The 95,081-nt window shown below is 70.6% G+C and carries 79 protein-coding genes and 2 pseudogenes; 34 read left to right on the top strand and 47 right to left on the bottom strand.

Annotated features, from left to right (window positions below):
• On the top strand, nt 1-446 hold a 446-nt coding region (locus ACIBK3_RS27505), incomplete at its 5' end, for an FG-GAP repeat domain-containing protein (protein WP_399369756.1).
• 197 nt (nt 447-643) lie between these two features.
• Here ACIBK3_RS27505 and ACIBK3_RS27500 read toward each other — a convergent pair.
• On the bottom strand, nt 644-4,015 hold the full coding sequence (locus ACIBK3_RS27500; RefSeq protein ID WP_399369754.1) for an ALF repeat-containing protein: 3,372 nt from the start codon (nt 4,013-4,015) through the stop codon (nt 644-646).
• 466 nt (nt 4,016-4,481) lie between these two features.
• Here ACIBK3_RS27500 and ACIBK3_RS27495 point away from each other — a divergent pair, with 466 nt between their 5' ends.
• From ACIBK3_RS27495 to ACIBK3_RS27480, 4 genes are all read left to right on the top strand, one after another.
• Complete coding sequence (locus tag ACIBK3_RS27495) at nt 4,482-5,042, top strand: hypothetical protein (RefSeq protein WP_399369752.1); 561 nt, start codon at nt 4,482-4,484, stop codon at nt 5,040-5,042.
• Nucleotides 5,043-5,097: 55 nt separating this feature from the next.
• Entirely contained in the window at nt 5,098-7,311 is a 2,214-nt protein-coding gene (locus ACIBK3_RS27490; protein WP_399369750.1) for a S1 family peptidase, read from the top strand.
• 218 nt (nt 7,312-7,529) lie between these two features.
• Nucleotides 7,530-9,509, top strand: coding sequence for a DNA/RNA non-specific endonuclease (locus tag ACIBK3_RS27485; protein WP_399369748.1), 1,980 nt, complete (start codon nt 7,530-7,532; stop codon nt 9,507-9,509).
• 31 nt (nt 9,510-9,540) lie between these two features.
• Nucleotides 9,541-10,587, top strand: coding sequence for a hypothetical protein (locus ACIBK3_RS27480; RefSeq protein ID WP_399369746.1), 1,047 nt, complete (start codon nt 9,541-9,543; stop codon nt 10,585-10,587).
• Nucleotides 10,588-10,646: 59 nt separating this feature from the next.
• On the opposite strand, the gene ACIBK3_RS27475 is transcribed toward ACIBK3_RS27480, so the two are convergent.
• Together ACIBK3_RS27475 and ACIBK3_RS27470 are read right to left on the bottom strand one after the other, a co-directional pair.
• On the bottom strand, nt 10,647-10,832 hold the full coding sequence (locus ACIBK3_RS27475; RefSeq protein ID WP_399369744.1) for a hypothetical protein: 186 nt from the start codon (nt 10,830-10,832) through the stop codon (nt 10,647-10,649).
• A gap of 309 nt (nt 10,833-11,141) precedes the next feature.
• On the bottom strand, nt 11,142-12,257 hold the full coding sequence (locus ACIBK3_RS27470) for a saccharopine dehydrogenase NADP-binding domain-containing protein (protein ID WP_399369742.1): 1,116 nt from the start codon (nt 12,255-12,257) through the stop codon (nt 11,142-11,144).
• 126 nt (nt 12,258-12,383) lie between these two features.
• Between ACIBK3_RS27470 and ACIBK3_RS27465 the strand changes: the two genes are divergently transcribed.
• Entirely contained in the window at nt 12,384-12,950 is a 567-nt protein-coding gene (locus ACIBK3_RS27465) for a TetR/AcrR family transcriptional regulator (protein WP_399369740.1), read from the top strand.
• A gap of 111 nt (nt 12,951-13,061) precedes the next feature.
• On the opposite strand, the gene ACIBK3_RS27460 is transcribed toward ACIBK3_RS27465, so the two are convergent.
• The 3 genes from ACIBK3_RS27460 to ACIBK3_RS27450 form a co-directional block, all read right to left on the bottom strand.
• Nucleotides 13,062-13,721 (bottom strand): DUF5063 domain-containing protein, encoded by a 660-nt coding sequence (locus tag ACIBK3_RS27460; protein WP_399369738.1) that lies wholly within the window; start codon nt 13,719-13,721, stop codon nt 13,062-13,064.
• Nucleotides 13,714-14,313: a recombination mediator RecR gene (recR, locus tag ACIBK3_RS27455; RefSeq protein WP_030667861.1), complete on the bottom strand. Its 600-nt coding sequence runs from the start codon at nt 14,311-14,313 to the stop codon at nt 13,714-13,716. The genes ACIBK3_RS27460 and recR overlap by 8 nt, the downstream gene beginning before the upstream one ends.
• A gap of 96 nt (nt 14,314-14,409) precedes the next feature.
• Nucleotides 14,410-14,754 (bottom strand): YbaB/EbfC family nucleoid-associated protein, encoded by a 345-nt coding sequence (locus tag ACIBK3_RS27450; RefSeq protein ID WP_399369736.1) that lies wholly within the window; start codon nt 14,752-14,754, stop codon nt 14,410-14,412.
• A 271-nt stretch (nt 14,755-15,025) separates the two neighbouring features.
• Between ACIBK3_RS27450 and ACIBK3_RS27445 the strand changes: the two genes are divergently transcribed.
• The gene (locus tag ACIBK3_RS27445) at nt 15,026-15,778 is read left to right on the top strand and encodes an SLATT domain-containing protein (RefSeq protein ID WP_399369734.1); all 753 of its coding nucleotides are present in this window, start codon (nt 15,026-15,028) and stop codon (nt 15,776-15,778) included.
• Nucleotides 15,779-15,873: 95 nt separating this feature from the next.
• Here the strand turns inward: ACIBK3_RS27445 and ACIBK3_RS27440 are convergent, their stop codons facing one another.
• On the bottom strand, nt 15,874-18,480 hold the full coding sequence (locus ACIBK3_RS27440; protein ID WP_399369732.1) for a protein kinase: 2,607 nt from the start codon (nt 18,478-18,480) through the stop codon (nt 15,874-15,876).
• A 249-nt stretch (nt 18,481-18,729) separates the two neighbouring features.
• Here ACIBK3_RS27440 and ACIBK3_RS27435 point away from each other — a divergent pair, with 249 nt between their 5' ends.
• The 3 genes from ACIBK3_RS27435 to ACIBK3_RS27425 all read left to right on the top strand — a co-directional run bounded on the left by ACIBK3_RS27435 (nt 18,730) and on the right by ACIBK3_RS27425 (nt 21,992).
• Complete coding sequence (locus ACIBK3_RS27435) at nt 18,730-20,088, top strand: aspartate aminotransferase family protein (protein WP_399369730.1); 1,359 nt, start codon at nt 18,730-18,732, stop codon at nt 20,086-20,088.
• A gap of 142 nt (nt 20,089-20,230) precedes the next feature.
• A complete protein-coding gene (locus ACIBK3_RS27430) occupies nt 20,231-20,950 on the top strand; it encodes a GntR family transcriptional regulator (protein WP_399369728.1) in 720 nt (239 codons plus the stop codon).
• A 391-nt stretch (nt 20,951-21,341) separates the two neighbouring features.
• Nucleotides 21,342-21,992 (top strand): hypothetical protein, encoded by a 651-nt coding sequence (locus ACIBK3_RS27425; protein ID WP_399369726.1) that lies wholly within the window; start codon nt 21,342-21,344, stop codon nt 21,990-21,992.
• Between the two features lie 8 nt (nt 21,993-22,000).
• Here ACIBK3_RS27425 and ACIBK3_RS27420 read toward each other — a convergent pair whose 3' ends face one another.
• Nucleotides 22,001-23,809 carry a bifunctional metallophosphatase/5'-nucleotidase gene (locus ACIBK3_RS27420; protein ID WP_399369724.1) on the bottom strand — a complete coding sequence of 603 codons (1,809 nt, stop codon included), beginning with the start codon at nt 23,807-23,809 and terminating at the stop codon, nt 22,001-22,003.
• Between the two features lie 135 nt (nt 23,810-23,944).
• On the bottom strand, nt 23,945-24,982 hold the full coding sequence (locus ACIBK3_RS27415) for a LacI family DNA-binding transcriptional regulator (RefSeq protein ID WP_399369723.1): 1,038 nt from the start codon (nt 24,980-24,982) through the stop codon (nt 23,945-23,947).
• A 218-nt stretch (nt 24,983-25,200) separates the two neighbouring features.
• On the opposite strand from ACIBK3_RS27415, the gene ACIBK3_RS27410 reads away from it, so the two are divergent.
• The 5 genes from ACIBK3_RS27410 to ACIBK3_RS27390 all read left to right on the top strand — a co-directional run bounded on the left by ACIBK3_RS27410 (nt 25,201) and on the right by ACIBK3_RS27390 (nt 32,157).
• A complete protein-coding gene (locus ACIBK3_RS27410; RefSeq protein ID WP_399369721.1) occupies nt 25,201-27,126 on the top strand; it encodes a glycoside hydrolase family 127 protein in 1,926 nt (641 codons plus the stop codon).
• Between the two features lie 76 nt (nt 27,127-27,202).
• The gene (locus ACIBK3_RS27405) at nt 27,203-28,450 is read left to right on the top strand and encodes an extracellular solute-binding protein (protein WP_399369719.1); all 1,248 of its coding nucleotides are present in this window, start codon (nt 27,203-27,205) and stop codon (nt 28,448-28,450) included.
• A gap of 10 nt (nt 28,451-28,460) precedes the next feature.
• The gene (locus ACIBK3_RS27400) at nt 28,461-29,438 is read left to right on the top strand and encodes a carbohydrate ABC transporter permease (protein ID WP_399369718.1); all 978 of its coding nucleotides are present in this window, start codon (nt 28,461-28,463) and stop codon (nt 29,436-29,438) included.
• Nucleotides 29,439-29,605: 167 nt separating this feature from the next.
• Nucleotides 29,606-30,367: a carbohydrate ABC transporter permease gene (locus ACIBK3_RS27395; RefSeq protein ID WP_399369716.1), complete on the top strand. Its 762-nt coding sequence runs from the start codon at nt 29,606-29,608 to the stop codon at nt 30,365-30,367.
• Nucleotides 30,368-30,417: 50 nt separating this feature from the next.
• Entirely contained in the window at nt 30,418-32,157 is a 1,740-nt protein-coding gene (locus ACIBK3_RS27390) for an RICIN domain-containing protein (protein WP_399369714.1), read from the top strand.
• 194 nt (nt 32,158-32,351) lie between these two features.
• Here ACIBK3_RS27390 and ACIBK3_RS27385 read toward each other — a convergent pair whose 3' ends face one another.
• Nucleotides 32,352-33,035 (bottom strand): alpha/beta fold hydrolase, encoded by a 684-nt coding sequence (locus ACIBK3_RS27385; RefSeq protein WP_399369712.1) that lies wholly within the window; start codon nt 33,033-33,035, stop codon nt 32,352-32,354.
• Between the two features lie 231 nt (nt 33,036-33,266).
• Between ACIBK3_RS27385 and ACIBK3_RS27380 the strand changes: the two genes are divergently transcribed.
• Nucleotides 33,267-33,851, top strand: a complete 585-nt coding sequence (locus ACIBK3_RS27380) for a DinB family protein (RefSeq protein ID WP_399369711.1) — start codon at nt 33,267-33,269, stop codon at nt 33,849-33,851.
• Nucleotides 33,852-34,229: 378 nt separating this feature from the next.
• Here ACIBK3_RS27380 and ACIBK3_RS27375 read toward each other — a convergent pair whose 3' ends face one another.
• Both ACIBK3_RS27375 and ACIBK3_RS27370 read right to left on the bottom strand, forming a co-directional pair.
• Nucleotides 34,230-34,433: a hypothetical protein gene (locus tag ACIBK3_RS27375; RefSeq protein WP_399369709.1), complete on the bottom strand. Its 204-nt coding sequence runs from the start codon at nt 34,431-34,433 to the stop codon at nt 34,230-34,232.
• 234 nt (nt 34,434-34,667) lie between these two features.
• Entirely contained in the window at nt 34,668-35,951 is a 1,284-nt protein-coding gene (locus ACIBK3_RS27370; RefSeq protein ID WP_399369707.1) for an adenylosuccinate synthase, read from the bottom strand.
• Nucleotides 35,952-36,161: 210 nt separating this feature from the next.
• Here ACIBK3_RS27370 and ACIBK3_RS27365 point away from each other — a divergent pair, with 210 nt between their 5' ends.
• Complete coding sequence (locus ACIBK3_RS27365) at nt 36,162-37,058, top strand: diacylglycerol kinase family protein (RefSeq protein WP_399369706.1); 897 nt, start codon at nt 36,162-36,164, stop codon at nt 37,056-37,058.
• On the opposite strand, the gene eutC is transcribed toward ACIBK3_RS27365, so the two are convergent.
• Nucleotides 37,043-37,807 carry an ethanolamine ammonia-lyase subunit EutC gene (gene eutC, locus ACIBK3_RS27360; RefSeq protein ID WP_399369704.1) on the bottom strand — a complete coding sequence of 255 codons (765 nt, stop codon included), beginning with the start codon at nt 37,805-37,807 and terminating at the stop codon, nt 37,043-37,045. The genes ACIBK3_RS27365 and eutC overlap by 16 nt on opposite strands.
• Nucleotides 37,804-39,195, bottom strand: coding sequence for an ethanolamine ammonia-lyase subunit EutB (locus ACIBK3_RS27355; RefSeq protein ID WP_399369702.1), 1,392 nt, complete (start codon nt 39,193-39,195; stop codon nt 37,804-37,806). The genes eutC and ACIBK3_RS27355 overlap by 4 nt, the downstream gene beginning before the upstream one ends.
• Before the next feature lie 204 nt (nt 39,196-39,399).
• On the opposite strand from ACIBK3_RS27355, the gene ACIBK3_RS27350 reads away from it, so the two are divergent.
• A complete protein-coding gene (locus tag ACIBK3_RS27350) occupies nt 39,400-40,908 on the top strand; it encodes an APC family permease (protein ID WP_399369700.1) in 1,509 nt (502 codons plus the stop codon).
• A gap of 31 nt (nt 40,909-40,939) precedes the next feature.
• Here ACIBK3_RS27350 and ACIBK3_RS27345 read toward each other — a convergent pair whose 3' ends face one another.
• Entirely contained in the window at nt 40,940-41,605 is a 666-nt protein-coding gene (locus ACIBK3_RS27345; protein ID WP_399369698.1) for a TetR/AcrR family transcriptional regulator, read from the bottom strand.
• Between the two features lie 109 nt (nt 41,606-41,714).
• Between ACIBK3_RS27345 and ACIBK3_RS27340 the strand changes: the two genes are divergently transcribed.
• Nucleotides 41,715-42,662 carry an SDR family NAD(P)-dependent oxidoreductase gene (locus ACIBK3_RS27340; RefSeq protein ID WP_399369696.1) on the top strand — a complete coding sequence of 316 codons (948 nt, stop codon included), beginning with the start codon at nt 41,715-41,717 and terminating at the stop codon, nt 42,660-42,662.
• A gap of 294 nt (nt 42,663-42,956) precedes the next feature.
• A pseudogene (locus tag ACIBK3_RS27335) lies at nt 42,957-44,120 on the top strand (Cmx/CmrA family chloramphenicol efflux MFS transporter); the annotation flags it as partial.
• Nucleotides 44,121-44,362: 242 nt separating this feature from the next.
• Here ACIBK3_RS27335 and ACIBK3_RS27330 read toward each other — a convergent pair.
• Complete coding sequence (locus tag ACIBK3_RS27330; protein ID WP_399370010.1) at nt 44,363-44,629, bottom strand: winged helix-turn-helix transcriptional regulator; 267 nt, start codon at nt 44,627-44,629, stop codon at nt 44,363-44,365.
• A gap of 56 nt (nt 44,630-44,685) precedes the next feature.
• On the opposite strand from ACIBK3_RS27330, the pseudogene ACIBK3_RS27325 reads away from it, so the two are divergent.
• Both ACIBK3_RS27325 and ACIBK3_RS27320 read left to right on the top strand, forming a co-directional pair.
• Nucleotides 44,686-44,979, top strand: a pseudogene (locus ACIBK3_RS27325) (ester cyclase); the annotation flags it as partial.
• A gap of 49 nt (nt 44,980-45,028) precedes the next feature.
• Nucleotides 45,029-45,172 (top strand): hypothetical protein, encoded by a 144-nt coding sequence (locus ACIBK3_RS27320; RefSeq protein ID WP_399369694.1) that lies wholly within the window; start codon nt 45,029-45,031, stop codon nt 45,170-45,172.
• Nucleotides 45,173-45,212: 40 nt separating this feature from the next.
• On the opposite strand, the gene ACIBK3_RS27315 is transcribed toward ACIBK3_RS27320, so the two are convergent.
• On the bottom strand, nt 45,213-45,728 hold the full coding sequence (locus ACIBK3_RS27315) for a GbsR/MarR family transcriptional regulator (RefSeq protein WP_399369692.1): 516 nt from the start codon (nt 45,726-45,728) through the stop codon (nt 45,213-45,215).
• A gap of 74 nt (nt 45,729-45,802) precedes the next feature.
• Here ACIBK3_RS27315 and ACIBK3_RS27310 point away from each other — a divergent pair, with 74 nt between their 5' ends.
• The 4 genes from ACIBK3_RS27310 (at nt 45,803) to ACIBK3_RS27295 (ending at nt 49,349) form a co-directional block, all read left to right on the top strand.
• Nucleotides 45,803-46,726, top strand: a complete 924-nt coding sequence (locus tag ACIBK3_RS27310; RefSeq protein WP_399369690.1) for an ATP-binding cassette domain-containing protein — start codon at nt 45,803-45,805, stop codon at nt 46,724-46,726.
• Nucleotides 46,723-48,327, top strand: coding sequence for an ABC transporter permease (locus tag ACIBK3_RS27305; RefSeq protein WP_399369688.1), 1,605 nt, complete (start codon nt 46,723-46,725; stop codon nt 48,325-48,327). Before ACIBK3_RS27310 ends, ACIBK3_RS27305 begins: the two co-directional genes overlap by 4 nt.
• Before the next feature lie 143 nt (nt 48,328-48,470).
• Nucleotides 48,471-49,025, top strand: a complete 555-nt coding sequence (locus tag ACIBK3_RS27300) for a GNAT family N-acetyltransferase (protein ID WP_399369686.1) — start codon at nt 48,471-48,473, stop codon at nt 49,023-49,025.
• Between the two features lie 111 nt (nt 49,026-49,136).
• Nucleotides 49,137-49,349, top strand: coding sequence for a hypothetical protein (locus ACIBK3_RS27295; RefSeq protein ID WP_399369684.1), 213 nt, complete (start codon nt 49,137-49,139; stop codon nt 49,347-49,349).
• Here the strand turns inward: ACIBK3_RS27295 and ACIBK3_RS27290 are convergent.
• The 6 genes from ACIBK3_RS27290 to ACIBK3_RS27265 all read right to left on the bottom strand — a co-directional run bounded on the left by ACIBK3_RS27290 (nt 49,333) and on the right by ACIBK3_RS27265 (nt 56,021).
• The gene (locus tag ACIBK3_RS27290) at nt 49,333-50,550 is read right to left on the bottom strand and encodes a cytochrome P450 (RefSeq protein WP_399369682.1); all 1,218 of its coding nucleotides are present in this window, start codon (nt 50,548-50,550) and stop codon (nt 49,333-49,335) included. The two genes, ACIBK3_RS27295 and ACIBK3_RS27290, sit on opposite strands and share 17 nt — an antisense overlap.
• Before the next feature lie 90 nt (nt 50,551-50,640).
• Nucleotides 50,641-51,306, bottom strand: a complete 666-nt coding sequence (locus tag ACIBK3_RS27285; protein WP_399369680.1) for a response regulator — start codon at nt 51,304-51,306, stop codon at nt 50,641-50,643.
• Entirely contained in the window at nt 51,303-52,658 is a 1,356-nt protein-coding gene (locus tag ACIBK3_RS27280) for a sensor histidine kinase (RefSeq protein WP_399369678.1), read from the bottom strand. Before ACIBK3_RS27280 ends, ACIBK3_RS27285 begins: the two co-directional genes overlap by 4 nt.
• A gap of 110 nt (nt 52,659-52,768) precedes the next feature.
• On the bottom strand, nt 52,769-53,719 hold the full coding sequence (locus ACIBK3_RS27275) for an alpha/beta hydrolase family protein (protein ID WP_399369677.1): 951 nt from the start codon (nt 53,717-53,719) through the stop codon (nt 52,769-52,771).
• Nucleotides 53,720-53,902: 183 nt separating this feature from the next.
• Nucleotides 53,903-55,189, bottom strand: coding sequence for a kynureninase (gene kynU / locus ACIBK3_RS27270; protein WP_399369675.1), 1,287 nt, complete (start codon nt 55,187-55,189; stop codon nt 53,903-53,905).
• Entirely contained in the window at nt 55,182-56,021 is an 840-nt protein-coding gene (locus tag ACIBK3_RS27265; protein ID WP_399369673.1) for a tryptophan 2,3-dioxygenase family protein, read from the bottom strand. The genes kynU and ACIBK3_RS27265 overlap by 8 nt, the downstream gene beginning before the upstream one ends.
• A 288-nt stretch (nt 56,022-56,309) precedes the next feature.
• Here ACIBK3_RS27265 and ACIBK3_RS27260 point away from each other — a divergent pair, with 288 nt between their 5' ends.
• A complete protein-coding gene (locus tag ACIBK3_RS27260) occupies nt 56,310-56,729 on the top strand; it encodes a DUF3151 domain-containing protein (protein ID WP_399369671.1) in 420 nt (139 codons plus the stop codon).
• Between the two features lie 154 nt (nt 56,730-56,883).
• Here the strand turns inward: ACIBK3_RS27260 and ACIBK3_RS27255 are convergent, their stop codons facing one another.
• The 8 genes from ACIBK3_RS27255 to ACIBK3_RS27220 all read right to left on the bottom strand — a co-directional run bounded on the left by ACIBK3_RS27255 (nt 56,884) and on the right by ACIBK3_RS27220 (nt 66,570).
• Nucleotides 56,884-58,356 (bottom strand): MFS transporter, encoded by a 1,473-nt coding sequence (locus ACIBK3_RS27255; protein WP_399369669.1) that lies wholly within the window; start codon nt 58,354-58,356, stop codon nt 56,884-56,886.
• 161 nt (nt 58,357-58,517) lie between these two features.
• Entirely contained in the window at nt 58,518-59,549 is a 1,032-nt protein-coding gene (gene fbaA / locus ACIBK3_RS27250; protein WP_399369667.1) for a class II fructose-bisphosphate aldolase, read from the bottom strand.
• A 281-nt stretch (nt 59,550-59,830) separates the two neighbouring features.
• Complete coding sequence (pyrE, locus tag ACIBK3_RS27245) at nt 59,831-60,403, bottom strand: orotate phosphoribosyltransferase (RefSeq protein WP_399369665.1); 573 nt, start codon at nt 60,401-60,403, stop codon at nt 59,831-59,833.
• Nucleotides 60,404-60,413: 10 nt separating this feature from the next.
• On the bottom strand, nt 60,414-61,217 hold the full coding sequence (locus tag ACIBK3_RS27240) for an aldose 1-epimerase (RefSeq protein WP_399369663.1): 804 nt from the start codon (nt 61,215-61,217) through the stop codon (nt 60,414-60,416).
• Nucleotides 61,218-61,273: 56 nt separating this feature from the next.
• Nucleotides 61,274-62,128: an SRPBCC domain-containing protein gene (locus ACIBK3_RS27235; protein WP_399369661.1), complete on the bottom strand. Its 855-nt coding sequence runs from the start codon at nt 62,126-62,128 to the stop codon at nt 61,274-61,276.
• Between the two features lie 91 nt (nt 62,129-62,219).
• Nucleotides 62,220-63,875, bottom strand: a complete 1,656-nt coding sequence (locus tag ACIBK3_RS27230; RefSeq protein WP_399369659.1) for a polyamine aminopropyltransferase — start codon at nt 63,873-63,875, stop codon at nt 62,220-62,222.
• Nucleotides 63,876-63,963: 88 nt separating this feature from the next.
• On the bottom strand, nt 63,964-64,518 hold the full coding sequence (locus tag ACIBK3_RS27225; protein WP_399369657.1) for a DUF2617 family protein: 555 nt from the start codon (nt 64,516-64,518) through the stop codon (nt 63,964-63,966).
• A gap of 1,170 nt (nt 64,519-65,688) precedes the next feature.
• Entirely contained in the window at nt 65,689-66,570 is an 882-nt protein-coding gene (locus tag ACIBK3_RS27220; RefSeq protein ID WP_399369655.1) for an SDR family oxidoreductase, read from the bottom strand.
• Between the two features lie 88 nt (nt 66,571-66,658).
• On the opposite strand from ACIBK3_RS27220, the gene ACIBK3_RS27215 reads away from it, so the two are divergent.
• From ACIBK3_RS27215 to ACIBK3_RS27200, 4 genes are all read left to right on the top strand, one after another.
• Nucleotides 66,659-67,237 carry a TetR/AcrR family transcriptional regulator gene (locus tag ACIBK3_RS27215; protein WP_399369653.1) on the top strand — a complete coding sequence of 193 codons (579 nt, stop codon included), beginning with the start codon at nt 66,659-66,661 and terminating at the stop codon, nt 67,235-67,237.
• A 115-nt stretch (nt 67,238-67,352) separates the two neighbouring features.
• Entirely contained in the window at nt 67,353-68,543 is a 1,191-nt protein-coding gene (locus ACIBK3_RS27210; RefSeq protein ID WP_399369652.1) for a pyridoxal phosphate-dependent aminotransferase, read from the top strand.
• Complete coding sequence (locus tag ACIBK3_RS27205; protein ID WP_399369650.1) at nt 68,540-68,755, top strand: hypothetical protein; 216 nt, start codon at nt 68,540-68,542, stop codon at nt 68,753-68,755. Before ACIBK3_RS27210 ends, ACIBK3_RS27205 begins: the two co-directional genes overlap by 4 nt.
• Nucleotides 68,756-68,804: 49 nt before the next feature.
• The gene (locus ACIBK3_RS27200; RefSeq protein WP_399369648.1) at nt 68,805-71,009 is read left to right on the top strand and encodes a PQQ-binding-like beta-propeller repeat protein; all 2,205 of its coding nucleotides are present in this window, start codon (nt 68,805-68,807) and stop codon (nt 71,007-71,009) included.
• Between the two features lie 101 nt (nt 71,010-71,110).
• On the opposite strand, the gene ACIBK3_RS27195 is transcribed toward ACIBK3_RS27200, so the two are convergent.
• The 9 genes from ACIBK3_RS27195 to ACIBK3_RS27155 all read right to left on the bottom strand — a co-directional run bounded on the left by ACIBK3_RS27195 (nt 71,111) and on the right by ACIBK3_RS27155 (nt 83,962).
• Nucleotides 71,111-73,150, bottom strand: a complete 2,040-nt coding sequence (locus ACIBK3_RS27195) for a flavin monoamine oxidase family protein (RefSeq protein WP_399369646.1) — start codon at nt 73,148-73,150, stop codon at nt 71,111-71,113.
• 574 nt (nt 73,151-73,724) lie between these two features.
• The gene (locus ACIBK3_RS27190) at nt 73,725-75,353 is read right to left on the bottom strand and encodes a GDSL-type esterase/lipase family protein (protein ID WP_399369644.1); all 1,629 of its coding nucleotides are present in this window, start codon (nt 75,351-75,353) and stop codon (nt 73,725-73,727) included.
• A gap of 130 nt (nt 75,354-75,483) precedes the next feature.
• Nucleotides 75,484-75,663, bottom strand: coding sequence for a hypothetical protein (locus ACIBK3_RS27185; RefSeq protein ID WP_399369642.1), 180 nt, complete (start codon nt 75,661-75,663; stop codon nt 75,484-75,486).
• Between the two features lie 93 nt (nt 75,664-75,756).
• Nucleotides 75,757-77,091: an alpha-L-fucosidase gene (locus ACIBK3_RS27180; RefSeq protein WP_399369640.1), complete on the bottom strand. Its 1,335-nt coding sequence runs from the start codon at nt 77,089-77,091 to the stop codon at nt 75,757-75,759.
• 175 nt (nt 77,092-77,266) lie between these two features.
• Nucleotides 77,267-79,741 carry a carbohydrate binding domain-containing protein gene (locus ACIBK3_RS27175; protein ID WP_399369638.1) on the bottom strand — a complete coding sequence of 825 codons (2,475 nt, stop codon included), beginning with the start codon at nt 79,739-79,741 and terminating at the stop codon, nt 77,267-77,269.
• Nucleotides 79,742-79,848: 107 nt separating this feature from the next.
• Nucleotides 79,849-80,706, bottom strand: coding sequence for a glycoside hydrolase family 43 protein (locus tag ACIBK3_RS27170; protein ID WP_399369636.1), 858 nt, complete (start codon nt 80,704-80,706; stop codon nt 79,849-79,851).
• A gap of 40 nt (nt 80,707-80,746) precedes the next feature.
• Nucleotides 80,747-81,688 carry a carbohydrate ABC transporter permease gene (locus ACIBK3_RS27165; RefSeq protein WP_399369634.1) on the bottom strand — a complete coding sequence of 314 codons (942 nt, stop codon included), beginning with the start codon at nt 81,686-81,688 and terminating at the stop codon, nt 80,747-80,749.
• A gap of 46 nt (nt 81,689-81,734) precedes the next feature.
• The gene (locus ACIBK3_RS27160; RefSeq protein ID WP_057608379.1) at nt 81,735-82,607 is read right to left on the bottom strand and encodes a carbohydrate ABC transporter permease; all 873 of its coding nucleotides are present in this window, start codon (nt 82,605-82,607) and stop codon (nt 81,735-81,737) included.
• An 86-nt stretch (nt 82,608-82,693) separates the two neighbouring features.
• Nucleotides 82,694-83,962 carry an ABC transporter substrate-binding protein gene (locus ACIBK3_RS27155; RefSeq protein WP_399369631.1) on the bottom strand — a complete coding sequence of 423 codons (1,269 nt, stop codon included), beginning with the start codon at nt 83,960-83,962 and terminating at the stop codon, nt 82,694-82,696.
• A 353-nt stretch (nt 83,963-84,315) separates the two neighbouring features.
• Between ACIBK3_RS27155 and ACIBK3_RS27150 the strand changes: the two genes are divergently transcribed.
• A complete protein-coding gene (locus ACIBK3_RS27150; RefSeq protein ID WP_399369629.1) occupies nt 84,316-85,401 on the top strand; it encodes a LacI family DNA-binding transcriptional regulator in 1,086 nt (361 codons plus the stop codon).
• Nucleotides 85,402-86,044: 643 nt separating this feature from the next.
• Here ACIBK3_RS27150 and ACIBK3_RS27145 read toward each other — a convergent pair.
• Entirely contained in the window at nt 86,045-86,701 is a 657-nt protein-coding gene (locus ACIBK3_RS27145) for a DUF433 domain-containing protein (protein ID WP_399369627.1), read from the bottom strand.
• A 103-nt stretch (nt 86,702-86,804) separates the two neighbouring features.
• Complete coding sequence (locus ACIBK3_RS27140; protein WP_399369625.1) at nt 86,805-87,707, bottom strand: hypothetical protein; 903 nt, start codon at nt 87,705-87,707, stop codon at nt 86,805-86,807.
• A gap of 500 nt (nt 87,708-88,207) precedes the next feature.
• On the opposite strand from ACIBK3_RS27140, the gene ACIBK3_RS27135 reads away from it, so the two are divergent.
• Nucleotides 88,208-88,642 carry a hypothetical protein gene (locus tag ACIBK3_RS27135; RefSeq protein ID WP_399369623.1) on the top strand — a complete coding sequence of 145 codons (435 nt, stop codon included), beginning with the start codon at nt 88,208-88,210 and terminating at the stop codon, nt 88,640-88,642.
• An 82-nt stretch (nt 88,643-88,724) separates the two neighbouring features.
• Here ACIBK3_RS27135 and ACIBK3_RS27130 read toward each other — a convergent pair whose 3' ends face one another.
• Entirely contained in the window at nt 88,725-88,862 is a 138-nt protein-coding gene (locus ACIBK3_RS27130; RefSeq protein WP_399369621.1) for a DUF397 domain-containing protein, read from the bottom strand.
• Nucleotides 88,822-89,739: a Scr1 family TA system antitoxin-like transcriptional regulator gene (locus ACIBK3_RS27125; RefSeq protein ID WP_399369619.1), complete on the bottom strand. Its 918-nt coding sequence runs from the start codon at nt 89,737-89,739 to the stop codon at nt 88,822-88,824. Before ACIBK3_RS27125 ends, ACIBK3_RS27130 begins: the two co-directional genes overlap by 41 nt.
• Nucleotides 89,740-89,917: 178 nt before the next feature.
• Here ACIBK3_RS27125 and ACIBK3_RS27120 point away from each other — a divergent pair, with 178 nt between their 5' ends.
• A complete protein-coding gene (locus ACIBK3_RS27120; protein ID WP_399369617.1) occupies nt 89,918-90,406 on the top strand; it encodes an ATP-binding protein in 489 nt (162 codons plus the stop codon).
• A gap of 300 nt (nt 90,407-90,706) precedes the next feature.
• Here ACIBK3_RS27120 and ACIBK3_RS27115 read toward each other — a convergent pair whose 3' ends face one another.
• The 3 genes from ACIBK3_RS27115 to ACIBK3_RS27105 all read right to left on the bottom strand — a co-directional run bounded on the left by ACIBK3_RS27115 (nt 90,707) and on the right by ACIBK3_RS27105 (nt 94,753).
• Nucleotides 90,707-91,237 carry a YbjN domain-containing protein gene (locus ACIBK3_RS27115; RefSeq protein WP_399369616.1) on the bottom strand — a complete coding sequence of 177 codons (531 nt, stop codon included), beginning with the start codon at nt 91,235-91,237 and terminating at the stop codon, nt 90,707-90,709.
• A gap of 183 nt (nt 91,238-91,420) precedes the next feature.
• The gene (clpB, locus tag ACIBK3_RS27110) at nt 91,421-94,018 is read right to left on the bottom strand and encodes an ATP-dependent chaperone ClpB (RefSeq protein WP_399369614.1); all 2,598 of its coding nucleotides are present in this window, start codon (nt 94,016-94,018) and stop codon (nt 91,421-91,423) included.
• 438 nt (nt 94,019-94,456) lie between these two features.
• The gene (locus ACIBK3_RS27105) at nt 94,457-94,753 is read right to left on the bottom strand and encodes a (2Fe-2S)-binding protein (RefSeq protein WP_399370008.1); all 297 of its coding nucleotides are present in this window, start codon (nt 94,751-94,753) and stop codon (nt 94,457-94,459) included.
• Nucleotides 94,754-95,081: the final 328 nt, after the last annotated feature.

Raw genomic sequence — 95,081 nt, 5'->3', positions numbered from 1 at the left:
ATGTCCTGACCCGTCAGGCCTCCGACGGCACGCTGTGGGTCTACCCCGGCACCGGGAAGCCCGGCATGGAGACCCTCGGCACCCGCTACCAGGCCGGCACCGGCTGGAAGAGCCAGGACGCCATCACCACCGGCGACCTCAACAACGACGGGCGCACCGATGTGTTGTCCCGTCAGGCGTCCGACGGCACGTTGTGGGTCTACCCCGGCACCGGAAAGTCCGGCATGGAGACCTTCGGCACCCGCTACCAGGCCGGCAGGAGCTGGCAGACCCAGAACTTCACCCGTACCGGGGACTTCAACGGTGACGGGCTCACCGATGTCCTGACCCGTCAGGCCTCCGACGGCACGCTGTGGGTCTACCCCGGCACCGGGAAGCCCGGCATGGAGACCCTCGGCACCCGCTACCAGGCCGGTACCGGCTGGGGGCCCTACCGCATCATCTGAGCGGCGGGGACGATCTACGATTCTCCCCCGCACCCCTCTCATGGGTGCGGGGGAAATCCCTGAACCGTCGGCGGTACCGGAGCCGACATCACCCCGGCCGCGGCATCACCGGCGACAACGAGGAGTTCCTGCCCGCCCTCGCGCGGTGTCCCGGGCGGATGATCCGTGTGCACCCGCCCGGGACACCGGGACGGCGGTCAGAACATCGACGACAGGCCGCTGGTGATCGAGGAGACCAGTTCCTTGCCCTCCTCCGCGACCTGCTTCACCACGGGAGCCACCCTCTTGGCGACCGGGGTGACCCACTTGGACTGGCCGTAGGTGACCAGGCTCAGCGCGGTACCGGCCGCGGCCCACATGAACTCGCTGCTGGTGAAGCCGTGTTCGATGCCGGTGAACAGGGTGCTCAGCGCGCCGGCACCCATCGCTATGCCGCCGAAGATGGCCGCGGCCGGGACACCGACGACCGCGAACGGGGGAAAGACGAGGCTGGCGAGCCCCAGGCCGGCGGAGATGAATCCGGCGCCGATGCTGACGTAGTTGAAGGCGTCGGCCCACCAGCCGGCGTCCGAGTACCACTCGTCGTTGTCGCCGCCGCTGCCGTTCTCGTTGACCTCGTCGTTGGTGTCGTTGTCGGCCGGGTTGCTGCCGTTGTTCCGCTGCTCCTGCGCCTTCTCGGCGGCCTCACGGGCGGCCTCGCGGGCCTCCTCCTGGCGCTTCTGGATGACGATGGCGCGTGCCTGGTTGGCCGCGGCGGCCGCCGTGGCCGCGTCCCGGCCCGCTTCGATCGCCGACTGGCGGGCGCTGGCCGCGGACGCCTGGGCGCTGTAGGAGGAGTTCAGGGCCGAACGGGCCGCGTCGATCGCCTTGTTCGCGGAGTAGTTCGCCGAGCGGGCGGCGCTGCGCGCCGTCGACGCGGCAGCCGAGGCCTTGTTCGCCGAGGCCTGCGCGTTCGCGGCCGACTTGTCCGCCGCGTCGGCGTTCTGCCGGGCCTGGTCGGAGTACTGGCCGGCCTTCTCCCCCGCGGCAATGGCCTTGTCGGCCCACTGCTGCGCCTCCGTGGCGGCGTTGCGGGCGTTCGCCGCCACCTGCGACGCCAGTGCCGCGGTCTGCTGCGCCGTGTAGGCGGTCTTGGCCGCGGCGGCGATCGCCCCCTGGATCGCGGCGACGTGGGTGGCGGAGTCGTGGTCGAGCTGGGCCGAGGAGTACTGCACCACCTGGACGAAGTTCCGGCGCATCCACGTCGGCCCCTCCAGGGCGACGTCCCCGTAGGCCTTGGTGTAGTCGCCTCCGCTCGACACCGAGGTCGCGGTCTCGACCGCGTCGTCCTCCCGTACGGCGGCGGGGTAGGCGCGGTCGAAGAAGTCCTGCAACGCCTCCGGGGTGTTCTTGTCCAGTGCGTCGTTGGCCGCCCTGGTGACGGCCTTGCCGGGCTTCTGGTCGAGGATGCGGCCGATCTGCACCCGGTTGTCGTCCTGCGAGGCCCGGATCACCCCGGAGGTGAGGAAGTCGCCCACCGCCGTGGAGCTGCTGCTGGCCAGCGCCGCGTGCGCCGCCGCCGCGATGGCGGGGTTGGACACCTGGGCGATGTAAAGAACGGTCTCCCGGTCGTCCTGGTTCTGGGCGACGGCCCGGTCGAGGTCGAGCCAGGAGAACACGTCGTCGTCGCTGCCGGACAGCGCGAACTGGGCGGCCTCCCGCGTCCACGCCCCCTTGGCGTCGAGCAGCCCGGTGGCGGCCTTGCGGCCCAGGGTGGCAGCGAGCGACAGGTCGCCGTCCGTGAACAGGGCTTTCTCGGCCGCGCTGATCAGGTCCTTGATCGCCTGGCTGGTCTGCGCCTCCTGCGCCCGCTTGTTCGCGTACTCGGCCTGTTCCTCCGCCTCGATCTCGGCCAGCAGCCGGGCCTCGTCCAGCCCCTGCAGCCGCTCCTGCTCAAGTCGCGCCAACTCGGCGTCCCGGGCCGCCTTGGCGACCGCGATGGCGTCCGTGACGGCCTTGGTGGCGGTGTCGGCGGCCTTGACGGCCTCGCCGGCGTGGGCGGTGGACTTGTTCGCGAAGTCGATGGCCTTGCCCGCGTTCGCCACGGCCTCGTCGACGGCGTCGGCGGCCTTCTCGGCATGGGCGGCGGCGGAGTTGGCGGCGTCCCGCGCGACGCTCGCGGCGGAGGCCGCCGTGTTGGCGAGGGCCTGCGCGGTGGAGGCGGCGTTGGTGGCGCGGTTGGCGGCGGCGCTGGCGATGGCGGCCTGGCGCCTGGCCTCGGCGGCCTGCGACTGGGCGACCCCGGACGCGGCCGCGGCCTGCGCGGCGGCGTTGGCGGCGGCCGCGGAGTTGCGGGCCGCCGAGGCGGCCGAGGAACTGGCGCTGACGGACTGCGCGCAGGCGGCCCGCGCGTAGTCGGCGGCCTTGGCAGCGGAACGCGCCTTGGCGGCGGAGTTGCGGGCCGCGACCGCCGCGTCCTTGGCCGCCTGGGTCTTGCTCGCGTCCTTGGAGGCGGCGATGGCCGCGTTGTAGGCACGGGACGCGGCCCCTCCGGCGACCGATGCCGCCTGGGAGGCGGCGGTGGCCGCCCAGGAGGCGCGGCGGGAGGCGTTCACGGCCGCGTTGGAGGCGTTGATGGCGATACGGGCGGCGTTCGCCGCGCCCGTGGCCGCGCCGGCCGCCTTACGGGCCGCCGCGGCGGACTTCTGTACGTCCTCCTTCGCGGCCTCGGCCTCGGCGGCTGCCTTCTCCGCCGCCTTCTTCGCCTCGGCCGCGGCGGCCAGGGCCCGCTCGGACGCCTCGACGGCCAGGTCCGTCTCGGCCTGGGCGCGCTTGCCCTCCCGGTCGACGACCGCGACGAGTTCCTCGATGGTCGCCGACTCCTGGTCGCGGGCGCGCGCGATGTGCTGGCCGGTGTCGAGGAACCACTGAATGTCCGTCGCGGAGCCGTTCAGGGCGCGGTTCGCGTACTTCTGCACCTCCGGCCCGGCCTTGACCAGCATGGCGGCGACCTGGGCCTGCGAGTCCTCCAGGCGGGCGGTGTACTGGCCCTCCGTCAGGAAGGCCTCCAGCGCCGACCGCGTGCCCGTGTCCAGGGCCGCGGACGCCTTGCGCTGCACCGCCTTTCCGCCGGTGGCCGACAGGATGGCGGTGGCGACCTGGAGGTCTTCCAGGAGCGCCGACTCGTATCCGCCCTGGAGGAAGGCCGCGATGGTGCTGTCGCCGCCGTCGAGAGCGGCGGTGGCCTCGCGGCGCAGGCCCTTGCCGGACCGGGACAGGTAAGTGGCGATCGCGACGCGGTTGTCCTCCGTCGTCACCGTGGGCAGGGTCTGGCCGAGGAAGACCTGGATGTCGGCGTCGGTGCCGAAGAGCGCGTCGGCGGCTGCCGCCTTGGTGGCCTTGCCGCCGGTCATCCAGGCCTTGACCACCTTCGCCCGGTCGGTGTTCGGCAGAGTGAGCGGATCGGCCGTCGCGGGCTGTGTCTCGGCGGCGCGGGCCACGGGCGTCCACGCCAGGGGGCTGGCGGCGGCGGCCGTGACGGCGGCGAGCGAGCCGAGGAGCCGTCTGCGACTCCAGAAAATCGTCTGCATAGGAAGTTGTCCTCGTGGTTTCTGTCGGCGAGACAGATCGGCGATCACTGACACGGCAGGCTTCCCCCGCATGCCCGGGCAGTCATGTGTGGCCCCAGTGAGGCGAATGCGTTGCCTGCGCAATGACGTGACCATACCAACGCACGTTCACAGCGCAATCAATTGGGCGCCGCGAACCAAATTCGTCCGAGAAGAGCGCGGCGCGCCTTCGTTATAGGTTCTTTATAAGAGTCCCTACAACCGTTCCCTGGGTGTGACGAGGGTCACATCGCACCACCAACTGCAGTCCGTTTTATGGCCGTTGGCGGAGTGGACAAAGCCAGGCAAGCGAGGTGGCATGTGGGAGGCGAAGCGGCCCCCCGGCTCTTGGGGGGAGCTTTTTTGTACGGGGGAAAACCGATTCCTTCACGCATGCCTTGAACCACGTTACGGACATTCTTTTGGAAGCAACGAGTTGAGGAAAGTGATGAAGTCGCGCACCACATTTGCGGCGCAGCTGCGCCGATTCGCGATACAGCAGCGACGCGGGAGATTTCTGGCCCGCACCCTGGGCACCGCGGCGGTCGGCGCCCTGGCATGGGCCGCCCTGGCGGCCGGCGTCCCCGGCGGATCCCATGCCCCGGCAGGTACTGCCGCGGTGGCCGACGAGGCTCCGGGTTACGCGGTCGAGGACTTCGGCTACCCGCAGGCGGACAAGATCCTCGCCGAGAAGAACATCCTGCTCAAGCGGGGTGACGGCCACATCACGCTCGCCGACTGCGCGACCGGCACCGGTCAACTGGAGGTTCAGGCGCGGGACAGGAGCAAGATCTGCTTCGACGTCAAGGGCAACTCCGGCTGGCTGACCCTGGAACTCCCCTCGGTCTACCTCATCCGCGGCAACGACTACACGACCGAGGCGGACATGACGGTCGGTACCGAGCAGCAGTCGTACGACATCGCCAAGAACGCCTGGACCCCCGTGGGCGAGAGCGCGGACGAACAGGCCCGTGAGTGGACGCTCCTGGAGCTTCGGACCTCCAAGTAGCGCCCCGCCGAGCCCTCCTGCCCGATCCGCCACCACCCACCAGGGAACCGACTTCATGACCTACGCCAGACCCGTGCGCCTCGTCACACTGGCCGCCACCCTGACCTTCGGCTCCGCCGCGCTCGCGGCCGGTTCCGCCGCCGCCGTCACCGGGCCCTCGGTCGGCGCCGCCGACACCACCTACGCCTACACCGCGCAAATCACCGTCGGCGACCACGACCGCGGCTGCTCGGGTGTCCTGGTCGACCGCGAGTGGCTGCTCACCGCGGCCAGCTGCTTCGCCGACGACCCCGCCACGAGCCTGTCCGTGCCCGCCGGCAAGCCGGCCACGAAGACCACCGCCGTCATCGGCCGCTCCGACCTCACCAGCACCGCCGGCGCCGCCCGCGAGATCGTCGAACTGGTCCCGCGTACCGACCGCGACGCGGTACTGGCCCGCCTCAACCGTCCCGTCACGAACGTGTCCCCGATCTCCCTGGCCACCACGGCGCCCACCGCCGGTGAGACCCTCAGCCTCGCCGGCTACGGCCGCACCGCGACCGAATGGGCACCGCTGAGCCTGCACACCGGCACCTTCACCGTGGACGCCCCCGCCACCACGACCGCCTCGGTCACCGGCACGAGCGGCACCGCCGCGTGCAAGGGCGACACGGGCGGTCCCCTGGTCCGGGGCAGCGGTGGCACCGCCCAACTGGCCGCGCTGGCCAGCCGGTCGTACCAGGGCGGCTGCTACGGCATCGACACCGCCGAGACCCGCAGGGACGGCGTCGTCACGCGCGTGGACGACCTCGCCTCCTGGGTGAGCTCCACCACCGGCGCGGTCCGCGTCACCGACTTCAACTGCGACGGCGTCGAGGACATCGCGATCTCCGACCCGCGGGCGACCGTCGGCGGGGTCAGCGCGGCGGGCCTGGTGCGGATCGTCTACGGCGGCGGCAAGGGCACCGCCGAGATCAACCAGAACCTCGACTGGGTTCCCGGCGCCGCCGAGGCCAGCGACTGGTTCGGCGAGTCCCTGGACACCGTCGACTGGAACGAGGACGGCTGCACCGACCTGGTCGTGGGCACCCCGGCCGAGGACATCGGCAACGCGGCCGACTCCGGCATGCTCGACATCCTGCACGGCGCCCCGGGCGGCCTGGGCACCGGCACGGTCAAGAACACCCACTTCGAGGAGGGCTCCGGCACCGGCTCCCTGGACACCGCGGTCGCCCAGGCCGGCGACCGGTTCGGCGACTCCGTCGCGGCCGGCGTCACCGCCGCCGGTGAGCCGTTCGTGGTCAGCGGCGCGCCCGGCGAGACCGTCAGCGGCCAGGCGAAGGCCGGCGCCGCCTTCTACCTCCACGGCACCACCAACATCGTCTTCCACCAGGACAGCACCGACGTGCCCGGCGCCGCGGAGGCGAACGACGGCTTCGGCGGCTCGGTCGCGGCCGACACCAACTTCTTCGCCGTCGGCGCTCCCGGTGAGGCCATCGGCGAGAACGCCGGCGCCGGCACCCTGGCGGTCTTCAGCCACACCCTGACGTCCGCGGGCCTGCCCACCCCGAAGTTCGCGCTCGACCAGGACCTCGACACCGTCTCCGGCGCCGCCGAGGCGGGCGACCAGTTCGGCTACTCCCTCGCCCTGGCCCCGTACCGCCCCTCCGGCGCGACCAGTGCCACCGACTCGATCCTCGCGGTCGGCTCACCCGGTGAGGACCTCGACGTCGCCGGCGTCGACAAGGCCGATGCCGGCATGGCCCAGACCTTCCGCGTCACCGCCGCGGGCACCTTCTCCCAGCTCAATACCATCTCCCAAGGCACCGGCGAGGACGACGTGACCGGCACCGCGGAGGCCGGTGACCGCATGGGCGTCACCCTGACCGCCGTCAACACCGCCCCGCGGGCCCTGAGCACCACCGCCACGATGAAGCTGGCCGTGGGCGTCCCCAACGAGGCCATCGGCACGGCGGCCAACGCGGGCGCGATCCACACCTTCTCCCTGCTGGGCACCCCGGGCGCCAACGACCGCTGGCTGGAGGCGGGCGACGGCGACGGCATCCCCACCGCGCCCGGTGCCGACCAGCAGTTGGGCTCGAGCATCCACTACACCGGCACCAAGCTGTACGTCGGCCTGCCGCTGGGCCCCAGCACCTACGGCACCCTGTACGCCCTGCCCCTGTCCAACGTCACCGCCGGCGGCACCGTCGCCGCGGTCACGACCTACCAGCCCGGCGCGGGCGGCCTGCCGGCAGCCGGCGACCGCTTCGGCTACGCGGCGCGGTGACCCATGAGCCCCTGGGGGCCGGCGATGGCCGGCCCCCAGGGGCTCATCCGGTGCCGGGCGTCGTCGAACGCGCCGAGGCTTCGCCGCCGACGGTGCCCGTCCTCAACTCCGGCGGCACCACCCCGGCGCTTCACATCGGGGTGGTGCCGCCGTCGTAGCTGGTCAAGATCCCCTGAGATATCGGCAGTTGTCCGGTGCACCCCGCCAAGAGGAGAGGTATGACGATCAAGCATGCGATACGACCGGAACGGCCTGGACGAATACGTGTCAGATCGGCCGTACTGACCCTGCTGACCGTGGTGACGCTGGGCCTCACCACGCCCGGCGTGAGCTATGCGCAGCAGGGGGCGGAAGCGAAGCCGCGACACGTGGGCAGGATCGATTCGGCGGATCTGCCGGCTACCGCGCCCCTCACCAGGACCAGCGCTTTCCCGGCGGACTCCGGGGAGCACTGTGAGCCGACGCGGGCACGCTCGAAGGAACGCCGGGCGGGCGCCGCCGAGGCATGTGTGAGCACGAGCCCCGCCCCGGTCAAGCGCACGGCGACCCAACAGCGGAGCCTCGCCGCGGCCGCCGACTCCGGAAGCTGCGACATCACCACCCCCGGCAGCTACTCCTACAAGCGCTTCGAGTACTGCGTGACCGGGGTGAACGTCGTCTACATCCTGCGTGACAGCAACGCCAAGGAGATCGGACGCGGCACCCTGACGGTCTCGACCAGCGCGACCCTTCCCTCGAGCGGCACGACGTGGAACGAGCAGGTCACGGTGAGGATGACCGCCGCGAGCGGCGCTGTCACCGCCCTCAACGCCAAGTTCCGGGCCTCCTGCGGAACCGGCTGCACGACGACGAAGGCGGCGCCCTGGTACGGCGGTGACCTGACCGTGGGCCAGTCCATCAGCGGCACCGTCGCCTACTCCTCGACGCCCGCCCCGGACACCGACGCGGAGTTCACCACCTCGTACAAGCTGTACGTGACCTCCCCGGGCGCCACGGCCGTCGACCCGAACGCCTCGTGGGACAACCCCCGCAAGATCCGCTGCGACGACGCCGTCCGGGACGTCACGGCCACGGGCACTCCGTCGCCGGGCTGCGTCATCCCCACGGTCATGGCCGTCGTGCCGATGAGCGCCCAGGGCTCGGACGCGGGTGCCGCGGTGGCCGCCTATCAGTGGGCCCAGCAGAACCTCGCCGACGGCTGGGGGCAGAACAAGCCGCTGACCCGGGCGAAGAGCGGCACGGCCGACCGTACGGCTCGCACGTGCGGAGGCGCGGGTTCGGAGCCCTTCCAGAACCTGACGGAGCTCGTCCCGGACGACAGCTGCGGCGAGTTCCCCTTCGCGCAGACCCGGGAGGGAGGGGCCGACGGCGCTCAGTGCGCCGAGGTGATTCCCAACTTCGGCAACGGTGGATGGGACACCTACCTGCTGGGCAACAGCCTCGACCTGGATCCCGCCGCCCCGTGTGTGCGGGCCCATGTCCCGCAGGCCGACAAGCAGTTCGCCGACGGCAAGCTCTCCGAAGGCTTCCAGAACCAACGGGTCATCGACGCCGAGCAGTTCAAGGTGGAGTTCAGCACGCCGACGGCCGGTCCGCAGGCTCCCTGCCTGGGCAACCTGCCGACCGGGTCGCTTCCTTCCGGCGACGGGTGGATCAAGAACACCACCGAACCGGTCGCCCACGTCAACAAGACCACCACCCCGCTCGGCCCGCCCGGCACCCGGCCGACGACGGCCCAGGCCTGCCTGGGGAAGAAGCTCGGCAAGGGCAGCGGTGCCAAGGGAGACATCACCGGCTGGCAGGACGCGCAGCTGTTCGCCCAGGCGAACCCGCCCGTCGTCGCGCAGGCCCGGTGCCACCTGATCGCGAACATCCTCGGTGGAAAGGGCCAGATCCAGGACGGCGGTCAGAACAACCTCGTTCCCTGCTGGCAGGTCGGGATGAACACCGGCACGCCCAGCATGCGGACCTACGAGGCCCAGGCCCAGAACATGGTGGCCGACCAGAGTTTCGGGGCGAACGACGCGATCCTCTACCAGGTCACGCCCGTCTACCGGGACGCCACCAGCACGATTCCGGTGGGAGTCACCATGAGCGCTAACATCGAACGGGCGGACGGCACAACGGAGTTGCTCTTCCCCAACGTGTACGTCACCAACACCCAGGCGAACACTGGGCAGCTCAACCTCGGAAACTGATCTCACCCTGTTCGTGCCCTCGGGAGCCAGTATGAGTCGCACCACCCCGCCGCGGCCGCTCGACGTCGCCGCGCTCTTCCCTCAACTGGCCCCGCTGGCACGCACGGCGACCCGGCTGCATCCTCTTCCCGGGTCCCCGTCAGCGCACGACAGCTCCGTCGGCGGGCCGCTGCTGTGGCCCGCCGACGAGCCGTGGCCGCACTGCGAAGGCCCGCACGTGTGGGACCGGGTGAACGCGGCCCTTTCGCCCGACGACGTACGGCTCCTGCGTCGCAACCGGGCGGCGGCCGCGGACCGGCAGCGCCGCGATCCTCAGGCACCCGCGGCCACGCCCGAGGAGCTGGCGACCGAGCAGCGGATCAAGGCCGGACGCCCGTGGCCCGAGGGCCCGATCGCCATGCTTCCCGTGGCCCAGCTGTACGTACGGGACATCCCCCTGCTGCGCCCGCCCGGGCAGAGCGAGGCCGATCTGCTCCAGGTGCTGTGGTGCCCCTTCGACCACCCGGCGCACCCCAGGACCGCGCTGTACTGGCGGTCCGCCGCCGAGGTCACCGACGTACTCGACGCACCGCCCGAGCCACCCGCGATCCAGTTCCCCGGCTATCTGCCGGAGCCGTGCCTGCTCGAACCCGAGGAGGTCACCGAGTACCCCAACTTCATGGAGTTGAGCAAGGAGCTGCAGCAGCAGCTGGGGGACCTGAGCGCGTGGGAGGCGGCCGGAGCAGCGGTGGACAGCGCGTACGCGGCCGCCCCGGACGAGTTCTACTGGGAGCGGCTGTCCCATGCCCCCGGCTGGAAGGTCGGCGGCTGGACCCGCTGGGGCCTCACCGACCCCATGCCCAGGCTCTGCCCCGAATGCGGCACCGCGATGGACCCGCTGCTGACGATCGCCTCCACCGAATGGGACGACGGCACCGAAAGCTGGGCCCCCGAAGAGGAACAGGCCGATCCCACGCCGCTCCCCCCCGGCACCCCACCGGCGAACTTCACCATGCTCGACCTCGCCCGGGGCTATGACCTGCAACTCCACGTCTGCCCGGTATCGCCGGACCATCCGCACATGGACCTGATCCAGTGACCTGATCCAGTGAAGGGCGGAGACAGGGCTCAGCCGATGTCCGGTGTGTGCCCGCCGTGTCACGCGGCGTCCGCGCTCCGTCCCCGCACCAGACCGACGCCGGCCCCGAGCGATGCGACGCCCATGCCGACGGCGGTCATGACGCCCTGGGTGCCGTCGACGACGAACGGAGCCGCCGCGGCGACGACCAGGTTGAACAGGAAGAGGAACCAGAGGACGGGCTTGGAGGCGAGCAGCGACTTCATGACGGTTTCCTTGCGTTGAGGGCCAGTTCGGGCCAGTGAGGGCCGGAGACCTGGTGCGGCCCTGTGCGACCTTGTGACCTCAACCATTCCGTTTCGCGAGTCCCGCCACGAGGGAGTGCTCTCCCGAACCGGAGGTGTAGCGCGCTACACCCCCTGAAAGGGGCGGGACCATGGCAGATGTCACTTGGGTGGTGGTGAGCAGGCCCTGTCAGACCGCCGGACCCGCCGTCGCCAGGGCCTTGTGCCCGGTCGAGGCCCACGCACTCGCCGAGGTCCCGGCGGCCGCTGGGCGGCGGGTATCGGCGCTCTTCAGTCCAGTACGAAGGTGCCGCCCGCGGTCGTCGCAAGGTCGGTCCCGAGGGCGGCTGCCGGCGTCCAGGCCCCGGGCCTGCCGACGCCGCGGGCCAGCAGTTCGGTGACGGTGGCGGTGACGTCGGCCGTGAAGTCCATGCCGTCGCCGGCGCAGAGCCATCCCTCGTGCAGGGTGCCGTCCGCCCACTCGACGACGGCGTGCCCCCAGGAGTGCTCGCGCGGGCGGGGTGCGGCCTTCACCGGGGCCCGGCCCAGCTGGTCGACGGCGAGGCGTCGCAGCGTCGGAACGGACAGCAGGCGGCCGAGCAGCGGGAGCAGGACACGTATCAGCGGAGCGGTCGGCACGAGCGCCGAAGTCGCGGTGACGAATGGTGCTCCGCTCACCGCATGCGCCGCGAGGAGCTCGCCGGACGCGACACCTGCCGACGTCGCCGACTCACCGTCCGGGAACATGAGCTGCTGCGGGTCCGCGCCGAGGCGCGCCGTCACCAGCCGCCCGTTCTCGTACTGCCGCCCGCCTGCGGTGAGCCCGTCCACGATGGTGGCCGCAAGGGCGGTACCGAGCACACCCGCCTCGACGGCCACCGAGGCCACCGCGTCGACCCGAACCCGGTGCGGCGTGGGACGTCCTTCGCACAGCTTCGCTACCACCGCCTCCGTCGCCAGCACGCCGAATCCGGCGCCGGTGACCAGGGTGCTGCCCGCCCGCACCGCTTCGTCGTGCAGGGCGAGCAGCCGGTCCACGGCGACCACGTCGTTGGCCTGGTCGACGTAGTGGCCGCCCGGCATGCAGGCACGGGCGATCACTGGTGCTGTGGCGGCGAAGGCGCCCATCGTGTTCACCACCACCCGCGGGCGCTCCCGGACGATCTCGTCCGCGACCCGCTCAGCCGAGTCGGCGATGACCACCTTCGCGTCCCCAGGCAGACCGGCTTCGGTCCCGGCGGCGACCATCCGCTCCCGGCTGCGGCCGACCGGCACGACCGCCAGTCCCCGCGCGAGCAGTCGCGCGGTCACGCCTCGGCCGACACGGCCGGTGGCCCCGACTATCCACACCTCGTCGTTCGCCCTGCTCTTGCCGGCCGTTCCGTCGGTCTCGCTGGTCTGCGTCATGTGAACGTCACCCCTGCCTGCTCCGGGCCGCACCGGGGACGGGTGTGCCCCAGTGATGACACAGTGTGTCGTGGGCGCAGGCTAGCACTGATGACACAGTGGGACATCACCTGTTACCGTCGACGTATGGCGAGGTGGGATCCGGGTGCCGAGGAGCGCCTGAAGCGGGCGGCTCTGGAGCTGTACTTGGAGCATGGCTACGACAACGTGACGGTGACCCATATCGCCGAGCGGGCCGGACTCACCCGGCGCTCCTACTTCCGCTACTTCCCGGACAAGCGCGAGGTCCTGTTCGCCGGCTCGGAACGCCTGCCCCCGGCACTCGCGGAGGCGGTCCTGGCGGCAGACCCGGACGCGGCCCCGCTCGCTGCTGTCCTCGACGCGCTTGCGCGAGTCGGTGCCCAACTCGTCGAGCAAGTGGACGGCGCGACGGAGCGCCGGGCGGTGATCGACGCCAGCCCGGAGTTGCAGGAGCGCGAACGGACCAAGGCGGTCGCGATCACCGAGGCGATCCGCGATGCTCTGAAGCAACGTCAGGTGAAGGCCGAGACAGCCGAATTGGTCGCGCAGCTCGCCACGATGGTCTTCCAGAACGCCTTCCGGCACTGGATCGAGGGCAAAGGCCAGGCGACTTTCGGCAGCTGCCTGCACACGGTGACCGACGAACTGCGAGCCACCCTCGCCGCGACGTGAGAAGAACGTCCGCCCACTGCCGCGCCCAGTTGAGCGCACCTGCACCCGCACCGGGGCTCAAGCTCCGGGGCGACCTGCGGCAACGGCGGAGATGAACGCCGTGCTGACGGGCTACTTCCCGGCCTGCATCCCCAGCGGGCCGCCGATCTCCTCCGCCATGACGCGGCCCGCCTCGAACTCCAGGGTGTCGTCGCCGACAGACTGGTCCGTGTCGAGGCCGTCGAGTTCCGCCAGGGGCTGGTTCAGCCGCACGTGCGCGACGACGGACTGGAGGGCGCGCAGGGCCGCCGAGGCGGTGGAGCCCCAGCTGGAGAAGTAGGAGAACTGCCACCACCACAGGGCCTCCGTGACGCGGCCTGCGCGGTAGTGGGCCATGCCGTGGCGGAGGTCGGTGATGACGCCGGTGAGGTCGTCGGAGATCCGGGCGGGGACCGGGGCCTTACGGGGCTCGTAGGGGTCGAAGACCTCCGAGTAGACGTCGATCGGCTCCAGCAGACGGGCGAGGTTCTCGCGCAGCTCGTCCGCGTCCGGCTCCGGACCCAGGTCGGGCTCGTAGCGCTCGTCGGGGACGATGTCCTCGTGGGCGCCGAGGCGGCCCCCGGCCAGGAGCAGCTGGGAGACCTCCAGGAGGAGGAACGGGACGGCCGAGTCCGGCTCGTCGCCCTTCGCGACCTCCGTGACGGCCACCAGGAAGCTCCCCACCTGGTCCGCGATCTGGACCGCGAAGTCGTCGGGGTTCTGGGCGGTCGCGTGCAGCGTGGCGTCAGACATCTAGGAGTCGTCTCCCCTCGAAGGCGCGGCCGAGGGTCACCTCGTCCGCGTATTCCAGGTCGCCACCCACCGGGAGGCCGCTGGCCAGGCGGGTGACCCTGAGGCCCATGGGCTTGATCATGCGGGCAAGGTACGTGGCCGTCGCCTCGCCCTCGAGATTGGGGTCGGTGGCGAGGATCAGCTCGGTGACCGTGCCGTCGGCCAGGCGGGCCAGGAGCTCCCGGATCCGCAGGTCGTCCGGGCCCACGCCCTCGATCGGGCTGATGGCGCCGCCGAGGACGTGGTACTTGCCGCGGAACTCACGGGTGCGCTCGATGGCGACCACGTCCTTGGGCTCCTCCACCACGCAGATCACCGACAGGTCGCGGCGGGGGTCGCGGCAGATGTTGCACAGCTCTTCCTGTGCCACGTTGCCGCAGGTCGCGCAGAAGCGGACCTTCGCCTTGACCTCCATCAGGCACTGCGCGAGACGCCGTACGTCCGTGGGTTCCGCCTGCAGGATGTGGAAGGCGATCCGCTGCGCGCTCTTGGGACCGACGCCGGGCAGCCGCCCGAGCTCGTCGATGAGGTCCTGGACCACGCCTTCGTACAACGGACTGCCCGTCCTTCCTGGGGGTTCTTCTCGTCCGTACGGTAGTTGGCCGGTGCCCGTCTTAGAAAGGCGGGCCAGGCCACGGATTACGGCGGATCAGAACGGCAGGCCCGGAATGCCGCTGCCGCCGCCCAGTCCCTGCGCCAGCGGGCCGAGTTTCTGCTGCTGGAGGGTCTGCGCGTTCTCGTTGGCCGCCTGGACCGCCGCGACGATCAGGTCGGCGAGGGTCTCGGTGTCCTCGGGGTCCACCGCCTTCGGGTCGATCTTCAGCGCGCGCAGCTCGCCGGCGCCGGTGACCGTCGCCTTCACCAGACCGCCGCCGGCCTGGCCCTCGACCTCGGTCCGCGCCAGTTCCTCCTGCGCGTTCGCCAGGTCCTGCTGCATCTTCTGGGCCTGCTGCAGCAGTTGCTGCATGTTGGGCTGGCCACCACCGGGGATCACGATCAGCTCCTTCTTCGGGACGCTTTTCCCGTTCAGCTTTCCCGTTCGGCTTTTCCCGTTCAGCACGAGCCTACGTGGTCTGTGCGGCCGTCGCCCCAGCACTCTTTCGAGTGAGTGGGCCGTCAGTCCTCCACCTGATCAAGGCGCGCTTCCGGGCGGAAAAAATACGAAACCCGGGGCTTCGCCACCCATTGGGAGGTAGTAAGAGTTGCGCGTGGGCACATATGTGGTCACACAGCGCGATCGGTCGGGATCAGGTAGGGAGTGCCGGGTGGGTCAGCCGGAGATGCAGCCCGAGGGTCCGCCTCAGGACGGGCGGGGCGAGGGGGCGGCCGAGCTGCGGCCGGGCGACCTGACCGGGCGGGAGTTTCCGCTCGGCGACTGGGGCGAGCCCGCGGAACGGCTGAACGAGCTGTACCGGTGGGTGGAGCGCGGGGCGCTGGAGACCGCGGCCTGGTATCTCGCGGACCGCGTGTGGAAGCGGCGGGGTGCGCGTGTGCTGCGGGCGGGCGCGGCGGGCGGGGCTGTGGCGGGGGCCGCGTTGCCGCTGCTGGACATGACGGGCGTGGTGGGCGGGGTCGCGCCCTGGGGGTACCTGGCGCTGCTGCTCGGTGTGGCGTGCGTGGCCGGCGACCGGTTCTTCGGGGTGACCTCCGGCTGGATGAGGGACGTGGCCACGGCACAGGCCGTACAGCGACGGCTCCAGGCGCTGCAGTTCGACTGGGCGTCGGAGAGCGTACGGGAGGTCCTGGGCCCGGCGGAGGGCACGGCCGGCGAGGCGGCGGAGCGGTGCCTGAGCGTACTGCGCCGGTTCTCGGAGGACGTGACCGAGCTGGTACGGGTGGAGACGGCGGACTGGATGGTCGAGTTCCGGCTGGGCGCGGCACCGCTGGGGGTCCAGTCGGCGGGGATGGTGCAGCAGCGGCAGGAGTCGGGGACAGCGGGGCCGGGGCGGTTCCCGCTGCCACCGGGGGCCGGCGCCCGCCCGAACATGCCTCGCCAGCGGCCGCCTGAGCCCAGGTGAGGGCTTGGCCGGGGCGGGAGCGACCGGAGAAAGGCTTGCCGGTGCGGTCACTGGCCGGTGGGGTCACTGGCGGGTGCGCTCGCTTGCCTGTGCGGTCACTTGTGGGTGTACGTCAGTGCCTTGTCCGTTCCTGAGTCCGTGCGCTGGAGGGTGCCGTCCGGGAGCAGCATGATCGAGGTCGGCGCTCCCGGGGCACAGGACGAGCGTGGCTCGCCGCTGGTGACTGAGGACGGGCCGAGGCCCAATATGCCGTCCGCGCCTGGTGCTTGGGTCAGATCCGCCTGGAAGACGCAGTGGTAGGTGCCGTTCGCGGTGGGGCCGTCGGCGACGAGGGACAGGACCGTGTCGCCCACCTCGCCCTGCCGGAGTGTCAGTTCGCGGGTGTGCAGACCGTCGGCGTTCTCGATCGTGGCGGTCCAGGTGCCGAGGTAGTCGGCCGGGATCGCCCCGTCCGACGGCGACCCCGAGGGGGTCGGCTCCGAGGGAGTGGGCGACGGCTGCTGCTCGGGGGTGCTCCGACCGGGAGTGGCGGGAGCGGTCGCCGTGGGGCCGGAGGTCGGGGTGCCGCCCGCCTGGTCGTCGTCCCCGCCGTTGAGCAGCGCGTACACGGAGCCGCCGGCGGCCAGCGCGACGACCAGGGCGACGACGACGAGTACGACGGTGGAGCGGGACTTCTTCCGCGGATCCTGGGGGTCGGCGGGGCCGTGGGGCGGGGTGGGCGCGGCGGGCGACGGCCCGTAGGGCGGGGTCTGCCCCAGGCCGCCGTACTGGCCGTACTGGCCGTACTGGCCCTGCTGGTCGTACTGACCGTACTGCTGGTACGGCGGTGTGGCGCCGGGGGCGCCGGTTCCGGGTTGCTGGGGGTAGGCGTACGCCGAGGGTTGCGGGTGCTGTTGCGGGTAGCCGTAGGCCGGGTGGGCGGGGGGTGCGGCGGACGGGTGTCCTGGAGTGCCCGGCGGGGGCGTGTGACCGGCCTGGCCTGCGACGATGGTGGGCAGGTGATCCATCCGGACCCCGCTGCCGGGCTGCCCGGGCACGGGCGGGCCCGGCTCGGACTCGTCGCCGGTGGGGGAATGCTCGGGCGAGATGGCGGGCGGGTGGCCCGCGGAAGACCCGGCCGGGACGGGAGCGGGGTCCGTCGGAGCAGCGGGCGAGGTGGCGGCAGGGCCGCCCGCTGAAGGCCCGGACGGGGCGGGGGGCGGGTGCTCTGGCGACGACCCGGGTGGGACAGCAGCCGGGTGTCCGACCGAAGACCCGGGCGAGGCGGCAGCCCGGTGCCCTGCGGAAGGCCCGGGCGAGACGGGAGCGGAGCCCGTGGGGACAGCGGGCGAGGCGCCAGGAGAGTGCCCCGGGGCGGGACCGGGCGAGTGCCCCGCGACGGCGCCGGGCGAAGCGTCCGAAGCCCCGTCCGGGACTCCTTCGGCGTCCGCTTGCTCGGTGCCACGCGAGCCGTCCGCCTGTCCCTCGACCGGCGCCTGCGCCCCGGCCGGCGGCTGCCCGGCGGAACCGGCGCCACTCCCTTGCCCGGCGGAGGGTGCCCCACCGACAGAACCAGCCGAACCGGCGGAGCCGGCGGAAGCAGCGGACGCTACAGAACCGGCGGGAGCAGCCGACCCGACGGACCCAGCGGACCCAGCAGCACCGGCGGGACCAGCAGCACCGGCAGAACCGGCCGGACCGCCCCCCGGACCCCAAGATCTCCCCGAACCCGCATCCCCAGCCACACCCGAACCCGACCCCGACCCCGAACCCGAAGCCGCCCCCGCCCCGGTCCCCACCCCCTCCGGATCCTCCGTCTCCAGCAACCGCACCGCGTGCCGGCCCAGTTGGGCCACCAACGCGCCCGGCAGCCAGGGATCGCGCGCACGGCCCCCGGAGACCGTGTCCTCCGCGCCCGTGTGGTCCAGGACGCGGGTGAGGGTCGGGCGGGCGGCCGGGTCCTTCTTGAGGCAGAGGCGGACCAGATCGGCGATGCCCTCGGGGACGCCGGTGAGGTCGGGTTCCTCCTGGGCGATGCGGAACATCAGGGCGTGCACGCCGCTGTTGGCCGTGCCGAAGGGCAGTCTGCCGGTGGCGGCGTAGGCGAGGACGGAGCCGAGGCAGAAGATGTCGCAGGCCGGGGTGATCCGGTCGCCGCGTACCTGTTCCGGGGCCATGAAGCCCGGTGAGCCGACGAGGGCGCCGGTGCGGGTGAGGCCGCCGTCGGTCACCGTCTCCAGCGCCCGCGCGATGCCGAAGTCGATGACGCGGGGGCCGTCGATGGTGATCAGCACGTTGGACGGCTTGAGGTCGCGGTGGACGATGCCGGCCGCGTGGATGTCCCCCAGCGCGTGCGCCAGCCCCGCCGCCAGGATGCGTACCGAACGCTCCGGCAGCGCCCCGTGGTCATGGCTGACGATCTGCTGGAGGCTGGGCCCGGCGACATACCCCGTGGCGACCCAGGGCACCGCGGCCTCGGTGTCCGCGTCCAGCACTGGCGCCGTCCAGTACCCGCCGACCTGCCGCGCGGCCTGCACCTCCTGCCGGAAGCGGGCCCGGAACTCGTCCCGCGCGGCGAGTTCCTCCCGCACCAGCTTCACGGCGACCGTGCGCCCCCGGTCCGACCGGGCGAGGTACACCTGGCCCATGCCGCCGGCGCCGAGCCGCGCCAACAGCCGGTACGCGCCGATCCGTTGCGGATCCCCGGACCCCAGATTCTCCATCGTTGCGCCGCCTTCCCCCCGCCCGCACGTGAGCGACAGACCGAGGATAGTGCGGCCCCACCGCGCGGTGAGCTGGGCGTTGTCTACGGTTCCGTAACAGGAACGCCCACTGATCGAGCACCTTGGGCAGCCGTTCCGGAACCCGTACCTCCCTGGCGCGCCGGCTTCGACAACCTGTCGCGGAAACCCCCCGTCCACAGACAGGTCGCCGATACCGCTTCCGCGTCGCGGACACCTACGCTCGGGCGCATGACCCCTCAGCCAGACCCCGAGGCCGGCGCCGCCGTGAAGGCCGCGGACCGTGCGCATGTGTTCCACTCCTGGTCCGCGCAGGAGCTCATCGACCCGCTCGCCGTCGCCGGCGCGGAGGGGTCGTACTTCTGGGACTACGACGGCAAGCGGTACCTCGACTTCTCCAGCGGGCTCGTCTACACGAACATCGGCTACCAGCACCCGAAGGTCGTCGCCGCGATACAGGAGCAGGCCGCGCGCCTGACCACCTTCGCGCCCGCGTTCGCCATCGAGGCGCGCTCGGAAGCGGCGCGGCTGATCGCCGAGCGGACGCCCGGCGACCTGGACAAGATCTTCTTCACCAACGGCGGGGCCGACGCCGTGGAGCACGCCGTGCGGATGGCGCGGCTGCACACGGGGCGGACGAAGGTGCTGTCGACGTACCGCTCGTACCACGGCGGTACGCAGCAGGCCGTGAACATCACCGGCGACCCGCGCCGCTGGGCGTCGGACAGCGCCTCGGCCGGTGTCGTGCACTTCTGGGCGCCCTACCTCTACCGGTCCCGTTTCTACGCCGAGACCGAGGAGCAGGAGTGCGCGCGGGCGCTGGAGCACCTGGAGACGACGATCGCCTTCGAGGGCCCCGGGACCATCGCCGCGATCATCCTGGAGACGATCCCGGGGACGGCCGGGATCATGGTCCCGCCGCCGGGCTATCTGGCCGGGGTGCGGGAGATCTGCGACCGGTACGGGATCGTCTTCGTCCTGGACGAGGTCATGGCGGGGTTCGGGCGGACCGGCGAGTGGTTCGCGGCGGACCTGTTCGACGTCGTGCCCGACCTGATGACCTTCGCGAAGGGCGTGAACTCCGGGTATGTGCCGCTCGGCGGTGTGGCGATCTCCGGGGCGATCGCGGAGACCTTTGCCAGGCGGCCGTACCCGGGCGGACTGACGTACTCGGGCCATCCGCTGGCGTGTGCGGCGGCCGTCGCGACGCTCGGCGTCATGGCCGAGGAGGGGGTCGTGGAGAACGCCGCCCGGCTCGGGACGGACGTCGTCGGGCCCGCGCTGCGGGAACTGGCAGAGCGGCATCCGTCGGTCGGCGAGGTGCGGGGCGTCGGCATGTTCTGGGCCGTGGAGCTGGTGAGGAACCGGGAGACCCGGGAGCCGCTCGTGCCGTACAACGCGGCGGGCGAGGCGAACGCCGCGATGGCCGCGTTCGGGGCCGCCGCGAAGAAGCAGGGGCTCTGGCCGTTCATCAACATGAACCGGACGCATGTGGTGCCGCCGTGCAACGTGAGCGAGGCGGAGCTGAAGGAGGGGCTGGCGGCGCTGGACACCGCGCTGGCCGTGGCGGACGAGTACACCGAGAAATAGGCGCTCACCAGCGTGTACGCACCGTCGCCCGGGCAGCAGGGTGTAGACAGCAGGTACCGGGGCGACTCGAACGCGTAAGGTGGCGTGCTCGTAGACATGTACGTGTACGCCACCCGAATGCGACGAGGGAGACGCCCCGACCATGCCCACCAGCGGCACCGGCGCCGTGACCCGCAGCACCCTGCGGCAGCAGATCGCCGACGCTCTTCGCGACGAGGTGCTGGCCGGGCGGCTCCAGGCGGGGCAGGAGTTCACGGTGAAGGAGATCGCCGACCAGTACGGCGTCTCCGCCACACCGGTACGCGAGGCTCTGGTCGACCTCTCCGCGCAGGGCCTCCTCGAAGCCGACCAGCACCGGGGCTTCAGCGTGCACGAGTACTCGGTCGAGGACTACCGCGGGATGATCGAGGCCCGCAGCCTCGTCACCGACGGGATGTTCCAGGCACTGGACAGCGGCCACCTCGGGTACCGGAACCTCGACGACCCCCGTACGGCGGCCGCGGTTTCGGGGGTACGGCGGCGGGGCGAGGAGGCGCAGCGGGCCGCGAACGCCGGTGACGTCACCGTTCTGATCGGCTACGACCTGCGCTTCTGGCGCGAGCTGAGCGCCCTGTTCGGCAACCCCTACCTCGCCGACTTCCTGCACCGGCTACGCGTGCAGACCTGGGTGTGCACCGTGCAGCACCTGCGGGCGCTGACCGATCTGCGCGGCCGGCTCTGGGCCGGGCACGGCGAGCTGGTGGACGCCCTCGCCCAGCGCGACATCGAGACCGCCCGGACGATCGTCGCCGCGTACAACACCCACTCCCTGGCGCTGATCGAGCGCTTGGGCCGAACTGACCGGCCTGACCGATCCGGGTGATCGATCCGGCTGATCGATCCGGCCGGCAGATCGGTCAGCCAGATCGGCCAGGCTGACGACCCGGCCGGCAGATCCGGCCGACCGAGGCGACTGACAGGCCGGAATTCGCCGGACCGCGCCGACGGCCGGGTGAGCGTTGCCGGTACGGGTATGGGTCCTGCACCAGTCAAGCCGGGCGAACCGCCGAACCGGACCGAACCGAGCCGGACCGAGCGAGCCGCGCCGGACCGAGCGAGGCGGGACAGATCGGAAGTCGCGCGGGAGGAGCCGACCGAGTGCCGTACCGATTACCCTGCCTGGACCACGTGTGACCACCACCGTGCGACCACCAACGTGCGACCACCAACGTGCGACCGCCACCGTGCGCCGCGAGCAACCGAGGAGCTGTCTTTTGGCCTGTGACCTGTGGCTGGTGCCGCTCGTCGACGTGTTGTGCCACACCCCGGACAACCCGTTCGCCGAGGAACTCGCGCAATACAACAAGGTGCTCGCCGAGGCCGGGCTGCCGCCGGTGCCGGTGTACCAGTACATGCCGGGCCTGTCCGGCGACGTCGCCCCGGTGGCCGGCTTCGACTACGACGCGCTGCACTTCCTGCGCCGCGCCTATCTGCTCCAGGTCTGCCAGCTGCCGGTGACGCCGGTGGACGAACTGGGCGGCGACTACGAGCAGTTGCTGGAGATGTTCGAGACGACGGCCCAGCAGTCGCACCTGGTCTGGCACTACGACCACGCGGGCGCGTACGTCCCCGTCGACTTCCCGCACCCCCTCGCCAACGAGGAACTCCTCGCGGGCGGCGGCCCCCTGGGCTCCTCCCACAGCCTGCTGCGGGAACTGGAGTTCGTGGCCCCGACCATCGGCATCGATCCGGCCAACCCCCCGGCGGCCCCCGAACCCCCGTGCGGGCCCACGGAGTTGGAGGAGCCCGCCGTACCCGCTCCCTACGACCCGAGCCCCTTCGCCCGGGAGCGCCACGTCTGGCTGGGCCTGCACGCGGCGGCGACCCGGAGCCTGGCGCAGGGATCGATGATCGTCTTCAGCTGACCCCGGTTTCAGAACACGGGCGTCCCGTCCTGCGTCAGCTTCCAGTTGGTGGCCGCGAAGTCGGCCGGGTCGAGCGTGCCCTTGCCGGTCACGTAGTCGATCATCAGCTGGCGGATCTCGTTCGTCGAGCTGTACGCGATGTCGGCGGCGGCGATGTGCGGGTAGCCGGAGCCGCCGTTGGCGCGGTAGTTGTTGACGGCGACGACGAAGACCTGGTCGTCGGTGACGGGAGTCCCGTTGTAGGCCAGGTTCTTGATCCGCGAGCCCTCCGCCTGGGCGATGTCGATGTCGTACGAGACGCCCGCGGCGGTGTCGTACATGTAGTCCCAGAAGCTGTTGGCGTTGGTCAGCGTCGAGGTGTCCACGGCCGTGCCCGCCGGCACCCGGTGGTAGTACTTCGCCGCGTACTCCAGGTAGTCCTTGAGTTGGGCGCCGGTGAGCTTCTTGCCGTAAAGGGTGTTGTCGTAAATGTAGAGCCCGGCGATGTCCTTGATGGTGACGCTGCCCGCGGGGATGTCGGCGGTGCGGGAGAAGGGGGCGGCGACCGAGATCAGCGGGAGGGCCGCGTCGGAGGCCGACAGGCCCGCCTTGACGGTGTCCGTCTGGACCTGGTGGATGAAGTCCATGATGGGGACGTCCTTCCAGCAGGACTCGGCCGCGGAGAGGTCCTCGGTGCAGGTGCCGACGGGCGTGTTGACGTACTTCACGACCAGCTCGTGGTCGGCCTCCAGGAGCTTCTTGATCTCCGGGTCCTCGTCGACCGTGTTGGGATTCAGGGTCCGGGCGGTCTTCTTGGTCACCTTCCACTGCCCGCGTACGAGTTCCAGCTCGAAGTCGAAGACGCTGAGCCGGTAGCCCCAGCAGTACGGCTCGGAGAGGAGGACGTCCTCGCCGGTCTCCTCGTTCTTGACCGTGTACGACGGCACCTCGACGTGGGTGTGACCGACCAGGATCGCGTCGATGCCGGGGACCTGCTGGGCGACGAGGTTCGAGGCGTTCTCGACGTACGGCAGCTCGTCGCCGTACGACGAGGAACCGTCGAGCCCCGAGTGGTCGGTCAGGAAGACGACGTCACAGCCGAGCGCGCGCAGCCGGGGCACGTACTTCTTCGCCTGCTCGACCAGGCCGGGGAAGACCATCTTCCCGCTGACGTTGTCCTTGTCCCACAAGGCGATTCCGGGATTGGTGAGGCCGAGGACGCCGACCTTGATGTCGGGGGCGCCCGGCACACAGATCCGCTTCACGGTGTACGGCTGGAAGGCGGGCTTCAGCGTCTTCGCGTCCAGGGCGTTGGCGCCCAGCAGCGGGAAGCGGCACTGGCTCTCGAACTTCCTGAGCACCTCGATGCCGTAGTTGAACTCGTGGTTGCCGAGGGCGGCGGCGTCGTAGCGCATGTGGTTCATGGCGACGGCCATCGGGTGCTCCGGCGCGCCCTCGCCGGTGATGGGCTGCACGCGCGCGAAGTAGTACGCCAGTGAGGTGCCCTGGATGATGTCGCCGGCGTCGACGAGCAGCACGTGCTCCTCGCCCTTGGCCGCGCGCTGCTGCTTGATGAGCGTGGCGACCCGGGCGACACCGACGGAGTTGCCCTTGCTGTCGGAGTAGGCCTTGTCCAGGTAGTAGTCCCAGTCGAAGACGTGGCTGTGCAGGTCGGTGGTGCCCAGGATGGAGAACGACCAGGTGCGGGGGGTGTGTTGGGGGGCGCGTTCGGCTGCCTCGGCGCTGCCGGCGCCGACGGCTCCGGCGACGGCCGCGGCCGCACCGGTGACGGCCGACTTCTGCACGAACTCACGGCGGTTCATGGGACTGACGGGCATGCGGTCTCCTGGGGCGGGGTGGGAGGGGCGACGGGCGAGCCGGCGGGCTGACGGGCTACACGCGTAGATGATGGCCGTGCCCGCCCCCGCCGAGAACCAGGAGTTGACCATGAGCAGGTCAAGTAAGCCCATGGCTCACGTCGACTCGCGCACCACCAGCCGGCACGGCACCGTGTGCGCCCCCGGAGCCAGGCTCTCGTCGATCGCCTCCAGCAGCCGCAGCGCCGCGATACGGCCGATCTCCGCGAGGTTCATGTCGATGGTGGTCAGGGGCGGGCGCGAGGCCAGCGCCATGGTGTCCCAGTTGTCGTAGCCGACGATCGCGATGTCCTCGGGGACGGTCACCCCGCGTTCCCGCAGCGTGTCGGCGACCCCGCGCGCTATCTGGTCGTTGCCGCAGAAGAACGCGTCCGTGTCGGGTGCCGTGCGCAGGACGGCGTCGGCGGCGCGGCGGCCCCAGGCCTCGCTCCACTCGCCGAAGTGGACGCGTCCGGTGGACAGACCGAACCCCGCGCCCTCCAGGTGCTCCAGCCCGTGCCGGGCCCGGTCGCGGGCGGCGGCGTGGTGTTCGGGGCCGGTGACGTGGGCGATCCGGGTGCGGCCGGCGGACAGCAGGTGCTCGACGGCGAGCCGGGCGCCGCCCCTGTCGTCGGAGATCACCGAGGTGTCGGCCGGGTCGGTGGAGGGCGAGAGGGCGTAGACCACCGGGACCGACTCGAGGCCGGTGATGCCCGTCAGCGGGGGGCGCGGGTCCGTGCGGCGGCCGGTGACGATGATGCCGTCGACCCGGCGGTCCACCAGGTTGCGCAGGTGGTGCTGTTCCCGGATCGCGTCGCCCCGGGTGTCGCACAGCAGGACGGAGATCTTGCCGGCGCCGAGCGCGTCCTCGGCGCCCAGCAGCACCGGCGTGCTGAAGCGGCCGATGCCGTCCGTGGTCATCAGGCCGACCGTCCAGCTGCGGCCGGTGTGCAGGCTCTGGGCGTGCTGGTTGGGGCGGAAGCCGAGCTCCGCCACCGCGTCGAGGACCCGCTGGCGGGTTTCCGGGCGCATCCGGCCGGCGCCGCTGAGCGCCTTCGACGCCGTTCCCACACTGACGCCCGCGAGGGCGGCGACGTCGGCGAGCTTCGCCCGGCCGGCGGGGGGAGAGCCTGGAGCACCAGCGGCGTGGGTCACGAGCAAACCTTTTCCTTTGTGAGATCGGCGCTCACCATCGTGACAGGCGGCGGAGTCGAGTGCCAACCCTTGGGAAAGTTGAAAAATCTCTTGCCGCGCCTCTTGACCCGACTTGTCGTCTCCCCTCTACTTTCCCATCAAGAAAACGATTGCTCACTTGCTCAGCACAAGCCGCCACCGCGGTTGCCCGCATCCGCTTCCCCGACCCCCGGAGAGCCATGCCCCGCCCCTCCCCCGCCGGCCCGGTCCGCCTCGGCCCGGACGCCCGTGCCGCGCTGCGTCCCGCCGTCACCGTCATCGAGGACGGCCTGTGGCACATCCGGCGCGAGGTCAACGCCCGTACCTCCGTTCCGCAGGGCCCCGGACTGCTGGAGTCCGCGGGCAACCTGCACAACCTGCGGCTCGCCGCGTCCGCACAGCAGGCGCTGTCGGATGGGGCGGTGGAGGGCGAGTTCAAGGGCGGGTACCCCTTCGTCGACACCGACGTCTACAAGTGGCTGGAGGCGGCGGCCTGGCAGCTCGGCCACGAACCGGCCGGAGAACTCCAGGCCGACGTCGACCGGATCATCGCCCTCGTGGCCGCCGCCCAGCAGCCCGACGGCTACCTGAACACCTGGTTCCAGCTGGTCAAGAACGGCGAGCGCTACCAGGACCTGCGCTGGGGACACGAGCTGTACTGCGCGGGCCATCTGATCCAGGCCGCCGTCGCCCACCACCGCACCACCGGCCGCCCCGAACTCCTCGACGTGGCAAGGAAGTTCGCCGACCACGTCGACTCCGTCTTCGGCCCGCCCGGCAGCGGGAAACCCATCGACGGCATCGACGGCCACCCCGAGGTGGAGACCGCCCTGGTCGAGCTGTACCGGGAGACCGGCGAGCGCCGCTATCTCGACCTCGCCGCCTACTTCGTCGACCGGCACGGCCACGGCCTGCTCGGCGGCGAGGCCTACTGCCAGGACCGCGTCCCGCTGCGCGAGGCGACGAACGTCGAGGGCCACGCCGTACGGCAGTTGTACCTGCTGGCCGCCGCCGCCGATCTCGCCACCGAGACCGGGGACGCCGAACTGCGGGCCGCGTCCGAGCGGTTGTGGCAGGCCATGACCACCACGAAGACCCACCTCACCGGCGGGCTCGGCGCCCACCACGAGGAGGAGGACTTCGGCGACCCGTACGAACTGCCCAACGAGCGTGCCTACTGCGAGACCTGCGCCGCCATCGCCTCGGTCCAGTGGAGCTGGCGGATGGCCCTGCTCACCGGCGAGGCCCGCTACTCCGACCTGATCGAACGCACCCTGTTCAACGGCTTCCTGGCCGGGGTGTCGCTGGACGGCGAGCGCTGGCTGTACGTCAACCCGCTCCAGGTCCGCGACGGCCACACCGACCCCGGCGGCGACCAGTCGGCCCGCCGCACCCGCTGGTTCCGCTGCGCCTGCTGCCCGCCCAACGTGATGCGGCTGTTCGCCTCCCTGGAGCACTACCTGGCCAGCGCCGACGACGACGGCCTGCAGATCCACCAGTACGTCACCGGCCGTTACACCGGCGAGGGCATCACGGTCCGGGGCGAGACCGACTACCCCTGGCACGGCACCGTCGCCCTCACCGTCGAGGAGACCCCCGCCGACCGTCCCTGGACGCTCTCCCTGCGCATCCCGCAGTGGTGCCGCGAGTTCCGGGTGCGGTGCGGCCAGGAGACGTACGAGGGTCCGGTGACCGACGGCTGGCTGCGGCTGGAGCGGACCTGGGCGCCCGGCGACCGGGTCGTCCTGGAGCTGGGCCTGGAACCCCGGCTCACCGCGGCCGACCCCCGGGTGGACGCCGTACGCGGCTGCGTGGCCATCGAGCGCGGGCCGCTCGTGTACTGCCTGGAGCAGGTCGACCACCCGGGGGGCGGCCTGGACGACATCGTCCTCGACACCTCCCGCCCGCTCGCCGTGAAGCACCGCCCGGACCTGCTCGGCGGTGTCACCACGGTGGTGGCGGCGGGCCGGCGGCGCCACCTCCCGGACCCGGGCTGGTGGCCGTACGCCCCCGCCGACGAGGCATCCCACCACGACGGCGAGCCCGTCGAGCTGACCGCCGTCCCCTACTACGCCTGGGCCAACCGCGAGGACGGCAGCATGCGCGTCTGGCTGCCCACCTCCTGACATCCACGCGGGTCCGGCCGCCCACTCCTCCACATCCGTCCGCCCCCGAGAGCACTCACGACAACGAGGTCACCCCGTGATACCCACCCGCCGTACCCTCCTGGCCGCGCTCGCCGCCGTCGGCACCCTCGCCTCCCTCACCGCCTGCTCAGGCGGCTCCGACGACGGGTCGGGCTCCACCGACGCGTCCGGAGGGACGTACACCTTCTGGGACCCGTACCCGCAGTTCGACGCGTCCTCCCCGTGGGGCAAGCTCGTCACCGACTGCGGCAAGAAGGCCGGGGTGACCGTCAAGCGCACCGCGTACGACACCACCGACCTCGGCAACAAGGCGCTGCTCGCGGCCCAGCAGGGCAACGCGCCCGACGTGATGCTGGTGGACAACCCGGTCGTGTCCACACTCGTCGAGGCGGGGATCCTCAACAAGACGAGCGACCTCGGCCTCGACACCAAGGCGATCCAGAAGAACATCATCGGGGCGGGCACCATCGACGACGCGTCGTACGGCGTCCCGATCGGCGCCAACACCCTCGCCCTCTACTACAACAAGAAGGTCCTCTCCGCCGCCGGCGTGGACCCCGCCTCCATCAAGGACTGGACGTCCCTGACCGCCGCCCTGCAGAAGGTCAAGGCGGCCGGGAAGAAGGGCATCACCTTCTCCGCGATCAACACCGAGGAGGGCAGCTTCCAGTTCCTGCCGTGGTTCTGGGGCGCGGGCGGGGACCTGAAGAAGCTCGACTCCGACAAGGGCGTGGCGGCGCTGACGCTGTGGAAGCAGTGGGTGGACGGCGGACTGGCCCCCAAGGACGTCCTGCAGAACACGCAGACCACCAGCTGGCAGGAGTTCGCCACCGGGGACTACGCGTTCGGCGAGAACGGCACCTGGCAGCTGGGCAACGCCGAGAAGGCCGGCTTCGACTACGGCGTCATCAACGTCCCCGCGCAGAAGGGGGGTTCGGCACCGGTGCCGACCGGCGGCGAGTTCGTCACCGTCCCCGTGCAGAAGGACACCGCGCGCTACGACGTCACCAAGAAGATCGTCGGGTGTCTGACCAACGACACCAACCTGCTGGCGACGGACACGACGTTGACGTACATCGCGCCGACGGCCGCCGTACAGGCCAAGCAGGTCGCGGCGAACGCGAAGCTGAAGCCCTGGGTGGACGCGGTCGCCGCGGCCCGCGGCCGCACCAGCGGCGGCCTCGGCTCGAAGTACCCGACCATCTCCCAGCCGATGTGGACCGCCGTCCAGTCCGCCCTGTCCGGCGGCAAGAGCCCCAAGGACGCCCTGGCCACCGCCCAGTCGAGCGCCGAGAAGGGCTAGGACTTTCACCATGACCATCGCCGCCCGAGTCGACCGTCCGCGGGTCTCCGCGGTGTCGCAGGCGAGCGGGCCGGACACGCAGCCGCTACGGCGTCGGGCGCGGCGCAGGCGGCGGCTGACCGCCCTCGCCTTCGTCGCCCCGCTGATCGCCTACCTCGCCGCGTTCTACGTCTATCCCCTCTACCGCAACCTCGACCTGAGCCTGCGCGACTACACCGTCCGGTCGTTCGTGGCGGGGGACGCGCCGTTCTCCGGCTGGGACAACTTCCAGAAGGTGCTCGACGACCCGACTTTCGGCCCGGCGATGCGCCACACCATGGTCTTCACCTTCGTGTCGATCGCCTTCCAGTACGTCATCGGCCTCGCCCTCGCGGTCTTCTTCAACCGGCACTTCCGCCTGGCGCCCACGCTCCGCGCCCTGTTCCTCATCCCGTGGCTGCTGCCTCTCATCGTCTCGGCGTCGACGTGGTCGTGGATGCTCAACAGCGAGTCGGGAGTGGTGAACTACGCCCTGGGTCTGGCCGGCGTCGGCCCGGTCGGCTGGCTCACCTCACCCGACTGGGCGCTGACTTCCGTGATCATCGCCAACATCTGGATCGGCATCCCGTTCAACCTGGTCATCCTCTACAGCGGACTGCAGAACATCCCCGGCGAGCTGTACGAGGCGGCGTCCCTGGACGGGGCGAGCCCCTGGCAGCAGTTCCGCCGGATCACGTTCCCGCTGCTGCGACCGGTGTCGGCGATCACGCTGCTCCTCGGGCTCGTCTACACCCTCAAGGTGTTCGACCTGATCTGGATCATGACCAAGGGCGGTCCGGGCGACACCTCCTCCACCCTCGCCACCTGGTCGTACCAGCTCGGCTTCGGCACCCTGCTGCCCAAGTTCGGCCCGGGAGCGGCGGTCGGCAACATCCTCATCCTCATCGCCCTCGTCTTCGGCCTGCTGTACATCCGCGTCCAGTCCGGCCAGAGGAGGCAGGAAGCGTGAAGTCGCGTCGTACGGGTTCCCGCGGGTACACAGGCCGCCCAGGTACCCGCCGGAACACCGGTCGCCCGGGTACCCGCCGGAACACCGGTCGCCCGGGTACCCGCCGGAACACCGGTCGCCCGGGTACCCGCCGGTACACCGTCATCGGGCTCGCCCTCACCGCGCTGATGCTGTTCCCGGTGTACTGGATGCTCAACGTGTCCCTCACCCCGCAGCAGGACATGCGCAAGACCCCGCCCGACCTGCTCCCGCTGCACCCCACCTTCGAGGGCTACCGGGCCGTTCTCGACGACCAGATGCCCTATCTCGGCACCAGCCTGCTCATCGGCGCCGGCACGGTCGCCCTCACCCTCGTCCTCGCCGCCCCGGCCGGCTACGCACTGGCGAAACTGCGCCCGCTGGGCGGCGGAGCCCTGGGCCTGTTCCTCCTCGTCGCCCAGATGATCCCCGGGATCGTCATGGCGATGGGCTTCTACGGCATCTTCCTCGACGCCGGCCTGCTGAACTCCTGGTGGGGCTTGATCATCGCGGACTCCACCATCGCCGTCCCCTTCGGCGTCATGATCTTCACCGCGTTCATGTCCGGAATCCCCGGCGAGCTGATCGCCGCGTCCCGGATCGACGGCGCCGGCGCCTTCCGCACGTTCTGGTCGGTGGTCCTGCCGGTGAGCCGCAACGCCGTCGTCACCGTCTCGCTCTTCAGCTTCCTGTGGGCCTGGTCCGACTTCGTCTTCGCCAACACCCTCGACGGCGGCGGCGACCTCAGGCCGATCACCCTCGGCATCTACAAGTACATCGGCAACAACAACCAGGAGTGGAACGCGATCATGGCCACCGCCGTCGTCGCCTCCGTCCCCGCGGCGGTGCTGCTGGTCCTCGCCCAGCGTTACGTGGCCGCGGGTGTCACCGCGGGCGCGGTGAAGGACTGACGCCCCTCCCCCTCCCTCCCCCTTCCCTCCTTCGAGGAGAACCCCCTGTCATGAGCCGCACAAGAACCCTGACCACCGTCCTGGGCGTCGCCGTCCTGGGCGCCACCGCCGCCCTCACCACCGGAGCCCCGGCCGAGGCGGTGCCCACCTCCGCCACCACCCTGGTCGTCAACGCCAACCAGACCCTGCGCCCGGTCACCCATGTCGCGACCGGCAGCCTCTACGGCCTCGCCGACGCGTCCACCCCGTCCGACAGCCTGGTCAGCGCCCTCAAGCCGAACACCTTCGTGCAGATGGCCCCGGGCGGCAGCCAGCTGCCCAACGGCGAGCCCCGTCCCGCCGGCGACGCCCTCGTCGTAGCGCCGAAGGCGGCACGGGCGGGGGCGAAGGTGGTGGTCCGCATGCCGGACTGGTACCCGAACTTCCCGTACAAGTGGGTGAGTTGGTCCGACTGGCTGTCCGCCGTGGACAAGCAGGTCGCCTCCGTGCAGGCGTCGGGCGCCACCAACATCAGCGCGTACGAGCTGTGGAACGAACCGGACTGGACCTGGGACACCACCAACGCGGGCGCCTTCGACGCGGGTTGGGCACGGACGTACAAGGAGGTCCGTGCCAAGGACACAACAACCCCGATCCAGGGCCCGAGCTACTCGGCGTGGAACCAATCCTGGTTCAGCTCGTTCCTCACCGACGCCAAGGCGAGCGGTACCGTTCCCGACGTGATCGCCTGGCATGAGCTGAACGGCAGCAAGGACATCGCGGCGCACGTCTCCGCGTACCGGTCCCTGGAGTCGAGCCTCGGCATCAGCCCGCGCCCGATCGCGATCGAGGAGTACGGAACGCCGTCGGAGATGGGCAACTCCGGCGCCCTGATCGGTTACGCGGCCAAGTTCGAGCGAGCCGGTGTCCGGGACGCCGAACTCGCCTTCTGGAACCACTACGGCACCCTCGGCGACACGCTCACCGACACCGGCGCCTCGCCCAACGGCTCGTACTGGACGTACAAGTGGTACGGCGACATGTCGGGGAACATGCTGGTCACCACGCCCCCGGCGACAACGGGCATCGACGGCCTCGCCTCCCGCAACAGCGCGGGCAACCAGATCAGCGTCATCGCGGGCGGCTGCGCCGGTTCCTGCGCGGTGACCGTCAACGGCCTCTCCTCCCTGTCGGCGTTCGGCAGCACGGTCCACGTCAAGCTGGAGTACTCCCCGGGCACCGGCCGCACCACCGCCTCCCCCGGCCCGATCACCATCTCCGACGCGGACTACGCGGTCTCGGGCGGCTCCGTCACCGTGCCGGTCACGATGAACGCCACCGACGGCTACCACCTGGTGATCACCCCGAGCGGCACCAACACCTCACTCGCCGGGCGCTACCAGATCACCAACAAGAACAGCGGCCTCGCCCTGGACACCCTGAACGCGGGCACCGCCCAGGGCGCCTCGGTCGTCCAGGCCACGTCCACCACGGGCACCGACCAGAACTGGACCCTGGCGGCCGCCGGCTCGGGCCTGTACAAGATCGTCAACCAGAAGAGCGGTCTGCTGCTCGGCATCAACACGATGAGCACCGCCGACGGCGGCACGGCCCTGATCTGGGGCGACAACGGAACCGCCGACCACCTCTGGCAGCTGATCCCGACCCCCGACGGCAACTACAAGATCGCCAACTACAACAGCGGCCTGCTGCTGGGCGTCGACCAGATGAGCACCTCCTCCGGCGCCCAGGTCCTCCAGTGGACCGACAACGGCACCGCGGACCACCTGTGGAGACTGACCGCACGCTGAGACCGGCTCCGTAGGTACGAGTACGCCCCTGGCTGTCGGCCGGGGGCGCGCTCGTGTGAGCGGCGGCTTTCCCGGTCTGGGTACTGCACCCGCGTCATGAAGCTGGTGTGCAAGCAGCTTGAGCCGCGTCTCCCCGCCGGACACAGCATCGAGCGGACCCCTCAGCTGTTCGTCTTCCCCGGGATCGAGCACCGCTAGGAGTTGGCGGCCTCCGCCAGGACGTGGGCGAGCTCGCGGGGGCGAGTGGCCATCGGCCAGTGACCCGAGTCGAGGTCCACGTACTCAAGGTGGGTAGCGCGGGCGAGCTCAGGACTCTCACCGGCGGCGATCCACTCCTCGGCTTGGGCGGGAGTGAACTCAGGGCAGACAACCACAACGGGGACGTCGAAGCGGCGCTCATCGGTCAGGCGTACGACTCCTCTGGCTACCGCCTCGGGGACAGGAACGGCGGCGGACGCGAAGCGGTCCCGGGTCTCCTGGTCCAGGTCGGCGGCGTCCGCGCCCTCGAAGGGGCCCCAGCCCGGGAAGGGCATGGCGCCGCCCTCGATCGTGAAGTGATCGGCGTAGGCCCGCCCGTCGGCAGCGGGGAAGCCGCCGATCACGGCGACCTTGGCTACCTTCTCCGGTCGCGCGTCGGCGGCAAGCCAGGCCAGGCTCGATGCGGCGGAGTGCCCTACCACCAGGGGCTTTCCGGGCGCCGCGTCAACCGCAGCGAGCACTGTTCCCAGCTGGTCGCCAAGTGTCGCGGAGGCGGTGCCGTCGCCCTGGCCCGGGAGGGTGAGCGGCACGGGACGGTGGCCGAGCGCGGTGAGTTCGGGTACCACGTCGTCCCAGGCGGACCCGTCGAGCCACAGGCCGGCGATGAGCAGAATGTCCACGGTAGTTCTCCCGAAGAGGCGTCGGATCTGGCCGCTGGCACGCTATCGGGAGGCTCTGACAACGGGCTTGGAACAGGGCGTGATCGACTCCCGCTTCTTCACCATCGTCACTGTTCCGCGAGCTTCTTCAGTAGCTCGGGGCGGTGGTGGCCGGGTTTCAGCACTGCCGGTCGTTGCGGTCCACGTACGGGATCTTGAGGCCACGAGTAGCCCATGGCAGGCTCATGCCGCATGATCGATGAATTCGCGAAGGGCACCCTGCACGGGCGACTGCGGCGGGACCGCGAGGCGCTCCTCTGGAAGCTCGACGGCCTGTCCGAATACGACGCCCGCCGACCTTTGACAGTGACCGGGACCAACCTCCTCGGCCTGGTCAAACACGTGGCCGGCGTCGAGGCCAGGTACTTGGGCGAGGTCTTCGACCGGCCGTCCCCAGAACCGCTGCCCCGGTGGCAGGACCACGACGGCAGCGATCTGTGGGCGGCTGAGGACGAGGCGCGCGATCAGATCATCGAGTCCTACCGGCGCACGTGGGAACACTCGGACGCGACGATCGACGAGCTTGCCCTCGATGCCCCGGGCCACGTGCCGTGGTGGCCGGAGCCTTATGCCAACACGAACCTGTTCGCCATCCTGGTCCACGTCCTCGGCGAGACCAACCGGCATGCCGGGCACGCCGACATCCTGCGCGAAGGCGTGGACGGCCGAACCGGGATGCGCCCCGAACACGAGATACAGATCGATGAGGACGCCCGCACCGCCCACTGCGCGAAGATCGAGCAGGCCGCCAGATCGGCCGCATCAGTCGAGCGATAGAAGACTGTCCCCCGCGACGTGATGCCTGATGTTCGAGCGGCATGATGCCGGCCGTGAGTGCTGATCTGTCGAAGCGTCTGGTTCCTGATGAGCTCTGGAGGCGGGTCGCCCCGTTACTGCCGTCGTTCGCGGCTCGACCGAAAGGTGGCGGGACCGCTCCGCGCGACCAGCGGGCCGTGTGCACCGAGTGCGCGTCCGCCGAAGAGGGGGAAGTTCCTGAGCCCACCGGGCTTGTCCTCGGGTCCGCTGCCCGCCGTCTCGGTGTCACGTCCGAGCGTGGCCAGTTCGGTGGCGATCCGCTCCACCTGGTGATCACACCGACAGGATGGCCGTCGGTCAGATACTCCTCGCTCGGGTTGTAGTCCCACTTTCAGTCGGTCACAGCCCGGCCTCGACCTCAGCGTCCACATGGATCTTCCTGATCTCGGCAATGACATCCGCCGGGTCCTCCACGGCACGGCTCCCGCCAAGCTCGCGGCGTTCCCGGCGGGGGCCAGGGCAGGGGAGTTCGCTGATGGCCGTCTTGTCCACACGGTGCAGCGCGGCTGCCTCGGTGAGGGAGAGCCCGACCTGCTCGCGCATCCGTCGAAGCTCAGCTCCAAGCCGCCGCCGGCGTGCCGTCGGGGGCTTCCGGATGGGCATAGGGCACTCTCTGCTTTCGTCCGCCGCTGTCCCGGACAGATTAGTCACGCCCTGCGGCCGACGTGGCCGGATGCGTGACGTACGGCGGGCCGCCCCCACGAGGGCGGCCCGCCGTACGGTGACTGCTGACTGCTGACTGCTGACTGCTGACTGCTGACTGCTGACTGCTGACTGCTAGATGAACGAGTTGATCTCGATCGTCTCGTTCCGCCCCGGGCCCACGCCGATCGCGGAGATCGGGGCGCCGGACATCTCCTCCAGCGCCTTGACGTAGTCCTGGGCGTTCTTCGGGAGGTCGGAGAAGGACTTGGCCTTGCTGATGTCCTCCGACCAGCCCGGCAGCATCTCGTAGACCGGCTTCGCGTGGTGGAAATCGCTCTGCGAGTACGGGAGTTCCTCGACGCGCTTGCCGTCGATCTCGTACGCCACGCAGACCGGGATCTCCTCCCAGCCGGTGAGGACGTCGAGCTTGGTGAGGAAGAAGTCGGTCAGGCCGTTGACGCGGGTCGCGTACCTCGCGATCACCGCGTCGAACCAGCCGCAGCGGCGGTCGCGGCCGGTCGTGACGCCCTTCTCGCCGCCGATGCGGCGCAGCGCCTCGCCGTCCTCGTCGAAGAGTTCGGTGGGGAACGGACCGGCGCCGACCCGGGTCGTGTAGGCCTTCAGGATGCCGATGACCCGGCTGATCTTCGTCGGGCCGACGCCGGCGCCGGTGCAGGCACCGCCGGCGGTCGGGTTCGAGGAGGTGACGAAGGGGTACGTGCCGTGGTCGATGTCCAGGAGCGTGCCCTGGCCGCCCTCGAAGAGGACCACCTTGTCGTCCTCCAGGGCCTGGTTGAGGACCAGGACCGTGTCGGCGACGTACGGCGCGAGCTTGTCGGCGTACACCAGCAGTTCCTCGACCACCTGGTCCACGGCGATCGCGCGCCGGTTGTAGAGCTTGGTGAGGATCTGGTTCTTGACGTCGAGGGCCGCCTCGACCTTCTGGGTCAGGATCGACTCGTCGTACAGGTCCTGGACGCGGATACCGACACGGTTGATCTTGTCGGCGTACGTCGGGCCGATGCCGCGACCGGTCGTGCCGATCTTCCGCTTTCCGAGGAAGCGTTCCGTCACCTTGTCCACGGTGACGTTGTACGGCGTGATGATGTGGGCGTTACCACTGATCAGGAGCTTGGACGTGTCGACGCCACGCTCGTTCAGTCCGCTCAGCTCGGAGAGCAGGACCGACGGGTCGACGACGACTCCGTTGCCGATGACCGGGGTGCACCCCGGCGAGAGGATTCCGGAAGGGAGGAGGTGGAGGGCGTACTTCTGATCGCCCACGACTACCGTGTGGCCGGCGTTGTTGCCGCCCTGGTAGCGCACCACATAGTCCACCGAGCCACCGAGCAGGTCGGTTGCCTTTCCCTTGCCTTCGTCACCCCACTGAGCACCGAGCAGCACAAGTGCGGGCACGCGCGTACACCCCTTCCGGGCGGGGCATGTCCAAGGTCAGGGGCGTACGCGCCATTGACTGTGCCTCGCACAGCCTGTTTCGTACACCGGCGACCTTCGTTGGCCGCAACCCGTCGGACCGGATGCCCCGGAATAGACGAAGCCCCTGGCGCAATAGCGCAAGGGGCTCTTGCACAAAGATGCTACCCGAGGAAGCGAGGCAGGACCGAGGTGGCGACTTTCGCGACGCCCGACCAGCTGCTGGTGGTCATAGATCCGGTCGCCCGGAGGACGGACGGGGAGGCCGTACGGATCGCGAAAGACGTGCTCAGCGCGGGTGCGGCGAGTACGAAGGTGTGTCTGCCGGAAGATTCCGAGGAATTCGCCCGGGTACTGGCCCGGCGGGGCTCCCGGCGGCCCGTGGTCATAGGGGACGACCGCGCACTGGTGCGGGCGGTCTCCCTGCTGCACCGGCGACGGGAGCTGGCGGAGTGCGCCCTGTCCTTCGTGCCGGTGGGCGGCGCGCTGTCCCTGGCCCGGTCCCTCGGAGTGCCCGCGGGGACCGTGGCGGCGGCGCGGGCGGTACTGGACGGCGCCGAGCGGCGGATGGACCTGCTCGTGGACGAGAGCGACGGGGTGGTGCTGGGCGCGCTGCGGATTCCGTCGGAGCCGGCGGCTCGGGAGGCGTCGGACGTCGAGGCCGCGGTGCCGGGGGCCGGCGCGCATCCCTGGCTGCGGACGTGCCAGTCCCTCGTACGGACCCTGGTCCCCGCCCTGCCGCTGCGCCCCGCCCAGCCCGCCCCCGGCCCCGCCGGGCCCTCCCGGCTGCGGATAGAGGTCGACGGAGAGACCCTCGTCGACCTGGACCAGCCGGTCGAGGCGGTCTCCGTGACCCCGGACGGCTCCGGCACGGCGGCGGTGGAGGTCCGCCCGGTCTCGGTCGGCGCGGAGGCCTCCCCGCTGCTGGCACGGGGGCGCCGGGTGACCGTCTTCGGAGCGGACTTCCGTTACCGGGCGGACGCGGCGGTCTCGGGGCCGGTACGGAGACGGACGTGGACGGTGTGGGAGGGGAGCTGGGGGCTGACGTTGCCGGTGGGGGCGGTGCCTGGGGATCAGTCGCTCGGGTGACGGGGCAGAGCGTCCGACTCGTCCTTCAGGCTCACCCCGCTCCGCCCCAGTTCCCGCGCCCCCCTCAGCAGCGCGACCAGCTTGCCCGCCGCCGTCTCGTACGCCAGGCCCAGCGGTGGCCTGATGTTGGACAGGCAGTTGCGGTCGGCGTCGGTCGTCACGCCGGGCTTCGGGCCGTACGTGAGGTACGCGCCCAGGGAGTCCGCCGCCGACATACCGGGGCGTTCGCCGACCAGGAGCACCACGGCCGTGGCACCCATGGTGTGCGCGACGTCGTCGCCGAGGGCCACGCGGGCCTGTTCGGCGAGGACGACCGGGGCGATGCGCCAGTCGGCCGGGAGGAGAGACGTCGTCGCCCGGACCATCGCCGCCGCGTGCTCGTGCACCGCCCGGCTGGACAGGCCGTCGGCGATCACGAACACCACGTCCCACTCCCCCGTCGGCAGATGCGCCCGGTCGGTCGGGTGCAGGCGGCGGCCCAGGTCGGGGCGCTGAAGGTAGGTGAGCCGGTCGGGAGCGGCACTGCGCACCCGTACCGTCGGCACGCCGGTGAGCGCCGCCGCGACCGTGTCCGGGTCGAACGGCGAGTGCACCGCGTCCCGGGCCGCCGCGTGCGCGGCCTGCAGTTCCAGCCGGTGCCGGGTCGGCAGGCCGGAGCCCGCCCGGCCGAGGCCGATGCGGGCCTGGGTGTGGCGGCGCAGGGCCGGCCAGAGGGGCAGGTCATCGGTGTGTACGGGGAGTCGGCTCATGCGGCCAGCTCCTTTCCGATCGCCGTCAGCGGGTGCTGTGCGGTGACCTCGCGGATCGCGCCGTGTTCGTCGAGCAGGCCGATGGATCCCAGCCATGCCTCGAACTCCGGTGCCGGGCGCAGCCCCAGGACCTCGCGCAGGTACAACGCGTCGTGGTACGAGGCCGACTGGTAGTTGAGCATGATGTCGTCGCCGCCCGGTGTGCAGATCACGAACGACGCGCCCGCGACACCGAGCATGGTCAGCATGGTCGCCACGTCGTCGTCATCGGCGTCCGCGTGGTTGGTGTAGCAGATGTCCAGGCCCATCGGCAGGCCGAGCAGCTTGCCGCAGAAGTGGTCCTCCAGGGCGGCGCGGAGGATCTGCCGGCCGTCGTAGAGGTACTCGGGGCCGATGAAGCCGACGACGGTGTTCACCAGCAGCGGGTCGTAGCGGCGGGCGACCGCGTACGCACGGGCCTCGACCGTCTGCTGGTCCACCCCGTGGTGCGCGTTCGCCGACAGGGCGCTGCCCTGGCCGGTCTCGAAGTACATGACGTTGCGGCCGACCGTGCCGCGGTCAAGCTCCCGGGCCGCCTGATGGGCCTCGTCGAGGAGGCCCAGCGTCACGCCGAAGGACGCGTTCGCCGCCTGGGTGCCCGCGATGGACTGGAAGACGAGGTCGACGGGGGCGCCGCGTTCCATCAGGTCGACGCTCGTCGTGACGTGGCACAGCACGCAGGACTGGGTGGGGATGGAGTAGCGCGTGATCACGCCGTCCAGCAGCTCCAGCAGGTCCCGTACCGCCCTCGGGCTGTCGGTCGCCGGGTTGATGCCGATCACCGCGTCACCGGAGCCCAGCAGCAGCCCGTCGAGCAGGGCCGCGGCCACGCCCGCGGGGTCGTCGGTGGGGTGGTTGGGCTGGAGCCGGGTCGCCAGCCGGCCCGGCAGGCCGATCGTGGACCGGAACGCGGTCACCACCCGCACCTTCCGCGCCACGGCCACCAGGTCCGCGTTCCCCATCAGCTTGGACACCGCCGCCGCCATCTCGGGCGTCAGCCCGGGCGCCAGCGCGGCCAGCGCCATGGCGTCCGCCGCCTCGGACAGCAGCCACTCCCGCAGCTCACCGACCGTCATCCCGGAGACCGGCGCGAAGGCGGCCCGGTCGTGGGTGTCGAGGATCAGCCGGGTCACGTCGTCGCTCTCGTACGGGATCAGCGGCTCGGTGAGGAAGGCCGTGAGCGGCACCTCGGCCAGCGCCCAGCGGGCCGCGACCCGCTCCCGCGCCGACGAGGCGGCGAGGCCGGCCAGCCGGTCGCCGGAGCGCTCGGGGCTCGCGGCGGCGAGCAGCCGGGCCAGGGATTCGAAGCGGTGGCGCTCGCCGCTGACGGTGGAGGTGTAGGCGCTCATGGCGGCGACGCTACGAGGTGGGGCGCGGCCCGGTCCACGGACCGCGTGAGAGTTAACAAGAGCGTTCGACCGGCCCGCCTCGCGGCCGGTTTCCAAAGGTATGGTTGACAAACATTTAACGCCCCGAAACCGTTGGCCGACTCATTTGGACTGCAGAGTTCCGGTCCAGTGCACCAGTGGACCGACAAGAGAGGGGCCAACCCGATGGCAGTGGAAGAGGGCGTCGCCCCGGCGGCGGAAACAAGCGCCGAGGGAGCCGTGCACCGGCTCAAACCCAACGCAGTTGGCCTGCTCGGCGTGGTCTTCATGGCCGTGGCGACCGCCGCGCCGATCACCGCGATGACCGGCAACGTGCCCTTCATGGTGTCGTCCGGCAACGGCATCGGCGCCCCGGCGAGCTACCTCGTCGCAATGGTCGTACTGGCAATCTTTTCCGTCGGTTTCACGTCTATGGCGAAGCACATCACCTCCACCGGCGCCTTCTACGGCTTCATCTCCTACGGCCTCGGCCGGACCGTCGGCCTCGCCTCGGGACTGCTGGCGACCTTCGCGTACGCCGTCTTCGAACCGGCGCTCGTCGGCATCTTCTCGACCTTCGCCACCACCACCCTCGAGGACCAGACGGGGCTGCACGTCCCGTGGTGGGCGTTCGCGATCCTGATGCTGGCCGTCAACGCGGTCGGCACCTGGTTCGGCATCGCCCTCGCCGAGAAACTGCTCGTCGTCCTCCTCGCCACCGAGGTGACGATCCTGGCGGCGATGGCGATCTCGGTCGCCCTGCACGGCGGCGGCCCGAACGGCTTCAGCTTCGACCCGGTCAACCCGGTCAACGCCTTCACCGGCACCTCCGCCGGCCTCGGCCTGTTCTTCGCGTTCTGGTCGTGGGTCGGCTTCGAGTCGACGGCGATGTACGGCGAGGAGTCCCGCAACCCGAAGAAGATCATCCCCAAGGCGACGATGATCTCGGTGCTGGGCGTCGGCGTCTTCTACGTCTTCGTCTCCTGGATGGCCATCTCGGGCACCGGCCAGTCACGCGCCGTGAAGGTCGCCACCGCCGACCCGCTGGCCCTCTTCTTCGGCCCCACCGAGCAGTACGTCGGCCACTGGGCGGTCGACGTCATGCAGTGGCTGATGATCACCGGCTCGCTGGCCTGCGGCATGGCCTTCCACAACTGCGCCGCCCGCTACATGTACGCCCTGGGCCGCGAAGGCGTCCTGCCCTCGCTGAAGAACACCCTCGGCCGCACCCACGCCGGCCACGGCTCACCGCACATCGCGGGCCTGGTCCAGACGGTGCTGAGCGCGGTGCTGGTCGGCGCGTTCTGGATCGCGGGCAAGGACCCGTACAACTCCCTCTACGTCCTGCTGGCCATCCTCGGCACCATGGCGATCCTGATCGTGCAGGCGGTGTGCTCGTTCGCGGTGCTCGTCTACTTCCGCTCCAACCACCCCGAGAGCCGGCACTGGTTCAGGACCTTCGCCGCCCCGCTCATCGGCGGTGTCGCGATGCTCGCGGTGGTGGTGCTGCTGGTGTCCAACATGGGCGCGGCGGCCGGGGCGGAGTCCGGCTCCCTGCTCCTGAAGGCGACACCCTGGCTGGTCGCCCTGGTCGCGGCCACCGGCATCGGCTACGCCCAGTACCTCAAGCGCCGCGACCCGTCGCGGTACGCGCTGCTCGGGCGGACGGTGCTGGAGGAGACGAAGGAGCGGTAGGACGTGGTTGGCCTGTCCGGTGCAACGCAGGTCAGCGGCGGGGTAGCACGCCCAGGAGGGTTGCGGTCAGGGCCAGCTTCAAGGAGTCCTTCAGCTCCAAGTGGAAGCGGGCCAGGTCGGGCTCGGCCTGGTAGGCCGCCTGCAGGCTGGGTGGGGGTGTGCTGTACGCCGACAGCGCGCCGGCCATGACCATGGTTTGCAGGCTGAACAGTGTCGCGTTCTCGCCCAGCTCCGGCAGGTACTTCAGGATCAGGGCGGTCATGGTCGTCAGGCGGTCCAGCGAGGCGCGCTTGTAGCGTGCTACGACCTCGACGGAGACGTTGTGTTCCAGGACGCTGCCTTGTGCGCCGAAGAGGTCGCACAGCACCACTCGGCCGGAGAGTGAGCGGCTGAGGATCTCGGCCACCGCTGCCGCTCGCTCGGCCATGGGTAGATCTTCGTCGATGCCGGCGGCCAACTCGCCTGCCAGTTCCGTCAGCCACTCCTGCAGGAAGTGGTCCAGCAGTTCCAGCAGCACCGCCTCGCGGGACTCGAAGTAGCGCAGCACGTTCGGCTTCGCCAGGCCTACCCGGCGGCTGAGCTCGTTCAGGGTGACCGCGGCCACAGGCATCTCGTCGAGCATCTCCGACGCCGTGTCGAGGATCGCCCGCCGGCGGATCTCCCGCTGCTCTTCGGTTCGCGCCCGCTGGAAAGTCACGAGCACCAGCCTAACTTAGGTACCAGCGGTACGTTGACAACGTACCGAAAGTACTTTAACGTCACCGGCACAAGATACCTTCGGTACGTTAGTTAGTCGGGAGCCTGGCATGAGCGAGAAGTGGACGACGGCGAACATTCCGGACCAGCGCGGGCGGGTGGCCGTGGTGACCGGGGCCAACACCGGACTGGGGTACGAGACCGCCAAGGCGCTCGCCGAGCGCGGGGCGTCCGTGGTGCTCGCCGTGCGCAACGTGGAGAAGGGCGAGCAGGCCGCGGCCCGCATGACCGGCGACGTGACCGTGCAGGCGCTGGACCTGACCTCGCTCGACTCCGTCCGGACCGCGGCGGCGGCGCTGCGGTCCCGGCTCGACCGGATCGACCTGCTGATCAACAACGCCGGCGTGATGTACACCCCGAAGCAGACCACCCGGGACGGCTTCGAGATGCAGTTCGGCACCAACCACCTCGGCCACTTCGCGCTCACCGGGCTGCTGCTGGACCTGATGCTGCCGGTGCCCGGCTCGCGCGTGGTGACGGTCAGCAGTACCGGCCACCGCATCCGGGCCGCGATCCACTTCGACGACCTGCAGTGGGAGCGGTCGTACAGCCGGGTCGCCGCCTATGGTCAGTCCAAGCTGGCCAACCTGATGTTCACGTACGAGCTGCAGCGCCGGCTCGCCGCACACGGCACCACTGTCGCGGTGGCCGCGCACCCCGGCATGTCCAGCACCGAGCTCGCCCGCAACACTCCCGCGGCCCTCCGGCTTCCCCTCACCTGGCTCGCGCCGCTGATCACCCAGACGCCGGCGATGGGCGCGCTGCCGACCCTGCGCGCCGCCACCGACCCCGCCGCGCTCGGCGGCCAGTACTACGGTCCCGACGGACGCACCCAGGTCAAGGGCCACCCCCGGCTGGTCACCTCCAGCCCGGAGTCGTACGAGGTAGCCGTCCAGCAGCGGCTGTGGGCCGTCTCCGAAGACCTCACCGGGGTGAAGTTCCCCGTCGTTCAGTCCAAGCAGGACTCGTTTCCCTCCGGATCGTCCCTCACGATGTAGCCCGCGCTGGTAGGAGGCGCCGGCTCGTCGCGGCGCCAGTGGGTGGCGCCGTCGGTGCGTTGAAACCGGGGTGCCTCGACAGGGCCGGTCGGATACCGTACGGGCCATGTCGAGCCCTGAGTCGGACACGGTGGGGGCTTTCGGTCACGCGCCGTCAGCCCCCTGAACCACTGAGTTCCTAGTCCTGCCCCCGCCGCGTTCTGCGGCGGTCGAGTGCGCCCCGGGGTGCTGACCGCGGTGAACGAGATGACCCTCTCGTGCTTTCCTCACCTCGGAGCCACTCGGAGCCCCTCGATGCCTCTCCCGCTGTACCTGCTCGCCATGGCTGTCTTCGCCATGGGCACCTCGGAATTCATGCTCGCCGGCCTGCTACCGGACCTCGCCTCGGACCTCGACGTCACGGTCGGTACGGCGGGCACGCTCACCTCGGCCTTCGCGGTCGGGATGGTCGTCGGTGCCCCGCTCATGGCCGCGTCGGCCCGCAACCGGCCGGGACGGTCCAGCCTTCTCGGCTTCGTCCTCGTGTTCTTCGCGGCCCACGCGGTGGGCGCCGCCACCTCCGACTTCCCGGTCCTGTTCGCGACCCGGGTGGTCGCTGCCCTCGCGAACGCGGGGTTCCTCGCCGTGGCGCTGACGACCGCCGCCGCGCTGGTCCCACCCGACCGGAAGGGACGCGCGCTCGCCGTGCTGCTGTCGGGCACCACGATGGCGACGATCGCCGGAGTCCCCGGCGGAGCGTTGCTCGGCACCCTGCTCGGCTGGCGGGCCACGTTCTGGGCGGTCGCCGCACTGTGCCTGCCGGCGGCCATCGGCATCCTCGCCGGGATCCCGGGGCGCGGTGTGCGGGGGGTGCGGACGGACATGGCCGACGGACCGGCGGCCCTGCGTTCGGAACTCGCACAGCTCAAAAGCCCGCGGCTGCTGCTGGTCATGCTCCTCGGCGCGCTGGTGAACGCGGCGACCTTCGCGAGCTTCACCTTCCTCGCTCCCGTGGTGACCGACACCGCCGGGCTGGACGAGCTGTGGGTCTCCGTCGCCCTGGTGCTCTTCGGCGCCGGCTCCTTCGCCGGTGTCACCATCGCCGGGCGGCTCGCCGACGATCGTCCCGGCCGGCTCATCGCCGTATGCGGTCCCCTGCTGCTGCTCGGCTGGCCGGCTCTGGCCGCGCTGGCGGACAGGCTCCTCGCCCTGCTCATCCTCGTGTTCGTCCAGGGCGCGCTGTCGTTCGCGCTGGGCAGCACGCTGATCACACGAGTCCTCTACGAGGCGGCGGGAGCCCCCACCATGGCCGGCTCCTACGCGACCGCCGCGCTCAACATCGGTGCCGCCGCCGGTCCCTTGACCGCCGCGACCACCCTCGGCACGGCGGCCGGGGATCTCGGGCCGCTCTGGGTCAGCGGACTCCTCGTCGCGATCGCCCTGCTCGTCGCGTTCCCGCTGCGCGGAGCGCTCGCCAGTGAACGTGCTGGGAGCGTCCGCCCGCGCGGGCGAAGAGCGCGAAGGACGTGTACGCGGACGTGGGAGACCTGGTGCGGCCGTACGTCACGGCGTACCTGCGCGAGCAGCAACCGACCTGAGCGAGGAATCGGCACAACCGGACGACCCGGTCATGGCCGCTTTCCACGACTGGCTCACGTCACTGTCTCGGTCGCCCTGACCACTCTCTTACGCTCAGCGCCCGGGCAGTCGGCGGGTCCCGGTTATCGATCTTCGATGGGGAACGCGCCAGTGCGGGGAAGGTCTTGTTCGGCCCAGGCGCCCATGGTGGCCAGCACTACCTCCAGCCGTGCGCCTGCCGGGGTGAGTTCGTACTCCACGCGGGGCGGGATCTCTGGATAGGCCGTGCGGGTGACCAGCCCTAGGAGTACGAATCGTCGCAGCCGTGAGGACAGGGTCTTGGGGCTGATCCCCGGCAGCCCTGCGCGCAGTTCGGTGAAGCGTTTCGGGCCGGTCAGCAGCTCCCGCACGATCAGCGTCGCCCAGGGCCCGTCCAGCACGGTCAGGAACCGGTGCCGACGCCGCCTCGGGCATCGACGGCATGCGCGTGCTGATCGCCGCGGTCCGCGACGGATTCACCGACACGCAGCACCGGATCCTGTTCCAGCAGGAGCTTCCCGGCGGCTGGGTGGTCCTCCACTGGCGGATGACCGGGACCCACACCGGAGACGCCTTCGGGTTCGCCGCCAGCGGCAACCCGGTCGACATCACCGGCACCGACATCGTCCGCGTCGTCGACGACAAGATCACCGAGATCTACCACGTCGAAGAACTGCTCAAGCTCACCCAGCAGATCAGCACCGGCACGCAGCCGGCCTGAAGACCGAGAGTTCCGGCGCCGGCTCGAGGGACGGGAGCGCGGACTGACGGTGCAGCGTTGGCAGTACGCCCCTGAGGCGTGGGCGGACATCCTCAAGCGGCATGGCTTCACCGACATCGACGCCCAGGTCATCAAGGCACCGGAGCCGGAGGACCTGGGCACCCTGTTGGTACGCGCCCAGGTCCCTGCGTAAGGGGTCTGGCGTCGGGTGGCCAGAAGGCCGGCCCTGCGGGTCAGTCCCGGCCGAAGGTCTTGTCCCGGTGCTCCCGCCACCGATCCATCAGCTTGATCAGCTCGCCCTCGAAGTACTCGAAGAAGGCGAGCGTCTCGGCGATCCGCTGCCCGCCGGGACTGGTGGCGCCCAGGCTGTCGACGCCCTCGCGCAGGGTCTGTCCCCAGCGCTTGAGGACGGCGTCCCGGTTGGTCAGCGCCTCGTACCACTGATCGCTGTGCACCCGGTACCGCTCACGCCGTGAGCCTGGCTCGCGCTCCCGCGAGACCATGTGCACCTGCGCGAGATACCGCACCGCCCCCGAGACGGCGGCCGGGCTGACCTGGAGCTGTTCGCCGAGTTCGGCCGAGGTGAGGGCGCCGGAGTCGGACGCGAGCAGCGCGGCGAACACCCGGGCGGCCATCCGCTGCATACCGGCCTCGACGAGCTGGGCCGCGAAGGCCTCGACGAACCTCGACACGGCCTCCGTGTCCCGCCCGGTTCCGGTCGTTCCGGCTGTCCCGGCTGAATCGGTCATGCCCTCCATCCTATCCGGCGTTTATACGCTTCCTTAACTTCACAAATTTGTGAAGTCAGCGTACGTTCTGAAGCATGACGAAGGCAATCACGGTCTCCGGGCTGCACAAGTCGTTCGGCCGCACGCACGCGCTCGACGGCCTCGACCTGGACGTGGACACCGGGGAGGTCCACGGCTTCCTCGGCCCCAACGGCGCCGGGAAGTCCACCACCATCCGGGTGCTGCTCGGCCTGCTGCGCGCCGACTCCGGTGCCGCGCAGATCCTGGGCCGCGACCCGTGGGCGGACGCGGTGGAGGTGCACCGCAGGATCGCGTACGTCCCTGGTGATGTGACGCTGTGGCGGAACCTGTCCGGCGGTGAGGTCATCGACCTCTACGGCCGGCTGCGGGGAGGCCTGGACATGCGGCGCCGGGCCGAGCTGATCGAGCGGTACGAACTCGACCCGACCAAGAAGGGCCGGACGTACTCGAAGGGCAACCGGCAGAAGGTCGCCCTGGTCGCCGCCTTCGCCTCGGACGTCGACCTGCTGATCCTGGACGAACCGACCTCCGGCCTCGACCCGCTGATGGAGGAGGTCTTCCAGCGGTGCGTCGAGGAGGAACGGGACCGGGGTCGGACCGTTCTGCTGTCCTCGCACATTCTGAGCGAGGTCGAGGAGCTCTGCGACCGGGTGAGCATCATCCGCAAAGGGCGGACGGTGGAGAGCGGGTCGCTCGCCGAGTTGCGCCATCTGACCCGGACCAGCGTGACGGCCGAACTCGTCGGCGCCCCCAACGGGTTGAGTCGGCTGCCGGGGGTCCACGACCTCGACGTCCAGGGGCGGCGCGTCCGCCTCCAGGTCGACACCGACCAGCTGGACGCCGTGCTGCGCTCGCTCAGCGAGTCGGGCGTACGGTCCCTGACGTCGACCCCGCCGACGCTGGAGGAGCTGTTCCTGCGGCACTACCAGGAGGACGTGGTCGCTGAGGACGCGGCTGCCGAGGGGGCGGCTCGATGACCGCCGCCGCCTTCGCCGTACGACCGGGGTCGTCCCGCCAACTGGCCGGTACCGGCACCCTGTTGCGTTTCGCCCTGCGCCAGGACCGGGTGCTGATCCCGGTCTGGGGCGCGGTGAACGCGCTGATGGTCCTGTCCATGCCGAACACGCTGAAGGGCCTGTACGCCACCCCCGTCGAACGCGCCGACCTGGTGGCGCAGATGGCCACCAACTCCTCGCTGCGCGCGATGGTCGGCCCGGTCTTCGGCGCGTCGCTGGGCGCGCTGACCGCCTGGCGCGTGGGCGTGTTCGCGGGCGCGCTGGCTGCCGTGATGAGCCTGCTGGTCGTCGTCCGGCACACCCGGGACGAGGAGGAGAGCGGCCGTCAGGAGCTGGTGGCCTCCGGCATGGTGGGCCGCCGGGCCTCCCTCACCGCGGCCCTGCTGGCGGCGGCGGTCGCGAACGGGGCGCTGGGGCTGCTGGTCGTGACCGGTCTGGCCGGCCAGGGTGCGGGTGGGGCGCTGGCGTTCGGGCTCGGGATCGCGGGCGTCGGCATGGTCTTCGCCACGATGGCCGCGATCGTCGTCCAGCTGACGGAGAGCGCGCGGCTCGCGCGGGGCCTGACAGCCGGGGTGCTGGGCACCGCCTTCGTGCTGCGCGCGGCGGGCGACTCAGCCACCGACGACGGCTCGTCCGTCCTGACCTGGCTCTCCCCTCTCGGCTGGCTGGAGAATCTGCGTCCCTACGCCGCCGAACGCTGGTGGGTGCTGCTGCTGTTCGCCGCGGCGGCCACCGCGCAGGCGGGGGTGGCGTACGCGCTCACCGGGCGGCGGGACGTCGGCATGAGCTTCCTGCCCACCAGGCCGGGACCGGCCTCCGGCCGGCTGGGCTCCGCGGCGGGGCTGGCCTGGCGGCTGCACCGCGGCAGCGTGCTCGGCTGGAGCATCGGCTTCTTCCTCGCCGGGGTGGTCTACGGCGGGATGACTCAGGGCGCGGCCGACCTCGTCGGCGACAACGACAACGCCCGCCGGATCATCGAACGGATGGGCGGCCAGGCCGGTCTGACCGATGCCTTCCTGTCGGCGATGGTCGGCATGCTCGGCCTGGTCGCCGCGCTCTACGTCGTCGCCTCCGTCCTGCGTCTGCACGGCGAGGAGACCTCCGGGCGCGCGGAACCGCTGCTGGCGAACGCGGTGGGCCGGCTGCGCTGGGCCGCCGGGCACCTGGTGATCGCCTTCGGCGGGTCTGTACTGATCATGCTGCTCGCCGGGCTGGGCTTCGCCCTCGGATACGGCCGGGAGGCCGGGCCTGTCCTGGGCGCGTGTCTCGTGCAGGTGGCCGGGGTCTGGGTGATCGGCGGGCTGGCGGTCCTGCTGCACGGCATCGCCCCCCGTACGGCGACGGCCGCCTGGGGTGTGGCCGGGGCGGTGCTGCTGATCGGCTGGGTCGGGCCCGCGCTGGACGCCCCGCAGGCAGTGCTGGACCTGTCCCCGTTCGGCCACCTCCCGAAGCTGCCGGGCGGGGAGATGCAGTGGGGGCCGGTAGTGGTTCTGCTGCTGGTCGCGGTGGTGCTGGTGGGGGCGGGGCTGGCGGGGCTGCGGCGGCGGGACATGACGACGTGATGGGAGCACGCGGCGCGGGACGTGAGCCCGGCTGAGCCTCTCGCCGAGCGGGGGCCCGCAGGCTGCAAGGACGCTCACCGGGTGCTCCCGGAATGGCTGAACTGCCTGATCACCTAGGGAGTTTGGGTGTTATCGTCCCTCGCATGGCGGAACTGATCGCTCCCACGGGACGGCTGCATTCCTCGTGGCTCGCGGCGCGTGACGAGTGGCAGCCCGGTGCTCACCAGGACGGCGCCGGCCTGCGTCTGGTCGGTGACGATGACCTCGACAGCCCGGCAGGGTTCGCCTCATGGGTCGAGCGACTGCGGCAGCAGTCGGACCGGTCGCTGCCTGTCGGGGAAGGACGCGTCCACGCCACCCACTGGTGGATCGCCGACGGCGAGACGTACCTCGGGGCCATCGACCTTCGGCACTACCTGAACGCCTTTCTGCTGGAGGGCGGCGGACACATCGGCTACAGCGTCCGGCCTTCTGCCAGGAGACGCGGACTGGCCACGTGGGCGCTGGGAGCGGTTCTGCTCAAGGCGCCCGCGCTCGGTCTGGACCGGGTCCTCCTCACCTGTGACGACGGCAACGTCGGCTCGGCGCGCACCATCGAAGGCAATGGCGGGGTCCTCGAAGATGTGCGCGGCACCGAATCCGGGGTCAAGCGCCGCTACTGGATCACTCTCGACGCCGCTGGTACAGCGTTTCATTGACGGCCTCGCCTCATTGACGGCCTCGGCGAGGACGGTCGCCTCGTAGCGTTTTGAGGGCAGCCGGAACCTTGAGGCGGTCCGCGTACGTCCGTGCCAGACATGGGGCAACGTATGCAAGCCGCCGCAGGATGTCTGACCGCGGCCGTCGGTGCCGGTGCGGGGCTCGCCGTGTGGTCGATCGACGTCCGGAAGCGGATCTGGCGCTTCGAGCAGGCACCCGACTGGAGCGTGCTCTATGCCGAGTTGCCGCTGATGATCCTCGGGGGCATCGCCGCCGCCCTCGGGTGCTGGGCGCTGTTCAGCCGGCTCAGACCTCGACGCTGAGTCCCTCCAGCCCCCGGATCACGAAGTTCGGCTTCCGTCGCGGCTCCGCCGCCAGGGTCAGGGTCGGTGCCTGCTCCAGCAGTGCCGTCATCGAGGCCGCCAGCTCGATGCGGGCCAGGGGAGCGCCGATGCAGTAGTGGATGCCCGCGCTGAAGGAGATGTGCGGGTTGTCCTGACGGGTCAGGTCGAGCCGCTCGGGGTCCCGGAAGACCTCCGGGTCGTGGTTGGCCGAGCCGAAGAGCAGCGCGACCTCCGCTCCCCTCGGGATCGTCGTGCCGGCGATCTCGATCTCGTCCAGCACCCAGCGTTCGAAGAGCTGGAGCGGGGTGTCGTACCGCATCAGCTCCTCCACGGCCGACGGGACGAGGGAGTGGTCCGCGCGCAGCGCCGCCAGCTGGCCGGGGTTGCGGAACAGCGCCGACCAGCCGTTGACGGTGGCGTTCACCGTGGCCTCGTGGCCCGCGTTCAGCAGGAGCACGCAGGTCGAGATCATCTCCTGCTCGGTGAGGCGGTCGCCCTCGTCGTGCGCCGCGATCAGACCCGAGATCAGGTCCTCCCCCGGCTTCTCGCGCCGCTCGGCGATCAGTTCCCGCAGATAGTCCGAGAACTCCACCGACGCCCGCACCGCGCGCGCCGCCACCTCCTCGGAGGGGTTCAGCTCGTACATCCCGCAGATGTCCGCCGACCAGGGCCGCAGCGGCGCCCGGTCCGCCTCCGGGATGCCCAGCATCTGAGCGATCACCGCGACCGGCAGCGGCTCGGCCACATCCGTCAGCAGATCACCGCCGCCCGCCTCCACCAGCGCGGCCACCAACTCGCCCGCGAGGTCGTGCACGTACGGCCTCAACCGCTCCACGGTGCGCGGGGTGAACGCCTTCGACACCAGGCGCCGGATCCGGGTGTGGTCCGGCGGTTCCAGGTCGAGCATCCCGTGGTCGTTGAGGGTGTGGAACGGCTCGTGCTCCGGCGGCGGCGCGCTCCGCCCGAACTCCTCGTGCGTGAACCGGTGCTGGTACGCCCGCCCCAGCCGGCGGTCCCGCAACAGCGCCGACACGTCCGCGTGGTGCGGTACCAGCCACTGGTCGGTCGGCCCGTAGTGGAGCACGCGGCCCCTGGCCCGCAGCTCGGCGTAGGCGGGGTACGGGTCGGCGACGAACGCCGGGTCCCAGGGGTCGAAGGCGAGGTCGGTAACAGGTGCCATGGACGGACGGTAGACCGGCACCTCCCTGTCTGACCAGGGCTGACCAGGGCTGACCAGGGCTGCCAGGAGTGTCCCAGCGGCACCGGGTGCTCACCCCGGGGTGACCAGGCGCGCCTCGTACGCGAACACCGCCGCCTGCGTACGGTCCCGCAGCCCCAGTTTCACCAGGATCCGGCTCACATGCGTCTTGATCGTCGACTCGGCCACCACCAGCCGCTCGGCGATCTCCGCGTTCGACAGGCCCTGCGCGATCAGCACCAGCACCTCCGTCTCCCGCTCGGTCAGGTCGCCGTACGCCGCCTGCGCGGAGGGCGCGAGGCGCGGGGTGGCGGACAGTTTGGAGAACTCGGTGATCAGCCGCCTGGTCACCGAGGGCGCCAGCAGCGCCTCCCCGGAGGCCACCACCCTCACCCCGTCGGCGAGCTGGCGGGCCGAGGCGTCCTTGAGGAGGAAGCCGGAGGCTCCCGCACGCAGCGCCTGGTACACGTACTCGTCGAGGTCGAAGGTGGTCAGCACCAGCACCTTCGCCGTGCCGTCCGCGGCGACGATCTCCCGGGTCGCCTCGATGCCGTTCAGCTCGGGCATCCGGATGTCCATCAGCACCACGTCCGGGGCGAGTTCACGCACCCGGTCCACCGCCTGACGCCCGTTGACGGCCTCGCCTACGACCTCGATGTCCGGCATCGCGTTCAGCAGGACCGAGAAACCCTCGCGCACCATCATCTGATCGTCCGCGATCAGCACGCGGATGGTCATGCGTCACCCTCGCTCAGCGCGGGCACCGGCAGGAAAACCGTCACCTCATAGCCTCCGTCCTCCGCCGGCCCCGCCGTCATCTCGCCGTTCAGCATGGAGACCCGCTCCCGCATACCGGTGATGCCGTGCCCCGCTCCGGGAGAGGGCTTCACCAGGGACAGCCCGGGCAGCGGGCCGTTGACTATCCGCAGGCCCAGCCCGCCCAGGACGTACCCGATCTCCACGCGGGCGCTCGCCCCGGGCGCGTGCCGCAGGGTGTTGCTCAGCGCCTCCTGCACGATCCGGTACGCCGACAGCTCCACGCCCTGCGGCAGCTCCCGGACCGCTCCGGTCACCGTCTTGTCGACGCTGAGCCCGGCGTCGCGCACATTGGCGAGCAGCGCGTCCAGATCGGCGAGGGTGGGCTGCGGGGCGTCCGGCGCCTCGTAGTCCTCGGCGCGGACCACGCCCAGGACGCGGCGCAGTTCGGTGAGGGCGGCCACGGCGTTCTCCCTGATCGTGGCGAAGGCGCGCTCCAGCTCCGGCGGCGGGTTCTCCACCCGGTAGGGGGCGGCCTCCGCCTGGATGGCGACGACCGACATGTGGTGCGCGACCACGTCGTGCAGTTCGCGGGCGATCGTCGTGCGCTCCTCCAGCAGGGTGCGACGGGAGCGCTCGTGCTCGGTCACCGTCTGCTGCGCGGTCACCTCCTGCTCCGCCGCCCGCCGGATGTGCCAGACGGAGACGACGAGCAGGATCAGCGCGGAGACGACCAGCATGGGCCCGGTGTTGGAGGAGTAGTGGCCGCCGCCGAGGGTGCTCTCCGACACCATGCCGTAGACCGCTGTCAGGACCCACATCCAGGCCGCTGTACGGGGCCTGGTCCGGATGGCGGCGACCGTCAGCACGACCAGGTGGGCGGCGAAGCTGCCGGTCGGCCAGGGCCAGTCGTCGTAGCTGTCGCCGAACAGCGCGGCGAACGGGGTGGCGATGAGGGAGAACCAGAAGGCACCGGTCGGCCGCAGCAGCACCAACAGGACCGGGATCAGGGCCAGCAGGCTCATCAGGGTGGTGAGCAGCGAGCTGGAGTCGCCCCAGAAGTCGGCCGCGGAGGCGGCGATGCTCGCACACAGCAGCCCGGCGAACGCCACCACCGCGTGCGGCGTCCAGCCCGCGTAGTCCCGCATACGGCCGGACAGCCGCCTGGTCAGGAAGCCGTCGACCCGCATGCGCGGGAGCGGGTCGTAGGCGAAGGCGTCGGTGAACAGTTCCTGCCGCAGGCCGCGCAGGGCGTCCGCGGCCAGCCGGAACTCAGGGGTGCGCGGCCTGCTCCTGCCCTGCGGTATGGGCTGCGTCTGTGTCGTCTCGGTCACATACAGAACGGTAGGGGGCGAGCCGGGCCGCGGTCGTCACCAGTGAGGGGGGTCCTTCCGAGTCCCTCTCAGGTACTACGGGGGGTGACCGACTGAAGCCACCGCACCCCTCACCACGCCAACTGGGCGATCTCCTCCGCCACCACCGCGCACGCGTCCGCCACCGGGTCGATCAGCGGGAAGTGGCCGACGTCCTCCAGGAGCGTCAGGCCCACCACCTCGCCCGCCTTCGCGGCCGCGTCCGCGTAGGACTCGGCGACCGCCTGGGGGACGACCAGGTCGGTGCGGCCTTGGACGAGGGTCGTCGCGATGCCCGTGGGGAGCAGGAGGGCCGGGTCGGCGTACGGCCGGTGTTCGGTGAACCCCTCGTCCCCGCCCAGCAGTTGCCGGCAGGCGCCCGCGCACACGTCCAGCTTGTCCGCCACCGCGAAGTCGGCGATCGGGGCGAGGGCGACCACGCCCCGCAGCGGCGCGGGACGGTCGAGGCGCCACGGGGCGTCGGCGGGCAGCAGGTGCCGGGCCGCCGCCCACAACGCGAGGTGTCCGCCGGCGGAGTGCCCCGTGACCACGATGCGGCGCGGGTCGGTCTGCGGCAGGGCCGCACGGGCCAGGGCGGGCAGCGCGTCCAGCGCGGCGGCGACGTCGTCGAAGGTGTCCGGCCACCGGCCGGCCACCGGCGTGCTCCCTTCCTCGCCGTGACTCTCGCCCTGACTCTCGTCCCGGCCCTCGCTCCCACCCCCACGCCGATACTCCACGCTCGCCACCCCGAACCCCCGTCGCGCCAGGAAGTCCGCGAACGGCGAGATGTGCCGGCGGTCGTACCGTGCCCGCCAGGCACCTCCGTGCAGTACGACGACCAGCGGCGGCGGGCCGCCCGGTCCCGTCTCGCCGTGCGGGGCGTAGAAGTCGATCACCTGGTCGGGGTGGTCGCCGTACGCCGCCGTGGTGTCGGGGTCGACCGCCGGGTGCGAGAAGGCCGACGACTCCTCTTCGGCGGCGGCACGGGCAGCCGCGGCATCGTGTGCTGCGGCGGCTTCATGTGCTGCGGCGTCGTCCGGCATGCTCCAACCTCTCAGTGACGAAACGGATTTGGCGGGCCGGGAAGGATTCCCGGAAGAGAATCCGGCCGTTGGCCGGGACGGTATCAGGCCCATGACGTGCACGGACACGTGCGCCGACACGTGCACATCCACGTACGGCCGCGCTGCGGGCGGCCGTACGTGGATGTGGCGTCGTACCGCTCGTCAGCCGGCTCTTCCGCCGGACCCGGGCGTCTCCCCGGGCGCTTCACCCGGCACCTGGGCCGCCGCCTCCCCCGGCACCTCGGCCAGCACCTCGGCCAGTACCCTCGCCGCCCGCTCCACGTCCGCGAACCCGACGTACAACGGCGTGAACCCGAAGCGCAGGATGTCCGGCTGCCGGAAGTCGCCGACCACGCCCCGCTCGATGAGCCGCCGCATCACCTCACCGGCGTCCGGGCACCGCAGCGCGACCTGGCTGCCCCGTTCCTCGTGGGCCACCGGTGTCAGCGACTCCGCCCGGCCCGCCGGGACATACGCGGCCACGCACTCGAGGAAGAAGTCCGTCAGCGCGAGGGACTTGGCCCGGACGCTCCCGACCGGGACGCCGTCCCACACCTCCAGGGCGGCCTCCAGGGCGAGCATGGACAGGATGTCGGGCGTGCCGACGCGGCCGCGCGACGCGCCCTCGGCCGGTGTGTAGTCGGGGCGCATGCCGAAGGGTTCGGCGTGGGAGTTCCAGCCGGGCAGCGGGGAGTCGAAGCGGTCCTGGAGTTCCCGGCGGACGTAGAGGTACGCCGGTGAACCCGGGCCGCCGTTCAGGTACTTGTAGGTGCAGCCGACGGCCAGGTCGACCCCGTGCTCGTCGAGCCCGACCGGCAGCGCGCCCGCGCTGTGGCACAGGTCCCAGACGGCGACCGCGCCCGCCGCGTGCACGGCGGAGGTCAACCCCGGCAGGTCGTGCAGCCGCCCGGTGCGGTAGTCGACGTGGTTCAGCAGGACCGCGGCGGTACGGTCGCCCAGCACGCCCGGCACCTGAGCCGGGGTCACCGGGCGCAGGGTGCAGCCCGTCATCCGGGCCGCCGACTCGGCGATGTACCCGTCCGTGGGGAAGGTCGTCGCGTCGACGACGATCTCGTCGCGCACCGGCCCCGCCCGCCCGGTCCGAGCCAGCCGCACCGCCCCCACAAGTGCCTTGAACACGTTGACGCTTGTCGAGTCGCCGACCACGATCTGCCCGGCCCCCGCTCCCACCAGCGGAGCGATCAGGTCGCCGATCCGCTCGGGCGCGGTCCACCAGCCGCTCTCCTCCCAGGACCGGATGCGCAGTTCGCCCCACTGGCGGCGCACGACGTCCTCCACCCGGCCGGGAACGTGCGCGGGCAGGGCACCCAGCGAGTTGCCGTCGAGGTACACGACGTCGTCCAGCACGAACCGCGAGCGCACGGACGACAGCTCGTCACCGGCATCCAACTCGCTTACTTTGAAAGCGAGTTCACCTGTCTCAGACATGGGACCGCGCCGTCCACAGCTCGGGAAACACGTTCTTCCGCGCCCGCTTCTCCAGCCAGGCCACGCCCGCCGAACCGCCCGTGCCGGCCTTGGCGCCCATGGCCCTGCGGGTGGCGACGAGGTGGTCGTTGCGCCAGCGCCAGACCAGTTCGGCCACGTCGGTCAACACCTCGCCGAGCCGGGCGAGTTCGTCGCTTTCGTCGCCGGAGTAGAGGGCGGTCCACACCGCCTCCACCTCCTCGGACGGCTCGTACCGCAGCGACACGTCACGTTCCAGGACGGACGCCGGGATCGCGTGCCCGCGCCGGGCCAGCAGCCGCAGCACCTCGTCGTACAGACTCGGTTCGTGCAGCGCCTTCTCCAGTTCCGCGTGGACGCGCGGCGCGCCCCGGTGCGGGACCAGCATGGACGCGGACTTGTCGCCGAGCAGGAACTCCATACGGCGGTACATCGCCGACTGGAAGCCGGAGCCCTCCCCGAGCGCGCCGCGGTACGCGTTGAACTGGGCCGGGGTGAGCTGGCCGAGCGGCTTCCAGGAGGCGTTCAGCGCCTCCAGTTCCCGTACGGAACGCTTCAGCGCGGCGACAGCCGTGGGCACGTCGTCCTGGCGCAGGGCCCCGGCGGCCGTCTCCCACTCGTGGACGATGACCGTGAACCACAGCTCCATCACCTGGGTCGTGACCAGGAAGACCATCTCTCCGGGATCGTCGGAGAGGGGGTGCTGGAGGTGGGTGAGCACGTCCGCCCTGACGTAGTCCTCGTACGGCGTCGTGCCCTGGAAGTCGAGATGCGGGGTCTCGGGCTCCTGCGTTTCGTGAGCCTCGTGGGACATCGCTGTCTCCTGTTGTGTACTCCGGGTAGCGGTCCGCCCCTGCCGTTACCGACACGGGGGCCCCGGTCCCCACCCGCATCCTCCGCATCGGGCGCGCAGATCGCAAGGCCGGCACCCGGCCCCGCACCCGTCGGGGTGGGCCCAGTCCCTCGCCGCGAGGCACCACACCTTCCTGACGACGACCCGCCGACGGAGGAGTCACCCTCCCGGTACCGGTGTCCTCGCGGACCCGGCCGGGACGACCCCGCCCCTGACGGGAGGCCCCTGTCCGAGTGGCAGACTGCCTTCATGACGACTCACAAGAACCTGCTCGGCGGCCCCGACCCCACCTACCTCCCGGAGAACGAGGAGGCGTACCGCCTGCTGGGCGAGGAGTCCCTGGCTCCCGCCGAGGTCGCCGCCAAGTACCCGACGTTCTCGCTGGCCTGGGCGCTGCTCGCCGACGACGCGTTCGAGGCGGGGCGCGTGATCGAGTCGTACGCGTACGCCCGTACCGGCTACCACCGGGGACTCGACGCGCTGCGCCGCAGCGGCTGGAAGGGGCACGGGCCGATCCCCTGGAGCCACCGCCCCAACCGCGGCTTCCTTCGCTGCCTGAACGCGCTGGCGCGGGCCGCCGAGTCGATCGGCGAGAAGGACGAGGCGGAACGCTGCGGGCAGTTCCTCCAGGACAGCGACCCCGAGGCGTACGCGGAACTGCGGCGCTGACAGCGGGTCTGTGGCCGTAGGGCCGCAGGACGGTGGGGCGGCCCGAGTACGCGTACGCGGGCCACCCCACCCGATCAGTCGCTCGTGTACGTGGGCACCGCACCCATCCCGTCAGTCTCTCGTGTACGTGGGTTCCCATCCCGTCAGTCGCCCGTCACCCGGCCCCGAGCTTCCCCGCCGACCGGTTCGGTTCCAGCGGTGGCGCCAGGACGGACCCGTGCGTCCGGCACTCCGGTCGCCGGCAGTCCGGCGGCAGCCGTCGTACGGTCGCGAAGGCGATCCCCGCTCCCACCACCAGCACTCCCGCACACCACACCATCGCCCGGCCGAACGCGTCGTCGAAGGCGTCCGGCGACAGGTACGCGTCCGGGCCCATCCCGGCGAGCAGCGGCAGCGCCGCCACCGCGATCAGTCCGGCCGCACGGGCCGCCGCGTTGTTGATGCCGCTGGCCAGGCCCGCCCGCGCGGTGTCCACCGAGGCCAGGACCGTGGCGGTGAGCGGTGCGACGAGAGCGACCAGGCCGACCCCCATGACCAGCACGGCCGGCAGGACGTCGGTGACATAGTCCGCGTCCTCGCCGACCCGCATCATCAGCAGCATCGCGGCGGCGCACAGCAAAGGCCCCACGGTGAGGGGGACGCGGGGGCCGATGCGGTCGGCGAGGGCACCCGAGCGGGCCGAGAACAGCAGCATGAGCGCGGTGGTCGGCAGCAGCGCCGTACCGGCCTGGAGGGGCGAGTAACCGGCCACGACCTGCAGTTGGAGCGCGGTGAGGAAGAAGAAGCCGCCGAACGCCGCGTACACGCACAGGGTGACCAGGTTGACCGCGGTGAACTGGCGGGAGGCGTAGATCCCGAGCGGCATCATCGGGTCGGGGCTGCGTTTCTCGACCCGGACGAAGGCGACGGCCGCGGCCACTCCCGCCACCGCCGTGACAGCGACGACCAGGGACCCCTCGCGCGCCTCGATCAGCGCGTACGTCACCAGGGCGAGGGCCAGGGCGCCAAGGGCCGCGCCGAGCACGTCGAAGCGGCCGTGGGCCCGGCCGTCCGCGGACTCGGGAACGTGCCGTACGGCGATCGGCGCGCACACCAGCGCCAGCGGCACGTTGAGCAGGAACACCCAGCGCCAGCCGGGCCCGTCCACCAGCCAGCCCCCGACGAACGGGCCGACCGCCGCGCCGATCCCGCCGAACCCGGACCACAGGCCGACCGCCCGCCCCCGGTCGTCGGGATGGAAGGAGGCCTGGATGAGCGAGAGCGAGCCGGGGGTCAGCAGAGCGCCGCCGACTCCTTGCAGCGCGCGGGCGGCGATGAGGACACCGGCGTTCGGGGCGAGGCCGCACAGCAGGGAGGCCGCGGCGAACCAGACGACCCCGACGACGAAGACCTTGCGGCGGCCCAGGCGGTCTCCGAGGGAACCGCCGAGCAGGATCAGCCCGGCCAGTGTCAGCGTGTACGCGTTGACCGTCCACTGCAGGGCGGAGAGGTTCGCGTCGAGGTCACGGCCGATACGGGGCAGGGCGACGTTGATGACGGTCGAGTCCAGCAGGGCCATGCTGGAGCCGAGGACGGTGGTGAGCAGGATCCACTTGCCCTGCGGGGAGGCCAGCCGGACGTCGGGCATGACCCAAGGTATACATCCGGCCCGACGCCAGGCATAGATCGGTCAGCGTCCCGGGCATCCACGGTCATGATCCCGGGCATCCACCGGTCATGGTCCCGGGCATACGACGAGCCCGGTGCCGTGGCACCGGGCTCACCGCGAGCCGCCTGGAAAGGGCGCTGCTACTTGATCTTCGTGCCCGCCGACCGCAGGTTCTGCGTGGCCTCGACGACACGGGCGGCCATACCCGCCTCGGCCAGCTTGCCCCAGGTGCGCGGGTCGTAGGTCTTCTTGGAGCCGACCTCGCCGTCGACCTTCAGGACGCCGTCGTAGTTCTTGAACATGTGATCGGCGACCGGACGCGTGAAGGCGTACTGGGTGTCCGTGTCGAGGTTCATCTTCACGACGCCGTTCTCCAGCGCGGTCGCGATCTCCTCCGCCGTGGAGCCGGAGCCGCCGTGGAAGACGAAGTCGAACGGCTTGCTTCCGGTCGGCTTGCCGTACTTGGCCGCGACGCCGTCGTTCAGCTCCTTCAGCAGGTCGGGGCGGAGCACGACGTTGCCCGGCTTGTACACGCCGTGCACGTTGCCGAAGGACGCGGCGAGCAGGTAGCGGCCCTTCTCGCCCAGGCCCAGCGCCTCCGCGGTACGGAGCGCGTCCTCGACCGTCGTGTACAGGGAGTCGTTGATCTCGTGCGAGACACCGTCCTCCTCACCGCCCGTCGGGGTGATCTCCACCTCGAGGATGATCTTCGCGAGGCGGGCCTGCTCCAGGAGCTCCTGGGCGATGGCGAGGTTGTCGGCGAGGGTCTCGGCCGAACCGTCCCACATGTGGGACTGGAACAGCGGGTTGAGACCGGCCTCGACGCGCTTCTGGGAGAGCGCGAGCAGCGGACGTACGTACCCGTCGAGCTTGTCCTTCGGGCAGTGGTCCGTGTGCAGGGCGACGTTGACCGGGTACTTCTCGGCGACGATGTGCGCGAACTCGGCGAGCGCGACCGAGCCGGTCACCATCTCCTTGCTGTACTGGCCGCCCAGGAACTCGGCGCCACCCGTGGAGATCTGGACGATGCCGTCGCTCTCGGCCTCCGCGAAGCCGCGCAGCGCAGCGTGCAGGGTCTGGGTCGAGGTCACGTTGATGGCCGGGTAGGCGAACTTGCCTGCCTTCGCCCGGTCGAGCATCTCGTTGTAGACCTCGGGGGTTGCGATGGGCATCTGTCCGCTCCTTGTATGTGCGGGTTGGCGTTCTACGTCCTGCGTGCTGACGGCCCTGACCTAGACCTTGGGGTGCGACGTCATCGTCGTCCCCATCTTTCCAGACTTGACCGGATGGTCGATGCCCCAGGTCAAGTCGTTATGTCCGTCCGGGCCTCGACCGTTGGTCCGTCCGGGGCTCGTTCGTCGGTCCGCCCGGGCTTCGGCCGTTGGCGCGTCCGGGCCTCGGCCGTGTGTCCACCCGGGCTTCGGTCTTCGGCCGTCCGGGCCTCGGCCGTCCGTCAGTCCAGGCCCAACTCGTCCTTGCTGTAGGCGAAGAGGTACGGCACTCCCGCGCCCTGCTCGATCTTCTCGGCGGCGCCGGTCGCGCGGTCCACGATGGTCGCGACGGCGACGACCTCGGCACCGGCCTCGCGCACCGCCTCGACGGCGGCGAGCGGCGAGCCGCCGGTGGTGGAGGTGTCCTCGACGACCAGGACCCGGCGGCCCGCGATCTCCGGCCCCTCGACCCGCCGCTGCAGCCCGTGCGCCTTGGCGGCCTTCCGTACGACGAAGGCGTCCAGCTTCCTCCCGCGGGCGGCGGCCGCGTGCAGCATGGCGCCGGCGACGGGGTCGGCGCCCATGGTCAGCCCGCCGACCGCGTCGAAGTCGAGGTCGGCGGTCAGGTCCAGCAGCACCTGCCCGACCAGCGGGGCCGCCTCGCCGTCGAGGGTGATGCGCCGCAGGTCGACGTAGTAGTCGGCCTCCAGACCCGACGACAGGGTCACCTTGCCGTGCACCACGGCCTTGTCCTTGATCTGCTGCAACAAATTGCCGCGTGTGCCTGGCGGCATTACTTCGTTGACGTCACTCATGCCTGTCAGCTTAGACAGCGCCGAGGCTCCGCCAGGTCCAGGTGGTCGTGGCCTCCAGCGGCTCCAGCGGGGTGACCAGCCGCGGCAGGGTGTTCAGCCCGTTGGGCGGCCCGGTCTGCGGCTCCACGCACACGGCCGCCTCCTGCTCGTCGTACACCACCACCCATTCCTCCCGGCTGGCCACCTTCAGCTCCAGCTGCCCCGGCCAGGTGAGCGTGACGTCGACCCCGCCGGGCATGCCGAAGCAGTCGTCCCAGGGCCCGGGCTTCGGGTCGAGGCGGTTGCCGGTGGGGAGGTGGTCGTCGCCGCGCTCTTCCTGCCAGGCGGGGCTGAAGTCGAGCCGTACATCGTCCTGTCCCGGCCCCAGGTTCCGGTTGAACCAGGGGTGCCAGCCGATCTGGGCGGGGAAGGAGGAGTCGTACGTCTCCACGGACATGGTCAGTGTCAGGGTGTCCCCGGTGAGGCCGACGACCTGCGTGACCCGGCCGGGGTAGGGCCACGGCGCGACCAGGTCGTACGTGATGACCGCCTCGTCCGCGGTGACGCGGGCGGTGCGCCAGGCGCCGTCGCGTGCGGTGCCGTGGATGGCGTGCGGCGGGGAGTTGAGCGGCATCTGGTGGACGGTCGCCCCGTCCCGGAACCGGCCGTCCCTGATCCGCCCGCACCAGGGAACCATCGGGAAGCAGCCGAAGCGCTCCCCTTGGCGGAGCAGCTCGACCCCGCCGACGCGAAGCCCTCCGATCCGGCCGCCGTTGCCCGGCTGCACGGTCACCTCCGCGTCACCCGCGGTCAGCGTGATGTCTTCGTTACTCACGGGACGACCCTACTGGGGCGATCAAGAGGGCGGCGCGGGCCGTCGGTCCTCTTCCGTCACCGGCGTCTGCGCAGCGCCCTCGTCACCACGATCGCCGACGCCACCGCGACCGCGGCCGCCGGGGCCGCCCACCGCAGGAACGGGTTGGGCGCGATCGTCTGCGGCGCGGGAACGGGGGCGTAGCGGCCGCGCGGCGGGGCGTGGTCGACCTCCTCCGCGCTGCGCCCGATCATCGTCCGCCGCGCGTGCGCCGCCTCGGCGGGCGGTGCGTCGTCATCGTCGTCGTCGTCGTCGTCGTCGTCGTCGAGGAAGCCTTCGGGAAGGTCCTCGGGGAGGGCCGACGGGGGGACCTCGGCCTCGAAGGCGGCGGGCGGCTCGGCGGGCGCGGGGGGCTCGACAGACGCGGAAGGCGCGGGGGACTCGGGGGCCTGCGGCTCCTCGGTCGCCTTCCCCTGCGGGGTCTCTTCCAGCGGTTCCACCTCGACCGCGGCCCCCAGCGTCCCCAGGTTCTCCGCGAACCGGCTCAGCAGCCGGCCCGTGGCCGAGGCCACCGCGTCCGGCGGAAGTTCCCTGACGCGGCCGTCCGCGGAGGCCGTGCCCTCGAACCTCACCGTGGAGCCGCCGTCCGCTTCCCGCACCGAGAGCGTGAGCGCCAGTTTGACCGTGCCGGTACCGCGGGTCTCGGTCGCGTCGCCCTCGACGGCGTACGAGCCGTCGTCCTGCCCGGTGATCCGTACGGAACCCCGGTAGGTGATGGAGTGGCTGCCGACGCGCACCTTCAGCCGTCCCGCGACGGGCTCGGCGCCGGCCTCCTGCTGGAGCCCGGGAACCGCCCGGGCGGCCCGCGCGGGGTCGGCCAGCGCCTCCCTGAGCCGCTCGGCCGGAACCGGAACGAACACCTCATGCTCCATGTCAGCGGACTTTACCCAGTGGGCGCCGTCCTGCACCCTCCTTGCCCGAAAGTGACCTCGCGTTGCGCCCCGGGCGCGTCGCCCTCCGGTGTCAGTACCGCGGATGCGCCAACGTCGACACCGGCAGCCCTCCGATCCGCGTCACCGCCGCCGCCCTGGCGTCGGCGGTGAGCTTCGCCTGCGTCAGGGTGCGCGGCCTCGGGCCCCGTGGGTCGAGGCGCAGGGGCGGGCGGGTGGCGGGGGAGGCGAGGACGAAGCCCCAGTCGTGCGGCGCGCGTCGCGGGCCGGCCGTGCGGTCGGGGCCGGCGGCGAAGCCGGAGTCGCGGCCGCCGACGCGGTAGGGGGCGGTGTACAGACCGGCCGCGCGGATCGTCGTGTCGACCGTCCAGAACACCCGCGGGCGGGAGGCGACCGGTCCGGCGTGCACCACCAGCCGGCCGTCGTCCGCGAGCACCCGGCGGGCGAGGCCGTAGAACTCCTGCGAGTACAGCTTGGTGCTGGCCGTGATACCGGGGTCGGGCAGGTCAGCGATCACCACGTCGTACGCCGCCGTCGGCGCCCCGCGCAGCAGGCCGAAGGCGTCCGCCGTCGTCACGTGCACGCGTGCGTCGCCGTACACGTGACTGTTGAGCTCCGACAGGGCCGGGTCCTGGCGGGCCAGCCGTACGACCTCCTCGTCGAGTTCGACGACGTCGACGCGCTCCACGTCCGGGTGGCGCAGCACCTCGCGGACGGCCAGTCCGTCGCCGCCGCCGAGGACGAGCACGCGCGCGTGCGGGCCGTTCATCGCGGGGTGCACCAGGGCCTCGTGGTACCGGCGCTCGTCCCGGCCGCTGACCCGGAGCCGGCCGTCGAGGAAGAGGGCGAGGGGGCGGCCGGCGGTGCCGGGGATGCGGCCGGTGCCGCCGGTGAGGACGACCTCCTGGACGTCCGTCTGCACCGCCACGCGGACGTCGTCGCCGTACACCGCCTGCCGTGCCGCCCGTTCGAAGTCGTCGACGAGGACGGCGGCCGTGGCGAGGACCGCGAGCACGACGAGGTTGGCCACCAGCAGCAGCCGGCGCGCCCGGCAGGTCAGGTCGCGACGGAACAGACCGAGGACGAGGACGGCGCCGGCGACCGCGTTGACCGTGCCGGTGAGCAGCGCGCCGGTCAACTGGCCGAGCAGGGGCAGCAGCAGGAAGGGGAAGGCGAGGCCGCCGACCAGCGCGCCCACATAGTCGGCGGCGAACAGGTCGGCGACCGCGCCGCCCGCGTCCTGGCGGCGGATGCGCTGGATCAGCTCCATCAGCAGCGGGACCTCGGCGCCGATCAGCAGACCGATGGCGAGGGAGAAGGCGACCAGGAGACAGCGGGGACCGCTCACCCACAGGCCGCCCCAGCCGCCGGTCCAGGCGAACACGGCGTACAGGGCCAGCGCGCTGCAGCCGCCCACGAGGGCGAGCGCGGACTCCAGCGCTCCGAAGGCCGCCGCGGCCCGCCAGCGCAACCGTTTCGCCGCGAGGGAGCCGATGCCCATCGCGAAGACCATGACGGAGAGCACGACGGAGGCCTGGGTGACCGAGTCACCGATCAAGTACGAGGCGAGGGCGACCAGTTCGAGTTCGTACACCAGTCCGCAGGCCGCACACACGAAGACACAGGCGAGGACGAAGACCCGCCCCGTGCCGGGGCGGACGGGCAGCCGCGCGGGGCCCGCCCAGGGCGGCGTGGCACGGGGCGGGGCGGGCGCGTGCGGTTCGATCACGCTGCGACGTTACGTCACTGCCAGGGCACGCTTCGTCACCCACACGTGTGGAACTCTGAGTCAGTTGAGCGGCCTGGGGTTTGGATCGTCACACACCGGAACGGCTGAGCGTGCGCTGACCGCCGCCGACGCCGGCGGACACCCGGGCCCCCACTCTCGTCCGCGTCGCCACCAGCTGCCCGTCCTGCGGGTACGCGTGCCACGTCCGCCAGTGCACCTGCCCCTCATGGCGCTGGGCCAGCAGCGCGGTGAAGGCGTGCGGGCTGCCCGGGAAGACGCCGACGAGGCCGTTGGGATGGTCGGAGACCAGGGCGAGCAACTCCTCGGCGCGGCCCTCGAACTGGCCCGGGGACAGGGCCTCGACGCGGGCGGCGAACTCGTACTCCCAGTCGCCGACACGCTTGGCCACGCCCAGCGGGAGGGGGGTGCTGCTGCCCGCGATGCACGCCACCGTCTCCGAACAGCTGCCCTGGTTCTCTTCCACCAGCACCTGGTGGGACGCGCCGAGAAGTCTCAACTGGAGCTTTGCTCCGGCCAGTTCGAGATCGAGCGTGGCCAGCGCGGGAAGCGGCTCGCGTCCCAGGGCCCAGGCGAGGTCCGCCGCGCGCGTGTCGGTGTACGAGGTGTTCAGGGTCGTGAGCATGGGTCGGCTCCGCTAGCACGCAAAGAAAGGAGAGGTGTGGGTCCGGCACACCCCGGCCGGCACCGGGGGATTCGGCCCGGTCGGCCCAGTCGGAGTTGTCAGGGAGGGTTCCGCGGGACGTCCGAGGGGCCGCGTTGGTGATTGAGAGGGAATCACGAACTGTGGCCCCGCCACAGCGTTTTTACCCAACTTCGTGGTGTTTCCATCCCTCAGAGGGCTCCACAGCTCAACTGTTCAAACATGGCGCACGCCGGGGCGGCGAGGGCGCGCGCCGGAGCAGTGCTACGCCCGCCGGAAGCGGTAACCGACGGGCGTATAAAACGACTGGTCAGGTGTGCCTGGAGGTTCGGCGGGGCGGGAGGTCGGCGGGGCGGGAGGTTCGACGGGCCGGGGGCCGCAAAGCACCGCCCCGGCCGCCGCCCGGAAACACGGACCGCACCCGCCCGGCCGCCGCCCGGAACCCCCGCACCGCGCCCGCCCGCCCGCGCCCGCCGCGAAACACGGACCGCGCTCCCCGGAGCTCAACTGCCCCGTGTCAGCTGCCTCCCGGGAGCGGCGGTCCGGCTCAGGGCTCAGCCGCCGCCACCGCCGCAGCCACCACCGCCGCCCCCGCAGCCCCCGCCGCCCCCGCAGGACGACCCGCCTCCGCAGGACGAGCCGCCGCCGCAGGAGTGACCCCCGTGGTGCCCGCCCGACGACCCTCCGTCGGACGAGCCCGATCCGCTGTCGCCGACGAACGGCGCCGCGGCCCACCAGCTGTCGCCGGAGCTGCTGGAGCTGCTGGAGCCCCTCCCCGACGACCGGCGGACCCGTCCGCCGCGCGTTCCCCCTCGCACCGCGTTCCGCCGGCGGTTGTTGAAAGCCAAGATCAGGACGATGCACATAACCGCCAGGATGATGCCGATGGCCATGGCGTCACCCTCCTTCCGATTCCCCCGAAGCGGCCCCCCGTGGGCGCCTCGCTGGGTGCGTGCGAGGGAGATGCCCCTTGCTCTCACGGGCCAAAGCAGAGTTGAGGAACTTCTGAGGGTCATGACCTGGAAAAGGCCCCTGACCTGCCCAGAAGAGCAGATCAGGGGCCGGCGCTCCTGCCTTCGGCCCGCTCGGCAGTGCCACCTCCGGCGGGGCATCGCTTCGGCAGGGGCCCCGGCCGAAGGTCCCGGTCGCCCGTCAGGGCTGGATGTTCTCCAGGTCCTCCAGAAGGCTGGGGTGCTTGGGCTCCCAGCCGAGCGCCTGCCGGGTGTACGTGCTGGACGAGGGCTGGTCGCTCGCGAAGATCTGGCCGAGGGGGCCGAAGGTCTCCGCCGATACCGACTCGACCGGCAGGCCCAGCCGTCGGCCGATGACCGTGGCGATGTCGCGAACCTCGTCCCCCTCGTCGGCCACGGCATGCCAGGAGGTACCCGCTTCCGCCCGTTCCAGGACGAGCCGGAAGAGGACTGCCGCGTCGAGCGCGTGCACGGCCGGCCAGCGCTGTGCGCCGTCACCCGGATAACCGGACACTCCGGTCCGGCGTGCGATGCCGGTCAAGAGGCCGGCGAATCCGCCGGAGCCCTGGTTGTGAACCGTGCGCGGCAGGCGTACGGCGCTGCTGCGGACCCCGCGTGAGGACAGACCCAGGACCGACATGACCGCACGACCGCGACCGCCGAGCGGCCCCTCGGTCATCAGCGGGTCGGCCTCGGTGGAAGCGCGGCCGGGTACGAAGGGCGTACCCGAGCAGGTGACGAAAGGGCGGTCGCTGCCGACGAGTTCCTCGCCGAGGGCCGCGAGGGCGGCACCCTCCTCCGCGACCGACTTCGCGACGGTGTCGGAACTGCTGAAGTCGTGGTCGAACGCGAGGTGGATCACCCCGTCGGCGCGGGCGGCGCCGGCACGAAGGGTGTCCAGGTCGGCGAGGGCTCCCCGGAGGGGCTCGGCACCGGCCGTCTCCACGGCCTGCGCGGATGCGCCGGAGCGAGCGAGTGCGAGGACGGTGTGGCCGTTGTCGAGCAGTTCGGCGACGACAGCGGAACCGATCAGACCGGTGCCGCCGGTGACAAAAACGCGCATGGAAAACTCCCCCAGAAGTGATGGGACTCTTGTCCCGTCACTCTACCCCAGTGATGGGACAAGAGTCCCATCACCTAGGATGGTGACCATGGGTAGATGGGAACCAGGCGCACGCGAACGCCTCGTCGTGGCTGCCGTCGACCTGTTCACCGAGCAGGGGTACGACGCCACGACGGTCGCGCAGATCGCCGAGCGCGCAGGAGTCACCAAGAGCACCTTCTTCCGGCACTTCCCCGACAAGCGTGAGCTGCTGGTGGCCGGACAGGAGACGCTGAGCCGACTGCTGGCCGAGGGGATCGCCGACGCGCCCGCTGACGCCAGCCCGCTTGAGGCGGTCGCCGCCGGTCTGGAGCGCGCGTCGAGCGCGATGGGCCCAATGAGCCGCGAGCTCGCGCCTCGCCTGAAGGCGGCCGTCGCCGCCAGCGCCGAACTCCAAGAGCGTGACGCCCTCAAGAGCGTCAGCCTCGCGGCCGCGATGACGACCGCTCTGGTCGCCCGCGGCATAACCGATCCGACCGCGGCTCTGGCGGGCGAACTGGGCGTCCTCGCCTTCAAACGGGGATACGCCCAATGGTCCGAGAGCGACCGTGACGGCAAGGACGAGCTCGCCGGGTACACCCTGGCGGCCCTCGACGAACTGCGGGCGGCGAGCGCCTCGCTGGGCTGACCGGCAACCTCACCCGCCCTTCACGGAACGGCGGCCAGAGCCCCCTTGCGTGGGGTGCCGCCGCAGGTACCGACCCCCAGACGTAGGTTGAGGAACTCCACAGCTTGGGCGCAGGATGACCGGCATGACCTCCAGCGCACGCCCCCTCCTGAACCGCCGGCTCGCCGAGTTCGGGACGACGATCTTCGCCGAGATGTCCGCCCTGGCCCTGTCGACCGGGTCGATCAACCTGGGTCAGGGCTTCCCCGACACGGACGGCCCCGAGGAGGTCAGGGAGGCGGCCGTACGGGCGCTGCGCGACGGGCGCGGCAACCAGTACCCGCCGGGTCCCGGTGTCCCGGAGCTGCGGACGGCGATCGCGGCACACCAGGAGCGGCGGTACGGCCTGTCGTACGACCCGGACACCGAGGTACTGGTCACCGCCGGCGCCACGGAGGCGATCGCCGCCGCGCTGCTCGCCCTGGTCGAGCCCGGTGACGAGGTCGTGGCCCTGGAGCCGTACTACGACTCGTACGCGGCCTGCATCGCGATGGCGGGCGGCACCCGCGTCCCGGTCACGCTCCGCCCTCACGAGGGCAGTTTCCGCCTCGACCTCGACGAGCTGCGCGCCGCCGTCACCGACCGGACCCGACTGCTGCTGATCAACACCCCGCACAACCCGACCGGCACGGTCCTCACCCGCGAGGAGCTGGCCACGATCGCCGAACTGGCTGTCGAGCGGGATCTGCTGGTGGTCACGGACGAGGTGTACGAGCACCTGGTGTTCGACGAGGCCGAACACGTACCGCTGGCCACCTTCCCGGGGATGGGGGAGCGCACGATCACCATCGGGTCGGCCGGCAAGACGTTCTCGTTCACGGGCTGGAAGGTCGGCTGGATCACGGCCCCGCCGGGCCTGGTCACTGCGGTGCGCTCGGCGAAGCAGTTCCTGACGTACGTCTCCTCGGGCCCCTTCCAGTACGCGGTCGCGGAGGCCCTCGCCCTCCCGAACTCGTACTTCGAGACCTTCCGCCAGGACATGCAGGCCAAGCGCGACATCCTCGCGGCGGGCCTGAGGGGGGCGGGCTTCGAGGTCTACGACACCGCCGGCACGTACTTCATCACCACCGACATCCGCCCGCTCGGCGAGAGCGACGGCTTCGCGTTCTGCCGTTCGCTGCCGGAGCGGGCGGGGGTCGTCGCCATCCCGAACGCGGTCTTCTACGACCATCGCGAGCAAGGCGCGCCTTTTGTTCGATTTGCTTTCTGTAAGCGGACAAGCGTGCTGGAGGAGGCGGCCTCCCGTCTCAAGTCGCTGGCCGCGTGACAGCCGCACGGTCCGGGGCTGCTCGGATCGGCGTCCAGGGCTCCTCCGGTGCGGGGCGCGTCACCGACCCGCCCACCGTCCAGATCACCCGCGGCGTCCAACTCCACCTCCTCGACCTCCTCGACCTCCTCGACACCGACATCACACGAACCCGCCGGCCACAGACCTACAAGGGCGACCCGCGAAGTACGGGACTAGTCTGTTGCCGCTGAACGATTCCGTGACGTGTTGACGTGTGGCACTTGGAAAGGTTGACCGGCGATGCCGCTGAGCACCGAGGAGTCGGGGTCCATCGGGGCGATAGGCGGCTACCTGCTCGTCGACCGGCTCGGCAGTGGCGGCATGGGAGTCGTCTACCTCGGCCGCTCCCCCTCCGGACGCCACGTCGCCGTCAAGGTCGTACACGCGCAATACGCGCAGGACGAGGAGTTCCGCACCCGTTTCCGCCAGGAGATCGCGGCGGCACGGCGAGTCAGCGGAGCGTTCACCGCCCCCGTCGTGGACGCGGACCCGGACGCCGAACTGCCGTGGATGGCGACGCTGTACGTGCCGGGCCGCACCCTCGAGGACATCGTCGCCGCGCAGGGCGCACTCGGCGGACCCGGACTGCGCACGCTGGCCCTGGGGCTGGTGGAGGCGCTGCGGGACATCCACCAGGCCGGTGTTGTGCACCGGGACCTGAAGCCGAGCAACGTGCTGATGGCCGACGACGGCCCGCGCGTCATCGACTTCGGCATCTCACGGGCCGCCGACAACGAGGCCCTCACCATGACCGGACGCCTCATCGGCACCCCTCCCTTCATGTCCCCGGAACAGTTCGCCTCACCCAGGGACGTCACCGCCGCCTCGGACGTCTTCTCGCTCGGCTCGCTCCTGGTGTACGCCGCCACCGGCAACCGCCCCTTCGACGGCGGCAGCCCTTACATGACGGGCTATCAGGTGGTGCACGAGCAGCCCTCCTTGGACGGCGTACCGGAGCCGCTGCTGGGCATCGTCGAGCGCTGCCTGGCCAAAGACCCGGCCGACAGGCCTCAACTGGCCGAATTGCAACAGCTGTTCAGGTCTCTGCCGGACACGGCCGACGCCGTGGCGGTGGGCGGCCCGCCGACCGTGCCGGGACACCGGAAGCACTCCCGGGGTGTCGGCGACACCACCGCCGCCGGGCAGGCCGGTCGCGGACGGCGGATGCGTCGGCTGGTTGTCCTCGGCGCGGTCCTGGCCGTCATCACCGGGGTGTCCACATCGGTGTACCACCTCAAGTCGAGCGCGCAGTCCAACGACGCCCGTCCCGTCGCGAGCGCCTCAGCGTCCTCGGCCCCGGCACTTCCCACCGGCTGGCGGCCCTGGCAGACGAATCTCACCCGAGCCGTGCGGGACGACTCGCCGAGCGTCAACGTGGGCAGTGTGGACGCCGGCTGCGTGTCCGCCGGATCCGCCCTGTACTGCGCGGGCACCGGCTTCACGGTGGCCCGTCTCGACGCCGCCTCGGGCCGCGTCGCGTGGCGGTACGGGAACAGTTCCCAGGCGGCCGAGCGGCCCTTGGGCGTGCGGGACGGGATCGTGTACACATACGAGCAACCGGACGAGGTGTACGCGGACCAGCGGGTGATCGCCCTCGACGCCGACACCGGCAAACGCGTCTGGACCCGTGATGTCAGCGCGACTGCCCGCGTCGCCCTGTTCGACGGCGGCGTCCTGGCGATGTCGGACACCGCGAAGGAGTTCGTCGCCCTCGACGCCACCACGGGCAAGGACCTGTGGCGCACCCCGGCCAAGTCGTCGGCGGGCAGCCTCTGTTCCCCGGTGGTCCTGGGCGACGCTCCCTACGGCCTCTGCGCCGACGCGAACTCCCCCGGCAAGGGCACGGCCGGCCTGCTGCGCTTCGACCCGGCCGGCGGCACGGCGGACGGACCCTACCCGCTGCCCGTGAGCGCGACACCGCTGGGGACCCTTGTCGGGGGGCCGCTGTTCGCGCTGCCGAAGAACACCACCGGGTACCAGTCGGGCGATGGCCGGGACGAGTCGTACACCGCTCTGCTGCGGATGAACCCGAACACCGGCACGGCCATCAAAATTTTCCTGAAAGGCACCCCGAGCGGCACGCCAACCGTGATCGACGGGACCGTGTACTTCGTCCGCCCCGACGGGACGGTCACCGCGGTCAATGCCACCAACGGCACCCGACTGTGGCAGCGGGACACGCAGATCGAGAACCTGTCGGCTCCGGTGTACTCGACGACGTACGACACCGTCTACTTCGCCAACCGCTACGGCCGCCTCGCCGCCCTCGACCAGGACACCGGGGCCGTCCGCTGGACCACGCCCAAGCTGGACGACCCGGGCACCTCGGCGCAGAACACGATCCCGAGCGTGCTGCTGGCGTACGAGGCGATTGTGGCCGTGGCAGGGGAGACGGCCTTCTCGGTGAGCCCGGTCCGGGGGACGGCTGGGGGGACGGCGAACTGACGCCGGCAGCGGCTCCCCGCCCCCGCCACGCTGATCGTGCGGGCCACCCGGACCACAGCCGGGCGGCCCCCTCAGCGAGTCTTCGTGGGCCTCTTGGCCTTCTAGGCCAGGTGCACCTCCAGTGCCGCCCTTACGCCGGACTCGACGGCGCCCTCGATCCACGACGGCTTGACGGAGGTGTGGTCCCCGGCGAAGCGCAGCGGGCCCTCCGGGGCGCGGATGTGCCCGAGGAGTTCGGTGTGCTGGCCGGGGAGCAGAACGGACGCCTCACCGTACGCGTACGGATCGCGTAGCCAGCTCTGGGTGCGGCCCGCGCCGGTGTAGAACACCTCCACCCGCTGTCCGTAGACCTGTTGCAGGCCGCGCAGGGCGAACGGGTAGCGAGCCTCGTCGTCGAAGGAGTCCCAGCGGGAGGCGTCGTCGGCCCAGCAGTAGGAGGCGAGGACAACGCCTCCCTCGCTGCCGGGAACCGGGTGCGACGGGTTGATCATGAAACGGTTGGAGTTGTCGGAGACCGACCCGCCGCCGATGATGTGCGCGGCCTCGGGCTGGTCGCGGCCGATCCAGCGGTTGGCGGCGTAGTGCGCGCGTTGTGCCGGGCTGATGTGGCCGCGCGGCACCGAGGGGTGCGCCCCGAGCAGGCTGCCGTCGGCGGGCGCCTTGCCGTGCAGGTAGTCCTGGTACAACCCGGGCCGTACGGCGTCGAGTTCGCGTTTCCAGTCGGCCTCGGTGAACTCCCACCAGCGGCGGCTGAACTCCAGCAGCACCTTGGTCGCGCTGTCGTAGTGCAGCTCGGCGACGGCGCGGCGCTTGCCGTAGGCCATCAGCGGGCTGATCTGCACCTGCCGCAGCCCGGAGAACGGCACGGTGACGATCGCCAGGTCACCGGTGAACTGCTCGCGCACCACCGTGCCGTCGCGGCCCTCCGACACGGTGTCGATCCACACGTGCGGGCCGTCCCGGCGCACGTGCGAGGTGTCGTCGGCGCCGGGCTCGCGCTGCCGTTCGCCGTCCCAGTACTCGATGTGCGTGGCGCGCCGGTCGCGGCGCAGCACGTCGGACACCTGCCGCAGCAGCGCGTCCGGGAGTGTCGCGGTGCCGCCGACCAGCTCCCAGAAGGCGGTGCCCGGGCTGATCAGGGACTGGCTGATGAAGCTGTGGATGAAGGACAGCGGCAGCCGCGAGGTCAGGTTCTCCAGGGTGCCGACCAGATCGATGGTGCGCTCGTCGAAACCGGCCTGTTCGGTCAGGAACCGGTACATGGACCAGTCGCCGTAGCGCTGGACGACCCGTGCCCAGCCCCGCACCCGCTCCGGCATGGGTTTGTCGACGCGCTTGCCGTCCGGCCCGACCGTGCTGAACTCGTCGCGTACGGGGTCGAGGGCATCGCCGAGGATCTTCGAGGAGGGCGTGTCCCAGTACTTGCGGGGAACCCCGAAGGACCGGTTGACGCGGCGGGGGGACCGGGCGTACTCGGAGCGGCGTACGCGGATGCCGTTGACGTGCAGCCAGGCGTGGTTGACGGGTGTGCCGGATCCGTCGACGTCGACGAGGTGGAACGGGCGCTTCTCGAGACCGAGTTGCTCGATCAGATGCATGACGAGCGGGTGGCTGCCGGGGATCCGCATGGCGCCGGCCTCCGCGTACTGCCGCGGATCCGCGAACGGCTGCGCGGCGTGCTCGTGGCCACCGGTGCGGAAGGTCTTGATACGTCCGCCGACCCGGTTGCCGTTGGCCTCCAGCAGCGTCACGTGGTGTCCGGCGCGCTTGAGCAGCCAGGCGGCGACGAGGCCGGCCGGACCGGCGCCCACCACCAGGACCTTCTTGGCGGCCGTGGTCCGGGCACGGGGCAGCCCGGAGCCGAGGATCTTCTCGTACGTCGGCACGAGGGGCCGGTCGTGATCGTCGACGACCAGCAGCGCACGGGCGACGGCAAGACAGGTGTCCCAGTCGGCGGTGGAGCGGGACGGGGAGGGAGCCCGCTCCGGGACGGCGGGAGCGGCGGGGGCGACCGGTGCCGCGGTGGCCGGATCGGCGGTGCCCAGTCCGAGGACGGTGACGCCGGCGGCCGTGCCGGTGGCGGCGGTGAAACGCCGTCGGGACAACGGCGGTTGGCTGGCTGTGGTGGGGAGTTCATGCATAGGTCCTGGATAGGGCCCGCCAGAGTGCCGTGGACGACAGATGATCAACGCTCACCCGAACGTGCGAGCGCGGGGGCTCGTCTCCCCCACCCTCAGCGCACGCACGCGGAACAGATGCTTCCGCACGCCCCCGGACACGTCCGGCGGCCGTCTCGAACTCGACACGGCCCCCGGCCGGGGCTGCACCTTCCGTCTGGTCCTGCCCGCAGCCGACTTCGGTCAGGAACCCCGCTGATCCCGCACGTACGGGTGTGCGGCCCTCAGGGACCGAGAGCGACAGCGGCTCCCCGGACGTATGGACGGGACCGGGAGCACGACCGACAGTCGATGCCGTCGAGGAGCGTCGTAGCGGTCGGTGCGTTCCGCGGACCGGTACGGATGGACCATTGGGAGTGTGATCAGCTCGTCGTCCACGGCGGTCTCCATGACGGCCTTGAGGAGCCGGTATGCCGTGGCCGTCATCGTCGGCAGCAGTTGCCCGCAGGCGCACGGATGACGGGCCGTTCCGTCCGGTGCCCCGTACGCGGAGAGGGGGCACCGAACGGAACTACGCCGTCGGGGAGGGGGACACCGCTCAGGAGGTGAGCAGCGCGAGGTTCACGGTGTTGGCGATGGCCTGCATGCCGGCGCTGTTGGGGTGCAGATGGTCGCCGCTGTCGTAGGCGGGGAGCAGCTGCGCCGGGTTGGCCGGGTCCCGGAGCGCCGCGTCGAAGTCGATCACCGCGTCGAACGCGCCGCTGGTGCGGATCCAGTCGTTGACCTGGGCGCGGATGGCGGCCTTGGCTGCGGTCTGCGTGGAGTTCGGCAGGATGGTCCCACCGATGATCCGGACGCCTGCCTGGTGCGCTTGGTTGATCATGGTCTGGTAGCCGACGATGATCTGGTCGGCGGGGGTGGGGGTGTTGATGTCGTTGATGCCCTCCAGCACGATGGCGTTCTTCACGCCCGGCTGGGTCAGGACGTCGTGGGAGAACCGGGTCACGGCCGCGATGCCCTGCTGCGCGGACGGGCTGTCGGTGACCACGCGGTTGCCGCCGATGCCCGCGTTGACCACGCCGAGGCGCTGACCGCCGGACTCGGCCTGCAGCCGCCGGGCGAGGTAGTCGGGCCAGCGCTGGTTGGCGTTGTCGGTGGCGCTGGAGCCCTCGGTGATGGAGTCGCCGAAGGCCACGACGGTTCCCTTGGCCGTGGGTGACACGACGTCGAGTCCGGCGACGTAGAACCAGTGGTTCGTGGTGGCGGTGAAGTTCGTCGCGGCCTCCTCGACGGCGTGGTTGCCGGTGCCCGCGGCGGACAGATAGGAGGTCTGGTAGGCGGCGTAGTGGTAGGTGGAGGCGCCGGTGGTGCCCGGGAGGTAGACGCTCACCAGCAGGTTCTGCTCCGCGACGACCGGCATCGGGATGACGTCGCTGGTCAGTTCCTGCCCGGCGGGGATGGTCGGCGTGGCCGAACGGCCGAAGGTGACGGTGTGTGTGGTGCCCGCGACCGCGGTGGCGCCGCTGGACTGGACCGCCACCGTGACGGCGCCGACCGAGAGGGCGGTCGTGCTGCGCAGGTTGGACAGCCGGATGCGCAGCCCCGCGCCGGAGGTGTTGTTGTGGATGACCATCCGGATGGTCTGCGCGTTGAAGGTCTGGCCGCCGCTGGTCATGGCCGGGCCCCAGGTGGCGGAGCGCGGGCGCTCGGTCAGGATCCACTGCTGGTTGGCCGTGTTCTTGCAGGTCCACTGGATGATCGCGTGGTCCTCCGCGGTGGAGCCGTCGGAGACGTCCAGGCACAGGCCGCTGTGGGCGGAGACGATTGCCGAACCGCTGAAGGTCCAGTTCTGGGTGCTGGAGCCGGTGCAGGGCCCCTGGATGATCGCGGCCCCCGCGTTCATGGAGCCGTTCTGGACGTCCATGCACTTGCCGCTGTTGATGTTGACCAGCGAGAAGGTGCCGTCGCCGTGGTCGACCGCCTCCCACAGCTGGCCGGGGCCGCCGGAGGCGGTCTTCTGCACGACCGCCGCCGCGTTGGCCAGGGAGTCCCCCAGCACGGCGGCGTTCTTGCCGCTGTTGGCCGCCGTCAGGGTGTAGACGTGGCCGCCCTGCGGCGCGCCCGCGGCCGAGGCGTCTCCCGCCGGGACGAGGGCGAGTCCGGCGGCCAGACCGGTGACGGATGCCGTGGCCGTGCCTCTGACGGAGAGTCTTCGGGAGGTGTGCATGTGCGGCCCTTCTTTGCTGGGTGGGGACGTGCGCGTCTTCTTCGTGGCGAAGTGCGGGTCGAGGGGGCTGGGGCACTCAGGAGGTGAAGCTCCGCAGCGTGAACTGCTGGTTGAGCCGGCTTCCGCAGGTCTACTGGACCAGCGCGGCCCCGTCGGCGACCCAGGAGCCGGCGAGGTGGACGGTGGCGCCGGTCATGTCGCCGAGTGCGGGGAAGCCGTGTGCGCGGACGGCGTGAGAGCGGCGTTGATGTACGGCAGGAGTGGGGGCTTGGGTGAAACCCGTGAAGTACAGCCCGACGTTGATGGTCACGAATCGCCACCTCCGCACGCCGCCATGACACCGCTCTTATGCGCAGAGCCGGGCCGTTCCCCGGACCCGCCCGTCGACCAGGTCAGCGGTCGGTCACCGTGCGGCGAAGCGGATCGCGGTGGGCAGCGGCGTGTCGAGACCGCCGGACGTGACGTGGACGCCCTCCGGTCCCGATTCGGCCTTGACGGGTTGGCCGTCCAGGCGTTCTGCCGTATCCGGATCCAGCAGGCCCGGACGCGCCTTCAGCACGATATGCCCGTCGGCACCGCCGGCCCCGTCAGGAACGTCGGCCACGAAGGCGTGGACGTGGCGCTCGTCGCGGGTCCACCGCACCCAGGGGCCGCCGTCCTGCGAGTCGGCGGAACCTGGTTCCAGTGGCCTGGTGGCGTGCACGGCCTCGGAGTGGCAGGCCATCCATGACGCCATGCCCTCCAGAACGGCGCGTTGCTCCTGCGGGAGGGTGCCGTCGGCCTTCGGACCGACGTTGAGCAGCAGGTTCCCGCCGCGTGAGACGACGTCGACCAGCAGGCGGACGGCGCCTGCCGGATCCAGCATGTGCTCGGGGCCTTCCACTTGGTTGTAGCCGAAGGAGAATCCGATTCCCCGGGTGTTCTCCCAGCAGGCTGCCCGCTCGTTGGCCCGGTCCAGCTCGTACTCGCTGGTGAGGTAGTCGGCGTGGGTGCCGTCCCAGCGGTCGTTCACCACGCCTTCCGGCACGGTGGCGTAGTAGTGCGAGAACAACTCCGGCAGTTCGGCCCGGCCCGCTCGGGGCCAGCCCATGTCGTTCCACAGCACCGCGGGGTGATACCGCTCGATCAGGTCGAGGACCTGCCGGTGCGCGTAGGCGGCGTAGGCGGCCTCATGGGGCCTCCCATCGTCCATCCGGTCCTCGTGGAGAACGGGGTCCCGGCGTCCGGCGTACCAGTCGATGCCGCCGGAGTAGTACACGCCGAACCGCAGGTCGCGAGCCCGGACGGCGTCGGCGAGGTCGGCGATCAGGTCGCGGCGTGGACCGCGGTGGACGGTGTTGCGGGTGCCGGTGCCCGGGGCGTCCCACAGGGCTATCCCATCGTGGTGCTTGGTCGTGGGGACGACGTAGCGCGCACCCGCCCGGGCGAACAGCTCCACCCAGTCCGCGGGGTCGAAGAGCTCGGCCTTCCAGGCGTCGAGGAACTCGTCGTAGGGGCGTCCGCCGTGCATGGTGCGATGGTGTTCCTGGGCGGGGCTGCCCTCGATCTGGATGGTGCTCCAGTACCACTCGGCGTACGGGTTGTGCTTGAACCACACATCGGGGTCGACGTCGCCGAGTGCGCCGATGGGCTCGGCCCAGGCCGGCACCGAGTACGCGCCCCAGTGGATGAAGATGCCGAATTTGGCGTCGGTGAACCACTCAGGGACCAGCCGACCGCTCAGAGGGAACTCGTTCATGCTTAAAACTCCCGATACATCGGATTTATTAGGCGAAGAACCGTGAACACTGCGCTCCCCCTTCAGGAAGCAGTCCTCGACTGCGCCTGGGAGGCCCTGTGGCCGAGGAGCCCTCGGGCGGGCCGGGCGAGCCGGCCCGCCCGAGGGAGGGGACTTCCTGGTGAGCCGGTGACGGTCAGGAGAGTTTGATCAGCGTGTAGTCGTCGCAGTATCCGGCGGAGGTGCCGGAGTTCTTGTAGCAGTAGACGGTGGCGGAGGTGTTGCCGCTTCCCGTGGTGAGGAAGACCGGCTGCTGGGCGTAGGCGGTACCGGTGGTACTCGAGAAGCTTTCGGTGCCGCCGAAGTTCTTCACGCCGACGGCGACCTGCTCGCTGCCGCCTGCGGCCTTGGCCCAGCCGGTCAGCAGGTAGGTGGCGCTGGACGACAGACCGCCGGTGGCCTGCTCCACGCCGCTGCTGGAGGCTCCGGTCTGCAGGGAGTGAGTGCCGGTGCGGGCGTTCGAGGTGACCACGGAGGATCCGCTGCCGCTGAGGGTCCACGGGCTGAGCGAGCCGGATTCGAAGCCGGCGTTCGTCAGGAGGTTTGCAGGGGTGGACACGCGTTCCACCGCGATGTCGTCGCAGTTCCCTGCAGCGGTGCCGCCGGAGTTCTTCCAGCAGTACAGCGTGGCCGTGGTGTTGGTGGAGCCGGTGGTGAACAGAACGGCGGCCTCGGAGTACGAGGTTGTGGCGACGTTGGTGAAGGTCTCGGTGCCGCCGTAGTTCTTGACGCCGATGGCGAGAGTCTCCCCGGCGTTCGCCACCTTGGCCCAGCCGGTGAGCAGGTAGGTGGTGTTGGGGGCCAGCCCGGTCAGGTTCTGGTTGGCGCCGCTGCCGGAGGCTCCGGTCTGCAGGGAGTGAGTGCCGGTGCGGGCGTTCGAGGTGACCACGGAGGATCCGCTGCCGCTGAGGGTCCACGGGCTGAGCGAGCCCATCTCGAAGCCGGCGTTGGCCACGAGGTTGCCGCCGGTGCCGTTGTAGGCGCCGATGTTGGGCGCGGCCGTGGCGGAGACCGGGTTGCCGAAGGCGTCCTGGCCGCCGTTGTTGCTGATGACCGCCCCTGCCCGGACCACGGGGGAAGAGGGGTGGACCTGGTAGGCGTCCATTCCCGCGTACGAGGAGTTGGTGTTCGCGTTGCCCGGGTTGCGGAACTCGGGGTCGGTGACGACCTTCGCGGCGTCCGCGGGCTCGGAGGAGGGGTGCCGGCCGTAGAAGAGGTTGTTCGAGTAGACGGAGCCTGCGCCGGTGCCGAGGTAGCCGCCCGAGCCGTAGTTGAAGACCGCGTTGTTCTCGAAGGACCAGACCCCGGAGACGCTGGTCCTGCCGCGGCCACCCGTGATCCACGTGCCCAGGCCGTCCCTGACGTAGAACGTGTTGTTGTAGAACAGCGGGGCCATGCCGCTGCTGCCGCTCCTGTTCGGGATGTTGCCGGGCATGTCGATGAGGGAGTCGGTGTGGTTGGAGGTGCCGGACTCCGGGCAACCCGAGTTGGAGCCGTCGTTCTCGCTGACGTTGTAGCGCACCACCGTGCCGTCGCTGGGCACGCTCGCGGTGGGCTCGGTGGGGCTGTAGGAGGAGGCCGGCATCACCAGCAGGAAGCCACCGAGGTTCTGGTGGCTGTAGTTGTACTGGATGGTGGTGTTGTGGTTGCCCCAGTCGACGTCGTACGCCTGGCCGTCCTGGAAGTTGGCGTGGCAGTACACCTCGTTACCCTGGATCACGCTGTCCTGACTGCCTGCCACCCAGATGCCCGCGGACGCTCGGTTGCAGATCTGGCCCGAGGGCGGGCAGGTGCTCTTCAGCCCGCCGTGGCCGGCCTTGTTGTTCTCGATGAGGGCGCCACTGCCCTTGACCACGAGGACGTCGTCGGCGCCGTCGTAGGTCATCGTGTTGCCGCGGATGACCGTGCCCGTGGTCAGGCCGGTGCCCTGACCGTTCCCGTCAGGGGTGACGGCGACGGCGATGCGGTCGACGTGGTCGAAGGTGTTGTTCTCGACGACGACGTCGTCCCAGGTGGAGACGGGGGTGGTGTGGTCGGTCTGGACGCCCACGCCGGCGTTGGTGGAGTACCACCCGCCCGGCCAGCCGCTGATGTTGTGGATGTACATGTCGTGCACCCGGATGTGGTGCAGGATCCCGCCGGAGCTGTTCTCGGCGAGGACGCCGGAGCGGTAGTCGGGGGAGGCCGCCGGGTTGGTGAGTGCCAGGCCGCCGATCTCCCAGTACTGCTGGTTGAGGAGGTGGATGACGGGGCCGGTGGCGCCGTTCGCGTTGATGACCGGCCTGGCGCCGGTGCCGTAGGAGCCCATGGTGACGGGGCTGCCGGAGGTGCCCGAGCCCTGGGGGGTGAGCTGGCCGGTGCAAGTGGTGCCGGCGGCGAAGAGGATGCTGTCGCCCGCGCCGAAGGTGGTGTTGTTGACGCTGGTGACGGAGTTCCAGGGGCTGGCCTGGGCGCCGTTGCCGTTGGAGGCGGCCGAGCAGTTCACGTAGTACGTGGTGCCTGCGGCCATGGCGGCCTGGGCGGGCAGCACGAGGACGCCCGCCAGGGTGGCGAGCAGGGTGAGGACGCGGGACGCCCGGCCTATCGGGCGGTTTGCTCTGCGACGCTTCATTGCGACGCTCCTTGCTGGGTGACGGTGTCCTCCGCGCCGCGGGCTGCGACGCGGATCTTCCTACGCCGGGCGGGCGCCGAAGCGGCCCGCCCGGACCGTGGCGACCCTCAGGTCGCTGACAGTGATGTCGGGAGGGACGTGGCGAGGACGGAGGCGTGGCGCATGCCAGGCGGTGGCGCGAAGGGGACGGGCTCCCAGTCCACGCCGTCCTTGCTGCGGACCGCCCCGTACCTCCCCTCCAGGAAATGGTCGAAGATCATGACCCACTCGTCTCCGCGGCGGAAGAGACACGGTCCTTCCACGAGTGAGGGGGTGACCGGCCCCGTGGGGGCGGAGTACGGACCGCCGGGGGTGTCGAACGTGGTCACATTGATGTCCTTGTGGGCGGTGGCGGGGTCGTTGGTGCCGCGTTCGTCCTTGAAGGCCATGAGGAATCCGCCCTCGGCCAGCTCGTGCACGGTGGCGTCGATGACCGAGTGACCCGGGTCGAAGAAGACCGCCGGGTCCGAGAACGTCCTGAAGTCCTCGGTGGTGCAGTGCCAGATGCGGTGGTCCTGGCTGACGTACTCGAAGTTGCGGCCCTCGGCCGTGCTGCCCGCCTCGACGACCGACGACCAGATGAGGTGGTACAGCCCCGTCGCACGGTCCCGGAAGAACTCCGGAGCCCAGGCGTTGTGAGCCCCCTGCACACCGGCCATGACCGGGATGAGTCGCTGCTCCGACCAGGTGCGGAGGTCCGTCGAGGTGGCGTGGACAATGGAGGGGCTCGTCCAGCCGTCGGTGGCCAGCAGATGGAACAGGCCGTCGGGGCCCACCCCGATGAACGGGTCCCGCAGCCGGCCGGTGCCTACCGTGCCCCGCAGAACGGGCCGGCCGCCGTTCACCGTCCTGAACTCCTCGCCATCGTGGCTGTAGGCCAGGTGCAGGGCCTCGTCGGCGCTGGTGAAGTAGGAGACCACGTACATCGGTGGGAGGGTCCTTCCGGAACGTCGGAGCGAAGGTGGTTCACGACTTGACCGCGCCGGCGGACATGCCGGCGACCACCTGGCGCTGCAAGAAGACGAAGATGACCAGCAGCGGCAGCACTCCGAGCAGGGCGGCCGGGAACAGGGTGGTCGGCTGCACGGTGTGCGGGTCGATGAAGGAGTAGGCGTTCACCATGACCGTCCGCTTGCCGGGGTCCTGCAGGAACACCAGCGGAACGAGCAGGTCGTTCCAGATCTGCAGGGAGATGAACGTCAGCAGGGTGCTGGTGACCGGCCGGAGCAGCGGCAGGATGATCGTGAAGAACGTGCGCAGGGCGCCGCAGCCGTCGAGCGCGGCCGCCTCCTCCAGGTCGCCGGGGATCGAGCGGATGAAGCTGGTGTAGAAGAACACCGCGACCGGGAGGTTCAGGGCCGTGTAGATGAACACCACGCCCGCGTAGGTGTCCAGCAGGTTGAGGTCGCGCATCAGCAGGTACAGCGGCGCTACGACGACGAACACCGGAACGGACGTACCGAGGATGAACAACCGGTACACGGTGGTGGACCAGCGCTGGGTGATCCGGGCCAGCGGATAGGCGGCGAGCGAGCCGATCATGGTGATGGCCACGCATGACAGTCCGGTGATGAGCAGGGTGTTGAGGGTGCTGGGGCCGTAGTGGATCTGGCTGAAGGCGTTCGTGAAGTTCTTCAGGGTCAGCGAGTGCGGGATGCCGAGCGGGGAGCGGGCCACGTCCGCCGCGGTGCGCAGCGAGGTGACGACCGTGAAGAGGAACGGCAGGACGAACAGGACGGTGCCCAGGCACAGCAGGACGGTGCCGAGACCGCCGGTCAGGCGGCGCAGCGTGATGCGTGGCGTTCCGGACGGTGTCCTGTGGTGGCGGGGTGAGGGCCGGTCCGAGCTCCTGCGGGCGTGCGCGGGGGGCCGGGTTCCGGTCGGGGGCGCGGAGATGTTGGAAGTCATGGTGGCGATCCGTCAGTTCTTCCGTCAGTTCTTGGGAGCGACCCCGTCAGATACGTCGCTCGCGGAGGCGGAGCAGGGAGGAGGTGGCGCTGGAGAGGACGACCACGGTCACGAGGAGCACGACTGACAGCGCGACGCCGTAGGCGAACTTCCCGCCGCCGAAGACGTTGCGGTACACGAGCAGGGTCAGCGTGTCCGTGGCGTCGGCCGGGCCGCCGTTGGTCAGCACGAGCGGGAACTCGAAGACCTTCAGCGAGCCGATGAGGCTGAGGGTCACATTGACGGTGAGCGCGGGGGCGAGCAGTGGCCACTCCACACTGTGAAAGCGCTGCCAGCCGCTCGCTCCGTCGAGTGAGGCCGCCTCCAGCAGTTCGGCCGGCATGCTCATATAGCTGGCGAGGAAGATCGCGCAGGAGTAGCCGGTGAACATCCAGATGTTGACGGCCGCCACCGCGTACAGCGCGGTGGAGGTGTCGCCGAGCCACACATGGGTGATGCTGTGCAGGCCCACCAGGTCGAGGAGCGCGTTGATGCCGCCGCTCGGGGCGAGCAGGTACGACCAGATGAAGGCGGCCATCACCGGCGAGATCAGCGTCGGCGTGAGCAGCACGACGCTGAGCCCCTTGCGGACCTTGGGGCGGCGGAACAGCATGCTCGCGAAGAGCAGCCCGAGACCGTTCTGCGCGACCACGACGACCGCCGCGTACAGCACGGTGTGCCACAGGGCCGCGGTGACCTTCGGGTCGTCGGCCATGGCACGGTAGTTGTCCGTGCCGACGAAGTCGGCGATCGGTCCGCCGAGGCTGTCGGTCATGCTCAGATAGATGCCGCGGGCCAGCGGATACAGCATGAACACGCCGTACACGACGATCGCCGGGAGCAGGAAGGCGGCCATGGTGGCGCGCCGACGGTGAAACACGGGGGTCCTCCTCTTGCCCGGATGGGCCGTGGCGGGGGCGTCAGGAGCCGCCTACCGCCCCTCACCACGGCCGGCTTCGGGATGGGTTACTTGGCGGACGCCGCGGCCTGGATGTCCTTCAGGGTCTGAGCGGCGGACGCCTTGCCCAGCAGGTACGCCTGGATCTTGGAGCCGGTCGCGGTCTCGGCCGCGCCGCCGTACCAGGTGTTGGACGGCATGATCCGGTAACGGCCTTCCGTGAAGGCCGTGGTGAAGGCCGTCGTCTCGGGGCTCTCCGGGGTCGTGCCACCGGTGAACGGCGACTCCGCGTGCTCGGCCTCGAGATACTTGGCCAGGTTCTCGCTCTGCGACCAGAACTTCACGTACTCGCGTGCCGCGTCGGCCTGCTTGGACTGGGAGTTGACCGCCCACATCGTGCCGGAGAAGACCATGCCGTTGGGCTTGGTGCCGGCGGCGCCGCCCGGCCACGGTGCGAAGGAGACCGGGAAGCCGGCCTTCTTGACGTTGGAGACCTGCCACGCGCCCTGGTACCAGAAGGCGCTCTTGCCGGCGCTGAAGTCCTGCGGGCCCTGGGCCCAGTCGTCGACGCCGAGTTCGTTCTTCCAGTTGACGTACCCCTTGTCCTCAAGGGTCTTCAACTGCTGCAGGGGCGCCTTCCAGTCCGGGTCGAAGCCGGTCTTGCCGCCGAGGAAGTCGGCGTCCCACTGCTTGTTCTTCTGGTAGACGAGGGTCGAGCCGCTCGCCTGGAAGACGGCCTCGCCGGTCCAGCCGGACTTGTCGGGCAGTGCGATGGGGTTGATGCCGGCCTTCTTGACCTTGGCGAGGTCCTCCAGGAACGTCGGCCAGTCGGCGGGCACTTCGGTGATGCCGGCCTTCTTCAGCAGGTCCGTGTTGGCGTACAGGCCGATGCCGATCAGCTCCATCGGCATGGCGAGCGTCTTGCCGTCCGCCTGCGTGAACTGCTTGGCGTCCGGGGCTATGCGGCTCGCCCAGGCCTCCTTGGACAGGTCGGCGAGGTAGCCGGAGGCACCCCACTTCCCCATCTTGTCCGTGTCGGCCATGATGACGTCGCCGGCTTTGCCGCCCAGGAGTTCGGTCTGGAGCTTCTGCGTGTAGCTGTCGCCGGCCGTGATGTACTCGAAGTCGACCTTGATCTTCGGGTGGGTCTTCTCGAACGCCTTGTTGATCTCCGCGACGTTCGCCGGCTCCGCGCCGCCGCCCTTCCACGCCTCAACATGGAGGGTCACCGTGCCGTCTCCGGAGGCACCGGACGACCCACCCCCGCACGCGGCCAGCGACATCGCCAGGGCGGCGACCGTGGTGGCGACCGCGAGAGATCTCCCGGAACGCTTCATTGCACACCTCACTCATCGTCGGCGAAGAACCGACTCGTCATGATCAGAAGGATGGGGACCGGTCAGCCTGCTTCCGTGTAGGTGCAGCTGACATGTCCGCAAAGGGCCGGTCGACCCGGAATACGGCGAACGGTGCTCGCCGATGGCCGGGACTGTAACGCAAAACTTGAGTGACATCTATACGTAACTTTCCGTGCTCGACCCGCTGGTCCAAATCGCCGCTCCGCTGGGCGTGCAGGCTGGGTTTTGTTGACGATCCGCCAGACTTATCGTTACAGTAGGCGGACTCGGAAAGCGGGTTGGAGCCCGACAGCGAGTCGGCGGACAGAAGGGGGCAAGGGGTGGCAGGGCGGGTGACCATCGCACAGGTGGCTGAGGAGGCCGGCGTCTCCGCGATGACGGTGTCCAATGTCATGAACGGCAAGCCGGGGGCCTCCGAGGACACCCGACGCCGCGTCCTGGAGGTGGCCGGCCGGCTCGGATACCGGCCCAATGTCGCGGCCCGCAACCTCAAGGGCGGACGCAGCGGGCTCGTCGGACTGATAGCGCTGGACCTGACCAGCCAGTATGGGCTGGAGATCCTGCGCGGCGTCGCTGACGAGCTGGCCAGTGCCGAGCAGGAGCTGCTCGTCAACGCCACCTACCACGACGCGGTGCGGGAGAAGGACCGGATCGAGTTCCTGGGACGTGGCCTCGTCGACGGGATGCTCATGATCGCGCCGGTCCTGGAGGACGAGACGGTCGCGCTGCTGCGCCGGCAGACCGTGCCCTGCGTCATCATCGACCCGCGGCGCATGGACGTACCGCTGCCCCGTCTCAGCGTCGACAACTACCACGGCATGCGCCTGGGCACCCAGCACCTGATCGACCTGGGGCACACCCGGATCGCCTACCTCCGCGGCCTGGACGAACTCGAGAGCACCTCCATCCGCTTCCAGGGCTTCCAGGACGCGATGCGGCTCGCCGGGCTGGACGTCGACGAACGACTCGTCGACTCGTGCGACTTCTCCTACGCCAGCGGCTTCCGCGCCGCCATGCGCCTGATCGCCGATCACCAGCCGACGGCGATCGTCGCCGGCGCCGATCTGCTGGCACTCGGCGCCGTCGACGCCGCACGGGCGCGCGGCCTCAGCGTGCCCGCCGACTTCTCGGTCGTCGGCTTCGACGACCTCCCGCAGGCGGCGCAGAGCTTCCCCGGCCTGACCACCGTGCGTCAACCGCTGCACGACATGGGCCAGAAGGCGGCCCGCGCGCTGCTGTCCCTCATCGACGGGCAGAGGCTACTCATGGAGCACATGGAGGTGGGCACCGAACTCGTGGTGCGCAACTCCACCGCCCCGCCGGCGGCGGCACGGCGTGACCCCGCGATGCCGCACCGGCTCGCCGCGAACCAGGCAGGGCGTGAGGGCGGCGCCCGAAGGTCGTCCGCGAACGGGTGACGGCCCTCCGCTCCAAACTGTCACCCGGCCGCGGCATCGGGAACGAAGGGCCCAGCCGGGCTCGTGGGCGAAGGGCGCCCCACGCGTAGGAAGTTGCCGTGCCGGCCCCAGGTGCGGCCCTTGGGCGGACGGCCGGTCACGCCCGCTTCGTCTTCGAAGCAGATGAACGCGCCGGTCGCCGCCCGGAGGGTTTACCTCCTGCCAGGTCACATCCCGCCATGCGGTGAGCGCGTCTTCGTCGCGTTCGGTGGCGGGCCGGGCGGGCATCTGCGCCTCTCGTCCACGGAGGCGCGTCGCCCGAGACACTCTGGGTGTGAGACACCCATCCAGGTCACGTAACGCCATCCAGCGCCGTCGCGTCCGGAAGCTGCGCCGTTGCCACCACAACTGATCGCTTCAGCCGATGACCCTCTTTCCACTGCGGATCATCACACTCCCGGCAGTACCGCCGACCCACGCCCTCCCGAGGAGTCTTCCATGAGCATCACCAGCCACCCCGAGGTCGACGTCAGCGGCGGGACCGTGCGTGGCCACGGCGCGAGACGGCTGCGCGCGTCTGCCGTGAAGTAGACGCGAGTACATGACGGTCCGGACCGTCAGCCCTTCCGCGACCCGACGCCCGAGATTGCGGTCGAGAAAGAACTCAGGCGGCAAGGCGCACCACTGCCCGGCACAACGCGTCGACCTGCTCGGGCGTCATGTCGAAGTCGTACGCGATGTCCTCGACGCTCTCCCCGGCCTCCCACAGGTCGGTGATGGCATTGACCGCGACGCGATTGGCGGCCACGACGGGCCTCCCGTGCCCGAACCTCGGGTCGATCACGACCGGCACGGACTCCGGGTACTGCCTGAGCCGCAGGCTGGAGGGGAAGTCGTCGTCCGACTCCCAGTTCAGATAGCGGAGGTAGTCGGAGACCACTTCGTGGATGGGCGCCTGACCGTCCCGGGCCCTGCGGAGATCCCCGAGGCCGTGCTCGACGAAGATGTCCACGCCGTCTGTCGCGATCCGCCTCGACACCAGGCCGTAGGGGGTGGCGAAGGCGTCCCGTACGGCGGCGGCGGCCTCCCTGATCTCGCTCATACGAAGCCCCAGGGAGCGCAGGGTACGAAGGACGTGCGCCTCGGCCACCGCGATGAACGGCACCGAGGGCTGTCCCTTGCGCAGCGGCTCCACCTGGTGGACCAGAGGCGCCCCGGCGGCCCTGCCCTTCAGCCACGAGGCGAGCGTCGACTGCGGAATCTCCAGGTAGGAGGCTGTTTCCGTGGGAGTCAGAAGTCCGTCCCCGAACCTGTCGACCATGCCCCACCTCCGCCTGATGTCGCGCCCCGTACCGGATTTCGCATCGTCGCACATCAAGCGTCCCACCCGGGGCCGGACCACACACCACCCGCCCACCAGCGGATCAGCAGGCCGCACGGAGACGGCCCCCGGACGTTCCGGACCGGCAATCCCGGCAGTGTCCGGGCTCCTGCCCGCGGAAGGCGCGCTCGCAGCCGTCGCAGGTCTGGAAGGGCAGCACGGCCGGGCGGGTCACGTTCTCGGCGAGCGGGAGTGGAGGCGGTGCGGGCAAGGGCGTCTCGCGGAGGCGGAAGGCGAGGATGCCCGCCGGGCGGGTGAGGAAGCAGTCGGGGAGCCGTGCGGTCAGCAGTGCGGTGATCTGGGAGGGCGCGACACCGGCCGCGAGCCACTGGGCGACGGCCGGCGCCAGACGCACGGCCTCCCGCTCGGACAGGACGAGACGCGGATCGACGCGGCGGAGTGAGGTGAGGACGGCGACTGCCTGGGGGTCGGCGTCGGAGAGGGACTCCGGTTTGTGGGGTTCGTCCAGGGTCGGAGCGGGCGCCGCCTCGGTGGTGGTCGCCGAGGCCGGCGTGGCTTTCTCGGCTGCGGGTGACTTCCGGGGCCGGGGCGGCTTCGGCGGGTCGCAGGGGCCGTCCGGATCCGGATCAGGATCGCCGCCGGGTACGTCGAAGAAGTACGTCCGGGTGCGGATCTGCCCGGAGGGCGTTCGCTCGCGGCGGCGTTCCAGGTATCCGGCCTCTTCGAGTTCCCTGAGCGCCCGCGAGATCAGGATCTCGCCCTCGGTGAAGTGCTCGCACAGGGCCGTGATGGTGACGGGGGTGCCGTTGGGCAGGGAGGCGATGTACGCCGCGACGCCGATCGTGACCGCGCTGCCTCGTCGCTGGGCGAGGGCGTTGGAGATCACGGTGAAGTCGGCCGTAAGGCGGGTGCGTACGTGGATCACGCCGGAAGTCGGAGCTCCGGCGTCGGCGCGCAGGCGCGCGTTAGACTGCGGGTCAGCCATCGGGAAGGCGTTCACTTCCTGATCGGTCAGGCCCTCGATCGGGATGCCAGTCCCGGCCGGGGGCCGTATCTGTTTGCGGTTGTCGCCGCGAACGTAACCGCCCGAATCCCACGCCTGCAAGCCGGTCACTCGGACGGGTGACGCGAGCCGCCTGGCGGGGAGGGTGGGTGGGCGGGTGGTTCTTTCCCCCGGTTCTTTTAGGAGGTCAGCGGCTCGCCGGGCCCTCGCGGACAAGGGTGCGGTGAGCCCGGAACGTGGACGGCGGCCGGTGCCCGGCCGCCTCAGTGACGGTGGTGCTGACCTGTCTTCAACTCGCCTATGAAGGCGGCCCAGACGAGGCTTCGAAGCACAGCACCGGACCGTAGGGGACCTTGCTGTCACGGACGGTGCCTATTTGGGTGAAGAGCTCAGCGAAACCGCATGCCGCGCCCCGAGGTGAGCCATGGTCCCTTCAGCAGGGACAAACTCAACGAAGGGCACATGCCATGCATTTGAGGCGTATGGGAACGGTGCTGGGCGCGGCCGCGCTTACTGTGCTGACCGTTCCGACCAACGCTCACGCCGCGTCAATCGCCTGTGGCGGAGGCACATCGACCGGCCGCGTAGCGGTCAACGGCTGCATCAGCGCCGAGAGGGATTGGCTGGGTGACATCCCCTACCGGAAGGTGACGGCGTACGTCACGTTGCGGAACACAGGAACCAGGGCAGTAAACGTCTCCTACGAGGCATATTGGCGCACTCCGGGCTTCGACTGGCAGAAATTGGGCAGCAGCCGTACCTCTCTCGGGGCAGGTGCGACCGTCGGCCCGATCGAAGCGGGAAGCAAGGACCGCGCATGTGACGGCGTCAAGGTCGAGATCCGAGTGCACGCTCAGGTCAGCGGCGGTGCCTGGAGCGGCTGGTCCCCGGCAGCCACCAAGCAATGCCAGACCTGATCGCCTGAACGTCCTTGACGGGCGGGGGAGGGGGGCGCCTGCCGGACCCTCGCGGACAAGGGTCCGGTGAGCCCGGAAAGCCTCAGGGTCGGTGGTGCTGCCCTGCCTTCAACTCGCCTATGAAGGCCGCCCAGGACGGGGCTTCGAAGCACAGCGCCGGACCGTGCGGGACCTTGCTGTCACGGACGGGGACGACGGCCCCCTGGAATCCGTCGGCCACCTCCACGCAATCGCCCCCTGCCTGATTGCTGTAGCTGCTCCTGCGCCAGGCGGCGCCGTTCAGATCGGGACGGGAGATTCGAGCCACGGTAGTTGCCCTCCAACGTCGACCGGATCATGTCGAGTGACATGACCGGGGGCAGGGCTGCCGCCCGCAGCCGATCGTAAATCACCTTGTAGCGGCTTACGTTGGCTGGTTCCTCGATGAGTTGGCCGTAGTCCGAGCCCTCTGTGTAGGCCATCTCCGAGCCGTCCGGCAGGGTCAGGATCGTCAGCGAACCACCCATGGCCTCATGCCCGCCCTGGTCGAACGGCAGTACCTGCACGGAGATGTGTCGTTCCGCGGCAGCGTCGAGCAACCGCGCCAACTGCTTCCGCATCACTGCATGGCCGCCGACCGGACGCCTCAGCACCGCCTCGTCCAGGATCACCCACAGCTCTGGCCGGCTGGGCGAACTCAGCCGTTCCTGCCGTCCCATACGAGCTGTGACGCGCTCCTCCAACTGCTCTTCGTCGTCCAACAGAGCGTCCAGACTGAGAACCTCCCGCGCATAGTCCTCCGTCTGCAACAGACCCGGCACCACATGTGCCGCGTACTGCCGGATGGCCACCGCCCGCTCCGAGTACTCCATGAACTTCCGCGACCAGTCCGGAAACGCCTCCCGATACACGTACGGCCACAACTCGACCAGCAGATCGTCCGCACCGAGGACCGCGTCCAGCGCACGCGCCAACTCCAGCGTCGGTTTCGCCCCGGACGCCCGCTCGATCTGCGTGATCCGCGTGCTCACCACATGCGTCTTGTCGCCGAGTTCGGCCTGGGTCAGTCCGGCCGCCGTGCGGAGCCTGCGCACCCGTGCGCCGAACAACGCCGCCATCGACGCGCTGGAGTCAATTCCGTTGGCCAAAGGGTCACTTCCGTTCCTTACAGGGTGAAAAGTAAGGCTGTGTCACCTGTCGAGCGTAGGGCGATCCGACGACTCTTGAGTACGGAACGTGACGACTCGTGTACGTCGCGGGATGACGTCAGGCTCGACAGACAAGGACGGACAAGCCGTGCTGACAGGAACGACCACCCCTGGAGACGGGGAAACCGGCGCGCTCACCGAGGCGACACACGAACTCCCCTCTTTCGCCGGGCAGTTCGTCTCCTCGCCGCGAGGTGCGCAGCTCGCCCGACGCCTCGCCGTCCAGCGCATGGAGGAGTGGGGCCACCCGCCGGCGTCGGACGTGTCGTGCACGGTCGCCCTCGTCGTCGGCGAACTCGCCGCGAACGCCGTACAGCACGGCCGGGTTCCGGGGCGCGACTTCTGTCTCCGGCTCACCCTCGACGCGGCAGCGGGCCTCGTACGCATCGAGGTCGCGGACGCTGCCGCCGCGAAGCAGCCGCCCATGGCCCCGCCCTCGTCGTACCCGGAGGGCGAGTCGGGTCGAGGACTGCTCCTTGTGGACGTCCTGGCCGTGCGGTGGGGGTCGGCGCCTCGTCACCCCGTGGGCAAGACGGTATGGGCGGAGGTCCCCATTGATCACCCCGTTCCAGAGTGATCAGGCAGATCCGCGATCCGCTCACGGAACTGCCCGACCGCCGTCGATCGGCCGAATGGGTGGTGGCCGTCCAGCCGCGCTCAGAAAGTTACCCACAGCCTGTGGACAGCGCCGCGCTCACGCCGCCCGGCGTGCGGTCCGTAGGCACACTCTTCACGCAAAAGCCCGGCCCCGGCACACGGCCGAAATGGCCGGTGCCCTGGCCGGGCTGTCAGGCTGTCGTTCCTGTCAGGCTGTCGTTCACCTGCGGCGCGTACCTCGTCGTGATCGCGTACGCGCCGGCGTTGCCCCGCGGAGGGCCTATTCGTCCTCGTCGCCGGGCTCGTCGGCCTCGTTGACCTCCTGCTCCAGGCCGAGCTGCTCCACGAGCCACTTGTCGAACTCGATGGCGGCCCGGACCCAGCTGACCGTGGAGGAGACGAAGTGCTCCAGGCTCACGCCGGTGCCGATCAGCATCTGTGCCTCGCCGATGAGGCGGACCGTGCCGTCGTCGTGGGTGTGGCTGTAGACCTTGGGCCACAGGGTGCGCCGGTTCCAGTCGTCGATGGACTCCAGCAGCAGGGGCTTCTCGTCGATCTTGTGGGGACGGTCGTAGAACGTCCGCACCGAGAAGACCTGCTGGTCGTCCTCGCCGCGGAACATGAAGTACGTACGGAACTGCTCCCACGGCGCCGCGAGGTCGCCCTCTTCGTCGACGACGTACTTGAGCTCCATCTGGTCGAGGAGCTGCTTCACAAGGTCCTGATCCGGGACGACGGGGCCCGCCGGTCCTTGCGGCTGCGGCTCGGGCTGGCCCCCGAAGTTCGGAATCGAGGACGGGTCGATGGTCACCGTGATTTTCCCTTCGTACGGATCCCGCCATCCTCCCCCATGCGGGGAGGGGGGTGGCAACCCCGACGGACCCTGTCAGCCCTCAGCTGACAGGATCCGGCCGGGGCCGGCCGAGGTGGCCTCGGCCTGCCTCGGCGTACCCCGGCCGGATCCTCCGGGTGCCTGCGGCCCGCCGCGGGCGTACTACAGCGTCTTCCCCGTCGCCGGCCCCACGATCAGGCCGTCACCGAAGGCGTCCACGCGGACCGTGTCGCCGTCCTTGACCTCGCCCGCAAGGATCTCCTTGGCGAGGCGGTCGCCGATGGCGGTCTGGACCAGGCGGCGCAGGGGGCGGGCGCCGTAGGCCGGGTCCATCCCCTCGGTCGCGAGCCAGGCCAGGGCCTCGTCGGTGACCTCCAGGGTGAGGCGGCGCTCGGCGAGCCGCTTGGCGAGGCGGCCGATCTGGAGTCCCGCGATGCGCTGCAGCTCGGGCTTGGTCAGGGCCGAGAAGACGACCAGGTCGTCGAGGCGGTTGAGGAACTCCGGCTTGAAGGAGGCCCGGACCACCTCCAGGACCTGTTCCTTCTTCTCCGCCTCGCTGGTGATCGGGTCCACCAGGAACTGGCTGCCCAGGTTGGACGTCAGCACCAGGATGGTGTTGCGGAAGTCGACCGTGCGGCCCTGGCCGTCCGTGAGGCGACCGTCGTCCAGCACCTGGAGCAGGATGTCGAAGACCTCCGGGTGCGCCTTCTCCACCTCGTCCAGCAGCACCACGCTGTACGGGCGGCGGCGCACCGTCTCCGTGAGCTGGCCGCCCTCCTCGTAGCCGACGTAGCCGGGCGGGGCGCCGACCAGGCGGGCCACGGTGTGCTTCTCGCCGTACTCCGACATGTCGATGCGGACCATGGCCCGCTCGTCGTCGAAGAGGAAGTCGGCGAGCGCCTTGGCGAGCTCGGTCTTGCCGACACCGGTCGGGCCGAGGAAGAGGAAGGTGCCGGTCGGGCGGTCGGGGTCGGCGATGCCGGCCCGGGAGCGCCGTACCGCGTCGGAGACCGCGCGCACGGCCTCCTCCTGGCCGATCAGCCGCCTGCCCAGCTCCTCCTCCATGCGCAGCAGCTTCTGCGTCTCGCCCTCCAGGAGGCGCCCGGCGGGGATGCCGGTCCAGGCGGCGACGGTGTCGGCGATGTCGTCGGAGCCGACCTCCTCCTTGACCATGGTGTCCTTGGCGGCCTGCTCCTCGGCCTGCGAGGCGACCTCCAGGTCCCGTTCCAGGGCCGGGATCTCGCCGTACAGCAGCTTGGAGGCGGTGTCGAAGTCGCCGTCGCGCTGGGCCCGTTCGGCCTGGCCGCGCAACTCGTCGAGCTTCTCCTTCAGTTCACCGACCCGGTTGAGGGACTGCTTCTCCTTCTCCCAGCGGGCGGTCAGGCCCCGCAGCTCCTCCTCCTTGTCGGCGAGGTCGCGGCGCAGCTTCTCCAGCCGCTCCCGGGAAGCCGGGTCGGTCTCCTTGACCAGCGCGAGCTCCTCCATCTTCAACCGGTCGACGGCGCGCTGGAGTTCGTCGATCTCGACGGGCGAGGAGTCGATCTCCATGCGGAGGCGGGAGGCCGCCTCGTCGACGAGGTCGATGGCCTTGTCGGGCAGGAAACGGGAGGTGATGTAGCGGTCGGACAGCGTCGCGGCCGCCACCAGTGCGCTGTCCGCGATCTGCACCTTGTGATGGGCCTCGTAGCGGCCCTTGAGACCGCGCAGGATCGCGATGGTGTCCTCGACGCTCGGCTCGGCGACCAGCACCTGCTGGAAGCGCCGCTCCAGCGCCGGGTCCTTCTCGATCCGCTCCCGGTACTCGTCCAGGGTCGTCGCGCCGACCATGCGCAGCTCACCGCGGGCCAGCATCGGCTTGAGCATGTTGCCGGCGTCCATCGCGGAGTCGCCGCCGGCGCCCGCGCCCACGACGGTGTGCAGCTCGTCGATGAAGGTGATGATCTGCCCGTCCGAGTCCTTGATCTCGGCCAGGACGGTCTTCAGCCGTTCCTCGAACTCACCGCGGTACTTCGCCCCCGCGACCATCGCGCCGAGGTCGAGCGCGACCAGCCGCTTGTCCTTGAGGGACTCGGGCACGTCGCCCTTCACGATCCGCTGCGCGAGCCCCTCGACGACAGCGGTCTTGCCGACGCCTGGCTCGCCGATGAGGACCGGGTTGTTCTTCGTACGGCGGGACAGCACCTGCACGACACGGCGGATCTCCTGGTCCCGTCCGATGACGGGATCGAGCTTGCCCTCGCGTGCCGCGGCGGTGAAGTCGGTCCCGAACTTCTCCAGGGCCTTGTACTGGCCCTCAGGGTCCGAAGTGGTCACCCGGCGTCCTCCCCTCGCTTTCTGGAAGGCCTCCAGCAGCTTCTTCGCCGTGGCGCCCTGCCCGGAGAGTACGTCGCCGGCCGCGCCGCCCTTCGCGGCGGTACCGATCAGCAGGTGCTCGGTGGACAGGTACTCGTCCCCGAGGTCCTTGGCGCGTTCCTGCGCGTCGGCGATCACGGCGAGAAGCTCACGGTTCGGCTGCGGCGGCGCGACGGTGGACCCGGCCACGCTGGGCAGCTGGGCCAGCACGCGTTCGACACCGGAGCGTACGGCCGCCTGGTCGGCGTCGACCGCGGCGAGCAGGTCGGTGATGTTCTCGTTCTCCTGCCCCTCCAGCAGCGCGAGGAGCAGGTGGGCCGGGGTGAGGTCGGGGTGCCCCTCGGTCAGGGCCCGGTTGCCGGCCGCGTTGATCGCGTCCCGGCTCCGGTTGGTCAGCTCGGCGTCCACGTTCGCGTTCTCCTCCTTGCGTCGTACCCAGTGCCGACTCAGCTGCCGACTCAGCCGGCGACTCACCATGCTGACTCAAGCAACGTACACAAACTTGAGTCTATTCCACTCAAGGCGAGGGCCGGGAGGGTTCCACGCGGTTCTACGCCGTTTCACGCGGTTCCACGCGGTTCTGCGCAAGGAGCGGGTACCCCGACTGGAGGAGAAGGCGCCGGTGCGGGGCTGGATCCGGGGGTCCGGAAAGCGCACGAGCGGTCGGTGAGCACGTACGGGCGAACGATCTTTTTCGGCCACGGTGGCCCGCACTCGGACGTGACCCGATCCGGTCGACGTCCTGAAATATCCCGCAAAACTGCAGCGGCGTCACCGTGTTCAGGTCACGGTGACGCCGCTGCGGGGGGAAGCACCTGAGCGATCTGTTACGACGGGGGAATCGCGTCAGGCACTGCGGGGGGTGGCTGAGATGGTCCGCGGGGCCGGGGCGTCCGGCTCCACCAGACGGTGGTCACGCTGGTCCAGGTTCACAAAGATCATTCCGTACCGGATGGCACACCGCACGGGCTGCGGGGCCCCCCGGGGCTTGCGCAGGCACCGGTACGCCCGTACGTCCTCGTCCTCGTCCCGGGTCACGACGACCGGCTCACCGAAGACGGTCACCATCAACGAGTCACCGGCGTGGGGGATCGCGGTGGCCAGGTCGATGAAGTGCCAGCCGGAGCGGTAGGCGGTCGCCATTTCGCGCCGGAAGGAACGGTCGTCCGGTGGAATGGTCACGTCAGCTCCCGGCTTCTTCTGCCACAGAACCTGCCCCGCCGGTCACACCCGTGGCGTCGCCGTTCACAACCACGGACGGCCAGCTGCTGTTCGCCCGGACGTCATCCTTCTCACCGGTGGAGGCACCCAGTGCTCCGAGGGCCACGACGGCGGAGAAGGCGGCGACAAGTACCGAGCGAAGCATTCTGTTACGCATAGTCGGCTTCGTCCTCACTTGAAGGTCCCCTTTTCCCCCGTCGAGTACGACGATGGCTCATTCGGGCACGTCATGGCCACAGAATCGATGCAT

It is taken from the genome of Streptomyces sp. NPDC050287 (assembly GCF_044459385.1).
Taxonomy (GTDB): domain Bacteria; phylum Actinomycetota; class Actinomycetes; order Streptomycetales; family Streptomycetaceae; genus Streptomyces.
This window is presented reverse-complemented; position numbering and strand designations above follow the sequence as displayed.

Bases quoted from the DNA above. Each gene is read 5' to 3' on its own strand.
- ACIBK3_RS27295 (WP_399369684.1), top strand. From the start codon at position 49,137: ATGCAAGCCGCCGCAGGATGTCTGACCGCGGCCGTCGGTGCCGGTGCG.
- ACIBK3_RS27255 (WP_399369669.1), bottom strand. From the start codon at position 58,356: ATGCCCGACGTCCGGCTGGCCTCCCCGCAGGGCAAGTGGATCCTGCTC.
- fbaA (WP_399369667.1), bottom strand. From the start codon at position 59,549: ATGCCCATCGCAACCCCCGAGGTCTACAACGAGATGCTCGACCGGGCG.
- ACIBK3_RS27175 (WP_399369638.1), bottom strand. From the start codon at position 79,741: ATGAAGCGTCGCAGAGCAAACCGCCCGATAGGCCGGGCGTCCCGCGTC.
- ACIBK3_RS27430 (WP_399369728.1), top strand. From the start codon at position 20,231: ATGCCCACCAGCGGCACCGGCGCCGTGACCCGCAGCACCCTGCGGCAG.
- ACIBK3_RS27355 (WP_399369702.1), bottom strand. From the start codon at position 39,195: ATGAGCGCCTACACCTCCACCGTCAGCGGCGAGCGCCACCGCTTCGAA.
- ACIBK3_RS27440 (WP_399369732.1), bottom strand. From the start codon at position 18,480: ATGGAGAATCTGGGGTCCGGGGATCCGCAACGGATCGGCGCGTACCGG.
- ACIBK3_RS27400 (WP_399369718.1), top strand. From the start codon at position 28,461: ATGACCATCGCCGCCCGAGTCGACCGTCCGCGGGTCTCCGCGGTGTCG.
- ACIBK3_RS27155 (WP_399369631.1), bottom strand. From the start codon at position 83,962: ATGAAGCGTTCCGGGAGATCTCTCGCGGTCGCCACCACGGTCGCCGCC.
- ACIBK3_RS27170 (WP_399369636.1), bottom strand. From the start codon at position 80,706: ATGTACGTGGTCTCCTACTTCACCAGCGCCGACGAGGCCCTGCACCTG.
- ACIBK3_RS27265 (WP_399369673.1), bottom strand. From the start codon at position 56,021: ATGTCCCACGAGGCTCACGAAACGCAGGAGCCCGAGACCCCGCATCTC.
- ACIBK3_RS27420 (WP_399369724.1), bottom strand. From the start codon at position 23,809: ATGCCCGTCAGTCCCATGAACCGCCGTGAGTTCGTGCAGAAGTCGGCC.
- ACIBK3_RS27260 (WP_399369671.1), top strand. From the start codon at position 56,310: ATGACGACTCACAAGAACCTGCTCGGCGGCCCCGACCCCACCTACCTC.
- ACIBK3_RS27340 (WP_399369696.1), top strand. From the start codon at position 41,715: ATGAGCGAGAAGTGGACGACGGCGAACATTCCGGACCAGCGCGGGCGG.
- ACIBK3_RS27480 (WP_399369746.1), top strand. From the start codon at position 9,541: ATGAGTCGCACCACCCCGCCGCGGCCGCTCGACGTCGCCGCGCTCTTC.
- ACIBK3_RS27275 (WP_399369677.1), bottom strand. From the start codon at position 53,719: ATGCCGGACGACGCCGCAGCACATGAAGCCGCCGCAGCACACGATGCC.
- ACIBK3_RS27375 (WP_399369709.1), bottom strand. From the start codon at position 34,433: ATGCGCGAGCAGGTCGGGCTCTCCCTCACCGAGGCAGCCGCGCTGCAC.
- ACIBK3_RS27495 (WP_399369752.1), top strand. From the start codon at position 4,482: ATGAAGTCGCGCACCACATTTGCGGCGCAGCTGCGCCGATTCGCGATA.
- ACIBK3_RS27305 (WP_399369688.1), top strand. From the start codon at position 46,723: ATGACCGCCGCCGCCTTCGCCGTACGACCGGGGTCGTCCCGCCAACTG.
- ACIBK3_RS27350 (WP_399369700.1), top strand. From the start codon at position 39,400: ATGGCAGTGGAAGAGGGCGTCGCCCCGGCGGCGGAAACAAGCGCCGAG.
- ACIBK3_RS27395 (WP_399369716.1), top strand. From the start codon at position 29,606: ATGCTGTTCCCGGTGTACTGGATGCTCAACGTGTCCCTCACCCCGCAG.
- ACIBK3_RS27500 (WP_399369754.1), bottom strand. From the start codon at position 4,015: ATGCAGACGATTTTCTGGAGTCGCAGACGGCTCCTCGGCTCGCTCGCC.
- ACIBK3_RS27460 (WP_399369738.1), bottom strand. From the start codon at position 13,721: ATGTCTGACGCCACGCTGCACGCGACCGCCCAGAACCCCGACGACTTC.
- ACIBK3_RS27300 (WP_399369686.1), top strand. From the start codon at position 48,471: ATGGCGGAACTGATCGCTCCCACGGGACGGCTGCATTCCTCGTGGCTC.
- ACIBK3_RS27220 (WP_399369655.1), bottom strand. From the start codon at position 66,570: ATGCGCGTTTTTGTCACCGGCGGCACCGGTCTGATCGGTTCCGCTGTC.
- ACIBK3_RS27125 (WP_399369619.1), bottom strand. From the start codon at position 89,739: ATGGCGGCGTTGTTCGGCGCACGGGTGCGCAGGCTCCGCACGGCGGCC.
- ACIBK3_RS27210 (WP_399369652.1), top strand. From the start codon at position 67,353: ATGACCGGCATGACCTCCAGCGCACGCCCCCTCCTGAACCGCCGGCTC.
- ACIBK3_RS27200 (WP_399369648.1), top strand. From the start codon at position 68,805: ATGCCGCTGAGCACCGAGGAGTCGGGGTCCATCGGGGCGATAGGCGGC.
- ACIBK3_RS27145 (WP_399369627.1), bottom strand. From the start codon at position 86,701: ATGGTCGACAGGTTCGGGGACGGACTTCTGACTCCCACGGAAACAGCC.
- ACIBK3_RS27180 (WP_399369640.1), bottom strand. From the start codon at position 77,091: ATGAACGAGTTCCCTCTGAGCGGTCGGCTGGTCCCTGAGTGGTTCACC.
- ACIBK3_RS27490 (WP_399369750.1), top strand. From the start codon at position 5,098: ATGACCTACGCCAGACCCGTGCGCCTCGTCACACTGGCCGCCACCCTG.
- kynU (WP_399369675.1), bottom strand. From the start codon at position 55,189: ATGTCTGAGACAGGTGAACTCGCTTTCAAAGTAAGCGAGTTGGATGCC.
- ACIBK3_RS27390 (WP_399369714.1), top strand. From the start codon at position 30,418: ATGAGCCGCACAAGAACCCTGACCACCGTCCTGGGCGTCGCCGTCCTG.
- ACIBK3_RS27475 (WP_399369744.1), bottom strand. From the start codon at position 10,832: ATGAAGTCGCTGCTCGCCTCCAAGCCCGTCCTCTGGTTCCTCTTCCTG.
- ACIBK3_RS27140 (WP_399369625.1), bottom strand. From the start codon at position 87,707: ATGGCTGACCCGCAGTCTAACGCGCGCCTGCGCGCCGACGCCGGAGCT.
- ACIBK3_RS27215 (WP_399369653.1), top strand. From the start codon at position 66,659: ATGGGTAGATGGGAACCAGGCGCACGCGAACGCCTCGTCGTGGCTGCC.
- ACIBK3_RS27195 (WP_399369646.1), bottom strand. From the start codon at position 73,150: ATGCATGAACTCCCCACCACAGCCAGCCAACCGCCGTTGTCCCGACGG.
- ACIBK3_RS27290 (WP_399369682.1), bottom strand. From the start codon at position 50,550: ATGGCACCTGTTACCGACCTCGCCTTCGACCCCTGGGACCCGGCGTTC.
- ACIBK3_RS27435 (WP_399369730.1), top strand. From the start codon at position 18,730: ATGACCCCTCAGCCAGACCCCGAGGCCGGCGCCGCCGTGAAGGCCGCG.
- ACIBK3_RS27225 (WP_399369657.1), bottom strand. From the start codon at position 64,518: ATGCTCACGACCCTGAACACCTCGTACACCGACACGCGCGCGGCGGAC.
- eutC (WP_399369704.1), bottom strand. From the start codon at position 37,807: ATGAGCCGACTCCCCGTACACACCGATGACCTGCCCCTCTGGCCGGCC.
- ACIBK3_RS27135 (WP_399369623.1), top strand. From the start codon at position 88,208: ATGGGAACGGTGCTGGGCGCGGCCGCGCTTACTGTGCTGACCGTTCCG.
- ACIBK3_RS27410 (WP_399369721.1), top strand. From the start codon at position 25,201: ATGCCCCGCCCCTCCCCCGCCGGCCCGGTCCGCCTCGGCCCGGACGCC.
- ACIBK3_RS27285 (WP_399369680.1), bottom strand. From the start codon at position 51,306: ATGACCATCCGCGTGCTGATCGCGGACGATCAGATGATGGTGCGCGAG.
- ACIBK3_RS27315 (WP_399369692.1), bottom strand. From the start codon at position 45,728: ATGACCGATTCAGCCGGGACAGCCGGAACGACCGGAACCGGGCGGGAC.
- ACIBK3_RS27310 (WP_399369690.1), top strand. From the start codon at position 45,803: ATGACGAAGGCAATCACGGTCTCCGGGCTGCACAAGTCGTTCGGCCGC.
- ACIBK3_RS27165 (WP_399369634.1), bottom strand. From the start codon at position 81,688: ATGACTTCCAACATCTCCGCGCCCCCGACCGGAACCCGGCCCCCCGCG.
- ACIBK3_RS27465 (WP_399369740.1), top strand. From the start codon at position 12,384: ATGGCGAGGTGGGATCCGGGTGCCGAGGAGCGCCTGAAGCGGGCGGCT.
- ACIBK3_RS27235 (WP_399369661.1), bottom strand. From the start codon at position 62,128: ATGGAGCATGAGGTGTTCGTTCCGGTTCCGGCCGAGCGGCTCAGGGAG.
- pyrE (WP_399369665.1), bottom strand. From the start codon at position 60,403: ATGAGTGACGTCAACGAAGTAATGCCGCCAGGCACACGCGGCAATTTG.
- ACIBK3_RS27485 (WP_399369748.1), top strand. From the start codon at position 7,530: ATGACGATCAAGCATGCGATACGACCGGAACGGCCTGGACGAATACGT.
- ACIBK3_RS27470 (WP_399369742.1), bottom strand. From the start codon at position 12,257: ATGACGCAGACCAGCGAGACCGACGGAACGGCCGGCAAGAGCAGGGCG.
- ACIBK3_RS27380 (WP_399369711.1), top strand. From the start codon at position 33,267: ATGATCGATGAATTCGCGAAGGGCACCCTGCACGGGCGACTGCGGCGG.
- ACIBK3_RS27190 (WP_399369644.1), bottom strand. From the start codon at position 75,353: ATGCACACCTCCCGAAGACTCTCCGTCAGAGGCACGGCCACGGCATCC.
- ACIBK3_RS27105 (WP_399370008.1), bottom strand. From the start codon at position 94,753: ATGGCGACCGCCTACCGCTCCGGCTGGCACTTCATCGACCTGGCCACC.